We start from the raw sequence: 115,343 nt of genomic DNA on the forward strand, positions 1-115,343 counted from the left end.
GTCCACCCCCGCAACCGAGCCTGCCCGCCGTCCGTCAGGCCATCCTCATCGCACTCGCGCAGCCGCCGCCAAGCCGCTGCCCGCATTGCCGCAAATCCCTCAATCCTGAAAATCTGCCAAAGTAGTGCTAGCCTGCTGCATCGAACTGACTATGTTTTGGGCGGTGGCGGATCTGAACATGGCGAAGCCCCGTCCACCGGACGGGGCTTCGTTCTGCTTGGTGCCGATTTCACTCGGCGGCGCGGCGGGACCAGATGAGGGAGAACTCGCCCTGCGTTTCGGTCTCGACCAGGCTCGCATAGATCGGAGCGGGGAAGCTCGGGTCGTCGAGCTTGACGGAGTGGTAGTCGCGGCCCTCTCGCGAGGTCTTCTTCCATGCCGCACCGAACTCGGTGTTATGCGGTGCAGCGCATAACACCGATTGGACTAACCCGCTCCGCGATCGCGGAGCGGCAAGGTGGTTGTGTGCCAACGGTGAGATCTTGATGGCGTCGTCTGTCGCGCGGGTCATGCGTGCACAAGGAGCTCCGACTGCGCCAGCATGGAGTGGCTGCTTGCAGCCCATTCCATCGGACACAAAGGAGCTTGTCATGACCCAACTTCGGCAACGCATGAGCGAGGACATGGAGGTGCGGAATCTCGCGCTCAATACCCAGCGCTCGTACCTGCAGCAGGTCTCCCTGTTTGCGCGTCACTTCGGCAGGTCGCCGGACTTGCTCGGGCGAGAGGACATTCGGACCTATCAGGTCTATCTGACCAACGAGAAGCAGCTGTCGCCCGGCTCGATCCACATCGCCATTGCGGCGCTTCGCTTCCTCTACAAGGTGACGCTCGAGAAGGATTGGGCGTTTGAAGACGTTCTGCCGCTTCCCAAAAAGCCGCAGACGCTGCCCGTCGTCCTCAGTCCCGAGGAAGTCCAGCGCTTCCTCGACTGCGTGGCCGACATCAAGCATCACGCGATCCTGACAACGTGCTACGCCGCTGGCTTGCGCATCTCGGAAGCAGTCCACCTGACGCTCACGGCCATCGACAGCCAGAGAATGGTCATTCGCGTCGCGCAGGGCAAAGGCCAGAAAGACCGCTACGTGATGCTGTCGCCCAAGCTGCTTGCGACCTTGCGCAGCTATTGGAAGGTGCTGCGGCCAAAGGCGTGGCTCTTCCCCGGCGATCGTCCCGGCCAGCCGATCACAAGGCATGCGGTCGCGCATGCCTGCGCGAAGGCGCGAGACCTCTCCGGATTGTCCAAGCCGGTCACGCCCCACAGTCTGCGACACGCCTTCGCTGTCCATCTCTTGGAGACCGGCGCCGACGTGCGCACCATTCAACTGCTGCTTGGTCACCGCAGCCTCGCGACCACCGCCCACTACTTGCGGATTGCCACCAACAAGGTCTGTGCGACGTCCAGCCCGTTCGAGCTCTTGCCGCGTCCAGTGCCCCCGCCGCCGCCGCCTGCCGAGCCGCAGTACTTCTGAGCGGCGCGCCGATGGCCCGCTCGGGGTGGGAAGTGGCGGATATCTTCCGCCGCTACGGCGAGACCTATCGCGCGCAGCATGGCGCGTCGCTCAGCACGGCTCAGCGGCGCGTGATGACGGCGATCGAACTGTGCCGAACGGCGGCGCTCGGCGGGCACGTCGAAGCGTGCGACCAATGCGGCCACCAGCGCATCGCGTTCAACAGCTGCCGCGACCGTCACTGCGTGAAGTGCCAATCGCTCGCTCGTGCGCAATGGCTCGACGACCGGCGCGCCGAGCTTCTCGACACACAGTACTTCCACGTCGTCTTCACGCTGCCGGAGGCCATCGCGGCCATTGCCTATCAGAACAAGGCAGCCGCCTACGCCATTCTCTTCCGTGCGGCCGCCGAGACGCTGCGCACCATCGCCGCCGATCCCAGACACCTGGGCGCCGAGATCGGCTTCTTCGCCGTGCTGCACACCTGGGGCCAGACCCTCGTCTTTCATCCCCACCTGCATTGCGTCGTCGCCGGCGGCGGCCTGTCTGCCAACGGCGAGCGATGGATCGCCTGCCGGCCGGGCTTCTTCCTGCCGGTCCGCGTTCTCTCACGCCTCTTCCGTCGCTTGTATCTGCAACATCTGGAGAAAGCCTTCGAGGCAGGCGAGCTGCAATTCTTCTCTGACTTGAAAGCCCTCAACGAGCGCAGCGCTTTCCTGCGCTATTTGGCTCCCCTGCGAAAGGCCGCATGGGTGGTCTACGCCAAGCCGCCCTTCGCCGGACCGGAAACGGTCCTCGATTACGTCGGCCGCTACACGCACCGTGTGGCCATCGCCAACAATCGCCTCGTCGACATCGAGGACGGCACGGTTCGTTTCCGCTGGAAGGACTACCGGCACCACGGTCGGCAAAAGATCATGACCGTCTCGGCCGACGAGTTCATCCGTCGCTTCCTCTTGCACGTTCTGCCCGACGGCTTCCATCGCATCCGCTATTACGGCTTCCTCGGCAATCGCCATCGGGCACAAAAGCTCGCCCGCTGCCGCGCCCTCATCGGCATGCCGGTTGCCGAGCCATCCATTGACCCATCCGCAAAGGACTACCGCGACCGCTACGAGGACCTCACCGGGCACTCCCTCAGGACATGCCCGGTCTGTCATCAAGGCCAGATGATCGTCATCGAAACATTCGACGGCCTCACGACAGGCCCGCCAGACCAGGATACGTCATGAAAGAAGAGGCCAACCTGCTTCCTCGCCGAATCCAACCGACCCGCTTGGGTACAAACCGACCGGGCTTGGCGGGAACATGCGCCATCGGGCCCTGCAACCTCTTCCGGTCCGGCACCGTGCCAATCGCAACCCTGTCAATCCTGCAATCTGCGCGACTTTCGTCACACCCGACGCCCGCAATTGCCGCGCCCACACCGACGTTCGATCGCCTTTCATCGGTGGCGCCTCATTGAATGCCCATAGCCCGGCCACCGTGCCGGCGGCTTAGTCCAACACGTTTTTAGCTCACCGTCGCGATCCACGGCAGCGCGCTCTTGCCACCCGCGTCATCGTCGCGACGCCAAGCTAAAAACGCTCTGCATTATGCGTAGCGCGGGATTATGCGGAGTTGTGTGCCGGCGGCCCCAGTATTCCGGGGCTTTTGTGGTTTTTCGCCCCACATAATACCGGGGTGATGTGCGCGGCGCCCCGTTGTGACCGGGGCGCCGCGGTGTCGATCAGCGCGACCAGATCAGGGCATATTTGCCATCGTCGCCTTCGAAGAGGTTGGCGTAGATGGGTGCGCTGAAGGAGGGATCGTCGAGCTTGACCGAGTGGTAGATCCGATCCTCCTTGGAGGTCCGGCGCCAGGCGGCACCGATCTCGACGCCGGAGACGATCACCCGCAGGTCGGGCGCCTTGTCGCTGGTGGCGGCGGGATCGCTGGGGACGAGGCGTGCCTTGGCGTCGATGGCGAGGGTCTTGATGGTGCCGGTGTAGGTGCCGTCGTTGCTGAGGGTGAACGAACCGATCTGGGACATGGTGGAACTCCTGTGCTGTGTTCAAGCCCGCGACCATCGCGGCCTTGTGGCGATCTGGAGCCCCGGGACGGCCAACCCGCACCGTCAGGCCGCAGCGCATGCGAAGGACGGCGCGTGGCGATCTTGTTGTTGCGCGAGGAGCGGCGACAGCCGCGGGGAAGAAGATCGCCACGCGCTGTTGCGGGGAAGAGGCCGGGTCGCAGACCGCATCGCGGGGCAGATCCGCCCAGAACAAGGCCCGTCGGTCGCAGGGCATCACGGCACCCGGCAGAACCTCTCAGATCCGGTCAGGCTTGCATTGCCATGATGCTCATGCGGCCCATCCCGCCTCACGTCGGCACGGTATGCGCATCGGCCATCAGCGACGCGATCAATGCGTCGGGCGCTTTGAACCGACCGCGACGAAGCTCCGGCGGCAACACCGCCTCGACGGCCTCGAGCTTTTCGGACGGATCCATCCGCAGGTACACCTCGGTCGTGCGGATATCGGCGTGGCCGAGCCATAGCGCGACCTTGCGGATGTCGCGCGTGGCCTGCAGCATGAGAACCGCACAACTGTGCCGCAGAAGATGGGGCGACAGCGACCGGCCGATCAGCTTCGGGCATCGAGCCGCGGCCGCCTTTGCATGCTTTTCGAGGATATACTCGAAGCCGGCGCGGGTCATTGCCATCCCTTGAGCGTTGACGAACAGCTCCGTCGCCGGTGGCTTTCCGCGTACCGCAAGCCAGGCTCGTACGTCGCGGGCCGTTTCTTTCCAGAGCGGAAGGCTGCGTTCGCGCCGGCCCTTACCGAACACCAGGATGCTCGGACTGGGTTGCAGCGTCACGTTGTCCAGGGTGAGGCCGACCAGTTCGGAGACGCGCAGGCCACCGGCGAAGCAAAGGTGCAGCATCGCCCGGTCCCGTAGCCCCAGGCGCGTCGTTGTATCGGGCGCATCGAGCACGGCGCGGACCTCGTCCGTGGTCAGGTGACGGATGAGCTTGTGGTCATGGCGCTTGCCGGGGATAGCGTTGATTTGGGCGATCTGCTCCAGGGCGCTTGGGTGCCGCAGCTCGACGTAGCGCATGAACGCCTTGATCGCGGCGAGCCGCAGGTTGCGGGTCGCCGCGCCGTTGCCGCGATCATGTTCGATGTGATGCAGGAACGCGAGCACCATCTCCGCGTCTATCTGCTCGAGCTGGAGCAAAGACGGGCGCGTGTGCAAGCGCCCGGCAGCGAAGGCGAACAGCAGCCGGAAGCTGTGTGCATAGGCCTCGCAGGAGTGCGGACTGTAGCCGCGCTGCTGCGGCATGTGCTCGCGCATGAAGCGGGTGATGAGCGGAGCGATCGGCGTCATGGACGCCTCCCGTCGATCAACGCCTCGGCGGCGGCGGCGATATCGCCCATGAGGTTAGGCGTGGCTTCCAGATACCAGTAGGTATGCCGGATGCTCGCGTGGCCGAGATAGGTGGAGAGCGCGACGAAGTCCCGCGCAACATCATCCCGGCGCATCGCGCATTGCTCCAGCACGCGAGTCGCGAAGGTGTGGCGCAGATCATGGATACGTGGGCGCCGTGACCGATCTTGACCGACGCCAGCCTGGTGCAGGATCACATGGAAAGTACTCTCGACAGTCCGAAGCGGCATCTGTTTGGCATCCACCGAGAGGAACACATGGTCGTCCGTCCCGGCGAACCGCCGGCGGACCTCAAGATAGGCCCGCATCGCCTCGACCACGCTGGCATGCATCGGCACGATCCGGCTCTTGTTGAACTTGGTCTGGCGGAGGTGCAGCATGCCGTCGGGCAGCAGATCGTCCAACCTCAGGTTCAGAGCCTCCGATATCCGCAGGCCCGTCGACGCCAGCAGCCCGATCAGCATCACATAGATGTGGCGCCTGAGCGGGCTGGGCTTCTGGCGCCGCAGATTACCCGCGGCGTCGAGCATGCGCACCAGTTCCTCGGATGTGTAGATATAAGGCGCGGGACGTGTTGCAGCACTGTGGTTTGGATGATGGTGCGGCACCTCGTGCGCGCGATCCTCGGCGTGTAGGAAGCGGGCGAAGAGCGCGATCTCACCAAGCCGCCGCTGGTGACTGCGCGGGGTCGACGAGACGGCCGCCGTCCAGGTGATCGCGGTCTCGCGGCGAACATGGGTATCGCCCCAGTCGACCGCATAGCGCGTGAACGCGGTGAGGTGTCGGGCCGTCTTTGCGAGCTTAAAGCCGAGCGAGCGGCGCAGGTCGATGTAGCGATCGGCATCATCGGTCAGCATGGCGACCTCCCCGGCCAGGGCTGCGCGATAGCCGCCAGAAGCGCGATATCGACCTTGGCATAATGCGCGGTCATCTCCGGCGACCGATGGCGCAGCACCGTGCCCACATTGGTCAGGCTGACGCCGTGGCGGAGCATCGCCGTGGCCGCCGAGTGCCGCAGGATATGCGCGCCTTTATAGTGGCTCTCGACACCCCCGCGTTTCAGCGCGCGCTTGACCAGGCATTTGACCGTGATGCGGTCGATCGGTCGCAGCGGCGCATATTCGGTAATGAACAGGGATGGCACGGCCATCGTCGGTCGGCTGCGGTCGATATAGGCAAGCAGCGCGTCGCCGATCTCTTGGGTGAGCGGCAGCAGTTCTTCGCGCCGGCCTTTGCCGAACAGGCGGATGCTGCCCTGCCGCCAGTCGATATCGCCGAAGCTGAGCCGTGCGACCTCGCTCGCCCGAAGTCCGAGCCGGACCAGCATCAGGATGATAGCCCGGTCGCGTAGGCGACGCTCTCCCTCGCACGCTCCGATGATCCGCGTGATATCGGCATCGGGCAGAAAGCGCGGGATCGAGGCCAGCCGCCAGCCAGCAACATTGGGCATGGCGTGGTCGAGCCCAGGCCGGCATCGTCCTGTCGCGATCAGGAAGCGCAGGAACGCGCGGATGCCAACCGATATCCCCTTCATCCGAGCGATCGATACCGCTTTCGCGCGTTCGGTCATGTGCGCCCGGATCGTCACCGCGTCGTAGGCGCTCGGCGTCTCCCCCAGCGCATCGACGAAGGGCAGGATTGTCCCAAGATACGTGGCCAGCGTCGTTTCGGCCAGACCGCGCTGCTCGCGGGCCCAAGCCGCAAACTCGGCCACCAGGGGCGCAACCGGTTTGGCCGGCAGGCGCGCCAACACGCCGCGATCCTCGAGATAGGCGATGAACAGCTTGGCGGTCTCGACCGCGTCCTGGTTGACGTCGCCTCGGAAGCGCGGGCACTGTCCCGCTGCGATCAAGGCGAACGATGCCCCATACGCCTCACGGACCGCGGCAAACGTGTAATTCTCCGCGCGCGCCCAGCGCGTCCAGCTCGCAAGCAGCCGCATCTTCTCAATGACGGTGCGTGGCGTATACCGTCGCTCACGAAGCCATTGCGCAAAGTCCGCCGCGTGTTCCGCAGCCATCCCCGCCTTCAAGCGGTCCTCGACCGCGTTCTTACGAACATAAACACCTGTCGGCATGTCGCCTCCTTTTGCATGTGGAGGCGGGACTATGATCCGAGGTCGCTGTCATTCGGAACGTGAGCGATTGTACCTGGTGCTGTCATGCGGCGTGAGAACGCCCACCGGATCTGGGAGGTTCTGCCGGGTGCCGTGATGCCCTGCGACCGACGGGCCTTGTTCTGGGCGGATCTGCCCCGCGATGCGGTCTGCGACCCGGCCTCTTCCCCGCAACAGCGCGTGGCGATCTTCTTCCCCGCGGCTGTCGCCGCTCCTCGCGCAACAACAAGATCGCCACGCGCCGTCCTTCGCATGCGCTGCGGCCTGACGGTGCGGGTTGGCCGTCCCGGGGCTCCAGATCGCCACAAGGCCGCGATGGTCGCGGGCTTGAACACAGCACAGGAGTTCCACCATGTCCCAGATCGGTTCGTTCACCCTCAGCAACGACGGCACCTACACCGGCACCATCAAGACCCTCGCCATCGACGCCAAGGCACGCCTCGTCCCCAGCGATCCCGCCGCCACCAGCGACAAGGCGCCCGACCTGCGGGTGATCGTCTCCGGCGTCGAGATCGGTGCCGCCTGGCGCCGGACCTCCAAGGAGGATCGGATCTACCACTCGGTCAAGCTCGACGATCCCTCCTTCAGCGCACCCATCTACGCCAACCTCTTCGAAGGCGACGATGGCAAATATGCCCTGATCTGGTCGCGCTGATCGACACCGCGGCGCCCCGGTCACAACGGGGCGCCGCTACTCGATCACGTAGCCCAGCGCGCGATAACCCGCTCGTCGCTTCCCAGCCATCCGGGCGAGAACCGGAACCGTCTGATCGACATAGTCCACGACCAGAACATCCCTCTTTCCGTCATGCTCCCGATGCAGCCGGCCGACATACTGCGCCAGGGTTCCCTTCCAGGCGATCGGCATCGTCAGGAACAGCGTGTCGAGACGAGCATCATCGAAGCCTTCGCCGATATAGCGGCCTGTCGCGAGTATCAGGCGCTCCTGATCATCGGAGACATTCAATGCTGTGTTGGCTGTCTTGCGGTCCTTCGCCGACATGCCGCCGCGCAGGACCACGAGATTTCTCACAAATGGCGAGAACCTCTTCTGAAGATAATCGAGGTGGTCTTTCCGCTCCGTCAGAACGATGGGCGAACGCCTGGCTTCAAGCGATTTCAGTACATCATCGAAGATCAGATCATTCCGACCATCGTCATGCGCCAGCGCTGCATAGATTGCAGGCATCGACGGCCGTTCGGCGGAGGCCAGCGATGTCGGGAGTTCAAACTGCGTCGAGCGATCGCGCGCGCGGTGGCGGATACCACGTTCGGCGGCTTGAACCCGTGCATCGACCCTATGGCGAACTGGGCCGCATTGCATGAAGATGATCGGATGGTGTCCGTCTTTCCGGGCAACGGTCGCCGACAAGCCGACGACGTATCGTGCCTTTGACCGCCGGGCGACAAGCTCGAAGCTTGTTGCCGATAGATGATGACATTCATCGACGATCAGATGGCCGTAATCGGCGACCATGTCCGCGACTTCACCCTTGCGCACCAGGCTCTGGATGAGCGCAACATCGATGACACCCGTCGGCGTTCTTTTCCCGCCGCCAATAGCGCCGATCTGCTTTGGATCTATCTGCAAAAAGGTTCGTAGACGTTCCACCCATTGATTGAGCAGCTCTCGTCGGTGGACCAGAATGAGCGTGTTTCGAGCACGGTGCGCAACGAGCGCCGCCGCGACGACCGTCTTGCCAAAGGCGGTCGTCGCGGCAAGCACGCCGTTCTCATGCGCGGCGAGAGCATCGAACGCCGCCAACTGCGGCCGTCGTAATTCGCCCTGGAAGGATACATCTGCGGGAAGTGCCGTGCCGATTTCGCGCAGATCTTCCAGATCGGCAACTGCGCCATAGCTTTTGATGAGGTCGATTGCTTCCTCAAGGCAACCCTGAGGTAGAGCGACATGCTGCGCATATAGCTCGGCGCACGAGACGATCCGAGGCTTGCCGAATGTCGGCAGCCGCATTGCCTGGGCGCGATAGAACTCCGGATTCTGGAAAGCCGCCAGACGAATAAGCTGCGCAATCAGGGCCGTCGGAAGTTCTGTCCTGTCGATGTAAATCTGATCGGCGATCACGACCCTGATGCTGTGCGGTATCGCGGCCTCAATACGCCGTGGCGCACTGCGGCGCGACGGCGACATCTTCCACGGCTCGTCGGCATGTTCGTCGTCCACCGGCATGCGGACACCCAAAACCCGACCTGACTGCTCTGCCTCGTCAGCGATCCTGAAGGCCATGTCAGCCGACAATCTGGGCAGGGACGACAGATACGCCCATTGGTCGTCGTAAGGTCGCAAATCCTTGTCGACAAAAATGCTGTTGCCGCTCTCCCGTGCCTTTCTCTGCAACGGCAGTGCAATCAGATTGCCAAAGCCCCCAAGAGGCATCGTGTCCTGATTGGGAAAGAAGCGATCATAGGATTTGAAGCCGATCTCGGGGCGCTTTTCCATCGTCTCCGTGATCAGGGCAGAGCCCATCTGCCTGGCGGTCCTTGCCGGAACAGGCTCCGAGAAGAATATCCAGACATGGCCGCCATTCCCCGACCTCGACCGCTCCAGGGCGGCGGCGATTCCTTTCGCATGACAGGTGCCGAGCAAGGCCCTGGCGTCATCCGCCCAGCTGTCCTTGTCGAAGTCGGCGGCAAGGAACCAGCATGTCTCGTCCTGCAGCAATGGATATACCCCGGCGACAAAGTCAGCCGAGCGGGCATCGCCGCCGCGCAGATGCTTTTCGATGATGTCCTCCGATGGCGGGACGAATGCCTGATGCGGGCATTCCCCGCATTTCACCTTCGGCTTGCCGCAAATCCCCTTCGCCCACTCGTTCGAGCATGCCGGCGAATATCCGGAACTTCCCGTCTTCCTGTTTTCCCATCGAACCGGAAAGACATCGGGACGCCCAGCAAACAGACGGCGGAACAACTCAATTTTCTCTGCCGATGACGAGTTATTGGTGACAAGCGCATCGGCAAAGGCTGTGCGCTCGGCAGCATGGCTGTCGGATATCAGCTTCTGCTCAAGTGTTTCCAGTTCGCGCGCAAGCGCCAGCCGCTCCGCATCCAGAGCAACCAACCGTCGCCGGATGTGCGCGATTTCATCAGAAACTTCGTCAGCCAAGCTTCCGCCTGCGTCTCTACGTTCATCTTATTGCCCAAACATAGCCCAAAACCACCTCGGGCTTAAGACGCGCGGCACATAACCGGCAGCTGTTCAATCTGGGATTATGCGGAGCAGAACCCGCCGAAACTGGCGAAAAAACAAGCCTTCATAGGCCGGCACTCCGCATAATCCCGCGCTGCGCATAATCGGTGGCGCCGGCGAAGATGCGGTAGTCCGGCCCCTTTTCGTTGTCGCCTTCGGCGGGGACGAAATCGACCGCCTTGACGTTGAGGTTGAGGGTCTTGACCGAGCCCTTGAAGCCCTTGGCGGTGCTGGTGAACATGCCGATCGTAGCCATTGTGGTGGTTCCTTCCGTTTGACCGGGCCGCGCCCATCGCGACCTCGATGGAGGTCTTGAGACCGGAGACGATCGGCCTGCACCCACCGGGGTCCCCGTTGCGCTTGTGCAATGGGGTGGTTTTGGGCTGGAACGAAGTGGAAGGCGGCCAGCGATCGCTTTTTTGTTTCGCGATGCAAAGCCGGCCTTTTGGCCTGCGGCGGAAAAAAGCCAGCGCTGGACGTTGCAGGAAGACGATCGAGGCGAAGCCGGTCTTCGGTCAGACCCAATCCATTCGAGGACGCAGTGGGCGTGGCCTGCCGCCATATGAGGAGGAACCGCCGCGATGGCCATGGGGTCGCGCTTCTCATCTGGACCGCGCACGCTCCTGGGCCGATCTGAAATCTAGCTCAGGATTGCTGGCAAGACGGCGATTGCCGCCGCCGTTGGAGAATGGAAACCAAGGCAGGACATTCGCTCTGGCGGTTCCTTCGTCAGTCGTCGCTTGGATGGCAGACACATCCCTGAGGGTCAGACGGTCACACATCAAGCCACTCAACGACCCAAAGAGCTCATACGGATGACGCACGCGCGCACGCTCGAAATCAGCAACAGGGCGAATACGCGTCAAGCTGAACCCGATGCACTGTCGTGCCATTCGCCTCAAGCGGAAAACAGGCATGTGGTGGACGAGGCATCACCATGAGAGGAGGCCGCCACCTTGCTCTGTTCGACATGTCGTGCGGGTCGAGGTCCCCGGCCACGCGGAACAGCGTGGCCGGAAAATTCTAACGGTGACCGGAGCCGCCTTCGCGGCTCCGGTTTCTGCCTTCATTCGGCGGCGACGTCGAAGCCCTGACCCGCCTCGCTCGCACCGTCGCCCTCGGAAGAGGCCGCACGGGCATCGTCCAAGGATACTCGATCCGCTGCGGAAGGCTCATCCGCTATGGTCTCGCCGGCTTCGACAAGAGGCGGATCGGCAATTGTCGCAGGCTGCATGGTCCGTAGCAGCGCGGGCAACCAGCCGGTCCCGGCCAGCAACTGCTCGGCGGCTTCGGCCATTGGCTGCTTCTTCAAGCCCACAAGCCTTTCCGCTGCTTCACTGCTGGCAGCCTCGCCGACAGCGGCGAGGATATGCGCCTTGGTGATCCGACCGAGATAGGTGCGCACAGTCGGTGTCCAGTGTGCCGTCATGTCGAGCCCAAGCGCTGTCGCCAGTTTGTCCGCTGTCTCGTGGGCGCGGGGCTTGCGCTCCCACGGCTGCTCGACGGCGTTGACGGTGAGCGAAGCGCAATGCGCGAACAGCGCCATGATGCTGGCAGGATCAAGCGCGGCGATGAAGCCCCACAGGTCCGTCGCATTGGCCGGCATGTCCGCTGCCCATCCGGCATGCCGATCCGCCAGCGCCTTGGCCGCTGCCGTGTCTTCGATGCCATCGGCGTGGCCGCCGAGATACGTGCTCGTCGGCCGGATTTCCAAACAATGGGCTTCCATGCCCTGATAGAACGCCTGCGCGGCGAGCGTATGCGTGACAGCGACAAGGGCAATTTCTGGCTGTTCGCCGAGCGCAAGGCGCAAGCCGAGTGTCCGGTGGGCGGTCAGGTCGCGGACGAGTAGGTCGGAAAGTGGCTTGCCGTCATCCTCGGCATCCTCGTCGCTTCCGCCATCGGGGTCCGACCCGACATCCGTCTCGATGATCTCGCCATCACTGTTGATGGTGTGACCTTCATCATCTGCCTCCGGTTCCGGCACTTCGTCTTCGGCGCGGATGAAGCCACGTTCGATGCGAGCCGTCCCGTCATGGGAAAGCATGACGAAAACGCCGCCGTGAGCGATGACATCCGGGGCGAAGGCGTGACGCATGGCGTCGATGCGCTCGATCTCGGCTTCAAGCTCACCAAAGCGCTGGTCGACATCGTCAGGCAGTTCCTCGGCGCTCTTCCACTCCTCCGTCAGTTGGTTGAACGTGTCGAACGCCGCTTGATAGGCGGCTTCGTCTTGCTCCGACAGAGCCACCGGCTGCGGATAGGCACGGCGCAGGCCGTGCGTATGCGGATAGTCGATGTGGACATCGGCCCATTTCCAGCCCTCGGCTTGCCCGACGGTTTCGGCGATACCTTGTAGCTTCTCGATGACCATGCGGTCGAGCAAAGACGCATCGTCATAGAAGCCGCCACGATCATCGGTGAACAGATCGCGGATGATCATGCCGCCTGCCTCGATATAGGCTTCCGCGCCGATGAAGACGGCACGACGATCGCCAGCCGCGACGTGGGTTCGCGTCAACTCGCGACGGATAATGTAGGGCTCGCGGTTGTAGGTGAGGCTGTCGAAAACCTGTTCCTGCCGGGTGTGATCGTCGGTGATGGCAAAAGCCATCAGTTGGTCCAGCGTCAGATCACCGTCTCGATAGACCTGAATGAGCTTGGGGCACACTGCTCCAAGCCGTAGGCGCTGCCGCACGACATGGGCGGTGATACCAAAGCGGGCGGCGATTTCCTCCGCGCCCCAACCACGTTCCTCGCTGAGACGCCGGAACGCCTCGAACTGATCAGCAGGCGACATGTTTTCGCGCGTGACATTCTCGTCCAGGCTGATCTCATGCGGATCGTTCTTGATGTCGATGACGCAGCGGATCGGTTCGGTCTTCTTGATCTCCTTGCGCTTCACGCGCAGAAGCTGCGCCAGCCTGCGGCCTTCGCCGATGGTGACGAGATAGAAGCCAGTTTCCGCGCCCTCGCCGTCGAGCTCCGGCTCGACCACAAGGTTTTGCAGGATGCTCTTGGCGGCGATGCTGGCCGCATAGGCTTCGATGATCGCCTCGCTATGCGGCGTCTTGCGTGCGTTGCGAGGCGACTTCTTCAATTTGTTCAGCGGAATGAAAACCTCCGTGCCGCACTCGCCCGCCATCGTGCTTTCCGCGCTCTTTATACTGATCGTCATGGTTCTGGTCCTTTCCATTACATGCCGAAGGCATGCCCCTCGGCATGCCTTCCGGGGGCGCGTGAGCGCGCGGCAGAGAGGGGGGCGAATGCCGGCGAGCGGAGCTGGGCTGCGCGTCGAGCGGGGCGGATCGGATCAGTTCGGCGGATGACTAGTCAGCGCCGCCCTGCGAGCGGGCGGCCCCGCTCTGTCGCAGGCGGCATTCGCGGGGGAGAGATGGCCAAGACCATCTCTCCCCTCGTGCGAACGTTGCCTTTGTCGCGAGCAAGCCTCAGCCGTATCGGGATAGCTTCTGCGAAGAAGGGCAGTGCCCCGGCTTCCCTCTGAAGAAAGAAGCAGCCGTAGGAGCGTCAGCCCATTCGGCGCCGCAGGCGCGACGCGGGACCGACTGCAACGACGAGACCGGTTAAGAGGGTAGCCGAAGGAGCGTTCTCTAATTGCGGGCCTCGGGTCAACCGTTTTCTAACCTATCCGATGTCCGGTATTGGGTAGAAGTGTCTCAGTTTGAAATTGTCGGCTTGGCTGGTTTCGGCGCCACGAGGATCGCGGCCAGCAATTCAGCCGGCGCGTCCAGACCTGCCACAGCCTTGTGCAGCGCAGTGGTCGCGGCTGCTAGGTCATCTTCTGGGTTGCCGTTGTCGTTTGCGAGATCGGCCTTCACTGGCAGCTTCATGGCGCGACTATGCGCCTTGCGGGACCGGTCTACAACCGCACGACCTTATCGAGATGCAGGCGGATACGCTGACCTTCCGCGAAGGCTAGGCCGTAGGATTCCAGTTCGAAATGATCGGTCGCTCTCTTTGCCGTCCTCAACCGCGCGGCCTTGGACGAATGACCTGCCTCCTGCCGGTTTCAGCGTTCTCTTCGTGGTCGAAACAGTGCTCGCCACAGCATGGCATCGGACGCTGCGGCTCCCAATGTCAGCAACGCAGTCCATTCCGAAGGAAGGGCTGCATAGCTCCTGACGGGTTTGCCGCTGCTCGTCCCGGCAAGGGACAAGATTACCGTCGAGCGACGGATTTCTTCGGGTTCACCTCCATGTTCATGCGGCTGCCTCCGCTCCAGCGGCCGACCATCGGAAGGATACGCCATCCACCCACATGCGATGCATGACTACTGCTAGCTTTCGTGCGACGGCGATCTTTGCCTTCTTCAAGCCGCTCCGCTTGGCGATCCGGAGGCCCCAGGCTTTGAGCGCCGACCACTTCTCGACCCTCGTCAGGAGCGTGCCGGCGGCCTCAAATAAATAGGTACGGACAAGACCGTCTCCGCATTTGGAGATGCCCCTGTTGCGATCGATTTCACCCGACTGGTAACATCGCGGTGTCAGGCCGAAGTACGCGCCAACGCTTCTGGATTTCGCAAACTTGGACGGATCATCGACCGCTGTCACGAACGCAAGGGCTGTGAGTACGCCCACGCCAGGAATGGCCATAAGCTGCCGGCACACAGCACTCCCTCGAGCACGGCTCATTAGTTGGCGGTCAAGCAGCCGAATCTGCTCCTTCAGGCAGGAATGGACGCACAGTATCGACCGCACGGTTTGGTTGAGCATGGGGTCGCTGTTGGCGCACGCCTCATCCACGAGCCGTTCGAACGGCTCGCCCGTTCGTCTTGACAGAACGACGCCGAACGTTTTGAGGATGCCCCTGATCTGGTTGGTGACCTCTACCCGCATTCCGACGAGTTGAGCTCGCGCTCCGAGCATCGAGCGGACAGCGTGGCTGTCGAGACTCTTTACCCCAACCTCCCGATACCAGCCCGCCTTGACGATCTGGGCCAATCCATGTGCATCATTCTTGTCGGTCTTGTTGACCTGGCCACTCATGGTCGCCTGCGCATGGCGGGAATCAAGGCACAGCACCGGCAGCCCCATAGCCTTCAACGCGTGCCAGTGCCAGGTGGACAAGGGACCGCTTTCGAGCCCGATGCGTACAACATCTGGTGCTTTGGATCTGATGTTTCCGGCTATGTCTTCTGGCGTCGATAGGCACTTTCCTTGCCAGGCAATCTTACCGTCGCTGCCGACAACGCACAGGTGGGTCATCTCCTGCGAGACGTCTAACCCAACAAATTGGTCCATGTTGGCCTCCGTGAGAATCACTGACGGCGAAGAATCTAGCATCGCCCGCAATTACCCCATGTCAGCATAGCGCCGCCAACGGCGGGACGCGGGACCGACGGCCCCCGGCGAGGAGCGCCGTATGGACTTGCCAGGGATCGTGATCTGCATCAGCAGCAGTTGGCGTCGATTGGCATGGTTTGTGGCGACTATCGCTGCAAAGCGCTCGTCCGAAGACGAAGCCGGAACTGGTAGCTCGGTGGGTGTGGGGAACGGCGATAGCGATGGTGTTCCAGAACTATGCGCTCATATCTCCATATGACGGTCGCTGAAAACATGGGGTTTTCGCTGCGTCTCAACCGTGTTGCCAAGGATGAAATCGCAGCCAAGGTATGCCGGGCGGCGGAGATCCTGGGCTGCGCCTGTTGCTCTTAAGGCCGCCACCCAAATTGGCTCGAAGATTGTCCTGCAGACCGGTTCGACCTCGGCCACCGTCGCAGGGAAACGACGCCAGGCGCACCGGACGCGATCTCCCCGCTCCGCAGGAACGAAGTTCGCTGGCGTCTCTCACGCTCCCCCGTGACCGATTGGACCCGACAGCTGCTCGATCGTCTTCTCGAGTGCAGCCGAAAATTCCGAGGACAAGAGTTTTCGAAGCGGCCGGCGTCTACAAGGCCACGTGCCGCAGCGTCACCCCCACACCCACGTGCGCAAAGCCCAGCCAGCGTATCAGGGTGCTTGCCGCCGGGTGCCCGCTGCCATTGCCAACTGCCATCCTATTTGCACGCCAGCATCGCCAATTTTACGACAGTATGGCTTAGCGACTTCCATGATCGTGAAGACTATCGCTTTCTATCCGCCTCAGTGTTTTCAGCAGAGGTGCCCCCTATGAACCATTCGGGAACAGTCTCGATCGGACGAACCATTCGTAGGCGGCAGCTTCGTGAAATGGTCCCCTTGGCCGACAGTACGATCTACGAAATGGAGCAGCGGGGCGAATTCCCGCGACGCTTCGCTTTGACCCCGAGATGCGTGGTCTGGGATCTGAGCGAGGTTCAAGCCTGGCTTGCAGCCCGCCGCTCGAAGCCAATTCTACGCGCTCCAAAACCGAACCTGAAGCAACGCCGAGTCCGGCCGGTCAGAGAGCAGGATCAGGCTCCAGGAGCGGCATCAAAGGCGGGATGAGTGTCGGGATAAACTTCTTACCGCCGACCCAAGCATCAACGATGTCCGACCACTCCTGCATCATATGGCGGCGCTGTACCTCGTACTCGGCCTTATTATAGACACCGCGCGACGAACGACCGTCCTCGTGCGCCAAGCATTTCTCGATCCAGTCGCTGTTGAAGCCGAGTTCATTCAACAGCGTCGAGCCCGTTCGTCGCAGGTCATGAACCGTAAACGGCTCAAGGGGTAGCCCCTCGGATTTCGCGCGCTCGACGACAGCGTAAGTGACTCGGTTGAAAGTGGCGCGCGACATTGGAGCATCCGCATCGTAACGCGATGGAAGAATGTATCTGGAATTCCCGGCGCAGGTCTTCAGGGCGATCATAATGTCGAGCGCCTGGCGCGATAGATAGACGTTGAGCGCCTTGGAGCGTTTCATTCGTTCCTTCGGAATCGTCCAGACCGCATGCTCGAAGTCGACCTCGTCCCACACCGCGTCCTGCAACTCGCTCTTTCGCACCATTGTGAGCAAGTAGAGCCTCATTCCCAGACGGATCGTCGGAAGCGTGGCGATGTGCTCGAGTTGCTTCAGCATCACTCGAATTTCAGAAGGCGAAAGCGAGCGGTCCTTTGGCACGAACGTCGCAATCGATGCGGGTCCAACTTCGTCAGCCGGATTGGCCACCTTCTCCCCGTGCAGAATCGCGAAGCCGTAAATCTGCTTCAGTATGTCTCGTACGTGGATAGCGGTGGCCGGCGCACCACGCTCAACGATGGTGCCACAGTGGGCTCTTAGATCGTCCGGCGTGATCTCCGTCAGGAGACGATTGCGCCAGGCCGGAAGAAGCTCGCGCTCGAAGATGGAGCGCCGCATGGCGCGCGTGCTGTCGGCCATCGGCGCGGCGGTGAGCCACTTCTCCCCGAACTCGCCAAAACTCTTCGCCTCTTTGAGGCGGCGCTTGTCGCGCTGCTTCTCGATCGCCGGAGATCGTCCCTCACCAATAGCGCGCTTCGCGTCGAGGCACTTCTCTCGGGCCAAGGCAAGCGAGATTCCCTCCCGCCCATACCTGCCTAGATAGACCGTCTCGCGGCGTCCGTTGAGCCTGTAATCAAGCCGAAACGAGATCGCGCCACTTGGCATGACCCGGACATACATGCCGTCACGGTCAGCAATCTTGTAGATTTTCTCTTTTGGTTTCAGTCCTTTAAGGGCGACATCCGTCAGCATCCTCGCTACCTCCTGAAAAGTACCGTCAGTACAATTTCGAGGCTCTTCGGCAGAAAATTTGTTTTATCTTCAATGCCTTAAGGCATTGAAAAGTACCGTCAGAGCCTTATTGGACCTAACGGTACTTCGAAAAATCCGAGCTAGCAATATGCAGAAGGTCCGTCAGCCGGTCCGTCAAGTCCAATCTCTGCGCACCGATTGTCGCTGATTGTCTCTGAATGGATTTACATTTGTTATCAGATGGTTACGGCGCACAATGACGTGTTTTCGGCGGCGTTTGGGTGGGCCTGAATCATTCCCACTCGATGGTGCCGGGCGGCTTCGACGTTACATCGTAAACAACGCGGTTGATGCCGCGGACTTCGTTGATGATGCGCGTGGCGGCGGCGCCCAGGAAGGCCATGTCGTAGTGGTAGAAATCCGCCGTCATGCCGTCGACAGAGGTGACGGCGCGCAGGGCGCAGACGAATTCGTAGGTGCGGCCGTCGCCCATCACGCCGACGGTCTGCACCGGCAGCAGCACGGCGAAAGCCTGCCAGATGGCGTCATAGAGGCCGGCCTTGCGGATCTCGTCGAGATAGATGGCGTCGGCCTCGCGCAGGATCTCCAGCTTCTCGCGAGAAATGCCGCCCGGGCAGCGGATGGCGAGACCGGGACCGGGGAAGGGATGGCGGCCAATGAAGCTCTCGGGCAGGCCGAGCTCCTTGCCGAGCGCCCTGACCTCGTCCTTGAACAGTTCGCGCAGGGGCTCGACCAGTTGCATGTTCATGCGCTCGGGCAGGCCGCCGACATTGTGGTGCGACTTGATGGTCACCGACGGGCCGCCGGTGAAGGAGACGCTTTCGATGACGTCGGGATAGAGCGTGCCCTGGGCCAGGAAATCGGCGCCGCCGAGTTTTTGCGCCTCCTCCTCGAACACCTCGATGAACAGCCGGCCGATGGTCTTGCGCTTCTTCTCCGGGTCGGATTCGCCCTCGAGCGCCGAGATGAAACGATCAGAAGCGTCGACCAGGATCAACGGCAGATTGTAGTGCTGGCGGAACATCGCCACCACGCCGGCCGCCTCGTCCTTGCGCATCAGCCCGTGGTCGACGAGGATGCAGGTCAGCTGGTCGCCGACCGCCTCGTGGATCAGCAGGGCCGCGACCGAGGAATCGACGCCGCCCGACAGCGCGCAGATGACCTTGCCCTTGCCGACCTGCTTGCGGATCGTCTCGACCGCGTGCTCGCGATAGGCCCGCATCGTCCAGTCGCCTTCGATGCCGGCGATGTTGTGGACGAAATTCCGCAGCAATTTTGCACCATCCGGCGTGTGCACCACTTCGGGGTGGAACATGATGCCGTACATCTTGCGCTCGACATTGCCGAAGATGGCGAAGGGCGAGCCTTCCGACCGCCCGAACACCTCGAACCCCTTGGGCAAGGAGATGACACGATCGCCATGGCTCATCCACACCTGGTGGCGTTGGCCGGGCGCCCACAGGCCCTCGAACAGCGGGTTGTCCTTCTCGATCTCGACATAGGCGCGGCCGAATTCGCGATGGTCGGAGCTTTCGGCGACACCGCCCATCTGCACGCATAGCGTCATCTGGCCGTAGCAGATGCCCAGCACCGGCACGCCGGCGTCAAAGACGATCTGCGGCGCGCGCGGGCTGCCGATGTCGGAGGTCGAGGCCGGACCGCCTGAGAGGATCACCGCTTTGGGATTGATACGCTTGAAGGCTGCTTCGGCCGACTGGAACGGCACGATCTCGGAAAACACGCCGGCCTCGCGGATGCGGCGGGCGATGAGCTGCGTAAACTGGCTGCCGAAATCGACAATCAGGACGGTGTCGGGGTGATTGGCTGTCTTCATGGCGAGCGTTTAGAGAAAGAAATGAGTCGACGCAATGGGTTGCGCGGCGTCTCCCTCAATCCGATTGGCAGTCCCGATACTATGAACCAAACTGCAATGCGCCGTCGCTGATTGCCTGTTCGAGCCGCCCGACCGCCCCGGCCAGCTTCTCGTCGATGACATGCAGATATTCCTTCCAGTCATCGACGTGCTTCAGGTCGGCGGCGCCGTCGGAAATGCCGCGCAGGCCGATCAACGGCAGGCCGAACAACTGGCAGGCGCGCAGGCAGGCGAAGGTCTCCATGTCGACCATGTCGGCGGCGATGGCGTCGTAGGCGGCGCCGGAAATGACCGCGCCACCGGTCGACAGTGTCGCCTGCCTGATGCCGGGAATCCTGAACGGCAAGGGCACCGCCACCGGCAGGTCGAGAAACGGTGTCGCGCCCTTCTCGAAGCCCAGAGGCGAGGCGTCGATGTCGCGGTAGGCGACCGAGACGGCCTGGTAGATTTCGGTCTGCTCCAGCGTCCGGCTGCCGGCCGAGCCGAGCGAGACGACGAGATCCGGCAGCGCCTTTTCGGCCTTCAGCCGCGCGAACTCGGCGCCCAGCCTGACCCCGGCCTCGACCGGCCCGACGCCGGTCATCAGCGGGGTGAACAACTGCCTGAGATGCTGACCGTACTCGGCTTCGACCGCCATGACGAAGAGAACGGCCTTGCCTGCGATGTGAACGGCCCTGCTCATCGCTACCCTGCGATCCCATCGCGCCCGACCACCGTCATCATGGTCCCGGTCATGGTGGCGATCAGCTTGGCCTCGCCGTCGACGGCGAAGGCATAGGCTTGGCCGTCGGCGACGATGATGGTGCGGCCGGGTTTGGTCACCGAGCCGCGGAACAGGAAGCGTTCGCCCCTGCCCGGCGCCAGCAGATTGACCTTGAACTCGATGGTCAGCACGGTCGAATTCTCCGGCATCAGCGAAAACGCCGCGTAGCCGCAGGCCGAGTCCAGCGCCGTCGAAATAACGCCGGCATGCAGGAAGCCGTGCTGCTGGGTGAGCGCCGCCGAGTAAGGCATCTCGATCTCGATGATGCCGGGGGTGACGAGCGTCAGTTCGGCGCCGATTGTCGTCATTGCCTTCTGACGCGCAAAGGACGTCCTGACGCGGTCCTCATAGTCGGGAGCGGGTACGATCTTTGCTGCCATGGCCTTCGCCTTCATTGCGCTTAGTCAAGCTTATCGCAGAGGCATGGGCGGCAGGCAATCGCTAATGCTGCACTGCAGCAATCGGCCTTCCGCCCGGGTGAAGCCGATCTCGTCTCTATTGACCGGCAAACGATCAACCGGCTCGGCGCAGCGCGCAGACGTAGAACCCGTCGGTGGCGCTGAGTGCCGGCGACAGCGAAATGCCGCCGGCGGCGCCGATGCGCGCGGCGGCCGCATGGCCCGGAAAATGGCCGTCCCAAAGCGCCCGATGATCGACCGGACTAAAGCCGTCGTGGCGTTCGCGGAAAGCGGCGACCTGGTCGCCATTTTCCGCGTCGAACACCGAACAGGTGATGTAGACCAGCAGGCCGCCGGGTTTGACGAAGGCCTTCGCCGCGTCGAGTATCGCCGACTGCTCGCCCTTGCGCTGGTCGAGCTGTCTCTGCGTCAGCCGCCATTTGGCATCGGGGCGCCGCCGCCAAGTGCCGCTGCCGGTGCAGGGCGCGTCGACGAGCACGATGTCCATATGGCCTGACAGCGGCGCGAGTTCCGCCGGCTTGCTGACGATCTGGATGTTGCGGTTTTCCGAACGGCGCATGCGATCGAAGATCGGCGCCAGCCGCGCCTTTTCGGCGTCGTGCGCGAAGATCTGGCCGCGATTGCCCATCTCGGCCGACAGCGCCAGCGTCTTGCCGCCGGCGCCGGCGCAATAGTCGAGCACCTGCATTCCGGCCTGCGCGCCGGCCAGCGCAGCGACGATCTGCGAGCCCTCGTCCTGGACCTCGAACCAGCCTTTCTGGAAGGCCGGCTCGGCCTGCACGTTGGGGTGCCGACCGTCGCCGTCGATCGGCGGGATGCGGATGCCCTGCGGCGCGATGCGTGCCGGCTTAGCGCCGGTCTCGGCGAGTTCGGCCAGCACCTTGCCGCGATCGGCCTGCAGCGTGTTGACCCGCAGATCGAGCGGCGGGCGGGTGGCAAGGGCGGCGCCCTCCTCGACCCAGGTCTCGCCAAAAGCCTGCTCGAAGAGCGGTTCGCACCAGTCGGGAATGTCCGCGCGCACCGCTTCCGGTGCGTCTTCGGACCGGCGGGCGGCTAGCGCCTTCAATGCGTCGGCGTCGAGCAGCGGTGGGGCGAACTTGTCGCCGTCGAGCGCATCGTTCAGCGACTGCGCCGTCTGCCCCCATTCGAGCAGCAACGCGCCGAAGCCGATGGCGCGCGGCGTGTCCTGACCCAGCAGCCAGCCGGCGGAGCGCCGGCGGCGCAGCGCATCATAGACGATGTTGCCGATCGCCGCGCGGTCGCCACCGCCGGCGAAGCGGTGCGACAGGCCCCAATCCTTTAGCGCATCGGCCACCGGCCGGTGGCGCCGGCCAATGTCTTCCAGCACTTCGATGGCCGCCGCCAGCCTTCCGCCCAGTCGCATTCTCGCCTTCCGATGCTCAGCAATTCATGTCCGGCCTGCTCTTAAAGCCTTTCTTGCCCAGATTGAAATAGTTCCGTTTGTCCGATGGCGAGACGGGCCACGCCGAATGCGGCTAGTGCCCGATGCGATGCATCCTGCAAGCCGCACGAAAAGACAGGCATTCGCCGGCGGCAACGGAACAATTCGATCAATACATTAAAGGTTTCTAATGCGCTGGACTGGCGTGCACAAGCATGCCGGCTGGAACAAGCGCTGTTCTTTCCAAGTTTTTCGGTTGCGAATACTCTTACCGTCATGATTCGCATCGCAGAAAAAGCGCAGCCGCGGATCGATACGAGGAGAGGGCAATGAAGACTTATCTGGCGGAAGTTCTAGGCACGTTTCTGTTGGTGTTCATCGGCACGGCTTCTGTGGTCACGGGCGGCTTCGGCGGTGCGCTGCCGCTCGGCCAGGAAGGCATCGGTCTTGCGTTCGGCATCGGCCTCATTGCGGCGGCCTATGCGATCGGCCCGATCTCGGGCGCGCATCTCAATCCAGCGGTGACGCTCGGTGTCTTCCTCGCCGGCCGGCTGCCGGCCAAGGACGTCGCCCCCTACTGGATCGCGCAGATCATCGGCGCCATCCTGGCCTCGCTGGCGCTGTGGATCATCGTCTCCGGCCAGGTCGGCGGGCACACCGGCGGCTTCGGCGCCAATGGCTGGGATGAGGCGAAATGGGGCATGAGCTCGGCTTTCCTGTGGGAGCTGATCGGCACCTTCACCTTCGTCACCGTGATCCTTGGCGTCACCGCGGAAAAGCACTCAACGGCGTTCGCCGGACTGGTCATCGGCCTGACGCTGGCGGGCATCCACTTCGCCATGATCCCGGTCACCGGCACCTCGGTCAATCCGGCCCGTTCGATCGGTCCGGCGCTGTTTTCGGGCGGTGCCGCGCTCAGCCAGCTCTGGCTATTCATCGTCGCCCCGCTGATCGGCGGCGCCATCGCCGGCGTGGTCGCAAAGGCGCGCATCTTCGAGAAGGACTGATTTTTGAAGCCTGAATAAGAAGGAGGCGCGGAGCTTGGCCCCGCGCCTTTCTTGTTGGGTCGAGAAGTCTTCAGGCGGCCATGTCGAAGCGGTCGAGGTTCATCACCTTGGTCCACGCCTTGACGAAATCCTTGACGAACTTCTCCCTGGCGTCCGCGGAGCCGTAGACCTCGGCCAGCGCGCGCAGCTGCGCGTGCGAGCCGAAGATCAGGTCGGCACGGGTGCCGGTCCACTTGACCGCCTTGGTCTTGCGGTCGCGCGCCTCATAGACCTCATCGGAACCAGCGGCCGGATCCCAGACCGTGTTCATGCTGAGCAGGTTGGCGAAGAAGTCGTTGGTCAGCGTGCCCGGCCTGTCGGTGAAGACGCCATGCTTCGACCTGCCGGTGTTGGCGCCGAGCACCCTCAACCCACCGACCAGCACCGCCATCTCCGGCGCCGTAAGCGTCAGCAGTTGCGCCCGGTCGACCAGCATTGCTTCGACCGCCATCGGCTGCTTGCCACGAACATAGTTGCGGAATCCGTCGGCGGTCGGCTCGAGCGCGGCGAAGGACTGGACATCCGTCTGCTCCTGCGAGGCGTCCATGCGACCCGGCGTGAAGGGTACCTTCGCCTCCTGGCCACCGTCCTTGGCGGCCTTCTCGACCGCGGCGACGCCGCCGAGCACGATCAGATCGGCCAGCGAGACCTTCTTGTCGCCGGTCTGCGCGGCGTTGAACTCCTTCTGGATGGCTTCGAGCCTGGCAAGCACCTTCGACAATTCAGCCGGCTGGTTGACCTCCCAGTCCTTCTGCGGCGCAAGGCGGATGCGTCCGCCATTGGCGCCACCGCGCTTATCGGAGGCGCGGAAGGTCGAGGCCGAGGCCCAGGCGGTCGAAACCAGCTCCGAGACGGACAGGCCGGACGCCAGGATCTTCGCCTTCAGCGACGCGATATCCTGCTCGCCGACCAGTTCGTGATCGATCGCCGGGACAGGATCCTGCCAGATCAGCTCTTCCTTAGGCACGAGCGGGCCGAGATAGCGCACGACCGGACCCATGTCGCGGTGGGTGAGCTTGAACCAGGCGCGGGCGAAGGCATCAGCGAACTGATCCGGATTCTGGTGGAAACGCCGCGAGATCTTCTCGTAGACCGGGTCGAAGCGCAGCGAGAGGTCGGTGGTCAACATCGCCGGCGCGTGACGCTTCGACGGATCATGCGCGTTCGGCACCGTGCCGGCACCGGCGCCGCCCTTCGGCGTCCACTGATGCGCGCCCGCCGGGCTCTTCGTCAGCTCCCATTCGTAGTTGAACAGATTGTCGAAGAAGTTGTTGCTCCACTTGGTCGGGGTCGTCGTCCAGGTCACCTCGAGGCCCGAGGTGATGGCGTCGCCCGCAATGCCGGTGGCGTGCTTGCTCGACCAGCCGAGGCCCTGGGCCTCGATGCCTGCGCCTTCCGGCTCCGCGCCCACCAGCGAGGCATCGCCGGCGCCGTGGGTCTTGCCGAAGGTGTGGCCGCCGGCAATCAGCGCCACGGTCTCCTCATCGTTCATCGCCATGCGGGCGAAGGTCTCGCGGATGTCGCGCGCCGCAGCCAGCGGATCCGGCTTGCCGTTCGGTCCTTCCGGATTGACGTAGATCAGGCCCATCTGGACGGCGCCGAGATGGCCCTGGAGCTCGCGGTCGCCGGAATAGCGCTCGTCGTCGAGCCACTTGGTTTCGGAACCCCAGTTCACATCCTGCTCGGGCTCCCACACGTCGGCGCGGCCGCCGGCAAAGCCGAACGTCTTGAAGCCCATCGATTCCAGCGCGACGTTGCCGGTGAGGATCATCAGGTCGGCCCAGGAGATCTTGCGGCCGTACTTCTGCTTGACCGGCCACAGCAGTCGACGCGCCTTGTCGAGATTGGCGTTGTCCGGCCAGCTGTTCAGCGGCGCGAAACGCTGCTGGCCGGCGCCGGCGCCACCGCGGCCATCGCCGATGCGATAGGTGCCGGCGCTATGCCATGCCATGCGGATGAACAGTGGCCCGTAATGGCCGAAGTCGGCCGGCCACCAATCCTGCGAATCCGTCATCACGTCATGCAAGTCCTTGATCACCGCATCGAGATCGAGGCTCTTGAATTCCTTGGCGTAATCGAAGCCCTCGCCCATCGGGTCCGAGAGGTTCGACTGCTGGTGGAGAACGGCAAGGTCAAGCTGGTTCGGCCACCAGTCACGGTTGCTCCTGCCAGCGGATCCATGCGCGACCGGGCATTTACCCGCGCTGTTATCGTCGGTTTTCGCGTCCATCTTCACTCTCCGATTTGCTGAATCTTTTCCCGGGCAAGCATTGAGCCGCCACTCTGGAATGGTTCCAGACTAGGGCGCTTTGACGATAAAAACAAATTGCCTTTCCTGTTTTTTGCGATAGGTTTTTCTTATGATAGGCCTCACCGTCCGGCAGATGCAGTATTTCGAGGCGCTGGCGCAGACGCTGCATTTCGGCCGCGCCGCCAAGCTCGCCGGCGTCAGCCAGCCGGCGCTGTCCGCGCAGATCGCCGAGATGGAGCAGCGGCTCAACTGCCGGCTGTTCGAGCGCGGCGGCAAGGTGGTGCGCATGACCGACGAGGCGCTGGCCCTGCAGCCCCGCATTGAGCGTATTCTCACCGATATACGTGACGTCGAGACGACCGCCAGACGCGGTCGCCCGGCCATGGAGGGGCGCTTCCGGCTGGGCATCATCCCGACGGTCGCGCCCTATCTCTTGCCGCATGTGCTGCCGGAGCTGAAACGGCACTTCCCGGCCCTGCAGCTCGAACTGCGCGAAGCGGTGACCGCCTCGCTGGTCGAAGACAGCGCGTCGGGCAGGCTCGACGCCTTCATCGCCGCTTTGCCGCTCGATCATCCCGGCCTGGTCAGCGAGGAACTGTTTTGCGACCGGTTTTTCCTCGCCGTGCCATCGGGCGATCCGGCCTTCGCCTCGCCGCCTGTGCCGCCGGAAAGCCCGGCGCTGGAACGGCTGATGCTTCTGGAGGAAGGCCACTGCCTGCGCGAACAGGCGCTCGCCGTGTGCGGCAGCGTTCGCCCGGTGGCAATGGCAAGCTACGGCGCCACCAGCCTGACGACGCTCTTGCAGATGGTGGCGCACGGGCTCGGCGTCACGCTGATCCCGGAAATGGCGACAGGCCCGGCTAGCGTCATGCGCGATCTCAAGATCGTGCCGTTCCAGGAGCCGATGCCGCAGCGCACGATCTGCATGGCCTGGCGGCGCAACAAGGTGCGGCACGACGAATGCGTCGAGCTGGCGAAGATCATTCGTGGGCTCGATGCGGCAGTGCTGGCGGCTTGAGGTGCTGCCGCAATAGACCCCAGATCGCAGCTTGCGCAGAAAGCGAATCCTGGGGCTTTGCGTCGCTTTGACACCCTCGGAAAAGAAACTTAGGTCAGGCGCGCTCGAGAATATCCGCCTTGATGGGCTGGTCGAAGATCAGTGACCCTTCGCTGTCGCGCGCTGCTGCCGCGAGTACGGCAGTTCTGACGGCAGATTTGTTTTGCTCCACAATTTCGCGTCGCGATGGATCGACAGCTACAATGCGATCCAAAAAGCCGTCGGCGGTTGGAAAGACATCTCGACGAACGTAGTTCAACGTCGCCATCCGAGAGAGCACTCCAGACTGTATTGCCGTTTCGATCGCGCGTTGCGCCGCTAGGCGGACCACGGTCTCGTCTTCGACCAATCGAAGGGCGGAGAAGAAGGTGCCGGTCGGCAACGGCTCGACAATGATCACGATGCCATTTGGCCTGATGATGCGCGCTGCTTCGCGAAGCGCCGTTTGCATTGCCATTTCAGGAACATGGTGAAACGCATTGATCATCGTGCAGAGGTCGAATGTCGCGGTGTCGAAAGGAAGAGCCTCCGCCACGCCTTCAACGAAATTGGCCTGCGGAACAGCGGCCATGGCAGCCCGTATGGCATCCACGCCAGGATCAATGCCGACCACCTCCGCGCCTTCGGCGGCAAGCTGCCCTGCAAAATTGCCGGCCCCGCAACCGATGTCCAGTATCCTAAGCCCGGCGATCGATGGGCGCACCGATCTGACAACGGCCAGCGGATTGTCTACAGGTTGCACTGCCGTCCACCTTTACCCTTGATCATAGCCAGTTCGCGGGCGCCTCGTCTGCTTCGATATCCAATCCGGCTCATCTCTTTGCGAGATGGTCAACCAGACGGGCTACCTCCTCGGCAATGCCGGGTACCGTGCCCGACTTCCGCGTTGATGCGAAATCGAGGCCCGCGAAATAGATGCCGGGATCGACGCCAATGCCATCCTCGTGCAAGGGCTGACCAGCCGCATCGAGCGCGCCCGGCAGCCCAACCCATCCGAAATCGCCAGTAAAGCCTGTAGACCAGATTACCGAAGAGATCCCGCTGGCCGCCAGGTCGATCGAGCGGATGGGTGGGCTCGGCAGTCGCGGCTCGACGGTTTCGGCCGGGTCATCCTCGGCCGGCGGCGCGTGAAGGCCAGTGCGTTCGATGTACTGGTCGACCAGGCGCTTGGCGTTTGCGGAGACCTCGTCGGCAAAGCGAATATGATCATCGAGCTCATCGCCGAAGACGAAGCTGCCGTTGTCCATCCCCAGGAATCGACCGAGCAGCACAACGCCCTGCGCGCTGAGAGACTGCAGGCTGATGGTGTGCGTCGCGCCGAGTAGCGGGCGCGCTGGCAATTTGCCGGATGGCAGGATTAGTTCCCGGCGCGGGAGATCGAGATGACCGCTCAAGGTCAGCCAGTTGAGCATGCTGCCGCCGCGATAGTGCCGCACCCAGCGGCCATTGCGGCATGTCGCCAGAAAGACGGAGCGCCCAGCCAGCACCAGGTCTTCGGCAATCTGGCCGCCCGATTGGCCGCTGCCGACCACCAGCACCGCACCGTCGTCAAGTGCGGCCGCACTGCGATATGCGGAGGAATCGATCTGGCGAAGTGCCGACGGCAGGTCGGCGGACCAGGGCGGGCGGACCGGACAATTCAGATTGCCAGTCGCGATCACCACGTTGCGCGCCCGAACCGTGCCACCCGGCGTCGCTACCCGATAGTGCCCATCGCTTCTTGTCAGTTCCTGCACCGGAATCCCGGTTCTTACGGGCAATCGGTGCCGTTCGACGTAGCTCTCCAGATAGGCGACGAATTCGTGGTGTGTTATTGCACCCCAAGGATCCAGCCCGTCGTAGGAATCGCCTGGCAGGATCGAGCGTATATTGGGCGAATTCAGCCGGAACGAGTCCCATCGCTGCATCCGCCATGTCTCGCCGATGCGGCTTCGTTCAAGCACGCAATGACTGAGCCCTTGCTGTTTCAAAAAATAGCTCACGCCGAGCCCGGCCGAGCCGGCGCCGATGACAACGGAATCAAGTATTCCCCCCACCGTGCTCCCCGACAAAGATACGCTTTCGAGAATAATCGTGTGCCGGGAGCGGACGCGCGGGCGCTCACCCTTGCAATGCGGCGAGGCATTTCATGCCGCCAATTCGACCGCCCCTAAATAAGGACAGCATAATGCAAAGCGCCAGTTTCCGACAGTCCCAAGGATGGAGGCCGTCCCGGCGTCGCGGACCATCTTCGGCGTGACTCTTCCATCGAAGGCTCAGCTTTGCCCATGAGTGACCCGCCGGGCTTTTGTGATGCCCCGGAACCGTCCGCCCTCTCCACGCATTTCGATGGATGGTGAGCAAGCCTATTTTCAACAATGCTGCGAGCGGGTCACCGGCAGGCTGGACAATCAAGCTTGGCGATTCCCCCGTCATTGGCACGGCGATCCACAGCGGCTCCGACGTCGCGCGCGCCTGCCAATCGCTCATGTGCATCCCCGACCCTGACCGACAGCGGGAGGAGGATCCCTTCACCGAACACTTTATCGCCGATTTCCCGACCCAGATCATCGTCCATCGATCGCGCTTTCAAGTCGACCTGAACCGGGCGCGCGAGGCTGCGATCTACCGGTCGCCGGACCAGTCCTGGGGCCTGAACGTATGGCGAGAGCCACCGGCCGAGGAGATTGTGGACGAGTCCCTCGCCTTTCACGACGCGTTCTACGGCGAGCTCAAGCGTGTGCTTGCCGAGGTCGAGAAGCGCTACGGCAGGTTCGTCCTTGTCGACGTCCACAGCTACAACCACCGGCGCGCAGGGTCGAAAGCAGCGCCCGCGTCGCAAGATGGCGCGCCTGACATCAATATCGGCACATTTTCGATGGACCGCGCGCACTGGGCGCCGGTCGTCGACGCCTTCACGGAGGCGCTGTGCGGGCAGCGTTTCGACGGCGAACCGATCGACGTGCGCGAGAATGTGTCTTTCCAGGGCAAGGGCGAACAGACCCGTTTCGTCCATGCCAATTTCCCCGAGACCGGGTGTGCCATCGCGGTCGAGTTCAAGAAGATTTTCATGGACGAATGGAGCGGCGAGCCCGACTGGGCGGCAATTGAACGGCTGCGCGCCATGCTGGCGTCCACGGTACCCGTTCTCGAGGCTGCGCTGCGGGGCATGACATGAAGCCGAAGCTCGTCGAGGCTGCGTCTCCGTTGGCGGAAATCGAAGCGGACCTGGACGCGCTTTTCCGAGACGGCAAGCCGATCCGCCGCGAGTTCGGCGACGGCAACCGTCTGCACATCGATCGGCCGCTGCCGTTTCTCTGCGTCCATGTCGGGTCGCAGCAGGATGCGGCGTTCCAAATTGTTTCCGCCAACGCGTCCTATCTGATCGCGGCCGATAGTGGCTTCGCCGCCGCGGTCGCGCGGCTGGTGGCGCGAAAAACGCGCGATCATTGCGGCGCATTCCTCGTGCTCGACATCGGCGAGTTGGCCGAAGACCGGTTTCTGACGGAGGACGTACCGTTCCTGCCGCCTTTCGAAATTGCACTGGCTAGCGGCGACACCGCGGCGGAGAAGGCGGCGCTCAAGCGCTTTACCGCCGCCGCGTCCGGACGCGAAGCAAAATACCGCACGCCGCGCGTCGACGAACTCAATCCCACGACACGCGCCGAAGCACGGCTCTCCGATGATCTCGGCGATGTGGCAGGCCTGACGGTGCGCTTCGCGCCGATCTACAGGGTGCCTGGCAGCGAGCGCGTCTATCCCGAATTGCGCGACCTTGTCGTCGCCAACATGGTGGATTCCGCGCTCCAGGCGGTCAGCGCCTTTCTGAAGGCATCAAAGCTGGAACCACCGGCAACCCATCGTTCGCTGGGCCGGCGCGCCTACATCGACGCTGTCGTGCGCGCCGACCGGGCACTCGACAGCGTTGCGTCGACATTCGATTTCCTGCTTGCCGTCACACCGATCAACGCCGAACCGGCCTGGCGGGAATTCCAGGCGGGCGGCTTCGAGCATGTCCCTGCACTGCTATACAGGCCGCTCGAATTCGAGGTCGCCGCCCAGAAGCGCAAGCTCTATTCGGTCTCGCTCGATCACCTGGAAGATCCGCTCCTGACCACGCTGCTCTCGCAAAAGCAGCAGGAACTCGATCTCCAGCTGTCGATGCTCGCCGCTCGCGAGACGCCCCGCTTCGTCGAACTCGGACGAGCCCTCTATGGCAGCGTCGAGCCGAGCCTGGCGACGCGAGCCCGCGCCATTCTCGAGAATGCGCCGCGCGCTGCGTCGGCGGCGAGGCAGAAGGGGCTGGGCGCAGACGCCGTCGCCGCAGCCGCGCGAGACATGATCGCCGGATACCGTGCCGCCTACCCCGATTTCGATGCTTCCGTGGAGATCCGTGGCGACCTGCCCGCCGGCCTTCTCGTCTCTCGAAACCTGTTGCTGGTTTCGCGCGATACCAACCTTCCACCGGAGCGTCTGACCGCGCTCCTCAGTCACGAGATCGGTGTCCATCTGCTGACTTATTTCAACGGCGATGCGCAGGGCCTCGCCATCTTCCGCAACGGGCTCGCCGGCTACGAGGGCATGCAGGAGGGACTGGCCGTGCTGGCGGAATATCTGGTCGGCGGCATGACCGCGGCGCGGCTGCGGCTGATCGCGGCCAGAGTTATCGGGTGTCAGGCGATGCTCGCTGGGGCGACGTTCGAGGAAACCTTCCACATCCTCCACAAGGATTTCGGTCTTGATGATCGCAGCGCCTTCAACGTCGTGCTGCGTGTCTTTCGCGGCGGCGGCCTGGCAAAGGACGCCATCTATCTGCGCGGCGTAGTGCAGGTCCTCGATCATCTGAGGAATGGCGGCAGCCTCACGCCGTTCTGGATCGGCAAGATTTCCGCCGCGCATTTCGGCGCAATCCAGGAACTCAACGCGCGCGGCCTGCTGCGCGCGCCGCGCCTCGAACCTGCATTCCTCTCTTCCGACGCGGCGCGTCCGCGGCTCAAGAAAGCGATGGCGGGGATCGATCCGATCGATATGGTTGAGACTTGAGGGAGCATCCCCGATGCGCATTGCGTTCTTCGTCAATTCGATCGAGAGCGAGACGCCAGGCTACACCACGACAACCCTGGCGCTGGCTGCAATCCAGCGCGGCCATTCTGTCGTCTATGTCGAACCCGGCGACTTCATACTGCGTCCTGACAACAGTCTGGCTGTTAATGTCGCGGTCCTGCCGGATGCTGCCTACAAGACGCCCGACAAACTCTATGCCGCCCTGAAGGATGCCGCGAAGCAGAAAAAGACCTTCGCGATGAGCGATATCGACATCTTGTTTCTGCGCAACGACCCGTCGCTCGACGCCACCGATCGACCATGGGCCGCCAACGCCGGCATCATGTTCGGGCGGCTCGCAGCAGAACAGGGTGTCATCGTCGTCAACGATCCGGACGGTCTGGCACAGGCACAGAGCAAGCTCTACCTGCAGACCTTTCCCGAAGCGGTTCGGCCAGCGACCCTGATATCGCGCAGCATTGCCGAGATCCGCGCATTCATCGACAAACACTCTAAGGGCTGCATCGTCAAACCACTGCAGGGGTCGGGTGGCAAGAATGTCTTCCATATTGCGACGCCTGCCGATTCCAACCTCAACCAGATTTTCGAGGCCGCCAGTGGTGACGGCTATCTCATCGCGCAGGCCTACATTCCAGAGGCCAAGGCTGGCGACGTGCGCCTTTTCCTGATGAACGGCCTGCCGCTGATGCGCGACGGCAGCTACGCCGCCTTTCGCCGCGTCCCAGCCAAGGGCGACGTCCGCTCCAACATCCACGCCGCCGGAACCGCCCGCAAGGTCAAGGTGACGGACACGATGTTGCGCATTGCCGAGATGGTACGCCCCAAACTGGTCAGCGACGGCATGTTTCTGGTTGGGCTCGACATCGTCGGCGACAAACTTCTGGAGATCAATGTCTTTACGCCAGGCGGGCTGGCACGGCTCGCTGACATGTACAAAACCGATTTTGCCACACGCGTCATTGTCGCGCTCGAGGAGAAGGCAACGCTGCGCCGAGCCTATGGAAAGACAATGCCGAATTCGCGGCTGGCGACGCTTTGAGGATGCAGGCAAATCGGATAGCAATTTTCCAGCCGGTCGCCGTCCCATCCATGCGTCCGATTGCCAGATCGCACCAAAGCTTTAAGGTATAAATATCAGAAATACGAAAGTAAAAAATACAACAATATGGACCATGCCGGTCAAGAACGTGGTTCTTTCGTTGCTGAAGCTCACGTTGCATATAAAAAGCGCCAAGATCAAAAGCACTGCGTCAGCCTCTGGGAGCCCCAGGGTTAAGCCTCTTCCCGTCACCAGGCTGGCGGCTGCGACCGCTGGGATTGTCAAACCAATTGTCGCGCAGGCCGAACCCATCGCGACATTCAAGCCGCGCTGCAACTCATTGTTGAGCGAAGCACGGATCGCCGAAATGGCCTCCGGCAGCAAAACCAATCCCGCGATCATTGCCCCCACAATGCTGTCGGCCTGGGTCACCTGATAGGCAACGAGCGCATCCTCGACGCTTGCTGCGACCTGCTCGGCGAGCATGACAATTCCGATCAGCCCGATAACCAGGAGCAGAGCGCTGGCGGAGATGCCTGCGTGGGGCGCGGTTCGGACTGAAGCTTCGTGTGCCAGTCCTTCGATGAAATCGTCCCGGTGCCGGACGGTCTGTGCGAACACAAAACTTGCATAGAGCAGCACGGAAAGTACGCTCACAAAACCAAGCTGAGCTGCTGAAAATGTGCCGGGATCCGTGGTTCGCGTGTAGGTCGGCAGAATAAGCGTCATGACGGTCAGCGCGACCAGGACCGCCAGATATGCGCTGGTCCCTTGTCGAACGATTGCCTGCTTGCGATGACGCCAACCGCCAAGCGTGAGACACATGCCGACAACGCCGGTAGACGTAATCATCACCGTCGAGAAAACGGACTCGCGCGCTAGCGTAGGGTTGTTGTCTCCATGCAGCATCATGGAAACGATGATCGACACTTCGATTGCCGTCACGGCAAAAGTCAGCACCAACGTGCCGTAGGGCTCCCCCACACGATGGGCCACTGCCTCGGCGTGGTCGAGCACCACGAAAATGGTGGTGAACATGATCGCACTCGAAAGCGCTCCGACAAATATCCTGACGCTCAGCGACCCTTCGTCTACCGACAGCCCGCTGGCTCTGACCGCGACAGCCATCGCCAGGGCGGCCAAGGGCATCGCATAAGAAGTCACCGATCGTGCGAAACCACGCATTCAAGCCCCTATACGTTTGTGCGAACCTTGCGGAAAAGCCTGTGTGGAGCATCCTGGCCAATATCGTCGTGAAGCCGACATTGCCCCATCGGCCGGCGTTCCAATCCTCACAAACAACGTCACCAGCGGCTCCAGAAGATGCCGCGGGATCGCGGTGATCCTAGCCGGGCGAGTTCGCCTTGACGACTTTCTGACATGCAGGCGTCAGCTCGCTGAGATGGTCGGACAGGCATTTGACGACGCGGCCGCCGCCCGGTTCTACGCCTTTGCAGAACTTCTCGAAATCCGCCTGGCAGGCCTCACGCTCGGCCGCTGTCTGCGCCAGCGCCGTGTTGGCTGCAAGTTGAGTTGCCAAGAAAAGCACGCTGAAAGCAATCCGCATGACAAATCCCTCCAAATTAGGTAAGTTCAACTCACTTTCATAACGATGCGATATATACTGAGAAGTTTGCGGAGGGGCAAAATGCTTTTCGTATCGCTTAGAATCGCGCCAACGGCAGGTTTGTTTGCCGTTGTTGCGCTGATGTCCGCGTGCAGTCAGGAAAACGCCTACGTACCGCCGCCTCCGCCCAAGATAGACGTGGCGCTTCCGGTCAAGCAGACCGTGACCCCCTATCTCGAGGCCACAGGCAGCGCCGCGGCGGTGAACACGACGCCACTGGTTGCGCGCGTCTCGGGCTTCATCCAGGAAATCGACTACAAGGACGGCGACGCGGTCAAGGCCGGCACAAGGCTGTTCCTGATCGAGCCCGATACCTACCAGCTGGCGCTCGAGCAAGCTCAGGCCGGGCAGGGTTCAGCCGATGCCGCCGCCAAGCAGTCCGGCGCCGACCTCAAGCGCCAGCAGGAGCTGCTGTCCCAGAAGTTCATTTCGCAATCGACCGCCGACCAGGCCGCCGCGGCGGCGGACGTCGACATTGCCAAGCAGAAGCAGAGCGCGGTCGACGTCAAGCAGGCTCAACTGAATCTCAGCTACACCGAGGTCAAGGCACCGTTCGCGGGCATCGTCACCTCCCGCCAAGTGTCGACGGGGCAGCTCGTCGGCGCCAGCAGCGCCACCACGCTCGCGACCATCGTTCAGCTCGCCCCCATCTATGTCAACTTCAACATCTCGGAGCAGGACGTGCTGCGCATTCGCGCCGCCATGGCAAAGCGGGGGATAACCTCCCAGGACCTCAAGAAAATACCGGTCGAGGTCGGCTTGCAGAACGAGACGGGTTATCCCCATCAGGGAACGCTGGACTACGCCGCGCCGGAGGTTACCGCCGCCACCGGCACACTCGCGGTCCGCGCTGTGCTGCCCAATGACGACCGGGTGCTGCTGCCGGGCTATTTCGTGCGTGTGCGCGTGCCGCTGGGCGAGGAGCCGGACATGCTGCTCGTTCCCGATCGGGCGATCGGCAGCGACCAGAGAGGTCGCTACGTGCTCGTCGCTGGAAAGGACAACGTCGTCGAAGAGCGCCCGGTTGAGATCGGCCAGATCGTCGGAGCGTTGCGTGTGATCTCCAAAGGGATCGCGGCGGAAGACCGTGTTCTCGTCTCCGGCCTGCTGACGGCCGTGCCCGGCCAGAAGATCGAACCGCAGGTGAAGACACTGGAAGCGGTCGCCACTGACGGCGCCGCGCAATGATCTCCAAATTTTTCATAGAGCGGCCGGTCCTGGCGAACGCAATCGCCATTCTGATGGTCGTCATTGGCCTGATCTCGCTCTTTGCCTTGCCGGTGGCGCAGTATCCCGACGTGGTGCCGCCCACGGTTTCGGTGACGACGCGCTATCCGGGCGCCAGCGCGCGTGCCGTGATCGACACGGTGGCGCTGCCGATCGAGCAGCAGGTCAACGGCGTCGAGGGTATGATCTACATGCAGTCGTTCGCTGCATCGGATGGCAGCTACAATTTGACGGTCACCTTCGCCATCGGCACGGATCTCGACCAGGCGCAGGTGCGTGTGCAGAACCGTGTGTCCACCGCCTTGGCATCGCTGCCGCAGGCGGTGCAGGTGCAAGGTGTCAACGTTCAGAAGAAATCGACCGCGATCCTCGAGATCGTCACCTTGACGTCGCCAGACAGGCAGTTTGACAGCCTCTATCTTGCCAACTACGCGACCATCCAGCTGAAGGATGAGCTCTCCCGGATACCGGGTGTCGGCAATGTGAACGTGTTCGGCGCCGGCCAATATTCGATGCGTGTCTGGCTCGACCCGGACAAGATGCAGGCTCGCAGCCTTGCCACGCAGGACGTCGTCCAGGCGCTGCAGCAGCAAAGCGAGCAGGTCACCGCGGGCCAGGTCGGCGCGCCGCCTTCGCCCGATGGCCAGTCCTTCCAGTACACGATCGAAGTGACCAGCCGCCTTGACGATCCCGACCAATTCGGCGCCGTGATCGTCAAGACCGGCGCCAATGGCGACATGACGCGCGTGCGCGACATCGGCCGGGTCGAACTCGGCGCCCAGACCTATGGGCAGTTCTTCAATCTCGACGGCCAGCCGGCGGCGGGTCTGGCCGTTTTCCTGTCGCCGGGCGCCAACGCCCTCGATGTGGCCGGCAGGGTCGAGGCCAGGATGAAGGAACTGTCGGGCGCGTTCCCGCAGGGCCTGGCGTACTCGATCCCCTTCGACACCACGATCTTTGTCAGTCAGGCGATCCACGAGGTCTACAAGACGCTGATCGAGGCAGCACTGCTCGTGCTCATCGTCATCCTCCTCTTCCTGCAGGACTGGCGGGCGATGCTGGTGCCGGCAACGACCGTGCCGGTGACCATCATCGGCGCGTTCGCGGCGATGCTGGCACTCGGCTTTACGGTCAACCTGTCGACCCTGTTCGCCATCGTTCTCGCCATCGGCATCGTCGTCGACGATGCCATCGTCGTGGTCGAGGGAGCCGCGCACAACATGGAGCGTGGCATGTCGGGCCACGATGCGGCGGTTGCCGCCATGAATGCGCTGTTCGGGCCGATCATCGGCATCACGCTGGTCCTGATGGCGGTGTTCCTGCCCGCTGCATTCCTGCCCGGCCTGACAGGGCAGATGTATGCGCAATTCGCGCTGGTGATCGCAGCAACGGCCTTGATCAGCGCCATCAACGCCGCAACGCTGAAGCCCACGCAGTGCGCGACCTGGCTGAGGCCTCCGGTGCCGCCAGACCAGCGCAATGCCTTCTTCCGCGGCTTCAACGCGATCTACCAGCGCATGGAAAACGGCTATGCCCGCCTGATCGGATCGATGGTGCGTCACAGCGCAGTGATGGGCGTCATTGCGCTGCTGATCATCGGTGCGGCGGGCTACGGCATGTCGCGCGTCGCCACCGGCTTTATTCCGATCGAGGATCAGGGCTACCTGCTCGCTTCGGTTCAGCTGCCCGACGGCGCGGCGCTCGGCCGTACGCAGGAAACGCTGCAGCAGGTTTCGAATATCGCCAAGGCCACCCCGGGCATCGACAAGGTGGTGACGATCGCCGGCCTCTCGGCCCTCGACAACAACTCGACGCTCGCCAACGCCGGTGTTGCCTACATCATCCTCAAGGACTGGAGTGTGCGCGGCAAAGGCGAGGATCTCGCGTCGCTCTATGCGACGCTCAACAAAAGCCTGTCGGACATGGCGGACGGACGTGTTCTGGTGCTGCCGCCGCCGCCGATCCAGGGCATCGGCAACGCTGCCGGCTTCACCATGCAGATCGAGCTGCGTGACGGTAGTTTCGACCTCGCAAAGCTGCAGAGCGCGGCCGACGCGCTGACCAGGACCGCCTCGACGCAGTCGGGCATCCAGCGTGCATCGGCGACGTTCCGCTCCAACGTCCCGCAATACAAGGTCGAGTTCGACCGCGAGAAGGTGCAGACCCTCGGGCTGACCACGGACCAGGTCTTCCAGACGCTCGCCGGTTATCTCGGCTCGACCTATGTCAGTCAGTTCAACAAGTTCGGGCGCGTATTCCAGATCTATGTGCAGAGCGATTCACAATTTCGCCTGGCGCCAGAGGATATCGGCCGCCTGACTGTGCGCAACCAGAACGGCGACATGATCCCGCTCGGTACGGTTCTGACCATCACCCCAAGCGTCGGCCCCTCGCTGATCAGCCTCTACAATCTTTATCCCTCGGCATCGATCCTTGGCGTGCAGGCACAGGGCTTCTCGTCGGGCGACGCGATCAAGCTGATGGAGGCGGCCGCCGCCGACACGCTGCCGCCCGGCACCGGCTTCGACTGGACGGCGCTCTCCTTCCAGGAAAAGCTCGTCGGCAGCCAGATCTACCTGGTGTTCGGCATGGCGCTGCTTTTGGTCTATCTGGTGCTGGCAGGCCAGTATGAGAGCTGGCTGGCGCCGATCTCGATATTGCTGGCCGCACCGCTGTCGCTGGTCGGCCCGGTGCTGGTGCTTACCGGTCTCGGCATTGACAACAATCTCTATGTGCAGATCGGCCTGATCCTTTTGATTGCGCTGTCGGCCAAGAACGCCATCCTGATCGTCGAGGTGGCGCGCGAGTTGCGCGCCGCCGGCAGGCCGATCGTCGATGCGGCGATCGACGCGGCGCGAGCGCGCTTCCGCCCTATCCTGATGACGTCGTTCGCCTTCATCCTCGGCGTGACGCCGCTGGTGTTTGCGACGGGCGCCGGGGCCAGCGCACGCAAGTCGATCGGCATCACGGTGTTTTCCGGCATGATCGCCTCCACCTGCCTCGCTGTTCTCTTCGTGCCTGCCTTCTTCGTCATCCTGCAGCGAGTCGAGGAATGGCGCGCCGCGCGCAAGACGAAACGTATCACGCTTCCCAGCTAAGGCAGTATGGTCTCGGTCCTCTCGGTGAGGGACGCACCGGCATTCAGCGCGAAAATCGAAGCGTCTTCGCCTGCTCAAGCCGTCTTCTGCGTCACCAATCCCAGCTCTTGGACCATCGCCTCGCGCATCAAAAACTTCTGCGGCTTGCCGGTCACCGTCATCGGCAATTCGGTGCGGAAGCGGATGTAGCGCGGAATCTTGTAGTGGGCGATCTGGCCGGTGCAGAAGGTCTTGATCTCCTGCTCGGTGGCGACCTGGCCGGGCCTGAGCACGATCCAGGCGCACAGTTCTTCGCCATATTTGTCATCGGGAATTCCGAACACCTGGACTTCCTTCACCTTGGGATGGCGATAGAGGAACTCCTCGACCTCGCGCGGATAGACGTTCTCGCCGCCGCGGATGACCATGTCCTTGACCCGGCCGACGATGTTGCAATAGCCCTCGGCGTCGATGGTGGCGAGGTCGCCTGTGTGCATCCAGCCATCGGCGTCGATCGCCTCGCGGGTCTTCTCCTCGTCGTCCCAATAGCCCTTCATCACCGAATAGCCGCGCGTGCAAAGCTCGCCCGGCGCGCCGACCGCGACGGTGGCGCCCTCGGCGTCGATGGCCTTGACCTCGACATGGGGATGGATGCGGCCGACCGTCGATACCCGTTTTTCCAGCGGATCGTCGACGCCGCTCTGGAAAGAGACCGGGCTGGTCTCGGTCATGCCGTAGGCGATGGTCACCTCCGACATATGCATCAGCGACACCACCTTCTTCATCACCTCGATCGGGCATGGCGAGCCGGCCATGATGCCGGTGCGCAGGCTGGTGAGGTCGAACGAGCCGAAATCCGGATGATCGAGCAGGCCGACGAACATGGTCGGCACGCCATAGAGGCCGGTGCAGCGCTCCTGCGCCACGGCCTTGAGCGTGGCGAAGGCATCGAAGCCCTCGCCCGGAAACACCATGGTGGCGCCCTTGGTGACGCAGCCTATCGTGCCCATCGACATGCCGAAGCAATGATAGAGCGGCACCGGGATGCAGAGCCGGTCGTCGACGGTGAGCTTGATCGCCGATGTGACGAAATTGCCGTTGTTGACGATGTTGTTGTGGGTCAGCGTCGCGCCCTTCGGCGCTCCCGTCGTGCCTGAGGTGAACTGGATGTTGATGGCCTCGCCCGGCTTCAGCCCCTCGGAGATGCGGTCGAGGCTGTCATGCTCGTCGCGTCCGGCCATCGCCAGCACGTCGCCGAAATTGTACATGCCGGGCGAGTTGTCCTCGCCCATGCGGATGACGATCTTCAGCGCCGGCAGTTTTTTCGCCTTGAGCTTGCCAAGGACAGCGGTTGCGATCTCCGGCGCCAGCGTCTCGATCATGCCGAGATAGTCGGAGGTCTTGAATTTGACGGCGGTGACCAGAGCTCGGCAGCCAACCTTGTTGAGGGCATATTCCAGCTCGGTCAGCCGGTAGGCCGGGTTGATGTTGACAAGGATCAGGCCGATGCGCGCGGTGGCAAACTGCGTCGCCAGCCATTCCCAGCGGTTGGGCGACCAGATGCCGACGCGCTCGCCCTTTTCGAGGCCGAGCGCCAGGAAGCCGGCGGCGAGAGCATCCACCGTGTCCGACAGCTCGCTCCAGGTGAAGCGCTTGTCCTGATCGACGAAGACCGCGGCATCGAGCGTGCCGTATTTGCTGACAGTATCGGAAAACAACGACGGGATCGTCTTGTTGAGCAGCGGCATGGAGCGCTCGCCCGACACATGCGCTCTGCCGTCGATCGGCGCAACGAAGGTGCCACCCTTGCCTGGGCCGCGCAGATTGGTGGCGTTGTTCAGCTCGTCGAGTTTGATCGCCATCGCCGTCTCCTCCGCAGACCGGCCGAGCCTATCAGCCCGGCGGGGTAGTGGAAATCCCGTCGATGGTATGGAAGCGGGGATCGCGCCGCCGCTAACCGACTACCGCTTTCATCTTCGCAGCGATATCGCGCAACATGGCTTCGTCGGCCGCAGCACGCTGCTTCCGCGATGCGACAAGGCAAGCCTGAGACCGCAGAACAACGCCATCGGTCAGCACCTTGAGATGGTTGGCGCGCAACGTCGAGCCGGTGGTGGTGATGTCGACGATGACATCGGCCGAGCCGGCCGCCGGCGCGCCTTCGGTGGCGCCGAGGCTTTCGACGATGCGATAGACCTGGATGCCGTGCTTTTGCGAAAAGAATTGCTGCGTCAGCCGCCAGTATTTGGTGGCGATGCGCAGCCGCCTGCCATGGCGCTGGCGGAAGTCGGCGGCGACGTCGTCGAGATCCGCCATGGTGTCGACGTCGAGCCAGATGTCGGGCACCGCCACCACGACGTCGGCATTGCCGAAGCCGAGGCGGGCGACGATTTCGGCGCACGCCTCCCAGTCGGCAAGATTTTCGCGCAGCAAATCCTCGCCGGTGATGCCGAGGTCGACCGACCCCTGGCCGATCTCGCCGGCAATTTCCGAGGCCGACAGGAACGCGACCTCGACGCTGTCCATGCCCTCGATGCGGGCGCGGTATTTGCGCTCGTCGCTGGGCAGGCTGACGGCAAGTCCGGCCTTTGTCAGGACTTCCAGCGCCTGCTCCTTGAGCCGGCCTTTCGACGGCAGCGCCAGCGTGATCATTTGGCCGTCTCCCGCAGTGCCTCGATGCGATCGAGCCAGACGGAGAAGCCGACACCGGGGATCGGCATCTTAGCGCCGAGCAGCGTCAGCAGGCGATCGTAGCGGCCACCGCCGGCCAGTGGCCGCTCGCCATTTTCCACCGCGATCTCGAAGACCAGGCCGGTGTAATAATCGAGCGGACGGCCGAAGGCGGCGTCATAGTGAATTGTCGCGGTTGGCAGGCCATGCGCTTCGATCGCCTTGGCGCGGGCGGCGAAATTGTCCAGTGCCGCGCCCAGCGACAGGCCGGCGCTCGCCGCGAACGCCTCGAGCGCCTGGGCCGCACTGTCGAGCGGCACGTCTATCGCCAGAAATGTCTTGAGCGCCGAGAACGCCTCGTTGGAGAGCCGCACGCTGCGCAATTCGGCCTTTTCGATCAGCCGCCGCGCAATGTCGGAAGGCGAGCGCCCGGCCGACGCCGACAGGCCGGTTTCCTCCATGCCGCCGGCAATGTGGGCCGACAAGCCCTGCAGATCGCCGTCGAGGACAAGAGCAGCGACCGGGCCGGACAGCTGACCGTTGCGCGGCGGATTGGCGAGATCGGCAAGCGCCGCCTCCAGCATCGGTGCCGAACCGAAGGCGCGGGCAAGGCGCATGCGCCAGCCGCGCGGCAGGCCGAGGGCGGCGAGCACCGCCTCGAAAATGGTCTGGTCGCCGAGCGTGACGTTCAGCGTCTTGCCGGGCAGGGCCAGCGACAGCAGTGCATGCGCATCGGCCAATGAGCGGGCGTCGGCTTGCGGTGTGTCGCGGTCGCCGAGATCCTCGATGCCGGCCTGGAAGAACTCGTTGCCGCCCTCGCGGCGCTGGCGAAACACCTCGCCGAGATAGGAATAGCGACGCGGCGTGCCGGCCTGGCTGGCGATGTGGTCGAGGCAGACGGGAATGGTGAATTCTGGGCGTAGGCAGAGTGTCTTGCCGGTCTCGCTTTCGGTGAGAAAGATGCGGCGGCGCAGATCCTCGCCAGCCATGTCGAGGAACGGATCGGCCGGCTGCAGCACGGCCACTTCGACCGCATGGGTGTTGCGCGCGGCGAAGAGGCTGGCGATGTCGGCGGCGATGGCGGGATAGCGGGAGGTCACAAGGCACCACCTTCCCTTCTCCCCTTGTGGGAGAAGGTGGATTGGCGCGCAGCGCCGAGACGGATGAGGGGTGCGTGACGGAGTGAGACGCTGGCATTCCCTGGAACACCCCTCATCCGACCGAGCTTCGCTCGGCCACCTTCTCCCACAAGGGGAGAAGGACAGGCCGGCGCCCTACTTGCCACGAGCCCGCTCCTCGGCCTGCGCCGCCAGGATCTTCCGGACCTCACCGACCAGTTCGCCTTCCGCAACCGTCACCTGCGCCGGCCGCGCCGCGCGCCATTCGGCGTTGTCGGAAATTTCCGCCGACATCCTGGCACCTTCGATCAGGTCCTTGATCTGCAACTCGCCCTTGGCGCGCTCGTCGCCGCCCTGGATGATGGCGACCGGGCTGCCGCGCCGATCGGCATATTTGAGCTGCGCCTTCATGCCGGCGCCGCCGAGATACATTTCCGAGCGGATGCCGGCGGCGCGCAGTTCAGAGACCATCTTCTGATAACGGCCGAGGCTTTCGATGTCCCTGTCCATCACCAGCACGACGACCGGCGCGATCACATCCGACATGTCGAGCTTGCCGAGGTTCTTCAGCGCCGTCATCAGCCGGGAGACGCCGATGGAAAAACCGGTCGCCGGCACCGGCTCGCCACGGAAGCGCGAAACCAGTCCGTCATAACGGCCGCCGCCACCGACCGAACCGAAGCGCACGATCTGGCCGTCCTCATTGGGGATCTCGGCCAGCAGCTCGGCCTCGAAGACCGGGCCGGTGTAATATTCGAGGCCGCGGACGACGGAGCGGTCCATGGCAATGCGATCTTCGCCGTATCCCGCTGCCCTGACCAAGGCTTCAATCGTCGAGAGCTCGCTGACGCCTTCTTGGTAGATCGCGTTCGCACCGACGTTGGAATCCTGGCGAGCCTGTTCATTCTTCGCTGTTGCAAGAAGAACGGCCTCGGCTTGCACGTCATTCAGCCCGGCGCCCTTGGCGAAGTCGCCTTCGCCTTCCTTGCCCCCATCCCAGCGCCCCGGCCCAAGCAAAAGTTTCACGCCTTCAGGCCCGAGCTTGTCCAGCTTGTCGATCGCGCGCAGCACGGTCAGCCGGCGCCCGGAATTCTCGTCGCCGCCAAGGCCAATGGCCTCCAGCACGCCGTCCAGAACCTTGCGGTTGTTCACCCGGATGACGTAGTCGCCACGCTTGATGCCGAGCGCCTCCATCACGTCGGCCATCATCATCGCCATCTCGGCGTCGGCCGCGACGCCCGGCGTGCCGATGGTGTCAGCGTCGAACTGCATGAACTGGCGGAAGCGGCCGGGGCCGGGCTTCTCGTTGCGGAACACCCAGCCGGAGCGGTAGCTGCGATAGGGTTTCGGTAGCTTCTCAAAATTCTCGGCGACGAAGCGGGCCGTCGGCGCGGTCAGATCGTAGCGCAGCGACAGCCACTGGTCGTCGTCGTCCTGGAAGGAGAAGACGCCTTCGTTGGGGCGATCCTGGTCGGGCAGGAATTTGCCGAGCGCATCGGTGTATTCGATCAGCGGCTGGTCGACAGGCTCAAAACCGTAAAGCTCATAGACCGAGCGGATCGTCGCCATCATCTTCTCGACGGCGCGGATATCGTCGGCGCTGCGGTCGGCAAAGCCGCGCGGCAGCCGCGCTTTCGTCTTTTCCGATTTGTCGGCCATGAGATGGGTACTCGGTGTTTCGTGACGCTCTGTCGATCGGTCAAAGAACCGATTTCCGCGGCGCGCGTGTCCTAACCGATGCAGCCGGGAGCGGCAAGGGTTTGCGCCTTTGCTGAAACAAACTGCGCCAAAAGGAAACAATTCCGCCATGGGGGCGGCATTGTGCCGACACAATCAGAGCCGATAAGCACGCCGAAACAAGGGGTTCGGACCATGACCACGGCAGAAAAATTCGATATTGAGGGCGGCGACGTTCTCCGGTTGCCGGCGCGGCTGCGGCCGGCCGAGGGCCATGCGTCTGTGAAAGCGAGCCAGGCGGGCCCGTTCGAGGTTGCGACGGATGAGCGCCAAGGCTCCACTGTGCGCGATGCGCTGATGACCGGCCTGCTGGTGATCTATCCGGCCTTCGCCGCGCTGGCCGCGATCGTCGCCGGCCTGTTCCTGACCGGCGCCAGCGGAACCTGATTGCTGCTCACTTCGGCCGCTTGAACTTCTTGCGCTCCGCCTCTACCGCCTTGCGGCAGACGCAGCCTTCGAGATGGTCGTTGACCAGACCCATCGCCTGCATGAAGGCGTAGACGGTGGTTGGGCCGACGAAGCTCCAGCCGCGCTTTTTCAACTCCTTTGAAATCCTGACCGAAACCGCCGTCGTCGGGTTGGCGCGCAGATGGGCGAGGTCGACGATTTCGGGCCGTTCGTCCGGGCCCGGCTCGAATTTCCAGAACCATGCCGCCAGCGAGCCGAATTCGTCGGCCATTTCGCGGGCACGCTTGGCGTTGTTGATGGTCGAGACGATTTTGCCGCGATGGCGGATGATGCCGGCATTGCCGACCAGGCGCTCGACATCCTTGTCGGTGAAGGCGGCGACCTTGTCGAACTCGAAATTGGCGAAGGCCTCGCGGAAATTGTCGCGCTTGCGCAGGATCGTCAACCAGGACAGGCCCGACTGAAACCCTTCGAGACAGATTTTTTCGAACAGCCTGCGGTCGTCGGCCACCGGGCGGCCCCATTCGTGATCATGATAGTGCAGATAGTCTGGCAAATTGCCGTGCCAGAAGCAGCGTGAGATGCCATCGGGGCCGGCGAGCAGGCCTGTGCTTTCGTTTTCCATGGCGAAATTCCATTCGTTAATGCGTCTTTGCGCTGCTTTTACCGCGGCTTTACCAGATTCCTGAACTGGCCGGTAACCACACCAAAAGGTTTACTGACAAACCGGCATTTTACGCATTCCGATTCATGTTTCGGTTGCCGCTTGGCGCCAAGGATCGCGCAACCGGGGGCACTTTCCCCCGTGTGTCAGACGATCAAGGTGCGTTCCGATGAAGATCTTTTTGCGTTCCGTGCTCGGCGCCGCGGCCCTTCTTGGCGCCGGCGCCACGTCCTCTAATGCGGATGACCGCTATGCCGACCGGCCGCCGGTGATGGTGAGCCCCGACCTTTCGGCGCCCTGGGTGCTGCAGCTTGGCCGCGCGCCAGGCATCGTGCGGCAGAACCGGCAAGTCGCGCAGCAGCCGCGCATGCGCTACGCACAGCCGGCACAACCTGACCAGGTGCGGACAGCAGCCGTGCAGGCGCCGGCCAGGCGCTTGGTGAAGCGGCCGCAGATCAATCCGATCTATCTGCCGCAGGAAATCGCCTATGACGGGCCGCAAAAGCCGGGCACGATCGTCATCGATACGACGCAGAATTTCCTCTATCTGGTCGAGAAGAACGGCAAGGCGCGGCGCTATGGCGTCGGCACTGGCAAGCCCGGCTTCGAATGGTCGGGCACGCACAAGATCACCAACAAGCGGGTCTGGCCGGACTGGCGTCCGCCGGCGGTGATGATCAAGCGCGAAGCCGCCAAGGGCCGCTATCTGCCGACCTATCTCGCCGGTGGAGAAGAGAACCCGCTCGGCGCGCGGGCGCTCTATCTCGGCACGACGGAATACCGCATCCACGGCACCAACCAGCCATGGACGATCGGCGGCGCGGTGTCGTCGGGCTGCATCCGCATGCGCAACGAGGACGTTGTCGATCTCTATGAACGGGTCAATGTCGGAACGACCGTGGTGGTGATATAGTTGCGGTTGCGAATCATCTGATCTAGAAGGCGAGCAGCTTGCTAGACCGAGGAATACGGGGGACGGGCCGTGTGGGGATACGGTCAGTCACGAGAGGGCAGCACGGGAAACCGCGCTGCCCTTTTCGTTTTGCGGAACGAACAGGCGCTTCAGAAAGGCTTCGACGATAGGTCGCATGCCCTTTGCCACGTTCTTTTGCTATCTGGGCGCCAACACTCCTGATCGAAGGTTCAATCCATGGCCTTGCCCGACGACAGCCGCTACCTCAAGGGCGGCCCAGTTGCCCAGCGCATCATCGCTGCGGTGCGTGAGGATGCGGCGATCGCGAGAGCCGAAGGTTTCCCTCCCAAGCTGGTGTCGATCACCGTCGGCGACACGGCGGCGGTGGACGTCTATGTGCGCAACCAGCGCGCCAAGGCGGAGCTGGCCGGCATCGGCTTCGAGGAACGGCGCTTTGCCGCCGACATCACCGCCGGTGAACTGGAAGCGGCAATCCATGGCTTGAATGCCGATCCGCGAGTGACCGGCATCATCATCCAGCGGCCGGTGCCGGCGCATATCCCGATCAAGACGCTGCAGGGCGCGGTGCATCCGCTGAAGGACGTCGAGGGCATGCATCCGGCCTCGATCGGCAACATCGTCTACAACCAGCTCGATCTGGCGCCCTGCACGGCGGCCGCTTCGGTCGAGCTGCTCAAGGAAACCGGCCTCGAGCTGAAGGGGCTCGAAGTGGTCATCGTCGGTCACTCCGAGATCGTCGGCAAGCCGATCGCCTTCCTGTTGATGAGCGAAGGCGCGACGGTGACGGTGTGCCATCACATGACGCGTTCGGTGGCGGCGCATGCGCGGCGCGCCGATGCGCTGTTCGTCGCCGTCGGCAAGGCAAGGCTGATCAAGGCCGACATGGTCAAGCCCGGTGCTGCCGTCATCGACATCGGCATCAATTCGGAAATCGGACCCGACGGGCAGAGCCGCATCGTCGGCGACGTCGATGCCGACAGCGTCAAGGAGGTCGCATCCTGGATCACGCCGGTGCCGGGCGGCGTCGGCCCGATCACCGTGGCGATCCTGCTGCGCAACACCATGGTGGCGCTCAACCGCCAGCGGGCGCTCTACAACGCGACCTATGGGGTGGCGGACAAGCTCGCGGCGGAATAGACCCGCGACCGAAACAGCCCGGATCCGCCGTCACTCGGCGACGATCAGCCTTTCTTCAGCAACGCCTTCCGGCTTCGGCCCGCCATAGGCCCAGTCGAGCAGTTTGATCGTGTGCACGACCGGCAGCTTCGCGGCGGACGCGATCTGGGTGATGCAGCCGATGTTGCCGGTGGCGACGATTTGCGCACCCGTCGCCTCGATGTTCTTCACCTTGCGGTCGCGCAATTTTGCCGAAATCTCGGATTGCAGGATGTTGTAGGTGCCGGCCGAGCCGCAGCACAGATGCCCCTCGCGAGGCTCGCGCACGACAAAGCCGGCCTTGGCGAGAAGCTCTTTCGGCTGGCGGGTGATCTTCTGGCCGTGCTGCATCGAGCAGGCGGAGTGATAGGCGACGACCGTGCCGGGCTTGCGCACCGGTTCGGGCAGGTCGAGACCGGCAAGGTACTCGGTGATGTCCTTGGCCAGCGCCGAGACGCGTGCCGCCTTCTCCGCATAGGCCGGGTCGAGGCGCAGCATGAAGCCGTAGTCCTTGATGGTGGTGCCGCAGCCCGACGCGGTGATGATGATGGCGTCGAGCCCGCCCTGGTCGATGGCGCGCGTCCAGGCGTCGACATTTTGTCTCGCCGAGGCAAGGGCTGCCTGCTCGCGGCCCATGTGATGCACCAGCGCGCCGCAGCAGCCCTCGCCCTCCGGCACCACCACCTCGACGCCGAGCCGCGTCAAAAGCGAAATCGTCGTCTCGTTGATGGCGGGATCGAGCACCGATTGCGCGCAACCGGTGAGGATAGCGATGCGGCCCTTTTTCTTCCCCTGCCCGGCATGGACGCCCGGGCAAGCCATCGGCGACGCCGTGGGGATCGAGGCCGGAGCGAGCTTGAGCATGGCGCCCAGCGGTTTCAGTGCCGGGATCCTTTCGAAGAGGCCGACAAAGGGCTTGCCGAGTCTTGCCAGCTTCAATGCCGTGCGAAAGCGTGCGGGATGGGGCAGCACGAAGGCCAGCATTGCGCGCGTCAGGCGGTCGAGCAGCGGGCGCCTGTAGGTCTCCTGGATATGGGCGCGGGCATGGTCGACCAGATGCATGTAATTGACGCCCGACGGGCAGGTGGTCATGCAGGCCAGGCAGGATAGACAGCGGTCGATATGGGTGACGATCTGCTTGTCGGCCGGGCGGCCGTTTTCCAGCATGTCCTTGATCAGGTAGATCCGCCCGCGCGGCGAATCCAGTTCGTTGCCCAGCGTCACATAGGTCGGGCAGGTGGCCGTGCAGAAGCCGCAATGCACACATTTGCGCAGGATCTTCTCCGATTCCGCGACATCGGGATCGGCAAGCTGGGCAAGCGAAAAATTGGTCTGCACGCCAAAGTCCTATTGTCCGAGGAGCCAGCTTTCCGGGTTCTTGATCGGTTCGCCGCGCTGCAGTGCCTGGATGCCCAGGATGCAGCGGGCGATAAACCAGACGGCGACCACGAACATCAGCAGGAAGCCGATCATCACGAAGATCAGCACCACCGAGATCAGCGCGTAAAGCAGGCCGATCCAGAAGGTGCGGATCAGGAATGTATAGTGGCTCTCGACAAAGCCGCCGGCCTTGCCGCGATTGATGTAGGCCAGCACGATGCCGACAAGGCCGGTGATGCCGATGACGAGGCCGGCGAGATAGAGGATGTAGATGACCAGGGCGTTGGTTGCGCCCGGCTCCAGCCAGCGGTCGGTCTGGCGCGGTGTGTTTTGGCCTGGATTGCTCATGATGCTGCTCCCTCCGTTGTCGGGTTGAGAGTAGCAGAGCCTGAGCCTGGCGCCATCCGACCAGGGTTGAGAATGTGCTTCGGGTCGAACTCGGCCTTGAGCCGCGCCGACAATGCTGCGAGGTGCGGTGGCTGAGGCTCGAACACCGGCACGGCGGCGCGGTGTGCGGGCGCGGCGCGCACCAGCGTCGCGTGGCCGCCACCATGTTTGCGGATCAGGCCGCGCAGCAGGTTCGCCTCGGGATCCCCCGCCTCCATGCGCAGCCAGATTAGCCCGCCCTGCCAGTCGTAAAAGGCGCTGACGCCGGCCTGCATGCGCAGCGTCAGCACCATCTGGTGCGCCTGCGACGGCGCCATCGAGACGCGCCAGACCGGCTTTTCCGTGCCGTCGGCGAAAGGCACGCAATCGCGGACATCGCGCCAGATGGCTTTGGAGGACTCGCCCGCGATCTCCTGCAGCGGACCGGCCTTGCCGAGCAACTGCTTCAGCGCAGCGACGCGGTAGGCGACCGACGGACCAAATCCCTCGACGCGCAGCAGCGTCGCGGCATCGCTGCCGAGCTGGCCGGTGGCGACCCGCGCGGCGACGCGTTCGGGCAGATGGGCAGCACTCGACACTTCGGCACTGGAGCCGAGCGCCAACGCCATGGCGGCGGTCGCGGCATCGTCCAGCAGGCCGCGGATGGCGAGCGTGATTTCGGTCTCGGCCGCGGGCAGCACCTTGAAGGTGACGTCGGTCAGCACCGCCAGCGTGCCCCAGCTGTTGGCCATCAGCTTGGAGAGGTCGTAGCCGGTGACATTCTTGACCACGCGGCCGCCGGACTTGAAGGCCTCACCACGGCCGGCAACCGCGCTGATGCCGAGGATATGGTCGCGCGCGGCTCCCGCCTTCAGCCGGCGCGGGCCGGAAAGGTTGGCGGCAAGCACGCCGCCGATGGTGCCTTTTCCCGGCGTGCCGCCGAGCAGCGGGCCGTAGTCCATCGGCTCGAAGGCCAGTTGCTGGCCGCTTTCGGCGAGCAGGGCTTCGATCTCGGCCAGAGGCGTGCCAGCTCTGGCCGACAGCACCAATTCGGCCGGTTCGTAGAGCGTGACGCCGGTCAGCTTCGACAGGTCGAGCGTGTGTTCGCTCTGCTGCGGCCGGCCGATGCCGCGCTTGGAGCCGTGACCGAGAATTTCCAGCGGCGCTTCTTCCGCAACTGCCCATTGGACGGTGGAGAGCGTTTGGGATGGTGTGGAGGGGGTGAAGGTGGTCATGGCCGCGTAGCCACCCCAAAGAAAGATGCGTCGCCTTGACCCGTCATCAGCCTCAAAACCTCGGAATGTCGGGAAACGCCACCTGCCCGCGATGCACATGCATGCGCCCCAACTCGGCGCAGCGGCGCAGCTGCGGAAACACCTTTCCCGGGTTGAGCAGATGGTTGGGGTCGAAGGCGCATTTGACGCGCATCTGCTGGTCGAGGTCGACCTGGTTGAACATTTCCGGCATCAGGTCGCGCTTCTCGACGCCGACGCCGTGCTCGCCGGTGAGCACGCCGCCAACCTTGACGCAGAGGCGCAAGATGTCGGCGCCGAAGCTCTCGGCCTTGTCGAGTTCGCCCGGCACATTGGCGTCGTAGAGGATCAGCGGGTGCAGATTGCCGTCGCCCGCATGGAAGACATTGGCGACGCCGAGGCCGTATTTTTCGGAGAGTTCGCGCATGCCGGCGAGCACGCGCGGCAGTTCCTTGCGCGGGATGGTGCCATCCATGCAATAATAGTCCGGCGAGATGCGGCCGACCGCGGGAAACGCCGCCTTGCGGCCGGCCCAGAAACTCAGCCGCTCCTGCTCCGACTGCGAGATGCGGCAGGTGGTCGAGCCGTTCTTGTAGGCGATCGCTTCGACCAGACCGATCAGATGGTCGACCTCGACGCCAGGCCCGTCGAGCTCGACGATCAGCAGCGCCTCGACATCGAGCGGATAGCCGGCATGGACGAAATCCTCCGCCGCGTGGATCGCCGGACGGTCCATCATCTCCATGCCGCCCGGAATGATGCCGGCGCCGATGATGTCGGCGACGCATTGGCCGCCCTGCTCGCTGGTTGGAAAACCGATGAGCAGCGCGCGCGCCGTCTCCGGCGTCTTCAGGATGCGCACGGTGACCTCGGTGACGACACCGAGCAATCCCTCAGAGCCGGTCATGACGCCGAGCAGGTCGTAGCCTTCGCTATCCAGATGCCTGCCGCCGAGCCGCACCACTTCGCCATTCATCAGCACCATCTCGATGCCGAGCACATTGTTGGCGGTGAGGCCGTATTTCAGGCAATGCACGCCGCCGGAGTTCTCCGCGACGTTGCCGCCGATCGAGCAGGCGATCTGGGAGGATGGATCGGGGGCGTAGTAAAAGCCCTCCTGCTCGACGGCGGTGGTGATGCCGAGATTGGTGACGCCCGGCTGGGCAACGACGGCGCGGTTCGGAAAATCGATCTCGAGGATGCGGTTGAAGCGGCTCATGACCAGCAGCACGGCGTCTTCGAGCGGCAGCGCGCCGCCGGACAGCGAGGTGCCGGAGCCGCGCGGCACGACGCGGATGTTGCGGTCGTTGCAGTATTTCAGCACGCGCGACACCTGCGCCACCGTCTCCGGCAGCACGACGACCAATGGCAGTTGCCGGTAGGCGGTGAGGCCGTCGCTCTCGAAGGCGCGCATGGAGTTCTCGGCGTCGACGACGCCCTCGCCCGGCACGATGATGCGCATGTCGGCGACGATCTCGTCGCGCCGGCGCATCGTGGCATCGTCTGGCTTCGGCATGGCCAGGCCGGACATCAGCAGCCTCCATCGCTTGACTGGTAAAAATCTTTTACCAGCTGGAGGCAGCTGTTGCAAACCCTGCTTCGGTCAAAATCGAAAGCGGGCCACGGAACGGCCTTCCGCAGCGGCAATCTGCCGCTGCGCACCGGTCACGTCTGGAGGAGGGTCGACCGGCCTATTCGCCCGGATGTTTCGCCGGCTCGGAGTGCATGCGCTGCACGCGGCGCACGCCCCACCAGACAAGCAGCACGGCAACCGGCACCGAGGCGGCGGTGACGACCTCGGGCGCGAAGGCATGGCCGAAGATCGAGGCGCCCTTGGCAAGATAGGAGATAAGGCCGACGACATAATACGAGACGGCGGCGACCGAGAGACCTTCCACCGTCTGCTGCAGGCGCAGCTGCAGGCGAGCGCGGTTGTTCATCGAGGCCAGCAGGTCGCGGTTCTGCTTCTCGACCTCGACATCGACCCAGGTGCGCAGCAAGGTGGTGGCACGGGTGAGCTTGCGCGACAGATTGGCCTGGCGTTCCTCGACCGAACGGCAGGTGCGCATGGCGGGCGCGACGCGCCGCTGCAGGAAGCCGCCCCAGGTGTCGTAGCCGGGCACGGCCTCTTCCTCCAGCGCCTCCAGCCGCTCGACGACGATGCCGTCATAGGCGCGGCTTGCGCCGAAGCGGTAGAGGCTGGAGGCGGCATCGGCCTCGAGCTCCGCGGCAAGCTCGGTCAGATCGGCGAGCAGCGTCTGGCTGTCACGGGTCTCGGCGACCTTCATCTCCAGCGTGGTCTGCGCCAGTCGATCCTCGATGCGGCGGGCGCGGCCGGACAGCGTCAAGGCCAGCGGCAGGCCGAGCATGGCCAGCGTGCGGTAGGTCTCGACGTCGATCAGCCGCTGCGACAGCGCGCCGGTTCGCGCCGGCGTCAGGCCGCGATCGAGCACCAATATGCGGGTCAGGCCGTCGCCGTCCTGGCGGAAATCAGTGATGACGGCGGCGTTGCCGCGCTCGACCAGCGAATAGCACAGGCTTGTCGGGTCGAAGCTGGCGATCAGCCTCTCGCTCGCCTGCGTCCATTTGCGGATTTCCAGGCGGATGCCGGAAATGACCGTTCCCGGCGGCGAAAACCCGTTGCCAAAGGGAGAGTCCTCCTGCGCCCTGCCGCTTTCGGCAAGCGGCCCTTCCCAGAGATAGGTCGAGAATTCCGTATGCCGTTCCCAGCGCAGCGTGCCCTTGCCCCATTTCATGGCATGGTGGCGGGCGTGACGATCGGGCGCGGCGATGCCGAGGCGCCGTGACAATTCGGAGAGCACGGCCATGTCGACGCCCGAACCGCCCTCGGTCATGAAGGCAAGCTGTACCAGCACGCGCGGCTTCTCCATCAGCGGATGCGGCCGGGCATGGACCTCGCCGAGCGCGCCCGGCCGTCCCTCATGCGCCGGAAAGCCCATGACGCTGCCTTGGGCGCGCGGCTGGAATTCGAGATTGGACGTCTCGTCCGACACGGCTGGTCCCCCTGTTTTCGACCCTTCGTGCAATGGCGTCCTCTTGCGGCAATCGGCCAAGCACGTAAACAGCAAAGTTTAGCAACAGCCGATATGCGGGCGCGGCGGCGGAACCGACCAGATCGGGCGAATTGGATAAATAATTTGACCAGTTGGCGACACTGGCTTTAATCTGCGCGGCACCGGCAAGATTTCCCAGGCGGCCCTTTGAGCGACATTTTCTCCAGGATCGAGCATTCGCGCACCGCCGACGAGGTGGTGCAGCAGATCGAGAGCCTGATCCTCGAAGGCGTGCTGCGCACCGGGGATAGGCTGCCCGGCGAGCGCGAGCTGGCGCGCCAGTTCGAGGTGTCGCGGCCGATCCTGCGCGACGCGCTGAAATCCCTGGAGGGGCGCGGACTCTTGACCACCCGGCCAGGCGGCGGCACCCATGTCGCCGACGTCATCGGCCAGCTGTTCACCAAACCGGTGACCGACCTGATCTCGATGCATCGCAAGGCGGTGACCGACTATCTGGAATATCGCCGCGAGATCGAGGCCATCGCTGCCGAATACGCGGCACGGCGCGCCACGTCAGACGACCTTGCGCTGCTCGATCGCATCATGGCGCGCATGGACGAGGCACACCGCACCGGCGACTTCGACGACGAGGCGGAAATCGACATCGAGTTCCATCATGCGGTCTGCGAATGCGCTCATAACATGATCCTGCTGCACACGCTGCGCTCCTGCTACCGGCTTTTGTCGGAAGGCGTGTTTCAGAACCGGCTCTTGGTGTTCACCGTGCCCGGGGCGCGCGAGGCGCTGCTTGCGCAGCATCGGGCGATCTACGCCGCGATCAAGGCCGGCGATCCGGCTGCTGCAAGGCAAGCGGCGATGGATCACATCTCCTATGTCGAGCGATCGATGCTCGAGGCCGAGCGCAGCGGCGATTGGCAGCGCGTATCGCGGCTGAGACTGAGACAACGCTCGGAAGCCGGCGACGGCGCCAAGACAACGACCTAGCGAAGCAGCAGGGAGACCATGAGCAGCATTCTCACCATCGCCGATCTCAAGGATCTCGCGCGCCGCCGCGTGCCGAAGATGTTTTTCGACTATGCCGATTCCGGCGCCTGGACGGAGAGCACCTACCGGGCCAATGAAGAGGATTTCCAGAAGATCAAGTTCCGCCAGCGCGTGCTGGTCGACATGAGCAATCGCTCGCTGGAATCGACCATGATCGGCGAGAAGGTGGCGATGCCGGTGGCACTGGCACCAACCGGCCTGACCGGCATGCAACATGCCGATGGCGAGATGCTGGCGGCGCAGGCGGCGGAGGAGTTCGGCGTGCCGTTCACGCTGTCGACGATGAGCATCTGCTCGATCGAGGATGTTGCCTCGGTGACGAAGAAGCCGTTCTGGTTCCAGCTCTATGTGCTGCGCGACAAGGATTTCGTGCTGAGCCTGATCGACCGGGCGAAGGCGGCGAAATGCTCGGCGCTGGTGCTGACGCTCGACCTGCAGATCCTCGGCCAGCGCCACAAGGATGTCCGCAACGGGCTTTCGGCACCGCCCAAGATGACGTTGGCCAACATTGCCGACATCGCGATGCGCCCGCGCTGGTGGATGGGCATGGCCGGCACGAAGCGCCGGACCTTTCGCAACATCGTCGGCCATGCCAAGGGCGTCGGCGACGTCGCCTCGCTAGGATCCTGGACGACGGAGCAGTTCGACCCGCAACTGTCGTGGAAGGACGTTGCCTGGATCAAGGAACGCTGGGGCGGCAAGCTGATCCTGAAAGGCATACTCGACAAGGAGGATGCGCTGATGGCGGCCAAGACCGGCGCCGACGCGATCGTTGTTTCCAACCACGGCGGACGCCAGCTCGACGGCGCGTCGTCGTCGATCGGTGTGCTGGAGGAGATCGCCGACGCGGTCGGCGACCAAATCGAGGTGCATATGGATGGCGGCATCCGCTCGGGCCAGGACGTGCTGAAGGCGCTGTGCCTCGGCGCCAAGGGCACCTATATCGGCCGCCCCTTCCTCTACGGCCTCGGCGCGATGGGTAAGGAAGGGGTCACCATGGCGCTGGAAATCATCCGCAAGGAGATGGATATAACGCTGGCGCTGTGCGGCAAGCGTCTGGTCACCGACATGGGCAAGGATCAGCTCCGGCGCTAGGGGCTTGTTCACCGATTGGGCCTAGCGTCTCCCGTGGTGACGGTTCCGTCGCGGAGACGAACAAGCATTGACCCAGCCCGGCATCCACTTTCTCGACGCGCGCGGACCGCAGGACATGCGGCTTTACGCGATCGGCGACGTGCATGGCCGGCTCGACCTGCTCAGCGCCATGCATCGCAGGATCGAAAGCGAGATCGAACATAAGCCGACCGCCGACTGGCGTGTCATCCATCTCGGCGACTATGCCGACCGCGGACCGGATTCCAGGGGCGTCATCGATTTCCTGATCGAGGCCCGCAAACGCGATCCGCGCCACCTGATGCTGGCTGGCAATCACGACATCGGCTTCCTCGATTTTCTCGACACCCCGGATGTGGATGGGCTGTTCATGCGCTTTGGCGGCGTCCAGACGGCGCTGTCCTATGGTGTGTCGCTGAACGCCGACGCCAGTTGGTTCGGCAAGGCGGAGACGGTGCGACGGGGACATTCGGCACTGGTCGAGGCCGTGCCGCAGAGCCATGTCGACTTCCTGCGCTCGCTGGCGTTTTCAGTGACGTTCGGCGATTTCTTCTTCTGTCATGCCGGCATCAGGCCGGGCATTCCGCTCGAGCAGCAGAGCCGGCAGGACCTGATCTGGATCCGCGACGCCTTCCACGACCATCCCGGCCTTTACGAGAAGATCGTGGTGCATGGCCACACGCCGGTGCCGGAAGCCGAAGTGATGGCCAACCGCGTCAACGTCGACACACTCGCCTGGCATTCAGGCAAGCTCACCGCGCTCGCCATTGACGGCGCGGACAAGCGTATCCTGACGGTGACTGGCGCAGGGTTTTAGCCATGGTCCCGAACAAAGGGATCTACTTTCCGTTTGTCGGGAAGGATCAGGCCTAGCGGAGGGCGGCGGTGACGCCGTAGCCGTCGACGGCCTGATGGTTGCTGGCCGCATCGGCCGAATAGATGCCGAGACCGCACAGCACGATGGCAGACAGCATGACAAAGGACAGAAGTGCTGCTTTCACGGACGTCATCTCTTGTTGAGCTCGCTGCATCTGTGCACGAGGCGGTTACCAATGCGTTGAAACGAAAAATTCGTCTCAAAGTTTCGACGATTTCGCGCTTCTAGGCCGATTCTGTATCGGCCATGTGTCGCGCGGGTCACACAAAAGGTTCATCGCGGTTGCATGGAAGATGCAGAGCGCGCCTTCTAGGCTGGCGACCGGCCACAGACCAAGGATGAAAGGGGTTTTCCCCAGGTGGATCCGGCGCTGCGTGCCAAATATGTCACGCCGCGCGGCGGCTGGGCCGGGCGTTGGGTGCTCAGATCGTCGCTACCCAGGCGCGGGCGATGGCAAGGCCGGCGGCGTCGGCATCCGGCCCGTTGCGGGCCATTTCGCCGTCGAGCCGGTCGTGCCAGTCGGGATGCCGCTCGGCAATGAGCGACGCGAAGGACGTGCTCCAGTCACGTACCATCGGGCGGTCCGCCTCGAAATGGAACTGGAAGCCGTAGACGGCACGGCCGATGCGGAACGCCTGGTTCTCGGCAATGGCGCTGCCGGCCAGCCGCACGGCATTGTCCGGCAAGACGAAGGTGTCGTCGTGCCATTCGAAGATCGGGAATTTTTCCGGAAGTGCCGCAAGCACCGGATCTGTCTTTGCCTCAGGCGTCAGCGACACCCTGTGCCAGCCGAATTCGGTGGCGCCGCCGATCTGGTTCTCGCCGCCAAAGGCGCGCGCCAGCAATTGGCTGCCGAGGCAGATACCGAGCACCGAGCGGTCGTTGTCGGCAAAGTCGCGCGTCAGGTCGAGCAGGCCGGGGAAATACGGGCAATTCTCGTCATCCAGCGCGTTCTGGGCGCCGCCAAGCACCACCATCGCGTCGTGCTCGGCCGCATCGTCCGGTAAGGCGTCGCCCTGATATGGCCGGCGCAGGTCGATATCGGCGCCCGCCTCGACAAGGGCCGCACCAATCTGGCCAAGTCCCTCATTGTCGAAATTCTGGACGACCAGGACCCGCATCGAAAACCTGCTGACATGAAAACGATGCAGCGAGCGATATCATGGCGCCAGCATTGCAGCCAAGATGCGCATTCGGGGAGAAAGCTATGCCACTGCAGAACCGGGTCGATCCGTTCGGCGCCATCCATGCCGTGCCCGAACGCGGGCTGTTCACCGGCAATCGCGGCATCATCCATGACCCGGAGACGAAGACGCTGCTCAAGAAACGCTGGGCCTTGCAAGCCTGGATCATCTGCGTTTGCCAATTCCGCAATGCGCGGCGCGAGCCGATGGGCCGCAACCGGGCGGGCGGCAAGCCAGGATGGACCGAATTGTTCTTTCTCGACGAGGTGACGGCGCTCGCCGCCGGGCATCGGCCCTGCTTCTTTTGCCAGCGCGAACGGGCAAGCGATTTCGTCCGGCGCTTCGGCGAGGCGTTCGGCATTGACGAGCCGCGCGTGCCGATGGTCGACAGGCGGCTGCACAAGGAGCGACTGGCCGCCGGTGGGCGGCTGCCGCGCATCGAAGCGGACGACCTTACCAGCCTTCCGGACGCGACGATGGTCGCGGATGGCGCCTCTGCCTATGCCCTGCGCGGCGGCAAGGCGCTTCGCTGGTCGTTCGCGGGCTATGGCGATGCGAAGGACTTCGACAGCATTGCCAGCCGAGCGCTTGGCGTCGTCACGCCGGCGACCACCATTTCGGTGCTGCGGCAAGGCTATCCGCCTGTCTGGCATCCTTCCGCCGATACTTGACGGCAACCCTCGCCTCGCCCATTCCTCGGTGATGCGCGCCAATTACAAGATGCAGCGGTTGTTCGTGCCTGACGATCTCGGAGCAGACATTGAATTCGATGCCGGCCAGCAGCAAAGCCACTATCTGATGCATGTGCTGCGGCTCGGCGAAGGCGCCGAGCTGCTGCTGTTCAATGGCCGCGACGGCGAGTGGTCGGCGGCGATTGCCGCAAAGTCCAAGAAAGCGGTGCGACTGAAGGTGCTCGCCCTGCAGCGGCCGCAGCCGCCGCTGCCCGATCTCGTCTACTGCTTCGCGCCGCTGAAGCAGGGGCGGCTCGACTATCTGGTGCAGAAGGCGGTCGAGATGGGCGCCGGCATTCTGCAGCCGGTCATCACCCAGCACACGCAGGTAGCAAAGCCCTCCATCGATCGGCTGCGTGCCAATGTCGTCGAGGCGGCCGAGCAATGCGGCATCCTGGCGGTGCCGGAGGTGCGGGAGGCCGAGAAATTCGAACGCCTGCTCGGCGGCTGGGACAAGGAACGCCGGCTGATCTTCTGCGACGAGGATGCCTCGACCAACAATCCGCTGCCGGCACTGCAGGCGGTGCGGGACAAGAAGCTCGGGCTGCTTGTCGGGCCGGAAGGCGGCTTTTCCGACGACGAGCGCAAGATGCTGCGGACACTGCCCTTCGTCACCGCCATTCCGCTCGGACCGCGCATCCTGCGCGCCGATACGGCGGCTGTGGCGGCGCTGGCGGTGATGCAGGCGACAATCGGGGATTGGTGATCAAATCCTGTTGAGGCGTGGCTCAGGATTTTTCGCTTGATCGGCTACTGACATTTCGTCCATCTAGCGCCCGGCGGTTGTCCCACCGCTCTACAGCGCCGCGCGTCCTTCGGACGCGCAAAGGACGCTGTAGCACTTTGATTGGCACATGACCTTTCCGAAAATCGAACCGATTTTCAGGGGTCATGTGCGGGAGGGCTTCTCATGGCACGCGACACAACCGATTTCCGGCCGATCGAAGGCGTCGACGAACTCGTCGAGCACCTGGCCGAAGGCAACAAGCCGCGCGACAAATGGCGCATCGGCACCGAGCACGAGAAATTCCCCTTCTATGTCGACGGCAACGCGCCGGTGCCCTATGGCGGCGAGCACGGCATCCGCGCCATCCTCGAGGGCATGCAGGAAAAGCTCGGCTGGGATCCGATCATCGATGATGGCCGCATCATCGGCCTGGTCGAGCCGACCGGTCAGGGCGCGATCTCGCTGGAGCCCGGCGGCCAGTTCGAACTGTCCGGCGCGCCGCTGGAGTCGATCCACCAGACCTGCCGCGAGGGCAATGCGCATCTGGCGCAGGTGCGCGAGATCGCCGAGCCGATGGGCATTCGCTTCCTCGGCCTTGGCGGCAGCCCGAAATGGTCGCTGGCCGACACGCCGAAAATGCCGAAGTCGCGCTATGAGATCATGACGCGCTACATGCCGAAGGTCGGCACCAGAGGCCTCGACATGATGTACCGCACCTGCACCATCCAGGTGAATCTCGACTTCGAGAGCGAGGCGGACATGCGCCGCAAGATGCAGGTCTCGCTCAAGCTGCAACCGCTGTCGACGGCGCTGTTCGCCAACTCGCCCTTCACCGAGAGCCGGCCGAACGGATTGCAAAGCTGGCGCGGCGACATCTGGCGCGACACCGACAACCAGCGCTCGGGCCTGCTCGAATTCTGCTTCTCGCCCGATTTCGGCTTCGCCGACTATGTCGAATGGGCGCTCGACGTGCCGATGTATTTCGTCATCCGCGACGGCCACTATCACGACATGACGCACGTCACCTTCCGCCAGTTCATGGCAGGTGCCGCCCGCAACGAGGTGCCCGACGGGCTGCCGACGATGGGCGACTGGGCGAACCATCTGTCGACGCTGTTCCCGGACGTCAGGCTGAAGCGCTTCCTCGAAATGCGCGGCGCCGACGGCGGACCATGGCGGCGTATTTGCGCGCTGCCTGCCTTCTGGGTCGGTCTGCTCTATGACGAGGCGGCGCTCGACGCGGCCGAGGCGCTGACTTCGAGCTGGACCTACAAAGAGGTCATGGCGATGCGCAACGCCGTGCCCGAACACGGCATTGCTGCGCCCTTCCGCAACACGACGCTGCGCGAGATCGCCCGCGACGTGCTGGTCATTTCGCGCATGGGGCTGAAGAACCGCGGCAAGAAGAACCGCGATGGCTATGACGAGACCTCGTTCCTCAACACGCTCGACGAAGTCGTGGCGCGCGGCACCACCAGCGCCGAGGAAATGCTTTCGGCCTACCACACGCGCTGGGGCGGCTCGATCGAGCCGGTGTTCATGGAATACGCATATTGAGCCAGCGGGGCATGGCCCGGCCGTAAAAGCCGCTTCAATCGGCGGTGGAAACAAACTAGAGCGCCGCGCGTCCTCTTGGACGCGCAAAGGAATCTACGCATCGTGCTTTCCGAAAATCGATACCGATTTTCGGGCCGATGCGTTAGGTTTCTCCCGAGAGGATTTCCGGAGGAGAGACCTATGCCTTCCTTGTTCGACATTTTGGCGCAAGCCCAGAACGGCAACGGCATGCAGGCGCTTGCCCAGCAGTTCGGGCTTTCAATGCAGCAGACGCAGTCGGCGGTCGAGGCGCTGCTGCCGGCCTTTTCGCAAGGGCTGCGGCGCAACACCGCCGACCCCTATGGGCTCGGCGCCTTCATGACGGCGATGGCCAGCGGCCAGCACGCCAAATACTTCGAGGACGCAAGCAGGGCCTTCTCGCCACAGGGGCTTGATGAAGGCAACGGCATTTTGGGGCATCTGTTCGGCTCTAAGGACCTGTCGCGAGCCGTGGCCAGCCAGGCGGCGCAGGCGACCGGCCTCAGCCAGCAGGTGCTGCAGCAGATGCTGCCAGCGATAGCCTCGATGATGATGGGTGGACTGTTCAAGCAGACCACCAGCCAGATGCAGGCGGCAGGCGGTTTCGGCGGCGGCGGCAATCCGCTCGGCGAGATCATCGAGCAGATGATGCGGCAGGCCGGCGGCGGCGCGCAGGCGCCGCAGCAACGCCAGGCGCCGCAGCCGCAGAGCCCGATGGACAACCCGCTCGGCAAAGTGCTGCAGGACATGTTCGGCGGTGGTGCGCAGCAGCCGCAAAGCCAGCCGCAGCAGGCACCCAACCCCTATGGCGACAACCCGCTCGGCAAGGTCCTGCAGGACATGTTCGGTGGCGCCGCGCAACAGCCGCAGGGCCGGCAATCGCAACCGCAGCAGACTGAGAGCCCGTATGGCGACAATCCGCTGGGCAAGATGTTCGAGGAGATGATGCGGCAAGGCGGCGGCGGGTTCGGCATGCCGGGCGGCCAGCCAGCGCCGCAGGCGCCGCAGCCGCGCCAGGCACCGCAGCCGCAGGCCAATCCGAGCGGCAGGCCGAGGAACCCGTTCGACGATCTGTTCGGCAAGATGTTCGAGACCGGCGCCCAGCAGCGTGACGACTATCAGAAGGGCATGGAATCGATCTTCGACCAGTTCAAGCGCGGCATGAACCGGCGGTAGACAGCCGCGTCGGGCGCTTCCTCACCAAAAGAAAAGCCCGGTCCTTGGGAGGACCGGGCAGGATGCAGGCGAGCCGGCGGGGAACCGGCAGGGAGTGGGACGCCTGCCATAAACCTTGGTCGCGCCGAACCTCAAGAAGGTTCATGAGCACCCAAGCAGCAAGCAACCGCGATCAGGCCACCTTGCGGGCGAGATCCTCGATCGTATCGGCCCGGTCGCTCACGATCGAACGCAGCTTCGCGGTCGGATCGCGGCCAAACGGCAGGTCGATGGCGACGTGCAGGTCACCGCGCGTCAGGCCGATATCGGCAAGCTCGGCGTCCGACATCTCGCCGAGGCGATAGAAGGCGCGGCGGTTTTTCCAGGCTTGGTAGGCGTTGGCGACCGCATTGATCACACGCGTCGCAACGGCCGGACGCGTGGTGATGCGCGAGGTCTCGGTGGCGAAATCATACGTGGTCATGTCGATCTCCTTCAGATTCGAACAGACGAAGCCGGCCGACTGGCGCTGGAGCACAGCGCCGTTCCGGTCTCGATTCACATGCCTTCATGTGGACAATGCAAATTTGCCACGGCCCGATTGATTAATCCAACGAATGTTTCTAATCTTTAGCATCAACATCAATGATGGATTGACCCGATGAAAGCGCCGCTCGATCTCGATCAGTTGCAGACCTTCATCTCGATCGCCGACACCGGCAGTTTCACCCGCGCGGCCGAGGAGGTGCACCGGACACAATCGGCGGTGTCCATGCAGATGCGCCGGCTGGAGGAGCGGCTCGGCAAGCCGCTGTTCGAAAAGGACGGGCGCACCAACAAGCTGACGGAAGAAGGCGACAAGCTGCTCTCCTACGCGCGACGGCTGCTCTATCTCAATCGTGAAACGCTTGCTGCCTTCGACGACCGGCGGCTCGAAGGCACCATCCGCATCGGGACGCCGGACGACTATGCCGATCGCTTCCTGCCGGAGATCATGGCCAGGTTCACGCGCTCAAACCCGCGGGTCGAACTGACCGTCATCTGCGAACCGACGCCGGGCCTGGTCGAGCATATCAAGCGCGGCAATCTCGATCTGGCGCTGGTGACGCATAACGACACGCGCGGCCAGTCGGAAGTGGTGCGGCGAGAGCCGTTGCTGTGGGTCACTTCGGCCAACCACGCGACGCACGAGCAGGAGATCCTGCCGATGGCATTCGGCCGGCCGAACTGCATCTGGCGCCGCGCCGCCGTCGATGTGCTCGACCGGCAGGCCCGCGAATACCGCATCCTGTTCACCAGCTTCTCGGCCACCGTCATCACCGCCGCGGTGCTGTCAGGCCTGGCGATCTCGGTGCTGCCGGAATGCGCGCTGCGGCCCGGCATGCGCGTGCTTGGCGAAGCCGACGGCTTCGGTACCCTGCCCGACTGCCGGATCGGCATCATGCGCGGCCAGACCTCGCAGCCGGAGATCGTCGACGCGCTTGCCCGCCACATCTCGGAAAGCCTAGACAACATTTCCGTGCCGCTCGGCGAAGAGACGGGAAGCTTCGATTTCGCCGCACTGGCCTTCACCAAGATCAAGCGGACCAAGCCCAACCAGATCCTGCCCGGCTGGTAGGTGGCCTCAAGCGCGTACGACCGCCGGCCTGTCGTTTTCCTCCGAGGCTGGGCCGGAAAGACTGAGCAACTGCGCCGGCTCGAGCGGCGGCGAGAGAAGAAAGCCCTGCAGCTGCCGGCAGCCCATCGCGACCAGCAGCGTCTTTTGCGCCTCGGTCTCGACGCCCTCGGCGGTGACCTCGACCTCAAGCGCGATGGCGAGATCGATCAGCGCCTTGACGATCGCCGCCGAATTCCCGTCACCGTCGAGGAGCCGCACGAAGGTGCGGTCGATCTTGAGCTTGTCGATGGCATGGCGGCGCAGATAGCCGAGCGACGAATAGCCGGTGCCGAAATCGTCGAGCACGATATCGACGCCCGACTGGCGCAAGGCGGCCAAAGCCGCCCTCGGCGTGTCGCTGTTCTCCAAAAGCACGCTTTCGGTAATCTCGAGCTGCAGGCGCTGTGGCGCCAGCCCGGTCTCGGCGAGGATTGACGCAACTTGTTCGGGAAAGCCGGCGTCGCGCAATTGCAGCGGCGACACGTTGACGGCGAGCCATGGCAGTTCGGTGCGCACTGCAAAGCGGCAGGCTTCGAGCAGCACCCAGGCGCCAAGCTGAACGATCATGCCGCGTTCTTCGGCGATGGCGATGAATTGTGCGGCCGGCAATGCGCCGTGGACCTCATGCCCCCAGCGGATCAGCGCTTCCGCGCCGAGGATGGTCTTGCCGTTGGTGGCGAAGACCGGCTGGTAGGCCAGCTTGATGCCGGTTCCGCCATTGAGCGCCTTGCGAAGCTCGCTCTCGACCTTGCGCTTGCGCAGCAGAAGGTCGTCCATGTCGCCGGCAAACACCTGATGCCGGCCGCGGCCGTTCTTCTTGGCTTCGTAAAGCGCGATGTCGGCCTTGCGCAGCAGATCGTCGGCATCGGCATCGGCGCCGGCCGAGAGCGAAATGCCGATGCTGGCGCTGACGAAGACCTGGTCGTCCATCAGCTTGAACGGCTCCTGCAGTTTCTGCTGCAGCCGCTCGGCGATATCCTCGGCAGCCCTGATATCGCGGATGTCGATGAGGATCAGGGCGAATTCGTCGCCGCCCAGCCGTGCCACGGTATCGACTTCACGGATCGTGTGCTGAAGCCTGGCCGCGGTCTGGCGTACGAGTTCGTCGCCCGCCGGATGGCCGAGCGTATCGTTGATGTGCTTGAACCGGTCGAGATCGATATAGAGCAGCGCCACCCTTCCCATGTCATGGCCGGTCGTGAGCAAAGCGCGCCGCAGCCGGTCCTCGAACAGGGCCCGGTTGGGCAAGCCGGTAAGCGTGTCGTGGAAAGCGAGATATTGTGCCTGGTCCTGGCTGGTCTGCAGCGCGGACGACGCGCGGCGCAGGCGGCGCAGCAGGAATGCTAGCACACTTGCCGCAAGCAGCAGGCCGATGATCAAAGCTGGAGCTGTCTTGCGCACCAGCGTCAAGCCGGGGCGCTCCTGGTCCCAGCCGATATAGCCAAGGATGACACCCCGCGAATCCACCAGCGGAATGGTGGCCGAGGCGGCTGGCTGCGAAAGCGGCAACAGATGGGCGCTATCCAGAAGGTACTTTTCGGCAATCTTGCCGATCACCGCGTCGTTGATGAATTCCACCGACACATGCAGATATTCGCTGCCCGGCTCCTGGGTGAGCCGGTCCGTGCTCGGCACCAGCGGCATGACGCTAAGGATGGCGGGCTTGCCGCCAAGCGACACAAGGTCCTCGGCGGCCAGCTTGGCCGGGGCGTCGGACGTGTCACCCTTCGGCGGCTCGGCGATCATCGCGCGCAGCTTTGCGATGGTGGGCTGCAGGGCAGGCTCGTCCTCGCCATAGACGGATGGGTCGAGCACCTTGCCCTCCCGCATGGCGTGGACCGGGCGGTTCGCGGCGTCGAGTAGGTAGACCCGGTTGTGGCCATAGTAGGAATACATCCAGGTGCTGAGATTCTCCTCTATCCAGCTCAGGTTGCCAGCCCTGGTGTTGATCACGGAATCATCCCAGACGGTAACGCTTTCCTGCTCGCGCACGACCGCCGCGATCTGATCCTTCAGGCCATTGGCGAAGAAGATCTTCTGCCGTTCGAGCGAGACATGGTCGGCCTGGGCGGTAGCGTAGATGCCAAAGCCGACGACCATCGCTAGGGCAAAGGCGGCGAGCATCAGCACGGTCAGCGTGACCTGATGCGTCAACGGGCTGCTGTTGGGGCGTGCGCTCATGCGTCCTTGGCCGTTTTGAATTGCCTTCAGTCAAAGCAAATCGACCTTAAGATCGCGTTATAATATTAGCGACGATTGATGCCCCGCCTTGACGCAGGCCGACAACCGCTCCCCAATCGAGCCATGAGCGACGCATCCGAATCACGCACCAACGCCACCGAATACACGGTGAGCGAAATCTCAGGCGCGCTGAAGCGCACGGTCGAGGACGTCTTCGGCAATGTTCGCGTGCGTGGCGAGATATCGGGCTATCGCGGTCCGCATTCTTCCGGCCATGCCTATTTCGCGCTGAAGGACGATCGCGCCCGGCTCGACGCGGTTGTGTGGAAAGGCACGATGAGCCGGCTGAAATTCCGTCCCGAGGAAGGGATGGAGGTGATCGCCACCGGCAAGCTGACCACCTATCCCGGCAAATCCAACTACCAGATCGTCATCGACAATCTCGAGCCCGCCGGCGCCGGCGCACTGATGGCGCTGCTGGAGGAACGCAAGCGCCGGCTTCAGGCCGAAGGCCTGTTCGATGCCGGCCGCAAGCGGCGGCTACCGTTCATGCCGCGCACGATCGGCGTCGTCACCTCGCCGACCGGATCGGTGATCCGCGACATCATCCATCGCATCAAGGATCGCTTTCCGCTGCATGTGCTGGTCTGGCCGGTCAGGGTGCAGGGCGAGACGGCAGGCGCTGAAGTGACCGCCGCCGTCAACGGTTTTAACGCGCTGGCCTGGGATGGGGCAATTCCACAGCCTGACCTTCTGATCGTGGCGCGCGGCGGCGGCAGCCTGGAGGACCTCTGGGGCTTCAACGACGAAGGCCTGGCGCGGGCTGTCGCCGCCTCGCGCATTCCGGTGATTTCCGCCGTCGGCCACGAGACGGACTGGACGCTAATCGATCTCGCCGCCGATGTGCGGGCGCCGACGCCGACGGGTGCGGCCGAGATCGCCGTGCCGGTCAGAGCCGATCTCGAGGCGACGCTCGCCAGCCTCAGCGCGCGGCTCAAGGCGGCGGCCTCACGCAATTTCGAACGCAAGCGCCAGGCGGTGCGTGCGGCGGCGCGGGCGCTGCCCTCGCCCGACCAGCTTCTGGCGCTGCCGCGCCGACGCTTCGACGAGGCGACCAACCGGCTCGGCCGGGCGCTATCGGTCAGCATCGATCGCAAGCGGGCAAGGCTTGCCGGGCAGCGGCTGACGCCGGCCACTTTGTCCCGACGCATGAACGAGGCCCGCACGCTGACCGCCCGCGACCTGGCGCGGGCGCAGGCGGCGTTCTTCGCTATCGTGCGCGAACGCAGAGCCCGATTTGCGCGGACAGAGACCAGACTTTCGCCGGCGCCGATCGCCAGGCGGCAGAAACTGCAGGCGGATGCGCTGGCCGCGCTGACGCGGCGGCAGGACCAGGCGGTTGCCAGACAGTTGGACCGGTTGCGTGGAAAATTGACGCAAGCCGACCGATTGCTGGCGACGCTGTCGCACAAGGCGGTGCTGGCGCGCGGCTTTGCGCTGGTCAAGGACGCCGACGGCGCGGTGATCAAGCTGGCGGCGGAGGTGGCACCGGGGGCAGCGCTTCTGCTGGAGTTTGCCGACGGCAATGCGGATGCGGTGGCGACCGGCGGCACGGCGCGGCCGAAGACAATCGACAAGCCGGCCGCCAAATCCCCCGCCAAACCGAAGGAACCGGGCAATCAGGGGTCGCTTTTTTAGAGGACGGCATGACCGGATACGATCCGCATCTTCGGACGCCATCGGGCAAGCCGCGCGCCCGCGCCTTCGGCATCCCGTTCGATGGGGCGCCGGGCCGCTTCAACGCCATCACCGACGTATCAGGCGTTTCGGTTGGCTACGCAACGCTGATCTCAGGCGACGGGCCGCTTAGGGTCGGCACGGGGCCAGTGCGCACGGGGATGACCGCCATCCTGCCGCGGCCGCTCGGTGAACTCGCCACCCCGGTGTTCGCCGGCGACTTCAGCCAGAACGGCAATGGCGAATTGACGGGATCGCACATCATCGAGGAAACCGGCGCCTTCAACCTGCCTGTCACCATCACCAACACGCATTCCTGCGGCGTTTCGCGCGACGGGACGCTGCGCTGGATGCAGGGCGTGCTGCCGGCCGCACTCGACAGCGCCTGGGGCCTGCCGGTGGCGGCAGAGACCTATGACGGCTTCCTCAACGACATCAACGGTCATCATCTGAGCTTCGAACATGTTGAAGTCGCGCTCGATGCCGCTGCCGGCGGCGCGATCGAGGAAGGCAGCGTCGGCGGTGGCACCGGCATGATCTCATTTGGCTTCAAGGCCGGCTCCGGCACGGCGTCGCGTGTCGTTGCATGGCAAGACAGCCGCTACACGGTCGGCGTGTTCGTGCAGGCGAATTTCGGCAAGCGGCGCAATTTCACCCTTCGCGGCCTGCGGGCCGGGCTCGATCTCGCGGAGCCGGCGATCCGAAAAGGCACACCGCGCACTGAGAAGGGTTCGGTCATCGCCATCGTCGCCACCGACGCGCCGTTCCTGCCGCATCAGATGAAGCGGCTGGCGCGGCGGGTGCCGCTCGGCATCGCCATGACCGGCGGCTTCAGCTACCACAGCTCGGGCGACATTTTTCTCGCCTTTTCGACCGCCAATCCGGAGGCCGCGCTGGCGCCGTCAGGCCGAATGGCCATCGCCGACTTCATCCCGGATGTCGATATCGACCCGTTCTTCGACGCGGTGGTGCAGGGGGTGGAGGAAGCGATCCTCAATGCGCTGGTCGCCAATGAGGATATGACCGGGCGAGACGGCAATTTCGTGCCGGCGCTGCCGAAGGCCTGGCTTCAGGCCAAATTCCCAAAGGGATAGGCGCCCGCAAGGGCCGTCTTGACCGACCCTGCGGCCGGGCGGCTCGTCAGGATTTACCCGAATTCGCTTCGCGCTCTTCGGCTTCGGCCGCCTCTTCGAGCCGCGATGCAATCAGTTCCTGGATGTCGCCGACTTCTTCCTGGATGTCTTCCAGCGGTATGCCGGCCTCAGCCGCCTTGGCCGCACATTCCCTGGCGAGGGTCTCGGCCTGCTTGTCGATCTCCGCCGGCACGGGCTGGCAATGGACTTTCTCGCCAATCCACCCCTGCAAAAACTCGATCGCATGTTCACTCATACTGCTGCTTCCCTAGCGGCTGTGCCGGTTGGTAATCATAAACGTCCGCATCGCGCAAAGGCTGCATGTTCCCATTCCAACCGAGTCGGCGCCGCCCGGCAAGCCGGTCGTGCCCAAGGTCCACAAAGGAGAAGGAGAAGGTTCAAGGAGCACGTTCTGACTGTTGAGGATAATGGAACTGTTGCCCGGGATCGTTAGCGATCCGACGCGCTGTTTCTATTTGCTTTTTCCCGGCCTTCAAGACCGATTTGCATCACAATAGGTGTCACAACATGTAGCACGTTTACAGCGCCTTCACGGACACAACCCAAGGTGAGCCGTCGAAGCCGCCGCTATATAGTAACATCTTCGTGGGATGTCGACTCTGCTCGCCACCCTGCTTCTTTCCGCCGCGCTGAGCCTTTCTGGATGGCATATCGTCGTCATCGGGGCGAGCATTCCAAACTGTTGAGATCAGTTCAAACGAGCGCTCGCCGCGGCTTGAGTGCCTGCAGATGGCAAGCCGCGGCTTTCGAGGGTCGGATGTCAGGCTCGGCGAGGCCGCCAGCCCAGTCGTGACTCGATGCGCCTTGCACTTGCCTTGACCAGCGCGATCAGGTCGGGGTCCTTTTGCTGCAGTTTGACGTCGGGCACGACGATCGAAATCGTTGCCCGGCATGCGCCCTGGTTGTCGCAAATCGGCGCCGCGATGCAGGCCACCGAAAAATCCGACTCGCCGGCCTGGATCGACAGGCCCGCCTCCAGCGCTGCGGCGGCGGTCCGGGCCAGAACGTCCTTGTCGGTCTCGGCGCGGCCGGTCGGCGAGGTGGTGGCCGAGCGGGCAAAGATTTCGCGGCGTTCGTCTTCCGACAAATGTCCGACCAGCATGCGGCCGGATGCCGTCCAATTCAGCGGACTACGGGTGCCGACGCGCGAGGTGACCTGGAAATGATCCTTTCCTTCCTCCATGGCCAGAACGACCATGTGGTCGTCGTCGCGGCCGCAGATCTGGACAGTCTCGCGCGAGTTCAGCGCCAGTTCGTGCATCTCCTGCACGGCGACGTTGAGCAGGTCGAGCGTGCGCGCATAGGTCAGCCCATAGTGGTAGAGGCGCGGCCCGAGCCACAGCAGACCGCCATCCTGACGGTCGAGTATTTCCTTTTCGACCAGATCGTCGACGATGACATAGATGGTCGACAAGGGCGCTGCGATATAGCGGGCGATCTCGTAGGCTGTCGCAGGGCGCTCATGTTTCTGCAGATAGTCGAGAATCTGCAGCGCCCGATCGATGCCACTGGTGCGCGAACGGCGAGGCACGGCCTCGCTATCGGCAGGCGTTTCAAGGCTGGCGGCTATCGTCGGCATCGGCACTCAACGTTCTCTGATCGTGCGGCATTGTAGGGCGGCAAAGCGCGGCGCAACAGGTCACATGCGAAAACTCCGGTTAGGCAGCTATTCGTGGTGGCGGATACAGGCCACATGGTGGCCACCGCCGATAGCTTCGACCGGCGGCACGACCCCCGCACAGGCGGCAATCGCCTCGGGGCAGCGAGTGCGGAAGACGCAGCCGGAGGGCGGGTCGATCGGACTGGGAATGTCGCCATGCAGCGGAACATGGGTCCGCCGGCGCGTCGGATCGGGCACCGGCGACGTCGCCAGCAGGGCTTTCGTGTAGGGATGGCGTGGGAAACCGTAGACGAGGCGGCTCGGACCGCGCTCCATGACGCGGCCGAGATACATGACCACCACCTCATCGCAGAGGTATTCGACCACGGAAAGGTCGTGGGCGATGAACAGCATCGTCAGCCCGAGCCGCTTCTGCAATTCGCCGAGCAGGTTGAGCACTTGTGCCTGCACCGAGACGTCGAGGGCCGAGACCGGTTCGTCGGCGACAACGAATTCAGGCTCGACGGCAAGCGCACGGGCTATGCCGATGCGCTGGCGCTGGCCGCCGGAGAATTCATGTGGATAGCGGCTGGCGTGGTCGGGTGACAGGCCGACCAGCGTCAGCAGTTCGGCGACGCGCTCGGCGCGGCGCTGGCCGCGCGGAAAGCCGCGCGCGTCGAGCGCCTCGCCGATGATGGCGGCGATGCGCATGCGCGGATTGAGGCTGGAGAACGGATCCTGAAAAACGATCTGCAGCCTTTGCCGATAGGCGCGCATGTCGCGCGCCGACAGCGAGAACAGATCGATGCCGTCGAACAGAGCCCTGCCGCCTGAAGGTTCTACCAGCCGCAAAATCGCGCGCCCGGCCGTCGTCTTGCCGGAGCCGGATTCGCCCACCAGCCCGACGGTCGAGCCGCGCCTGACATCGAAGCTGACATCTTCGACTGCGTGGACGATGCGGCCGTCGCGGGCAGGAAAATACTTGGTCAGGCCCTGCACGCTGAGCAGCGGCGTTTCCTGCCGGCCTTCCCGGGTGACGGAAACGCTCACAGCTCGGCGCTCCTTATGCAGCGCGACGAGCCGTGCGGTCCAGCCGGCACCAGCGGCGGCGGTACAGCGCGGCAGGGGGCAATGGCGAAGTCGCAGCGTGGTTCGAAGGCGCAGCCCGGCGGCAAGTCGGTGATTGGCGGCACGCTGCCTGGAATGGAATAGAGCGCCCGGCGTTCACCGTCATCGCCGAGATCGCGCGCGGCATTCGGCGTGCAGGCAAGCAGTCCCCTTGTATAGGGGTGACGCTGATGGGCGAACAGGTCGTTGACGGGCGCCTGCTCGACGACGCGGCCGGCATACATGACGACGACATTGTGGGCGATCTCCGCCACCACGCCGAGATTGTGGGTGATGAACAGGATCGACATGCCCATCTCGGCCTGCAGGCGGCGCAACAGGTCGAGGATCTGCGCCTGGATGGTCACATCCAGAGCCGTGGTCGGCTCGTCGGCAATCAGCAGCGAGGGCTTGCAGGCCAGCGCCATGGCGATCATGACGCGCTGGCGCATTCCCCCCGACATCTGATGCGGGTAGTCGTCCAGCCGCGAGGCCGCATCGGGAATCTCGACATGCTTCAGCATCGCGAGCGCACGCTGTCGCGCCGCCTGGCGGCCGATCGGCTCGTGCAACGCGATCATCTCGCCGATCTGGTCGCCAACCGTGTAGAGCGGATTGAGCGAGGTCATCGGCTCCTGGAAGATCATCGCTATCTCCTTGCCGCGAACTTTGCGAAAATCCTTCGGCGCGAAGCTTGCGAGGTCGTGCAGTCTTTCGGCGCGGTCGCGAAACAGGATCTTGCCGCCGGCGATCTGGCCGGGCCGCGACAAAAGCCCCATGATCGACAGGCTGGTGACCGATTTGCCGGAGCCGGATTCGCCAACCACCGCCAGTGTCTCGCCGCGCCTGAGGTCGAAGGTGACGCCGTCTACCGCCTTGGCGGTGACACGGCGGGTTACGAACCAGGTCTTCAGATCCCGGACCGAGAGGATCGTGCCGGCTGCGAGCGCGTCGGTCATGATTTCCACCCGCAGTGCGGGCAGACATGGCCGCCGCCTTCGCCGCCTTCCGGCGGCACATGGCGATGAGCGGCGATCGCCTCGGCGCCAAGGATGGCGTGGCGGGGCTCGAACAGCCGGGAAAGCCGGCTGGTCGCGCCTTGCGAATCCCTTACCGTCAGATCGGCGTCGACGAGATCGAAGAGGGTGAATTCCGCCGGCTTGCCTTTCGCGAGCAGGCCCTCAGCGGGCAACCGGATGGCGCGGCGCGGCGCGGTTGTCGACGCCGCCACCACATCCTCGAAGGCCATGCCGAGCGACAGCAGCTTCGACATCGTCGTTGCCATGTCCCAGACCGCGCCGTCGAGCGAGCGGTTGTGCAGGTCGGTCGAGATGGTTTTCGGCGGCAGGCCGCGTTCGAGCGTCGCCTTGGCGACATCGAAGGAAAACGAGGCGCCGCCATGGCCGACATCGAGCACGATGCCACGCGCCGCCGCCTGCTCGGCAAGCTGGTAGAGGTCGTCGTCCTCGATGATCGAGCCGCCGGCCTTGCCGTTGAAGCAATGGGTGACGATGTCGCCCTCCGCCAGCAGGCCGAGCACGTCGTCGTAGAGCGGCGGCGGTTCGCCGACATGGACCATGATCGGCAGCTTCAGGATGCGGCCGAGCTTCTTTGCCAGCCGGACCGGGGTGAGGTCCCAGCCGCCGGTGATGACGTGGCTGGCGCGCACCTTCAGGCCAATGATGACATCGCGGTTGGCCTCGACGGTGGCGATGGTGCGGTCGATGTCTATCGAGCGCATGTCGATCAGTTCGCTGACGCGGTTGCAGGCGACGAGGCCGATCGAGCCGAGATTGAGAAACGCGTAGATGTTCTCCCTGCCCGGCTCGATGATGAATTCGCGCAAACCGTGGAAATTGGCCTCGCCGGCCGAACCGGCGTCGACCATGGTCGTCACCCCGCGCGCCGCACCGCATTGCTCGGGCCTGATCGAAATATCGGTGCCGCCATACCAGACGTGGACGTGCAGGTCCGTCCAGCCCGGCGACAGGAACGCGCCCTTGGCGTCGACCACTTTGGCATCCTCGCCGGCAGCGATCATCGAACCGATCTCGGCGACACGGCCGTCCTTGCCGATCATCACGTCGACAGGCTGGTCGAAACCGGCGCCAAAGCCGGTCGGCCTTGCACTCCTGATCAGCAGCGGCCGTTCGGCTGTCGGAAAGCGGTTGCCAAACATCAGATATCCTTTGCCAGACGGGGGTCGAGAAGGTCGCGCAGGCCGTCGCCGACGAGCTGCAATGCCAGCACGGTGATGACGATCGCGGCGCCCGGAAACATCATGATCCAGCCGGCCTGGTCCATATATTGGCGGCCGACACTGATCATCGTTCCCCAGGTCGGGATGTCGGGCGAGATGCCGACGCCGAGGAAGGAGAGACCGGCTTCGGCGAGGATGGCGTTGGCGAAAATGAAGGTCCCCTGCACCAAGAGCGGCGAAGTGACGTTGCGCAGCACGTGCCGCACCAGGATGGTCGGCGTCGGCACGCCCAGAGCCCGCGCAGCCTCGACATAGGGCAGTTCGCGGATGACCAGTGTCGAGGCCCGCACGACGCGCGCCAGCCGCGGCGCGTAGACGATGCCGAGTGCCACGACGACGTTGAACGCCGTCGCGCCGAGTGCTGCGACCAGCGCGATGGCAAGCAGAATGTCCGGGAAGGCCATCATGGCGTCGATCAGCCGCGACACCGGCGCATCAAGCTTCCTGAAGAAGCCGGAGGCCAGACCGAGCACGATGCCGATGATCGAGGCGAAGATCACCACGGCGAAGCCGACCGACAGCGAGGTACGGGCGGCGTACAGCATGCGGGTGAAGACATCGCGTCCGAGATCGTCGGTGCCGAACAGATGCGCGAAGCTCGGCGGATGCAGCCGGCTGGCGATCGAAAGCTTCGTCGGCGCATAGGGAGCGATCACCGGCGCCAGAATGGCGGCGAGTGCAATGATGATGAGGATCAGGACACCTACAGCGGCGGTCGGGCGGCCCATCAGCCGCGAGAGCATGGCGGGCTCCGCCAGCTGCGGATTTGAGATCGCGGCCATCAGTAGCGCACCCTCGGGTCGACGGCTAGGTAGAGCATGTCGATGACGAAATTGACCAACACATAGAGGCCGGCGATGACCAGCAACGCGCCCTGGATGACCGGATAGTCGCGCCGGAGCACCGCCGAAACGACGAGGCTGCCGACGCCGGGAAGGCCAAAGACGGTTTCGGTGACCACCGCGCCGGAAACCAACAGCGCCGCGGTCAGGCCGATGACGGTCAGGATCGGGATCAGTGCATTCTTGAACGCGTGTTTCAGCACCACCCGCCACTCGCTCATGCCCTTGGAACGAGCGGTGCGCACATAGTCGTCGTTGAGCACGTCGAGCATGGCGGCGCGGGTGAAGCGGGTGATCAGCGCCGACGAGACCAGGCCAAGCGCCAGCGCCGGCAGCACGAGATGGGCGAGGCGGTCGGCGAACGAGGCGCCGGGACCGCCATATCCGGACGTGTCGAACCAGCCCAGCCTGACCGCGAAGAACTGGATGAGCAGCAGGCCGAGCCAGAAGCTCGGCACGCTGGCGGCAAACATGGCGACCGTCGTGGCGGCCTGGTCGAAGATCGAGCCGCGCGTGTAGGCGGAGAGAATGCCCACGGGCAGCGCTATCAGCGTCGCGATGATGAGCGAAAACACGGTGAGGAAGAAGGTCGGTTCGGCACGCTGCGCCAAGGCGCTGGTGACCGGTTCGCCGAGGAAGATCGACTGGCCCAAGTCACCCTTGATGAGGTCGAGAACATAGCGCCCGAACTGCTCGACGATCGAGCCGTCGAGGCCGAGCTTCGTGCGCAATGCGGCGATGTCGGCGGCGCTGGCGTCGGGCCCGAGCATCACCGCCGCCGGATCACCGGGGGTGACGCGCACGATGACGAAGACGATGGTCACGACCAGCGCCATGACGACGATCATGCCGAGGAGCCGGTTGAGGATCGAGCGCAGCATCGGCCTTCATTCCATAGCCGTATTCCATTCGGGACGATGATGTCGCCGGGCGCCGGAGGGAGTTGGCCGGCGCCCGGCCTGCCTGTCCCGCGGGTGCGGCGGGACAGGCGGAGGCGCGTCTATTTGCCTTCCAGATAGGCGTTCCAGAAATACGGCCACGGCGCCGGGGTGACGCCTTGCAGGTTCGGTGCCTGTGCGGCAAGCGCGTTGAAATCGCCGACCTTGAAGGCCGGAACCTCGTCATAGATCGCCTGCTGGACCGGCGCCCACAGTTCGACGCGCTTGGCCGGATCGGGTTCCGCGTTGAAGGCATCGAGCACCTTGTGCTTGCGATCCGAAACCCACCAGCCGGGCGAAGTATCCGACATGATGCCGGTCAGCGACGGCTCGGGCAGGAAGGGGCTGTGCGTGATGTAGATGTCCCAGAGCGCCGGATCGGTGCGGTTCTTGGTCAACGTTGCCCATTCGACCACGTCGAGCTCGACCTTGAAGCCGGCGGCCTTGAGGTATTCGGCCGCCACCTGCGCCATCTTGTAGTGGAACTCATACTGGCGGCTGGTGAGGATGCGCAGCGGTTTCGAACCGTCATAGCCGGCTTCTTTCAGCAGCGCAGCGGCGGCCTCTGTGTCGCCTTCGGGCTTATAGGGCTCGGTGCCGGTTTCGGTGTGCCATTTGTAGCCTTGCGGATACATTGCGCCGTCGACCGCGAAGAAGTCCGGGGAGCCGAAGGCGGCGAGCAGCATGTCATTGGGCGCCAGTGCTGCCTGGATCGCCTTGCGGATGCGAATGTCGGCGTTGAGGCCCTGCTTGGTGTTCATGACGAACACCGGCCAGCCGAATGGCTTCAGGATGACCGGCTTGGTCTTGCCGCTGGAAATCTTGGCGAAGGATTCCACCGGCAGGGAATCGACATAGGCGAACTGCCCGGCGACCGCGCCTTCGACGCGGGTGTTGGGGTCTGGAACCGGCACGAAGCGTATCTCGTCGAGATATTGCTTGCGCGCGCCGCCATAGCCGTTCGGCTCGCCGTCGCGCGACTTGTATGCGTCGAAACGGACGAGCTGGATAAACTGGTCCGGCTTGCGATCCTTCAGCATGTAGGGGCCGGTGCCGACAAAGCTGGTCAGCGGGTCCTGTCCGGCGTTTTCGGACGGGATGATGATGGCCGCGGCATTGTTCAGCGACAGGAGCGAAAGAAGCGGCGCGAAGGGTTTGCCCAGCGTGATCTTGACGGTGTTGGCGTCGGGGGCATCGACCGCTTTGATGACTTCCGCCGCCTGCTTGCCGCGCGTCGCCACCTTCATCCAGCGCTGCAGCGAGGCCACCACATCGGCGGAATCCATGTCCGACCCGTCGTGGAACTTGACGCCTGTGCGCAACGGAATGGTGTAGGTCAGGCCATCACCGGAAACCTTCGGCATGTCGGCCGCGAGAAGCGGGGTAACACCCCAATCCTTGTCGAACGTGTACAGGGTCTCATAGATGTTCTGCGTGACGATGCCGACCAGGTCGGCGGTCGATGCCATCGGATCGAGCGTCGGCGGCTCACCGATGGTGGCTACGTCGATCACGCCCCCCTTCTGCGGCTCCGCCCATGCGACCACCGGCAGCAGCATCGCGAACGAAGCGAAGATTTGCATTAAGCGCTTCATCTTTGTTCCCTTCTTATTATTCCGTATCTATGGAATGTATATCCTAGTTACGGACTAAGTTAGGCATCTGGATGCCGCAGGGTCAAGATTTTTCTGCCGGGAAATTACCTGCGACGATGATTGGGAATTTTTGCCGGATCGGCGCCGGCTTGAGCTGTGCGGCCCTTATCCAACCTGCGGCATCGCGAGATCGGCACACGAGTTCACGCCGCTCGTCGACAGCCAAACAGTCGAATTTGCGTTCATGGCGCGATCACTGGAACAGGTCAGAAATGATCGTTCTCCCAGCCCGGGCTGACAATGTCGGCGCGCGAAAGGCCAATGTCCTTCAATCGCGAGTCCGTGAGGTCCATCAGCATGCGGCGGCTCCGGCGTCTCTCCAGCCATGCTTCGAGTCGTCTATCGGCGACGATGACCGCGAGCGCGACAATAGCGACGACGAGGACAACGGCGACGAGGAGCCTATGATGGGCGCCTGCGAACGCCATCCTACGTCACGGGAAAGCCCGTGGGGCCGTATGAGTTGGGCTGGACAGAGCATTGACCAGCGTCTCGCCGGCAAGGTCGAGCCCAACACGTGGAATCACCCAGAAGGGGAGCCGCTGCTAAGCTGGTGCGAGAACCACAGCAAGGGCGTCATGCTTGGTGAACCGGCAGACGATCGCGAAGGCGACGACGAGAGGGAGCAGCCAGACCACTACTGATCAAAATTCCCGAAGGAACAAAGGCCCGCTGCCGATGGTGGCGGGCCTTCTTTATTTGTGGCAGAAAAGTCACGCAGCTTGAATATGCAGAGCTTCAACCGGCGCGAGCTTATTATCCAGCTAAGCGAGGTGTACCGTTGTCCAAGGGCAAAGGGGCTCTCCTCCCGAACTAGCGCCCGCTGCCTCTGGTGGCGGGCTTTTTCATTTTGTCGCGCTGTGCCGCGATCCGTATCAATGATGGTCATTAGGTGTGCGCGGGCGGCTTTCATGAGCGCGAACGAGATGAGGGTTTTTCTCCGGCACGACGGGAGCATTCGGAATGATCGAGGTCCGCCGCTGAACAAGCCGTACGAGAGTCACGATCAAAACATCATCAGAGGAATATGTGTTCCACGGACGAAGCGACACGGCCCGCGGGGTGCTTGACTACTTTCGGTTGGCTCACGCCAAACACGGAACAGCGACTTCCAAGGATAAGGCCTGCCATGCTGCGATCAAAGCGGACAAAGGCGCCGTAGCCCACATTGTCTTCAAGAACGGCTAGCGAACGGGCTGCCGCCTCACGGTGGCGGGCTTTCCAATTTTCTCAAAAGGTACTGCTCGACGAAACTTGGCTCGGCATTCCCATAGACGAATTTCTTCGCGGTTGAGATGGTGGAGATGTTCGTGGCGTCAACAACCCGCCTGTCGGTCAACCGTTCGATTTTCTCAGTGACCGATCGATCGTTTGCAGCAAAGAATGCATGGCTTGGTGAAAGCGGCAGATTGATAAGGCATTTGGGCCGATATAGGTCGCCAATGCGTTCCAGGGGATCGTCGCCGAGCAGCAGCGGCCGGCTGCAGTTTCGAACGCCCACCAGAATGAGAGCAAGCGCTCAATCGGCCGCCTCTCGCCGACCATCTGAGATAATATCTCCATGCCTGAATTGGCCAGCGCGCTAGGTGCATGATTCTGAGCCCACTCGAGGAGATTTCGCTCGGGCGCTTCTCCCTTAGGCGTCGAAATCTGCGTCTGGTTCCGAAAGCACCTTTCGCAGCAATTCCTCGACGCCTTTTGAAATCGATGCGACGACGTGAGGGACACGCAACAGTGTCCATTGAGATAGATCGCCCACCAGTAGCGGTCCTCGATTGATAGTGCTTTTGCCCCCCCTGCGGATCATCTTTTCAAGGATGGGCGCGGCTTTGTGATCCACAAAACCGAACCGGCGGATAGTCGCAGGAAACCCTCGGAAATCAACGGTAGCCAGTTGCAACATGGCGCGACACGAAAGGGCGAAAGTGGACAATTTGTCCACCTGTTAAACCACTGATTTCATTTAGGAAACCGATGGTACCGTTGGCTGGGATCGAACCAGCGACCTCCGGATCCACAATCCGGCGCTCTAACCAGCTGAGCTACAACGGCACGTCTGCCTAAGCAGGATCGAGGTGAAGCTTGTTCTCCGGGATCCGCACTGTCGTTCGGCGATGCGTCCAATACGGGCTATCGGATCTTAATTCAAGGCCTTTGCGAAGCAAAGGTTCGGTTCTACAAACCGCGCCGGTTTCCACCAGGCAAAAGAAAAGGCCGGCGGGAGGAGGTGCCGGCCTTTTCCTGTTACGAGCCGGCGGGAGGAGGTGCCGGCTGGTCACCCCGGGGAGCAGAGGGAGGAGGTTCCACTCGCCGGGTATTCACTTGGTCACTTTATCGCACATCTATTTGTCTGACGAAATGCGACGTTTTGATGCATCGCCAGGTTGTGCGTAGGTATTAGGCGGCCTTGATGTCCTTCAGGGCCTTCTCGAAAGCGGTCTTGATCGGCTTGGAGACGTCCTCGGCCGCCTTGGAAGCGACGGTCTGGAAGTCCTTGGCCTGCTCGACGGTCATCTCGACGCGCTTGCGCAGGAACGCGGTCTGCAGCTCGACAACTTCCGACAGCGACTTGGCGCCGATCAGGGCTTCGAGATGCGAGAAGCCGGCATCGGCATTGGCGCGCAGGGCGGCGATGGTCTTGAGCGACAGGTCGCCGGAAACGGTCTTGGCGGTCTCAAAGGTCGACTCCAGAACTTTCTGGGTCTCCTCGGCGCCGGTCTTCAGCTTGGTGTAGGCTTCCTTCGACTGCTCGACGCCCTTTTCGGCGAAAGCGCGAATCTGATCGGTGGTCTTGGAAGCATCGAAGGTCGGGAATTCAACGTTCTCGATCGTCTCGCCGGTCTTGGTCTTGGACATTTTCCATCCTTTTCAGTGGTAGCGGCTTTGACAGAAAGCCGTCTCGTTCATGTATAATGGCAATATAGAGGTTTTTTTGTGCGATGCAACATCTTTGTTGCGGTGCACCATAAAATTCTTCCCTACCGTTAACCAAGAGCCCAGAGATTCCAGCCGCTGCACGTCATAGCTTGTGGACCTTCGCCCCGCCGGCTTTTATTAACAAAGCGTTAACTCAAATTGCCCGCCGAGGGATTCGCCAAGCGCATGCCGCCCGAAAACTACTCCTTCCTCGACGTCGCCGTGCTCGACGCGGTCCGCCAGCGCTTCGCCGCCGGCGATGCGATCGCCATATTGTCGGCGAACCTCGAACAGGTGATCTGGGCCAATGGTCCCGGGGCCGCGGTTTTCGGCTACCCGGATATCGAGGCCATCATCGGCGCCTCGGCACGGCTGCCGCTGATCGCCCGGCGCCAAATCATGGCGACCAGCGGTTTTCCGGAGATCGGCAGCGACCGTGCCATCACGGTCAGGCTGGCGACCGGGCTCAGCAGCCGTGCCGTCGGCTTCCTGGCCAGCGCGGTGAGGATGCCGGATGGTGAGCATGCGATCATGCTGGTGTTGCCGGCGGCGCAAACCGGCTCGCGCAGCCCGGCCGAGATCGCCAGCCGCGCCATTGGCGGGTTCACCGAAGATGGCCATTTCATCGCCTTCATTAACGCTGCGGGCGGCGTCGAGGCCGCCTCGGACGGCTTTGCGGCGCTGGGCATCCTGCCCGAGACGCTGGCGGCGCTTGTCGCCGATGTGGCAAACGGCGACGAGCGTATCGTCAAGCGCCTGGTTCCGGGCGGCGCCAATTCCTATCCGGCAGGCCTCGCCCGGCTGACCGATGCGCGCCACCTGCTGGTGGTCATCGACGAAGACCAGCTCGACGATGAAGGGGCCGTTGGCGCGCCCTACGCCGCATCGGCGGAAGATAACAAGGCTGTCCGGCCGGAAGCCGGTCAGGACAATGAGCCCACGACAACAGCTCCGACCGGTGCGGCAGCGGACGTGACGTCGGACACCGGCAGTGTTGCACGTCGGAGCGACGAGCAGCCTGCCTCTTCGGCGACGCAAAGCCCGGACAGTGGTGACCGGCAGGCAATTGGCACAGCACCGGCGCAACACGACCACTGGTATTTCAATGCCGGCGGGGATGAGGCGAACCGACCAGGCGCACCAACGCAGGTCGAGACACCGAAGCCCGACACCCCGGTCGAGAACAGGCAGCAGGAGCTTGCCAAGGCCGCTTCTCCTGCCGAGCGCCCCGCCGCTGCGACAATCGACCGTTCGGCAACGCCGCTGCGCTTCGTCTGGCGCACCGATGCCGAAGGCAGGTTCAGCGCGCTGTCGGCGGAATTCGCCGGGATCGTCGGCAAGCCAGCCGCCGATGTGATCGGCCGCCGCTTCAAAGATGTGGCTGCCACTTTCGGTCTCGATGCCTCGGGCGAGATCGCCGGCCTGCTGGAGCGGCGCGACACCTGGTCCGGCCGTTCGGTGCTGTGGCCGGTGGCCGGCACCGATCTCAAGATACCGGTCGACCTGGCGGCATTGCCGGTCTATGCCCGCAGCCGCGCCTTCGAAGGTTTTCGCGGTTTCGGCGTCGCCCGCAGCGGCGACGCGGTGGTCGATCCGGAAGCGATCGGCATGGCGCTTGTCCCCAATGGCGAGAAGCACGCAACCAGCGAGCCGGCAGTCGAGGCGCCGGAGATGGGGACTGCCGAGCCGGCCGACCCGTTCAAGGGCGAAGTGCCGGCGCTGACCATCGTGCCGAAGCCGGAACGCCGCTTCGCCGACAAGGTGATCCGGCTGGCCGAGCATCGGCAACCGGCCAACGACAAGCATTCGGCAAGTGAAAGGGGCCTGTCGACCCTGGAGCGCAGCGCCTTCCGCGAAATCGGCGAGCGGCTGAAGAAAGACAGCGCGACCCCGGTCGAACAGCCGCCGGCGGCGGAGACCCGGGCCGAGGACGCGAAGCCGACCGTCGGCAAGAATGCCCCGGTCGAGGCAGCCGGCGAGCCCTCGCCTGACCGGTCCGGCGTCGTACAGCAGCCGGAGCCGTCCGCCGAGGCCGAGGAGCAAGTCGCAGCTACAGCGACCGTCAGCGAGTCTGCGGAAAGCGAAACGGAAGCTGCTGAACCGCCCGAGGGCGACGCCGAAGACGAGAAGGATCTGGCGCGGCTCGATGGCGCGCAGCCGGACGAAAGCAGCGAAGAGAGCCACGCGAGCCAACCCGCGGCGCCCGCCGTCTCGGGCTCGCTGCTCGACTATGCCGACCACACGGACGACCCCGGCCAGGTTGCGGACAGTAGCGACGACGCGCCGGCTTCGGAGCCGGACCAAGCGGCAGCGGTGTCTGAAGTCGCCAAGGCTGACGATGCCGAGCCGGCTGTTGCCGAGACGCCGGCTACAGGCGCCGATAAAGACGACAGCATGACGGCCGACGATTTCCACGACGCCGAGGACAGCGAGGACTGGGAGCCGTCCGGCGAGGACACCGCCGCTTCCACCGGGGACAAGCCCCCTGAGACGAGTGCTGCTCCGCCGGAGCGGCCGCTCATCAAGGTTCCGCCGCTCAAGCTCGACGGGTTCCTGCCCTCGGCTTTCTCAACCGGGGATGAGACCAAAGCCCCTGATACATCTATCCTCGGCAAGCTGCCGGTGCCGCTGCTCATCCATTCCGGCGACGAGCTTCATTACGCCAATGACGAATTCCTCCATTTGACCGGCTATGACACGCTCGACGACTTGGCCGATGCCGGTGGCCTCGGCGCGCTGTTTGCCGATCATTACTCCGACGACGGCGCTGCCGACGAAAGCGATCGTGCACTGCGGCTGAAGGCGCGCGACGGGCAGGAATTCCCGATCGACGCCATACTGCGCTCGGTGCCGTGGCGCGGCGGCAAGGCGCTGATGCTGGTGGTGCGCCGTTCCGGCGAAGACGAGGCGCCGCCTGCTGCCCTGCATGGCCTGTCGGCCGAACCGACCCAGCCTGATGTTTCGGAACTCAAAAGCCGTATTGCCGAAATGCGCACCATCATCGACACCGCCACCGACGGCGTGGTGCTGATCGGCCGTGACGGCGCGATCCGCTCGATCAGCCGTCCGGCCGAAGCTCTGTTCGGCTTCGACAGCGACGAGGTCGCCGGCAAGCCGTTCGCCTCGCTGTTCGCCATCGAGAGCCAGCGCGCGGCGCGCGACTATCTCAACGGGCTTTCCGAACCCGGCGTGGCGAGCGTGATGAATGACGGCCGCGAGGTGATCGGGCGCGAGGCGCAAGGGCGCTTCATTCCGCTGTTCATGACCATCGGCAGGCTGCCTAGCGACAGCGGCTTCTGCGCCGTGGTGCGCGACATCACGCAATGGAAGCGAGCCGAGGAGGATCTCACCCAGGCGCGCGCCGTGGCCGAGCGCGCCTCCTCGCAGAAAACGGATTTCCTGGCCCGTATCAGTCATGAGATCCGCACGCCGCTCAATGCCATCATCGGCTTTTCCGAACTGATGGTGGACGAAAAATTCGGGCCGGTGGCCAACGACCGCTACCGCGACTATCTGCGCGACATCAACCGCTCGGGCAACCACGTGCTCGACCTCGTCAACGACCTGCTCGACATCTCGAAGATCGAGGCCGGCCAGCAGGAGATGGACTACGAGGCGGTGTCGCTCAACGACACGCTGGCCGAGACGGTGGCGATGATGCAGCCGCAGGCCAACCGCGAACGCGTCATCATCCGCTCCAGCTTCGCCTCGCGGCTGCCGGAAGTGGTGGCCGATTTGCGCAGCGTGCGCCAGATCGCCCTCAACATCCTGTCCAACGCGGTCCGCTACACGCAGGCCGGTGGCCAGGTCATCGTCTCGACCGCGTATGAGACCTCAGGCGATGTCGTCATGCGCGTGCGTGACACCGGCATCGGCATGAGCCAGGCCGAGATCGAGCAGGCGCTGAAGCCGTTCAAGCAGATCAACGCGCTGAAGCGCGGACGCGGTGACGGCACCGGTCTCGGACTGCCGCTGACCAAGGCGATGGTCGAGGCCAACCGGGCCCGGTTCAGCATCAATTCGACGCCCGGCGAAGGCACGCTCGTCGAAGTCGCCTTCCCCTCGACCCGCGTGCTGGCGGAGTAAGCCCGATCCATTGCTTTTGCAGCAAAAGAAAAGGCGTCCAATGGGACGCCTTAGGTAATAGGATTGCTGTCACAACGGGGCTTGAGCGAAACTGATCCTCAGGGGACGAGGACGGGATTTCTCCCTCAAGTTACGTGCGACTATCGGCGCCGGCCCTTAACAAATCCTTACCGGCCGGCCGGAAAATTTACGAATGTGTACCACTCATGAAATCTAGGTAAATTCGATCGAGATAATTCGTTAACCAGCGCGAATGGCCATTTTAGCCATGCATGCCGTTCTCCCAAAACCGCTACACACTTTTGGGCGGCATGCATCAGTCGGCAAGCTGCGGCAGATTTTTGAACAATTCCAGCGCCTCGGGATTGGCGAGCGCCTCCTTGTTCTTGATGGCGCGGCCGTGCACGACGTCGCGCACCGCAAGCTCGGTGATCTTGCCCGATTTGGTGCGCGGAATGTCGGTGACGGCGACGATTTTTGCCGGCACGTGGCGAGGGCTCGCCCCGGTGCGGATTTTCGCGCGGATGCGCTTTTCCAAATCGGCGTCGAGTTGAACGCCGGCGGCTAGCCGCACGAACAGCACGACGCGCACGTCATTGTCGAAATCCTGGCCGATGCACAGCGCCTCCAGGATCTCCGGCATCTGCTCGACCTGGTTGTAGATCTCCGCGGTGCCGATCCTGACGCCGCCCGGATTGAGCGTCGCGTCGGAGCGGCCATGGATGATCAGGCCGCCATGGGCGGTCCATTCGGCGAAGTCGCCGTGGCACCAGACATTGTCGAAGCGCTCGAAATAGGCAGCCTTGTATTTCTTGCCTTCGGGGTCGTTCCAGAAGCCGATCGGCATTGCCGGAAAGGCTTTTGCACAGACGAGTTCGCCCTTCTCCTGCCGGACCGGTCTGCCGTCGTCGTCCCAGACGTCGACGGCAAGGCCGAGGCCGGGTCCCTGGATTTCGCCGGTCCATACCGGCTCCGTCGGCACGCCGAGCACGAAGCAGGAAACGATATCGGTGCCGCCGGAAATCGAAGCCAGATGCACGTCCTTCTTGATGCCGTCATAGACGAAGCGGAAATCCTCCGGAGACAGTGGCGAACCGGTCGAGGAGATGGTGCGCACCGTGGACAGATCGTGGCTGCGGATCGGCTCGAGGCCGGCCTTGCGCACGGAATCGATGAATTTCGCCGAGGTGCCGAAATAGGTCATCTTCTCGGCATCGGCAAAATCGAACAGCGCATTGCCGTCGGGGTAAAAGGGCGAGCCGTCGTAGAGCAGCAGCGTAGCACCCGAAGCGAGGCCCGAGACCAGCCAGTTCCACATCATCCAGCCGCAGGTGGTGAAGTAGAAGAAGCGGTCGCCGTCGAGCAGGCCGGCATGCAGGCGCTGTTCCTTGACATGCTGGATCAGCGTGCCGCCGGCCGAGTGGACGATGCATTTGGGGATGCCGGTCGTGCCTGAGGAAAACAGGATGTAAAGCGGGTGCGCGAACGGCAGCCTCTCGAAGCTGAGCGGTCTGGCGGCAAAGGGAGACAAGGTCTCCTCCAGGGCATCCGCCCTGTCGATGGTCGCTGCCACATCCGCCGAGGTGCCGAGATAGTCGACGATCAGGATCTTGCGGACGGACGGCAGCTTTGCCGCCACCGCCGCGACCTTGTCGGCGACCTCGATCGCCTTGCCATTGTACCAGTAGCCGTCCGGCGCAATGAAGACGACCGGCTCGATCTGGCCAAAACGGTCGAGGACGCCCTGCTCGCCGAAATCGGGAGAGCAGGACGACCACACCGCGCCGATCGAGGCGGCCGCCAGCATAGCGGCGACGGTCTCCGGCATGTTGGGCATCATGGCGGCGATACGATCGCCCTTCTTGACCTTCAGCGACAGGAAAAGCTGCTGCAGGCGCGAGGTGAGCGCATTGAGTTCATTCCAGGACAGCCGCCGCTCGACCTTGTCCTCGCCGCGAAAAACGATCGCCTGGCCTGACCCGGTTTTCTTCAAGAGGTTCTCGGTGAAGTTCAGCGTCGCGTCGGGATAGAAGGTTGCCCCCGGCATCTTTTCGCCATCGACTAAAGCGCGCTCACCCTTGTCGCCGACGATAGCGCAAAAATCCCAGACCAGGTCCCAGAACGCCTCGCGATCGTCGATCGACCAGCGGTGAAGCTCTGCATAGGAGGCGAAAGAGAGACCGGTTTTCGCCGCTGCGGCCTTCATGAAGGCGGTCATCGGCGCGGCGTCGACCTGGTCTTGCGTCGGGATCCAGAGTGGTGCGTCGGCAGCCATGATCGTTCCTCCACGGGCTGCATCGCTTATGCATATTGCGCTGCAGCAGGGCAAGATTTTGTTCCGACAAGCGATGACGCATCGGGAAAACCGCCGGCAAAGCAGACATCTATGGCTGTTGGTGTGCGCAAATGCCATCGCCGGGCCATAAAGACTTGAAATGCGTCAGCGCTGGGTTACACCCGTCGGGCGATTTGTCGGCAATGGAAGCAACCGGGGCGATATGCGATCATCTTTGATCCGGCGCGGAATATGGGCGATCGGCGTTGCCGCGCTCGTCGCCGCGCTGGTCGTCGCCGCCCTGCCGCTGTTTGCCTCGACCCGCATCGTGCGCGACCGCATCGCCTGGGAGATGAGCGCCTGGAGCGGCTTCAGGGTCACCATCCAGGGCTCGCCGCGCATCGAGGTCTGGCCGAAATTCCGGGCCATTTTGAGCGACGTGACGCTTTCGCAGTGGACCGAGACCGACGCACCCCCGGTGATCGAAGCCGAGCGCGTCGAGGTTGACCTCTCCGCCATGGAGGCATTGCGCGGCGACGTGGTGTTTTCCACCGCGCGGCTGGTGCGGCCGACGATCAGGGTCCAGCGTGCGGCAAACGGTTTCTACCTGCCGGCCATTCCGGCCGGCGGCCGCATCACGCGCTCGATCGACACGGCGCGCGGTGTAGTCAATGCCGATCCGGCCAAGCCCGATCTCAGCAAGCTGCCGGCCGATCCGTTCGGCACGGTGGAGTTCAGGGACGGCCGCATGGTGGCTTCGGTCGGCGGCAAGGAGACCGAAATCCTGAGCAGCCTCACCGGCCAGGCGAACTGGGCGGCGATGAACAGCAATGCGACGATGACGGCGACCGGCATCTGGCGCGGCGAAAGCGTCGCCGTCGATTTCGCATCGCCAAATCCGCTGGTGCTTTTTGCCGGCGGGGCTGCGCCGATCACGCTGTCCTTCAAGGCCTCACCGGCGACCTTTTCCTTCGATGGCATGGCCTCGATGTCGGAGAACGGCTATTTCGATGGCCAGGCGAAGTTTGCAGCACCCTCGCTGCGGCGCGTGCTCGAGTGGTCGCAGGCCGGCATCGCGAAAAGTGCAGCGATCGGCTCGGTCTCGGTGGCGAGCAAAGTGACGGCGTCGGCCGGCCGGGTGAAATTCGAAAACACCACGGTGGCGCTGGACAACAATCCGGGCATGGGGGCACTGGACTTCTCCTTTGGCGAGACCCTGCCAGTCATCTCCGGCACGCTCGCCTTCGACACGCTCGACCTCAGGTCGTTTCTGTCCGCTTTCACGCCGCTGGCGCCAACCGGCGAAGCCGGTCCTGGCGAGATCGACACCAGCTTCGCCGACAAGGTCAATCTCGACCTGCGGCTGTCGGCGGCGCATGCCACGGCCGGACCCGTCCAGCTTGCCGACGTCGCCGCCACGGCGCAGGTCAAGAACGGGCTAGCGGTGTTCGACATTTCGGATGCCTCGGCGTTCGGCGGCAACATCCAGAGCAGCCTGCGTTTCGACCGCAAGCCCGAAGGCACGCAGGTCGAGATCCGGCTTCTCGCCTCCGACGTCGACGGCGGCGCCTTCGCCACCGCGGCCGGCATGACGCGGCTGGTGCCGGTCGGAACCGCAACCGTCTCGGTCATCCTCAAGGGGCCGGGCAAATCCTGGGATTCGATCTTCGAAAACGCCGATGGTTCGGTCACGGCGACGTTCGGGCCTGGCGCGCTCACCGGGCTCAACCTGCCGGCCTTCCTCAAGCGCACCGAACAGGGCGGGTTCTTCGCGCTCGACGATGTCTCCAACGGGACGCTGCCGATCGATGGAGCGGAGATCAAGGCCAGCATCTCGAGGGGCGTGGCGAGGCTGGACAAGGCCGAGGCCAATTCGGCCAAGTCCAGGATCTGGCTTTCCGGCATTGCCTCCTATGCTGGACGGGGGCTGGCGCTGTCGGGCGGCGTCATCCAGCCGGAGCAGGCCGCCAAGCAGCCGACTGGGCAGCAAGGGCCTAACCAGTCGTCCTTCTTCGTCGGCGGAACCTGGAGCACGCCGTTCATCTCGCCGATCAGCCGCGGCATTTCAGGCGAGTAGGCCCTCCTCTTCAGCCGAACACCCCGTTCCCGATTGATCAGCGCGGCTTGATCAGCCGCGCTGCGCCGCCTGCTCGTCGAGCTGGCGCTGCACTTCACGCCGCTTGTTGGCGAGCGAAGCGATGATGACGCCGACCGCAACGACGGCGATCAGAATGGTGCAGGCGGCGTTGATTTCCGGCGTCACACCGAGACGAACCTGGCTGTAGATCTTCATCGGCAAGGTTGTTGCGCCCGGGCCCGAGGTGAAGCTGGCGATGACCAGGTCGTCGAGCGACAGCGTGAAGGCCAGCATCCAGCCGGAGACGATCGCCGGCATGATGACCGGCAGCGTGATCTGGAAAAAAGTCTTCACCGGGGTCGCGCCTAGATCCATCGCGGCTTCTTCCAGCGAACGGTCGAAGCTGACGAGGCGCGACTGCACGACGACGGCGACAAAGCACATGGTCAGGGTGATATGGGCAAGTGTTACGGTCAGGAAGCCGCGGTCGAGGCCGACAGCGACGAAGAGCAGCAGCAGCGACAGGCCGGTGATGACCTCCGGCATGACCAGCGGGGCAAAGACCATGCCGGAAAACAGCACCCTGCCCCTGAAGCGCGTGTAGCGGGTCAAGGTGAGCGCCGCCAACGTGCCGAGCACGGTGGCCACCGTGGCCGAGATGACGCCGACGCGGGCCGTTACCCATGCGGCATCCATCAGGCCCTGGTTGTGGAACAGCGAGACGTACCATTTGGTCGAAAAGCCGCCCCAGACGGTGACCAGTTTCGACTCGTTGAACGAGAAGACGATGAGCAGGACAATCGGCAGGTAAAGAAAGGCAAAGCCCAGCACGATCGAGGTGATGTTGAAGCGGCTCCAGGTGGCGTTCATTTGCCTTGCTCCTGGGCGCGCGCCTGGGCCTGCTGGAAGAGCATGATCGGCACGATCAGCAGCAAGAGCAGGATGACCGCGACGGCCGACGACACCGGCCAGTCGCGGTTGGCGAAGAACTCGTTCCACAGCGTCTTGCCGATCATCAGCGTCTGCGAGCCACCAAGCAGGTCGGGGATGACGAACTCGCCGACGGCCGGGATGAACACCAGAAGGCAGCCGGCGATGACGCCGGGCAGCGACAGCGGAAAGGTGATCTTCCAGAAGGCGCTGGTCGGTGGGCAACCGAGATCCTTGGCCGCCTCGATCAGCGAGTAATCCATCTTCTCCAGCGACGAATAAAGCGGTAGCACCATGAACGGCAGATAGGAATAAACGATGCCGATGAAGATCGCCGTGTAGGTGTTGAGGATGATCAGCGGCTGGCTGATGACGCCGGTGGCAAGCAGCAGCTGATTGAGCAGCCCCTCGGGCTTGAGGATGCCGATCCAGGCGTAGACGCGGATCAGGAACGAGGTCCAGAACGGCAGGATCACCAGCATCAGCAGCGTCGGGCGGATCGTTGCCGGGGCGCGCGACATGCCATAGGCGATCGGATAGCCGACGAGCAGGGTAAGCACCGTCGAGATCGCGGCGATGATGACGCTGGTCACATAGGCGTTGAAGTAGAGCGCGTCCTCGGTCAGCCAGGTGTAGTTGTCGATGCTGAGCTGCTTCAGCTGGTCAAAAAAGCCGGAAATACCGCCGCTGAAGTCGAGCACCGGCGTGTAGGGCGGCATGGCGATCGCGGTCTGCGACAGCGATATCTTGAAGACGATGATGAAGGGGATGAGAAAGAAGAACAGCAGCCAGAGATAGGGGATGATGATGACCAGACGGCCGACGAAGGCCGCTCCCAGTCTGGCCAGCGGGGACTTGGCGGCATCTGCCGATGGGGATGTTGCTGCAGCGGCGGCGGCGTTCGACATGATCGCCCCCTACCGTGTCAGCACGACGCCGGCATCGGACCGGAAAGAAACCCAGGCGCGGTCGTTCCAGCTCAGCGGATCTTCGGTGACGCGTGCCGCATTCATCGTACTCGCCCGCACCATCTGCCCGTCGTCCAGCCTGACGTGATAGACCGTCATGTCGCCGAGATAGGCGATGTCGTAGACTTCGCCTTCGAGCGCATTGATCGCGTCGGCCGGTTTCTTCGACGAGATCTTGATCTTCTCCGGCCTGATGGCGAAGACGATGTCGGCGCCGGCCGCGGCATCGCCGGCGTTCTCGACGACGATCTGGGCTCCGGTGGCACCCGAGATGCGGGTTGTCTTTGCCGTCCGCTCGGCAACCTTGCCCTCGAACATGTTCACGTTGCCGACGAAGTGGGCGACAAAGCGCGAGGCAGGCGCCTCATAGACTTCGGGCGGCGTCGCCACTTGCATCACCTCGCCCTTGTCGAGGATGGCGATGCGGTCGGCCATGGTCATCGCTTCCTCCTGGTCGTGGGTGACGACGACGAAGGTCAGACCAAGCTTCTGCTGCAGGTCCATCAGCTCGAACTGCGTTTCCTCGCGCAGCTTCTTGTCCAGCGCGCCGAGCGGCTCGTCGAGCAGCAAGACTTTCGGCCGCTTGGCGACCGAGCGGGCGAGCGCCACGCGCTGGCGCTGGCCGCCCGACAATTGGTGCGGCTTGCGCTTGGCGAACTGCTCGAGCTTGACCAGCTTCAGCATCTCGGCGACGCGCGCGGCGATCTCGGGCTTCGGCATACCGTCCTGCTTGAGGCCGAAGGCGATGTTGTTCTCGACCGTCATGTGCGGGAACAGCGCATAGGACTGGAACATCATGTTGACCGGCCGGCGGTAGGGCGGGATGCCGCGCAAATCCTGGCCGTCGAGCAGAATGCGGCCGGCGGTCGGTTCCTCGAAGCCGGCAAGCATCCTGAGCAGCGTCGACTTTCCGCAGCCCGAGGCGCCGAGCAGGGCGAAGAACTCGCGCTCGAAAATGGTCAGCGACAGATTGTTGACGGCGGTGAAGTCGCCGAACTTCTTGGTGACATTGTCGAACTGGATATACGGCTTGGCGTTCGGATCATTCCATGGCGCGAAATCCCTGCGGATGCTGCCAAGCGATTTCATATCCCCACTCCGTCTGCTGCGTTCCCCGAAAAAGATTTGACCCCGGCAGCTGGCTGCCGGGGTCGTGTCTAATCGCCTACTGGCCGGTGACGATCTTGGTCCAGGTGCGCGTGATCAGGCGCTGGGTCTTCGGATCGTAAGGCTGGACGGTATACAGTTTCTGCAAGGTCGCCGCGTCCGGATAGATCGCCGGATCTTCGAGCACCGCCTTGTCGATGAACTGCTGCGAGGCCTTGTTGCCGTTGGCGTACAGCACATAGTTCGACGATTTGGCGATCACTTCGGGCTTCATCATGTAGTTGAGGAATTCGAGCGCCTCGGCGACATGCGGCGCATCGGCCGGTATCGCCATCTGGTCGAACCACATCTGGGCGCCCTCCTTAGGCACCGAATAGCCGATTTCGACGCCCTGCTTGGCTTCGACGGCGCGGTTGCGGGCCTGGAAGACGTCGCCCGACCAGCCGACCGCTAGGCAGATATCGCCATTGGCGAGCGCGTTGATGTATTCGGACGAGTGGAACTTTCTGATGTAGGGCCGGATCTTCAGCAGTGTCTCCTCGGCCTTGGAGATGTCGTCGGGCGAGGTGCTGTTCGGATCGAGACCGAGATATTTCAGCGCCGCCGGAATGATGTCGGCCGGCGAATCCAGCACGTAGACACCACAATCCTTCAGTTTGGCCAGGCTTTCCGGGTTGAAGAACGTGTCCCAGCTGTCGATCTTGTCGGTGCCGAGCGCTGCCTGCACCTTCTTGATGTTATAGCCGATGCCGACGGTGCCCCACATGTAGTTTATCGAATACTCGTTGCCGGGATCATATTTGGCGGTCCGCTCCAGAACGGTATCCCACATGTTGGAGATGTTCGGCAGCTTCGACTTGTCGAGCTTTTGGAACACACCGGCCTGGATCTGGCGGGCGAGGAAGTTGCCGCTGGGCACGACGACGTCATAGCCGCTGCCACCGGCCAGGAGCTTGGTTTCAAGGATCTCGTTGGAATCGAAGGTGTCGTAGACGACCTTGATACCGGTTTCCTTGGTGAAGTCGTCGATGATCGAACTGTCGATATAGTCGGACCAGTTGAAGACGTTGACGACGCGGTCCTCGGCATGACCGCCAATGGTGAAAAGTGTCACAAATGCCGAAGTCGCCGAAAGCCAGAGCGCTTTGCGGATCATGCTATTCTCCTTTGGTGAGTGTTCCATCGCCAGTCCGTCGCGGCATCCGCACGGCTGGGCTTTTGCTTCAGATTGTTGGGCTTGCCGGAGAGCGGCAAGCCAGAGTTGGCGCAGCAGGCCTGGCTCGATGTCCGATCGAAGGGTGAGCTTGCGTACCCGTGCCATGATCTTGAGGGCGTTTGGCCGCCGTCAGAAGCTTTCGCCACGGCGCGGGCAGGGATACGACGATGTTGTCCGGTCTCGATCGGACCGGCGGAGACACTTGGCAAGATGCGCCTGTCTTGTTGTTGCCGTGGCCGCAACCTGCCCGCGCCGCAACACCATTGTCAATGGCAAACGCGTGCGCTGGATCGATGCCTCATCAATTAGGCGATGGCAGGCCAGTGACGCCCGGCCGCTCGGGTCGCGCCTGACGCTTGAACTCGAGCCCGATATGGACGAGCAGCGCCGTGACGACGACCGTACCGCCGACGATGGTGCGCGCCGACGGCACCTCGGAATGCACCAGCCAGACCCAAATCGGGCCGAGGATCGGCTCGAACGTGCCGAGCAGGGCGGCGATCGCCGCCGGAACAAGTCGGGCGCCGGTGGCGAAGAAGGCAAGGCCGACGCCGAGATTGATCACGCCAAAGACAAACAGAAAACCCATGTCGTGGCTGGAAACGGCGAATGCCGATGCCTGAGACGCGGCGAAGGCGCCGGCCAGCAGCGTGCCAAGGCAAGTCGCCGGCGTCATGCGCACATAGGCAAAGCGCCGGGTGATGACAGTGGCGATGGAGAACACGCAGGCGATGAGCAGCGCCAAACTGTCGCCGATGGGAGACACGGTGCCGCCAAGCGATTCCGACACCATGATGGCGACGCCGGCAATGACGGCGGCGATTGCCAGCCAGGTCGCCCTGGCCACTCGCTCGCGAAACAGCAGCCAGGCAAGCAGCGCAGCCAGCAGCGGCACGCCGGCCTGCATCAACAGGATGTTGGCGACTGTGGTGTGGGCCAACGCGACGATGAACGAGGTCGATGCGATGGCGAAGCAGAAGGCGACGGCCAGGCCAGGCAGGCCCATGTCGCGAAACAATTTCAGCATGCCGCGCCAGCCGTCGCGCCAGGCCATGAACGCGATGAGAAAGGCGGCGGCCCAGGCCGAGCGCCAGAACACAATCGTCCAGTTGTCGGTGATGTCGATGAACCGCGCGATGGTGCCGCCAAAACTCCACATCAGCGCCGACAGGAACACCAGAAGCATGCCGATGCGTTCCTCGCGTGGCGAGACGACCGGCGAAGAAGCAATTGGCAATGCGGTATCGGTCATGGTTGCCACTGTCGGCGATTTTCAGGGCGGCACGATGCGCGATGGACGACAGAAACGTGCTTCAATTGCGTAGGGCAAAGACGAAGGTTGGGCGAGGTCCACCGATTGGCGGCGGTTGTGACAACGGAATGCCGTCGCGAACCGCCTCACTGAAAATCGAAAGCGCTCAGGCCCGTCACCATCTCGTCGAGACCGAGCGGGCGTGTCACCGGCGGCTCGGCGCGAGCCAGGCAGCCGATGCGTTCGCAGAGCCGACAGGCGGGGCCGACCGGCGTGGCTGGGGCAGCGCTCTGCCCGGCCTTGCCGCTTAAGGCTGGCCCCGGAAGGGCCGCGCCATAGACGATCTCGTCGCGAAAACCGATATCGCAGGCCAGGAGTAGCGCGGTGCGCCGCGGGCGTTCCGAGAACGAGCCTTGCGGGCCTTCCAGCGTGCGGGCGATGCAGAGAAATTCGGCGCCGTCGGGCATCTCCACCGCCTCGACAAGGATCTGGCCCGGCAGCGTGAAGGCGGCGTGGACGGGAAGCTTTGGGCAGCCGCCGCCGAAACGGCTTTGCGGAAAGCCCTGGCTGCCCGCCTTGCGGAAGCGGTTGCCGGCATTGTCGACCTCGAGCATGAAGAACGGCACCCCTGAGGCGCCCGGCCGCTGCAGCATGGTCAGCCGGTTCGCCGCCTGTTCGAAGGACACGCCGAAACGCGAACGCAGCACGTCGACGTCGTAGCGGGCGCGCACCGCCGCCGAATGGAAGGCCTGATAGGGCATCATCAAGGCATGCGCCGCATAGCGGCCAAGCTCGAAGCGGGCGAGCCGGCGGGCCTCGTCGGTGGTCAGCTTCAAGCCTTGAATCTCGCCGGCGACCGCCACCGTCATGCGGATCAGGCAAGCCTCCATCGCCACTTCGCGCAACTGGTCGAACGGCGACAGCCGCTCGGACAGGAACAGGCGCTGCGAATGGCGATCGTAGCGGCGGCGCCAGTTCGGCATGGTGGCGACCGGCAGCACCTTGACCACGATGCCATATTCGCGCTTCAGCCAGGCCTTCAGCGCGCCGAACAGGTCGTCGCCCGGATCGAGCAGCGCGGTGAAGGCCTCGGCCTCCTCCTCGAGCGCGGAAAAGTGGTTCGGCCGGCGTTCGAAAATCTCGTGCACCTCGTCGACCGGCAGACGGGCGCCGGAGAGCGCGGTGGCCCGGCCTTCGCGTGCCAGAAGTTCGCTGAGATCAGAAAGCCGCTCGGCCTGCTCGCGATAGGCGCGGAAAAGCTTGATCATCGCCGCCGAGGCGTTGGGGGCGGCCTCGGCCAGCTCGATCAATTCCTGATCACCGGGCAGTTCGCCTGAAAGCAGCGGATCGCCGAACACTTCCTTCAAGGCCGATATCGACCCCCTCGCCTCGCCCTGCAATTCATGCGGATCGACCTTGTAGACGGACGCCAGCCTCAGGATCAGCTGGACCGTCAGCGGCCGCTGGTTGCGCTCGATGAGGTTGAGGTAGGAGGGCGAGATACCCAGACCTTCGGCCATCGCCGTCTGGGTCAGGCCCTTGGCGTTGCGGATGCGGCGGATGCGCGGCCCGGCGAAGATTTTCTGGTCGGCCATGGATTTGTTGCCCCAAATCCTGACTCAGGCTCGACCAAGCCAGTAGACGACAAGGAACACTGCTGCCGCCAATCCATAGATTGCACCTGCTTTTGCCAGTCTGGATCGCGACTTACGGTATTCAAACAAAGAAGCAACGAGCAGCCCCGTTGAAGTCAACGTGACAAGGGCTTCCACCGCATGGCGCATCTCAGGCCTTTGGATAGCGAACACAGCCAGGAATGCGGTGGTCGCTGACTGGATGAGGCAAAATGAAACCACCAGATCAAGCCCAGGCGGCCTCGAAGCCCTCAGGAAGTCAGCATCGACAGATGCAAACATAGTTTGCGGCCTCCGAAATGCGCTGATTGCCCACCCGAAAGGAGCGCCTGCCGCTAGAACGAGCCAAAACATCAGAGCGTCCCTTTAGTCGATAAATTTACCAAATGGCTGACCACTCCCACGACCCCCAAATTTGACATTCTTTACAATTTTACTGCACTGACTTGTCAAACACAACACAGGTTTTCCTCAATTTTTCGGCCATTGCGGCGGTTTTTCTCGCGCATTTCGCGCCGCAATGTAAAAGATGTCATACACAGGCGGCGCAGAAACTACCACGGCGCGGCGTCTCGAAACCAGCATCTGACGATTTGGAGTGACCAATGACCGATTTTTACAATCTCGTCCCATCCGCGCCCGAAGGCCGCTTCGACGGCATCGAACGGCCCTATTCACCGGAGGATGTGAAGCGGTTGCGCGGTTCGGTCCAGATCCGCCAGAGCCTCGCCGAAATGGGCGCCAACCGGTTGTGGAAACTCATCCACGAGGAGGATTTCGTCAATGCGCTCGGCGCCATGTCGGGCAACCAGGCCATGCAGCAGGTTCGCGCCGGGCTGAAGGCGATCTATCTGTCGGGATGGCAGGTCGCGGCCGACGCCAACACCGCGTCGGCGATGTATCCGGACCAGTCGCTCTATCCCGCTAATGCAGCACCCGAACTCGTCAAGCGCATCAACCGCACTCTTCAGCGCGCCGACCAGATCGAGACCTCCGAAGGCAAGGGGCTTTCGGTCGACACCTGGTTCGCGCCGATCGTCGCCGACGCGGAAGCCGGCTTCGGCGGACCTCTCAATGCCTTCGAGATCATGAAGGCCTTCATCGAGGCGGGTGCTGCCGGCGTCCACTATGAGGACCAGTTGGCATCGGAAAAGAAGTGCGGCCATCTCGGCGGCAAGGTGCTGATCCCGACCGCGGCGCATATCCGCAATCTCAATGCGGCTCGCCTGGCGGCCGATGTCATGGGCACGCCGACGCTGGTCGTCGCGCGCACCGACGCCGAAGCTGCAAAGCTTTTGACCTCGGACATCGACGAGCGCGACCAGCCGTTTGTCGACTACGATGCCGGCCGCACGGTGGAAGGTTTCTATCACGTCAGGAACGGCATCGAGCCCTGCATCGCGCGGGCCATCGCCTACGCGCCTTACGCGGACCTGATCTGGTGCGAGACCTCGAAGCCCGACCTGGCCCAGGCCAAGAAGTTCGCCGACGGCGTGCGCAAGCATCACCCGGGCAAGCTGCTCGCCTATAATTGCTCGCCGTCGTTCAACTGGAAGAAGAACCTCGACGACGCGACCATCGCCAAATTCCAGCGGGAACTCGGCGCCATGGGCTACAAGTTCCAGTTCATCACGCTGGCCGGTTTCCACCAGCTCAATTTCGGCATGTTCGAACTGGCTCGCGGCTACAAGGCGCGGCAGATGGCGGCCTATTCGGAATTGCAGGAGGCCGAGTTTGCGGCGGAGGTCCACGGCTACACCGCGACCAAGCACCAGCGCGAGGTCGGCACCGGCTATTTCGACGCCGTGTCGATGGCGATCACCGGTGGCCAATCTTCAACGACGGCCATGCATGAATCGACCGAGCACGCCCAGTTCAAGCCAGCAGCGGAATAACAAGGCAAGACAACCAGAGGAAACGCCCGAGAGGGCAAAGGATAAGAAGGAGAAGACCAATGGCATCGATAAGCCGCGTCAAGGAACGAGCCGAAGAACAGTCGACCACGATGAGCGTCGACCAGCAGGCGACCATCCGCATGCTGGCCAATGATTTGCACAGGCTCAACCAGTCGGTCATGAAGGCGGTCGAAGCCGGCGTCTCGGTCGAGCTCGTGCGTTCGGCTCGGCACCATGGCGGCGACGGCAACTGGGGTGACCTTCTGATCCCGGTGATCGTCACCCAGCAGAGCCACGGCTGACCAAATCCTCAGCGCGCTCGCTTCGCGGGCGTGCTTCGGCGAATGCAGTCTCGCCCGCGCGGTTACGCGCGGGCGACTTTCGTTCTGGCACTACTGCCAGGAATAGAACTTGCACTAAATTTTAGCTTTTCTTGCAATATTGTAGATGCCTGCCGTTTCAGCTTGACACCGGCATTGATCTCACGCCATTTGTGTCGCAAGTTTCAACCCTGCATTGAAACAGAGATGAGTGCCCGCCCGCCCATGTCCCCTTTGAATCGCGAGACCAGGACTGTAAAACACCTCAATCTGTCGGAACGCGGCGCGAGCATCGAGATGGTAACGGACTTCTCACAGGTGCTCGTCGTTGGGAAATCACCGATCAACCGGGTCGTGGTTTCGAAAATCGTCGAGAAATCCGGGCTCAAGCCGATCTCGGAATCGCCCGAGACGGCGGCGAAGGCGCTGCGTTCGCTCATCCCCGGCGCGATCGTGCTGGATGGCGGAGCCGACAACAAGGACTGCGACATGCTGCTGTCCGGCATCGATGCGCTGCGGCGCACGTCGGGCAGGGCACTACCCTCGGTGGTCCTGCTTTCAACCAAAAATGGCACGCCGGAGAGCCTGGGCCTGTCGAGCGTCATCGACGTCGTGGTCGCCAAGCCGATTACACCCGAGAGACTGCAACCGGTGATCGACCGGTTGATCGGATTGTGCCGCAGCTGACGGCTTGAATTTGCGGCGGCCGGTTCAATGGCGGCGACGCCATCAGCCTGACGTCGTGATGCTCTCGACCAGGGCGGGCAGTTCGCCGAGATCGGCGATCTGGCGAAAGCGCGGCGCGGCCGCCGGCGGCTCGACATGTTCGAGCACCCAGGTTAATTCATGCGGCACGTGGATGCCCCAGCTGCCGGCCTCGATGGCCGGCACCACATCGGACTTCAGCGAGTTGCCGACCATCATGCTCTTCTCAGGACCGTCGCCATGGCGGCCGAAGATCCTGGTGTAGGTGGCAGCGCTCTTGTCGCTAACGATCTCGACGGCATCGAACAGATCGCCCAGACCCGATTGTGCCAGCTTGCGCTCCTGGTCGAAGAGATCGCCCTTGGTGATCAGCACCAGGCGATAGGCGCCGGCAAGTCTCTCTACCGTCTCGCGCGCATGGGGAAGCGGCTCGATCGGGTGACTGAGCATGTCGCGGCCGGCGGCGAGGATTTCAGCAATGACGGGCCCCGGCACGCGGCCCTCGGTGATTTCGATCGCCGTCTCGATCATCGACAAGGTGAACCCCTTGATGCCGAAACCGTAGACGCCAAGGTTGCGCCTCTCGGCCTCCAGCAGTCTCGCCGAAATGTGCGCGGCCTCGCCGTGATCGGCGAGCAGCCCCGCGAAGCGCTTCTCGGTCATGCGGAAGAACTGCTCGTTCTGCCACAGCGTGTCGTCGGCATCGAAGCCGATCGTGGTCAATTTTGGACTGTCTTGCATTCGACGCCTTCCACCTGGGACCGCCCGAGTCTGCGGGTCGCCGAAACCTAAGCCGCCTGCAGCGATTTTCAACTGGCGGAGCGAACGGCAACCGGCTCCCCTTCCCTTCCATCACCGGCCCCGGCTATACTCCAAAATCCGCAACCCAATCTGGTGAATGATGCCGCCTGCGAAAAAGGAAGTCCGTCCGTCGAGCCGCGGAGGACGCGTCCGTACGCCTGCCTTTGTGAAAAACCAACGTGGCGTCAAGAACTGGAAGGAAGTCAGCGCCTGGCTGGAATGGCGCGGCATCGAAGACATCGAATGCATCACGCCGGACCAGGCCGGCGTCGCCCGCGGCAAGATGATGCCGTCGAAGAAATTCACCTCCAACACCTCGCTGGCGTTGCCTTCGGCGGTGTTCATGACGACCATTTCCGGCGGTTACCCGGAGGACGGCAACGGCTTCCACTATCCGGAGGACGACGGCGACCTCAAACTGATGCCCGACCTTTCGACACTGACCGTGGTGCCGTGGGAAGAGGATCCGACGGCCGCGGTGATCTGCGACCTCGTCCACCAGGACGGCCGCTCGGTCGAATTCACGCCGCGTAACGTGCTCAAGCGCGTGCTGGCCGCCTATGACAAGCGCGGGCTGAAGCCGGTGGTGGCGCCTGAGATCGAATTCTACCTGGTGCGCAAGAACCCCGATCCGGATTATCCGCTGACGCCGCCGGTCGGGCGCTCAGGGCGGCCTATCGGCGGTGGCGCCGGCTATTCGATCGCCGGCGTCAACGAATTCGACGAGCTGATCGACGACATCTACCATTTCTCTGAGAGCCAGGGCCTGGAGATCGACACGCTGATCCATGAGGAGGGCGCCGGTCAGCTCGAGATCAATTTGCGCCATGGCGATCCGATCGAGCTCGCCGACCAGGTCTTCATGTTCAAGCGCACCATCCGCGAGGCGGCGCTGAAGCATGAGATCTACGCCACCTTCATGGCCAAGCCGATCCAGGGCCAGCCCGGCTCGGCCATGCACATCCACCAGTCGATCATCGACAAGAAGACCGGCCGCAACGTCTTCTCGGCCGAGGACGGTTCGGAAACGGACGCCTTCTTCCACTTCATCGGCGGCATGCAGAAGCATGTGCCGAACGCGCTGGTGATGTTCGCGCCCTATGTGAATTCCTATCGCCGGCTGACGCAGGCGGCGTCGGCGCCGGTCAACAACAAATGGGGCTATGACAACCGCACCACGGCCTTCCGTGTACCGCGCTCCGATCCGGCGGCGCGGCGCGTCGAAAACCGTATCCCCTCCTCGGACGCCAATCCCTATCTGGCGCTGGCCGCGTCGCTGGCCTGCGGGCTGATCGGCATGACCAACAAGGTCAAGGCCGAGCCGCCGGTGCTGACCACCGCCAATGAAGACGAGATCGACCTGCCGCGCGGCCTGCTCGAAGCCGTCGACCTGTTCGAGGCGGACGAAGAGCTCGGCGCCCTTCTCGGCAAGTCGTTCACCGCAACCTATGCGGCGATCAAGCGGGCAGAATTCGAGACCTTCATGGAAGTGATCAGCCCGTGGGAGCGGGAGTATTTGCTGCTCAACGTCTGACCGATCATGAATTATCAATCTCCGATTTCGCCAGGGCGATCCTGGTACGAGGATACGGCTGGACCGCGGCCGGAATATCCGGCGCTGGACGGCGACCGGACATGCGACGTCGTCATTATCGGTGGCGGCTTCACCGGGCTGTCGGCGGCGGCGCATCTGGCCAAGGCAGGCAGCAATGTCGTGCTCATCGACGCGCACCGCTTTGGCGACGGCGCATCCGGCCGCAATGGCGGCCAGCTCGGCACCGGTCAGCGCGCCTGGGCCGAGGAACTGGAGGCCGAATACGGGTTTTCCCGCGCCAAAGCGCTGTTCGACCTTGCCGAAGAGGCCAAGGCGCATCTGCTCGAATTCGCTGCAGTCAACAACATCGAGATCGACTACATGCCGGGCCAGCTGTCGGTGGCGCACAAGCAGCGCTACGTCGACGACTACAAGGCGCATGCCGAGATCATGGCGACCCGCTTCAGCTATCCGCATATCGCCTTCATGAACGCCAAGGAGACGGCGGAGCGGCTGGGTTCGACCGCCTATTTCGGTGGCACGCGCGACACCGGCACAGGGCATATCCAGCCGCTGAAGCTGGTGATCGGCACGGCAAGGGTGGCGGCGGAAGCGGGCGCTCAGCTGTTCGAGCAAACGCCGTCGACCGGCATCAGCTCCAGTGGCGGCAAGGTGAGGGTCACGACACCGAAGGGCACGATCACTGCCCAGAAATGCCTGATCGGCGTCAACGCCTATGGCGGCACGCTTGAGCCGGTGAGCGCCGCGCACATCATGCCGATCGGCTCCTTCATCGGCGCTACGGTGCCGCTGGGGGTGGATTCGAAAGTCCTTCCGGGCGGCGAGGCAGTCGACGATTCCCGCTTCGTCGTGCGTTATTTCCGCCGGACCAGGGACGGCCGTCTGCTGTTCGGCGGGCGCGAGATCTATGCCGTCAACGATCCGCAGGACATCCATATCCACATCCGCCGGCAGATCTCGGAGCTCTATCCCGATTTGAAGGACGTCGAGATCACCCATGGCTGGGGCGGTTATGTCGGCATCACGGTGCCGCGCAAACCGTTTGTGCGCGAGGTGATGCCGAACGTCATCTCGGCCGGTGGCTATTCCGGCCACGGCGTCATGCTGTCCCACTTCTTCGGCAAGCTCTATGCCGAAACCGTCGCCGGCAATCGCGACCGGCTGAAGCTGATCGAGGACCTGAAGATACCGCCCTTCCCCGGCGGTCGGCGTTTTCGCACGCCGCTGCTGTTCCTGGCGCTCAACTGGTTTGCGCTGCGGGACAGGATCTAGAAAAGGCATCTCCGCGCGGAATCAGACTGTTAAGTCTGCTGTTGGCTTGCCCCAGCGACACGTTGCAGAATCCTTAACAAGTGTGCAAAATTCCCGGTTAGGGCGCACTGATGCCACAATCGCCGGCAAAAGGTATCGGTTCTGGGCTATCAAACGGGGACTTCCGCGGGCTTGCCCGCTTAGGTTTTTGGGACCGATGCCGATCGAAAGCCGTATTTCGGCGCCGATCGAAAGAACGTCGGCCCGTATGTTGGAGGTAGTGGAGTGAACGAGCCCTTCGGTTTCGGTGCGCCGGAACGGCGGCGCTTCGCCATGCAGTTCGGTTATGAGATGCGGCCCTCCTTCTGGCAGGGCGTCCGCTCGAACTCACATCTGGTGATTGCGGCCGTCGGCACCGCCGCACTGCTTGGCGTGGCGGGCGTGGCGCTGTGGTTGGCATTGCCGGCCAACGACCGGCAAGCGATCGCGAGCCCCGAGCAGACCGTTCCAGCCGTTCCGGTGAAAACAACAAAGATTGCGCCCCTGACCGCGAACACGACTGTGGCTGCGGCGGCACCGCAGGCAGCGCGCAAGGCCGATGCGGTTTCACCGGCGGTGGCGGCCAAGGAGGCCAATATCCCGGCGCTGGCGGCCAATGACCCGCGCTGGTCCGATGCGAACACGGAAGCAGCGCCTGCCCCCTCCAGCACGGCAGCCGCCGCCTCCCGGCAGGCGGCGAGCCAGCCAACGGACGATAGCGTTAAGCCGTCGGTGGCGGCCTTCGCCGAGCCGGCAGCGAAAAACAACGACGCGACGACTGCGCTGTCCGCAGTCGCCGCACCAGAGGATGCAGCGACCGACGACAGCATGGACGGCGCGCAGACCGCCGCCATTCCCACGCCAAAGCCGCAGGTCGCGGCAGCGGCCGCGGGCCAAGCTGACGACAGCCAGGCCCAGGCCAAGCCACAAAAAGCGAGCGCGGCCGCCACCGGACGTATCCTCAGGGCGGTCACGATGCGGGCCGGTCCGAAACAGAAAGCGGCCGCCATGCTCACCGTGCCAGCCAAGACTTCGGTGCAAGTCATAAGCTGCAAGAAATGGTGCCAGATCGTCTATAACGGCAAGCGCGGCTGGGTCTACAAGACCTATGTCAAGACCGGCGCCTGACTCCTTCCCGCAAGCCTCTTGTGCGGTCACCTGCCGATGAGCCGCAGGAACCGTCGCCGTCGTTTGGCTCGCTTGCGCTTCCTGACATAGTCGCGATGTTCCTCGAACGGCACCTCGAACAGGCCGCATCCTTCGCACCCTTCGCGCTTGCCACAGTTAGGAACCCAGCATTTGACATCGTGGGTCCAGGCAAGAGCAATCCTCTCCAGATGAAGTTTGGGGGAGCTTTTGAGCAGGATCAGTTCACCCTCGACGGCTGTGGCCTTGATGTGGTCCGATACCTGCTTCGGCGTGCGCAGCTCCAGGAACCGGCCGCTGTCGCGATCGGCTTGATCAGCCTTCGAGCGATGCGCGTTGTCGCCGGTATAGATCACCTGATCGGCGATCTCGCGCGCGCTCTTGTAGGCGTAGTGGTATTTTCTGGTCGAGCCCGCATAGTCTGATATCTGGCCGAGAACGATGCGCTTCCTGGCAACGGTGGCCTTGGCCATCATGTCGAGGGCGAGATTGATCGAATGCCAGGGCGCCTTGGCGGCGTCGACGAGGAAATGCGGCCCGCCCTCGGTGACGAGTACCTGGGAGCGATTTGCCAGCGGCTGTAATGTCGCCGCTCTCGCCGCCACGATCTGCGGCGGCACGCCCAGCTCCAGCGCGGTCGCAACTGCAGCGGCCGTCGGCAGCCAGAAATGCTCGCCCGGGAACAGTGTCTTGAGGGCAAGAACCTGCGTATAGGTCGGGCGATAGCCAGCCAGTATGTGCCCGAGCAGGCTGGCGGTCGTCGACTTGGCCGAACTGCCGGTTATACCGATGAAGGTTGCCTTGCTTTTCGCGCGGGCGCGCTTCGCCCTGTAGACCTTGAGCCACTGGCCCAGCGTCTCGCGAATTTTGCGCAGTTTCGCGTTCATCGCGCCGACCCCTACCCCGGACGTTTATGCCTTTCACCGGACGAACAAGTCAAACTGGAGCCGGGCAACATCCCGTCAAGCCAGCTCAGATGCAGCGCCCGCCATCGACCTCCAGCGCCACGCCGGTGATGAAGGCGGCCTCGTCCGAGGCCAGCCAGAGCGCCGCGTTGGCGATATCGAGCGGCGTCGAGAGACGGCCGAGCGGGATCGACGCGCGGAACTTCTCGCGGATCTCGGGCGTATCGGCACCCATGAATTTCTCCAGCATGCCGGTCTCGCCGGCGACTGGACAGAGGCAGTTGACGCGGATGTTCTTCGGCGCGAGTTCGACCGCCATCGACTTGGTCGCGGTGATCGCCCAGCCTTTCGATGCGTTGTACCAGGTGAGGCCGGGCCGGGGCCTGAGACCGGCCGTGGAGGCGGTGGTCAGGATGACGCCGCCGCCTTGCCGCTCCATGATCGGCACCACCGCGAGTGCCGCGTGGTAGATCGCCTTCATGTTGACGGCAGTGATCAGGTCGAAGGTCTCCTCGCTGACATCGAGCATGTCGCCGTTGCGGTGCGTGTAGCCGGCATTGTTGACCATGATGTCGATGCGGCCGAAGGCGCTCTTTGCGGCATAGACCATCTCATCGAATTCGGGCCGCAGCGAAACGTCGGTCTGGGTCCAGATCGCGGCCTTGCCGATCTCGGCGGCGACGCGTTCGGCGCCCCTGGCATTGAGGTCGGCGACAACGATTTTGGCGCCTTCTTCGGCAAAGCGCCTGGCCATGCCTTCGCCGAAGCCCGACGCCGCACCCGTGATGATGGCGACCTTGTTTTCCAGGCGCATGCTTTTCTCACCCATGTTGAAGACAACCCATTGCGCCGGCCCTCGAAAGATGTGCGGCAAACGCCAATTTCTCCTTTGGCTTTCGTCACAATCCCGCTCTATGTTGCAGGTGCGAAGGCCGCCCGGAACCATCGTCCGTCGACAGACCTCCGGCTTGTGCCAGTGTCAAGGGGCACGCTCCAGCACTTAGATGTGACACCATGGCACTGGAATATTTAAATCGATTAGATTATATCAGCCCCGTCAATGCGACCGGTGTCAAAGCGGACAGACCATGACCAGCCAGATCATTCCCGTCGATCCCTTCGACTTCATCATTTTCGGCGGCACCGGCGACCTGTCGGAACGCAAGCTCCTGCCCTCGCTCTACCATCGCCAGCGCGACCACCAGTTTTCCGAGCCGACCCGGATCATCGGCACCTCGCGCTCGAAGATGACCGACGAGGAATTCCAGGCCTTCGCCAAGCAGGCGATTTCTGATCATGTGAAACCAGCCGATATCGACGCCAAGGAGCTGAAGACCTTTCTGGCGCGGCTGTCCTATGTCTCTGCCGACGCGACCACAGGGGCCGGCTTTGACAAGCTGAAGAAGGCGATCGGCGACAGTGACCGCATCCGCGCCTTCTACCTGGCGGTGGCGCCGGCGCTGTTCGGCGACATCTCGCACAAGCTGAAAGAGCACAATTTGATCACGCCGAATTCGCGCATCGTGCTGGAGAAGCCGATCGGGCGCGACCTCGCTTCGGCACGCGCACTCAACGATTTGGTCGGCGACGATTTCCACGAAAGCCAGATCTTCCGCATCGACCACTATCTCGGCAAGGAGACGGTGCAGAACCTGATGGCGCTGCGTTTCGCCAACGCGCTCTACGAGCCGCTGTGGAACTCGGCCAATGTCGACCATGTGCAGATCACGGTCGCAGAAACGGTCGGCCTGGAAGACCGCGTCACCTATTACGACAAGGCCGGCGCGCTGCGCGACATGGTGCAGAACCACATGCTGCAGTTGCTCTGCCTTGTCGCCATGGAGGCGCCGTCCTCGATGGACGCCGACGCGGTGCGCGACGAAAAGCTGAAGGTGCTGAGGGCACTGAAGCGCGTCAACGGCAACGAGGCGCCGAAGCAAACGGTGCGCGGCCAGTATCGCGCCGGCGCCTCGGCCGGCGGGCCGGTGAAAGGCTATGTCGAGGAACTCGGCCAGGACAGCAACACCGAGACTTTCGTCGCCATCAAGGCCGAGATCGGCAACTGGCGCTGGTCGGGCGTTCCCTTCTATCTGCGGACCGGCAAAAGGCTAGCGACCCGGGTTTCGGAAATCGTCATCGAGTTCAAGCCGATCCCGCACTCGATCTTCGGCGACAGCGCCGGGCCGATCTTCGCCAACCAGCTGGTCATCCGGCTGCAGCCCGACGAAGGCGTCAAGCAGTTCATCATGATCAAGGATCCCGGTCCGGGCGGCATGCGGCTGCGCCAGATCCCGCTCGACATGAGCTTCGCGCAGTCCTTCGACGGCCGCGCGCCGGACGCCTATGAGCGGCTGATCATGGATGTCGTGCGCGGCAATCAGACGCTGTTCATGCGCCGCGACGAGGTCGAGGCGGCATGGAAGTGGATCGACCCGATCCAGAACGCCTGGGAGAGCGCCAGGCAGGAAGCGCAAGGCTATACGGCCGGCACATGGGGGCCATCGGCCTCGATTGCGCTGATCGAACGCGACGGGCGGACATGGCACGAGAGCAATTGAGCGACACCACCTTTAGCTGGAACGGCTTCACCGATCGCCCGGAACTGGCGGCGGCACTCGCCGGCCTTGTCGCGGGCCGCCTGACCAGGGCGATCGCCGAGCGCGGCACCGGCTTGCTCGCCGTCTCCGGCGGCACGACGCCGGCGAAGTTCTTCGCCGCGCTCTCTCAAATTCCGATCGCTTGGGACAAGATCACGGTGACGCTGGTCGACGAGCGTTTCGTGCCGGCCTCCTCGCCGCGCTCGAACGCCGGGCTGGTGGCCGCGAACCTACTGCAGAACGCGGCCGCGGCCGCACGTTTCGTGCCGCTCTACCATGAGGCGACAAGCATCGAGACCGCCGCGGCGTCGGACGACGCGGCATTGCAGTTGCTGCCCTGGCCGCTCGACGTCGTCGTGCTCGGCATGGGTGGCGACGGCCACACCGCCTCGTTCTTTCCCGACGCGGACGATCTGGCGACATTGCTCGACCCGTCCTCGCCAAGGATCGTTCTGCCGGTCCACGCGGCCAGTGCCGGCGAGCCTCGGCTGACGCTGTCGCTGGCGCGTATCGTCGCCGCCGGCTTCATCGCGCTCCATATAGAAGGCCAGGAAAAACGCAGCGCCTTTGAGAACGCCATGAGACCGGGCCCGCCGAGACCGATCCGCGCCGTGCTCGAGGCGGCGCCCAGGGCCGTAGAGGTTTTCTGGGCACCCTGATTTTCAACTCGCCAATGGTCCCGGCAGACGGTGGGAGGATGTTTTCCGGGACTTGAAAGGACCGACCGCCATGACAGCCAGACGCGACATCGAAGCCATCACCGAACGTATCCGCCAGCGCTCCAAGCCAGGTCGCGAACGCTATCTCGGCCGCATCGCCGAGGCCTCGAACCGCACTGCCAACCGGGCCGTGCTGTCCTGCGGCAACCTCGCGCATGGCTTTGCCGTCTGCAGCCCATCGGAAAAGCTGGCGCTCGGCGGCGACCGGGTGCCGAACCTCGGCATCATCACCTCCTACAACGACATGCTGTCGGCGCATCAGCCGTTCGAGACGTTTCCGGCGCTTATCAAGGAAGCGGCGCGCGAGGCCGGCGGCATCGCCCAGGTGGCCGGCGGCGTGCCGGCAATGTGCGACGGCGTCACGCAGGGACAGCCCGGCATGGAGCTGTCGCTGTTTTCACGCGACGTGATCGCCATGGCGGCCGCCATCGGCCTGTCGCACAACATGTTCGATGCCGCCGTCTATCTCGGCGTCTGCGACAAGATCGTGCCGGGACTGGTGATCGCGGCACTGACCTTCGGCCACCTGCCGGCGGTGTTCGTGCCGGCCGGGCCGATGACGACGGGCCTGCCCAACGACGAGAAGGCCAAGGTTCGCCAGCTCTATGCCGAGGGCAAGGCCGGGCGGGCCGAACTGCTCGAGGCCGAGTCCAAATCCTATCACGGGCCGGGCACCTGCACCTTTTACGGCACCGCCAACTCCAACCAGATGCTGATGGAGATCATGGGCCTGCATACGCCGGGCGCGTCGTTCGTCAATCCCGGCACGCCGCTGCGCGACGCGCTGACCCGCGAGGCGACGAAGCGGGCACTGGCGATCACCGCGCTCGGCAATGCCTATACGCCGGTCGGCCGCATGATCGACGAGCGCTCGATCGTCAACGGTGTCGTCGGCCTGCATACCACCGGCGGGTCGACCAACCACACCATCCATTTGATCGCCATGGCGGCGGCGGCCGGTATCGCCATTACCTGGCAGGATATTTCCGACTTGTCGGAAGCCGTGCCGCTTTTGGCGCGGGTCTATCCGAACGGCCTTGCCGACGTGAACCACTTCCACGCGGCGGGCGGGTTGGGCTTCCTGATCCGCGAGCTGCTCGACGAAGGCATCCTGCACGAGGACGTGCAGACGGTGTGGGGCGAAGGTCTCAGGCCCTATGCGGTCGAGGCCAGGCTCGGCGAAGACGGCAGCGTGGTGCGCCAGGCCTCGCCGCTGGAGAGCGGCGACGAAAAAGTGCTGGCGCCTTTCGCCAAGGCGTTCCAGCCGACCGGCGGGCTGAAGGTGCTTGCGGGCAATCTCGGCCATGCCGTCATCAAGACTTCCGCGGTGAAGCCGGAGCGGCGCCTCATCGAGGCGCCGGCCAAGGTTTTCGACAGCCAGCAGGGGCTGAACGAGGCGTTCAAGGCCGGCACTTTGACCGGCGATTTCATCGCGGTCATCCGCTTCCAGGGGCCGAAGGCCAACGGCATGCCGGAGCTGCACAAGCTGACCACCGTGCTCGGCATCCTGCAGGACCGCGGCCAGCGCGTGGCGCTGGTGACCGACGGGCGCATGTCGGGCGCGTCCGGCAAGGTGCCGGCGGCGATCCATGTGACGCCGGAGGCGGTCGAGGACGGGCCGATCGCCAGGATCCACGAGGGCGACATCATCCGCCTCGATGCCGATGCCGGCACGCTGGAAGTGCTGGTGTCGGGGACGGAGTTCGCGCTGCGCCGCACGGCGGATGCCAACCTCATCGGCAATGAATTCGGTTTCGGCCGCGAGCTGTTCGCCGGCTTCCGGCAATTGGTGGGCCGCGCCGACCATGGCGCCAGTGCCTTCGGAACCGCTTGAAGGACATCTTGTCCTCGTCGTGAAAAAAAGGGCGGCATGGTGCCGCCCTTTTTCGTTCGCCCATACGATCCTATTGCACCGTCAGTTCGGATCGCTCGCCGGCCTTGACCGTTACGGTGCCTTCCTTCGAGCTGTTGTCCGATTTCTCCGACACAACAGTATAGTCGCCCGCCGGTATCGCCGCCTGATACTTCTGGTCGTAGGCATAGCCAAGCGACTTGCGGTTGCCGTTGATGTCCTTCTCCATCTCGAAAATCTCGATCTTCGAGGCTCCGGGCGCGGTGATCGCCAGCACGCCGGCATTCAACGCAACTTTCACATCCTGAAGCTCGCCGACCTTGACGGTGAACGGCTGCTCGACCACGGCAAGATCGACCGTCGCAATCAACACATAGTCATCCGGCGGCAGATCGAACTTGCTGTCGGGCCCGTAGGAATAGGTCACCTCGTCCCTGGTTCCATCGATCTTCTTTTTCGCCTTGAGCACTTTGAAGCCGATGCCTGACGCGTCCGCCTTGTCGCCGCCCGCGGTATAATAGGCATTGGCGACGACATGGCCGACACCGGCGATCATGTCCTTTTCCACGGTCTTGCCGGCAGCCAGCGCAATCGTCTCTGAGACCGCGCCCTGTCCGATCGTGACGGTTACTTTCTCGTCGCCGGCCGGCAACACGACTTTCGTGGTCCCATAGTAAGTCGCAGGGTGATCGGCGCCTGGATAGTCGATAACGACCGCCGCGCCATCGACGACATCCGCCCCCGGGCTCGGTCGCGGATGAATGATGAGCGTGCCGGCATTCAAGGTGAAGAGCGGCGTGTAGACCTGGCCCGCCTCGATCTTGATCTTCTGCTCGACCCTGGCCTCGCCGTCCTGTGCGACGACGACGTAGTCGCCCGGCTCCAGATTGCCCTTGTAGGCCCCATATTGGGTGGTGACGGATTCACCGCGTGTGCCGTCGGACCCAGCCTTGTAGATCTCCCAGGCATTGCCGTCGGTGAGCGGATCGCCGCCTTCGGCCATGACGACGGTCGGGATGAAATTGAACTCCGGCTTGGCAGGCTCCGGCGCGGGCGCCGGCTCAGGGGCCGGAGCAGGTTCTGGCGCCGGTGCCGGCGCCGCCACCGTCTCGACCAGCGCTTCCTGCAGCGCCTTCTCGTCCGAAGCCTGGATGTACTTGCCGCCGGTGTTTTCAGCGAGGCAGGCGATCTGCTTGCCTTCGTCGGCGGTCAGCCCGAAGCCGACGACGTCGGCGGTGAAGTCGATGCCGGACGCTTCCAGCTCCTTGCCGAGTGCGCAAGGGTCGCCGCCGCAGGTTTCGAGCCCGTCGGTGATGAGAACGACGGTGGCCTTGTCCTCGGTGTATTTCAGCGCCTCGGCCGCCTGCTTGACGGCGGCGGTGAGCGGCGTCTTGCCGAGGAATTTCATGCTGTCGGCGGCGGCGGAGATCGCGCTGGCGGAGCCGGCCTGCGGCGGCACGATGAGCTCGATGTCGTCGCAGCTGCCTTTCTGGCGATGACCATAGGCCATGAAGCCGATTTCCGCGTCGGCCGGCACCGACTGCAGCACGGTGCGCAGCGATTCACGCGCGATTTCGAGCTTCGGCTTGCCGTCGATCTGGGCCCACATGGAGCCTGACGCATCGAGAACGATGATGACCTTGCCGGCGGCAAAGCCGAGCGAAGTCATCGACAAAAGGAGGACCGCCGCAGCGACGCTCCGCAAAAATCCCGCCATCAAAATCTCCTGAGATCGCCCCTCTGGTCCGCGCCGGAAAGGTATTTGACCCGGCGTCAGGACACAAGTCCGAGACTGCGAGAACCGCGGGTCAATAGGTCGTACGGCGCTCCTCGGAAGGCGGGCGGCCGAATTGCAGCCGGTAGCTCTGGGCAAAATAGGAGTGCGAGGTGAAGCCGGTGGCGATCGCCACGTCGAGGATCGGCATGTTGGTCTGGCGCAGCAATTCGCGCGCCCGCTCCAGCCTTAGCCGCATATAGTAGCGGCCGGGCGTGACGCTGAGGTGGCGCAGGAAAAGGCGCTCGACCTGGCGTACCGAGAGGCCCGCCGATTTGGCGAGTTGCACCGCCGATAGCGGTTCGTCGAGATGGTCGGCCATCAGTTCGACGATGCGCCTGAGCTTCTCAGACTTGCCGGTCAGGTCGCGCTCCGGCCCGACCCGCTGGCGGTCGCCGGCGGAGCGGATGCGCTCATGCTGGAACTGGTTGGCCACGCCATTGGCAAGATTTGAGCCGAAATCGCCGCGCACGATCTCCAGCATCAGGTCGATCGAAGTGGTGCCGCCGGCGCAGGTATAACGCTTGCGGTCGATCTCGAAGACGTTGCCGGTGCAGTTGATGTCCGGGAAGCGCTCCATGAAGCCGGCGCGGTTCTCCCAATGGATGGTGCAGCGATAGCCTTCGAGCTGGCCTGCCTCGGCGAGCAGGTAGGAGCCGACCGAGAGCGCGCCGAGCGCGTTGCCGCGCCGACCCCAGTTGCGCAGCGCCGCCAGAACCTTGCTCTTGCCGGGGAATTCGGTGGTGAGCCCGACCGAGACGAACAGGATGTCTACGGGAGGCAAGTCGGCGACAGAATAGTCGATCTTGAGCGGCAAGCCGTTGGAGGCCATGACGGCGTCGCCGTCGGCCGAGACCGTCGTCCAGCCATAGAAATCGCGCCCAAGCAGGCGGTTGGCCGAGCGGAAGGTGTCGATCGCCGCAGCCAGCGAAAACATCGAAAACTTGTCGACCAATAGGAATCCGAACTGACGGCCGCCTCCCTGAACGGGATCGTTCATGACCGGCCGTTCGAGAGGAACAGTGAGGTTCGGCAAGGATGCTGCTTTCCGGGTCAGAAGGACGGCCGTTTCATCCCGGCCGCGAGATAGGCGGAAGCTACCGTGTTGGCCATCAGCATGGCAATGGTCATCGGTCCGACACCGCCGGGAACCGGAGTTATGGCGCCGGCCGCCTTCGCCGCCTCGGCATAGGCGACGTCGCCGACGAGCCGAGTCTTGCCTTCGCCCTTTTCGGGCGCCGCAATGCGGTTGATGCCGACATCGACTACGGTGGCGCCCGGCTTGACCCAGTCGCCCTTGACCATTTCGGGCCGGCCGACGGCGGCCACCAGAATGTCGGCGGTGCGGGCGAGCGCCGGCAGGTCCCTGGTGCGGCTGTGCGCGATGGTGACGGTGCAGTTGGCGGCGAGCAGAAGGTTGGCCATCGGCTTGCCGACGATGTTGGAACGGCCGACGACGACCGCGTTGAGCCCGGACAGGTCTTTGCCGCGCATCCGTTCGATCAAAAGCATCGAGCCGGCCGGCGTGCACGGCACGAAAGCCGTTTCCAGTTCACCGGTGCCGAGCTTGCCGACATTGATGAAGTGGAAACCGTCGACATCCTTCTCGGGCGCGATGGCCTGGATGATCTTGCCGGAATCGATATGGCCGGGGAGCGGCAGCTGCACCAATATGCCGTTGACGGCCGGGTCGGCATTGAGATCGCCGATGATCTTGAGCAGCGCCTGTTCGGAGGTGTCGGCCGGCAGCGTGTGCTGGAGCGAATGAAAGCCGCATTCCTTGGCGGTGCGCGACTTGGAGGCGACATAGACCTGGCTTGCCGGATCCTCGCCGACGATCACCACTGCCAGACCGGGCTTCTCCGCACCCTTGCCCACCAGTTCCGCGGTCAGGGCCTTGACCTTCTGAACCACGTCTTCGGCGACGCTTTTTCCGTCAATCACTTCGGCCATGGACCACCTTCAACACTGTTCTGCCTGGAGCGCGTCTATCCGGTTCGCGCTCGATCTTTGGTTTGCACATCGGCGCACCCGAAACGCCTTGCGGTTTCGGGCACCATGCGCGCGGCATTTTCACGAAAATTCCAGCGGGCAATCCCGTCAAAACGCCGTCGCATGCCGTAAACTCGAAACCGGCTGCTTTTATCGGTTGTCGGGAGTTTTAGAAATAGCGGCGGTTTGAACGGCTTTCGGTCAATTCGCGCACTGCGTCGCGGAACTCGCGCAGGCTGTCGCGGATTTCATCGATCCGGGTCTGCTGATCGGCGTCCGGTTCCTGAGGAGGATAGGGTTCCTGCCCAACCGGAGGCATTGTTGGCTGTTGATAGCGATCCGGCGGTGTCTGCGCATGCCGGGCCTGAGGGTATTCGGGCTGGCTGGCAGAGGGATAGGCCTGCGCCTGAGGAGCCGGGTATGTCGACGGAGGTGGAGCGTCCTGCTGGAACTTCGGTTGCGGATTAGCGTCGGCATCCCGCACCGGCTTTATGGCCTGGGCGACGGGGGGCGAGACGGGCTTGTCGGCGCGCATCGCGGCAGGCTTCTGCTGTTTGCCTGGGAGAAGCCCGCCTATGGCTGAAAGCAGTGCGCCAATCGGTCCGGATCGTTCGGTCCCAACGTCGACGGCCTGGGGCCGCGAAACTTGCGGTGCAGCCGGTGGCCGCGCGGCCGGTGCGGCCGGCGGCGGTGCAGCCCGATAGGCCTTGTCCTCGAAAGCCGGCCTGGTTTTGTCGGTCTTGCTCCGGGACCGGAACGCCGCGGTTTCGCGCAGACTCTCATAGGCGCCGCGCATGCCGCCGAGGCCGATGCCGGCGGCCAGCCCGAGCAGCAGGCCGCCAAGCGCAATCACGGCGCGCGACGGCCCCATGGCCTCGAGCGGGGCAAAGGCCTTGGAGATGACGTTGATGTTGGCGGTGTTGATGTCCTTCTGCTCGCCGGTTTCCTTGGCGCGCAGAAGGTACTGTTCATAGACGGAGCGCTTGGCGGCGGCCTCGCGCTCCAGTTCGCGCATGGTGACGAGATTGTTGTTGACGTCACCGCTCTGGACCTTCGCCTGCGCCAGGCGCGAAGCGAGGTCCTGTTCGAGCTGGACCGCGCGCTTCAGGTCGACCTGCAGCGACGAGGCGATGCGCTGCAATTCCCCGGCGATGCGTTCGCGCGCGCCTTCAAGCTGGGCACCAAGCGCCAGGCGTTCGGGATGACGCGGACCGAGCCGGACCGCGGCGCGGTCGGCCTCCTGCTTCAGCGCCGCATATTGCGAGCGCAGTTCGCTCATCGTGTTGGAGTTGATCTCTTCCGGCAAGGTGCCGTTGAGAACCGAATTCACGTTTATCGAACGCGCCGAGGCCGCCCGGGCGTTGAGTTCCAGCGTGCGGGCGCGGGCGACGGAGAGCTGCTCGTTGAGCTTCAGCATCTGGTCGTCGCTGATCAGATGGCCCTGCGCGTCGACGAGGTCGTGCGTGGCCCTGAAATCCTCGACCTTGCGCTCGGCCACCTCGACGCCCTTGCGCAATTCGTCGAGCCTGGCCGTCAGTTCGTCGGTGGCGCGGCCGGCGGTGTCGGACTGGATCTGGCCGAAGGTCTGCAGGAAAACGTCGGTCATCGTGTTGGCGATGAGGGCGGATTTCTCACCATTCTGGGTGATGGCACTGACCGAGATGACGAAGGTCTTGCCGCCGCGCTCGACCGAAAGGCTTTCGGCGAGATTGCCAACGGCGAGCGCGCGGCGCCGCGCGTCGTCGGCTGCCCCGCCGGCATCGCTGCGCGACAGGATCGAGCGGATCAGCGACATGACGCCGAGGCCGCCACTGCCCGTTCCATTGAACTCGGGATCGTTGGTGAGATTGAGCATGTCGACGACCTTGTTGAGGACAGTGCCGGAGGTAAGCACGCGAACCTGGTTCTCGACGATGGCCAGCGTCGCATCCGACGCGACCACATTCTGGGTGAGATCGCGGTCGGTGAGCTTGAGGTCGCGCGGGTCGACGATCAGCTCGGTGGTGGCTTCGTATTTCTTCGGCGTCGACAGGGCGATGCCGATACCGAGCGCCGCGCCCAGTATCGTCGTCGACAGGATCAGCAGCTTCGAGCGGGCAATGCCGCGAACGACCTGAACCGGATCGACCAGCGGCTTCCATTCCTGGCTGTCGTCATCGTCCCCTGCGGGCCGCCGCTCTTGGCCGGCATATCGAGGCTCGAAGGCGGCCTGAGGGCGGTAGCCCCGCGAGGAGCCGACAGGTTCTTCGCGCGGCCCGGCCTGCGCGTAGCTGCTTCGACCCGCCCAATCGTCCTCGGGCAAGGTCTCGTCCAAAACGGATTCGCCGCCGGCCTGATACCGGCCAGGCTCCGTGGTGGTCGAAAGGGGGTGCGATCGCGCCTCGCGTTGC

The 115,343-nt window shown here is 63.6% G+C and carries 96 protein-coding genes, 1 tRNA gene and 2 pseudogenes (1 of these 99 running past the window's edge); 37 read left to right on the forward strand and 62 right to left on the reverse strand.

Going from position 1 to position 115,343, the window contains the following annotated elements; translation table 11 throughout:
• Positions 1-229: 229 nt before the first annotated feature.
• Complete coding sequence (locus D3227_RS22065; protein WP_120016412.1) at positions 230-511, reverse strand: DUF736 domain-containing protein; 282 nt, start codon at positions 509-511, stop codon at positions 230-232.
• Positions 512-590: 79 nt separating this feature from the next.
• Between D3227_RS22065 and D3227_RS22070 the strand changes: the two genes are divergently transcribed.
• Both D3227_RS22070 and D3227_RS22075 read left to right on the forward strand, forming a co-directional pair.
• Entirely contained in the window at positions 591-1,472 is an 882-nt protein-coding gene (locus D3227_RS22070; RefSeq protein WP_120016413.1) for a tyrosine-type recombinase/integrase, read from the forward strand.
• Between the two features lie 11 nt (positions 1,473-1,483).
• A complete protein-coding gene (locus tag D3227_RS22075) occupies positions 1,484-2,683 on the forward strand; it encodes an IS91 family transposase (RefSeq protein WP_120016414.1) in 1,200 nt (399 codons plus the stop codon).
• Positions 2,684-3,180: 497 nt separating this feature from the next.
• Here D3227_RS22075 and D3227_RS22080 read toward each other — a convergent pair whose 3' ends face one another.
• The 4 genes from D3227_RS22080 to D3227_RS22095 form a co-directional block, all read right to left on the reverse strand.
• Entirely contained in the window at positions 3,181-3,483 is a 303-nt protein-coding gene (locus D3227_RS22080) for a DUF736 domain-containing protein (RefSeq protein WP_120016415.1), read from the reverse strand.
• Positions 3,484-3,812: 329 nt separating this feature from the next.
• Positions 3,813-4,820 (reverse strand): tyrosine-type recombinase/integrase, encoded by a 1,008-nt coding sequence (locus D3227_RS22085; protein WP_120016416.1) that lies wholly within the window; start codon positions 4,818-4,820, stop codon positions 3,813-3,815.
• The gene (locus tag D3227_RS22090; RefSeq protein WP_167480797.1) at positions 4,817-5,737 is read right to left on the reverse strand and encodes a tyrosine-type recombinase/integrase; all 921 of its coding nucleotides are present in this window, start codon (positions 5,735-5,737) and stop codon (positions 4,817-4,819) included. The genes D3227_RS22085 and D3227_RS22090 overlap by 4 nt, the downstream gene beginning before the upstream one ends.
• A complete protein-coding gene (locus D3227_RS22095; RefSeq protein WP_120016418.1) occupies positions 5,731-6,957 on the reverse strand; it encodes a tyrosine-type recombinase/integrase in 1,227 nt (408 codons plus the stop codon). Before D3227_RS22095 ends, D3227_RS22090 begins: the two co-directional genes overlap by 7 nt.
• Positions 6,958-7,348: 391 nt before the next feature.
• On the opposite strand from D3227_RS22095, the gene D3227_RS22100 reads away from it, so the two are divergent.
• Positions 7,349-7,651 carry a DUF736 domain-containing protein gene (locus D3227_RS22100; protein WP_120016415.1) on the forward strand — a complete coding sequence of 101 codons (303 nt, stop codon included), beginning with the start codon at positions 7,349-7,351 and terminating at the stop codon, positions 7,649-7,651.
• A gap of 36 nt (positions 7,652-7,687) precedes the next feature.
• Here D3227_RS22100 and D3227_RS22105 read toward each other — a convergent pair whose 3' ends face one another.
• From D3227_RS22105 to D3227_RS22125, 5 genes and pseudogenes are all read right to left on the reverse strand, one after another.
• Positions 7,688-10,120: a TOTE conflict system archaeo-eukaryotic primase domain-containing protein gene (locus D3227_RS22105; protein ID WP_120016419.1), complete on the reverse strand. Its 2,433-nt coding sequence runs from the start codon at positions 10,118-10,120 to the stop codon at positions 7,688-7,690.
• 184 nt (positions 10,121-10,304) lie between these two features.
• Positions 10,305-10,460, reverse strand: a pseudogene (locus D3227_RS22110) (DUF736 family protein); the annotation flags it as partial.
• 810 nt (positions 10,461-11,270) lie between these two features.
• Positions 11,271-13,382: a ParB/RepB/Spo0J family partition protein gene (locus D3227_RS22115; protein ID WP_120016421.1), complete on the reverse strand. Its 2,112-nt coding sequence runs from the start codon at positions 13,380-13,382 to the stop codon at positions 11,271-11,273.
• Between the two features lie 499 nt (positions 13,383-13,881).
• Positions 13,882-14,055 carry a hypothetical protein gene (locus D3227_RS41715; RefSeq protein WP_167480798.1) on the reverse strand — a complete coding sequence of 58 codons (174 nt, stop codon included), beginning with the start codon at positions 14,053-14,055 and terminating at the stop codon, positions 13,882-13,884.
• Between the two features lie 369 nt (positions 14,056-14,424).
• Complete coding sequence (locus D3227_RS22125) at positions 14,425-15,465, reverse strand: IS110 family RNA-guided transposase (RefSeq protein ID WP_120016512.1); 1,041 nt, start codon at positions 15,463-15,465, stop codon at positions 14,425-14,427.
• A 257-nt stretch (positions 15,466-15,722) separates the two neighbouring features.
• On the opposite strand from D3227_RS22125, the pseudogene D3227_RS42830 reads away from it, so the two are divergent.
• A pseudogene (locus D3227_RS42830) lies at positions 15,723-15,861 on the forward strand (sugar ABC transporter ATP-binding protein); the annotation flags it as partial.
• A gap of 471 nt (positions 15,862-16,332) precedes the next feature.
• Entirely contained in the window at positions 16,333-16,629 is a 297-nt protein-coding gene (locus D3227_RS22135) for a helix-turn-helix transcriptional regulator (protein ID WP_120016422.1), read from the forward strand.
• On the opposite strand, the gene D3227_RS22140 is transcribed toward D3227_RS22135, so the two are convergent.
• The 5 genes from D3227_RS22140 to D3227_RS22160 form a co-directional block, all read right to left on the reverse strand.
• Positions 16,583-17,839 carry a tyrosine-type recombinase/integrase gene (locus D3227_RS22140; RefSeq protein ID WP_120016423.1) on the reverse strand — a complete coding sequence of 419 codons (1,257 nt, stop codon included), beginning with the start codon at positions 17,837-17,839 and terminating at the stop codon, positions 16,583-16,585. The two genes, D3227_RS22135 and D3227_RS22140, sit on opposite strands and share 47 nt — an antisense overlap.
• Positions 17,840-18,131: 292 nt before the next feature.
• Entirely contained in the window at positions 18,132-19,694 is a 1,563-nt protein-coding gene (guaA, locus tag D3227_RS22145; protein ID WP_006205021.1) for a glutamine-hydrolyzing GMP synthase, read from the reverse strand.
• Positions 19,695-19,773: 79 nt separating this feature from the next.
• On the reverse strand, positions 19,774-20,415 hold the full coding sequence (locus D3227_RS22150) for a 5'-methylthioadenosine/S-adenosylhomocysteine nucleosidase (RefSeq protein WP_120016424.1): 642 nt from the start codon (positions 20,413-20,415) through the stop codon (positions 19,774-19,776).
• Between the two features lie 2 nt (positions 20,416-20,417).
• Positions 20,418-20,876, reverse strand: coding sequence for a PaaI family thioesterase (locus D3227_RS22155; RefSeq protein WP_120016513.1), 459 nt, complete (start codon positions 20,874-20,876; stop codon positions 20,418-20,420).
• 133 nt (positions 20,877-21,009) lie between these two features.
• Complete coding sequence (locus D3227_RS22160) at positions 21,010-22,299, reverse strand: RsmB/NOP family class I SAM-dependent RNA methyltransferase (RefSeq protein WP_120016425.1); 1,290 nt, start codon at positions 22,297-22,299, stop codon at positions 21,010-21,012.
• A gap of 347 nt (positions 22,300-22,646) precedes the next feature.
• Here D3227_RS22160 and D3227_RS22165 point away from each other — a divergent pair, with 347 nt between their 5' ends.
• Positions 22,647-23,324, forward strand: coding sequence for an MIP family channel protein (locus D3227_RS22165; protein ID WP_120016426.1), 678 nt, complete (start codon positions 22,647-22,649; stop codon positions 23,322-23,324).
• Between the two features lie 70 nt (positions 23,325-23,394).
• Here D3227_RS22165 and katG read toward each other — a convergent pair whose 3' ends face one another.
• Complete coding sequence (gene katG / locus D3227_RS22170; RefSeq protein ID WP_120016427.1) at positions 23,395-25,593, reverse strand: catalase/peroxidase HPI; 2,199 nt, start codon at positions 25,591-25,593, stop codon at positions 23,395-23,397.
• A 130-nt stretch (positions 25,594-25,723) separates the two neighbouring features.
• On the opposite strand from katG, the gene D3227_RS22175 reads away from it, so the two are divergent.
• Positions 25,724-26,632: a hydrogen peroxide-inducible genes activator gene (locus D3227_RS22175; protein WP_120016428.1), complete on the forward strand. Its 909-nt coding sequence runs from the start codon at positions 25,724-25,726 to the stop codon at positions 26,630-26,632.
• 94 nt (positions 26,633-26,726) lie between these two features.
• Here the strand turns inward: D3227_RS22175 and D3227_RS22180 are convergent, their stop codons facing one another.
• Together D3227_RS22180 and D3227_RS22185 are read right to left on the reverse strand one after the other, a co-directional pair.
• A complete protein-coding gene (locus tag D3227_RS22180) occupies positions 26,727-27,413 on the reverse strand; it encodes a class I SAM-dependent methyltransferase (RefSeq protein ID WP_120016429.1) in 687 nt (228 codons plus the stop codon).
• 70 nt (positions 27,414-27,483) lie between these two features.
• Entirely contained in the window at positions 27,484-28,707 is a 1,224-nt protein-coding gene (locus tag D3227_RS22185) for a flavin-containing monooxygenase (protein ID WP_120016430.1), read from the reverse strand.
• 296 nt (positions 28,708-29,003) lie between these two features.
• Here D3227_RS22185 and D3227_RS22190 point away from each other — a divergent pair, with 296 nt between their 5' ends.
• The 3 genes from D3227_RS22190 to D3227_RS22200 are packed head-to-tail and all read left to right on the forward strand — an operon-like array spanning position 29,004 to position 32,753.
• Positions 29,004-29,828, forward strand: a complete 825-nt coding sequence (locus D3227_RS22190) for an N-formylglutamate amidohydrolase (protein WP_120016431.1) — start codon at positions 29,004-29,006, stop codon at positions 29,826-29,828.
• Positions 29,825-31,693, forward strand: a complete 1,869-nt coding sequence (locus tag D3227_RS22195) for a flavohemoglobin expression-modulating QEGLA motif protein (RefSeq protein ID WP_120016432.1) — start codon at positions 29,825-29,827, stop codon at positions 31,691-31,693. Before D3227_RS22190 ends, D3227_RS22195 begins: the two co-directional genes overlap by 4 nt.
• A gap of 13 nt (positions 31,694-31,706) precedes the next feature.
• The gene (locus tag D3227_RS22200) at positions 31,707-32,753 is read left to right on the forward strand and encodes a glutathione synthase (RefSeq protein ID WP_120016433.1); all 1,047 of its coding nucleotides are present in this window, start codon (positions 31,707-31,709) and stop codon (positions 32,751-32,753) included.
• A gap of 81 nt (positions 32,754-32,834) precedes the next feature.
• Here D3227_RS22200 and D3227_RS22205 read toward each other — a convergent pair whose 3' ends face one another.
• Positions 32,835-33,938 (reverse strand): calcium:cation antiporter, encoded by a 1,104-nt coding sequence (locus D3227_RS22205; protein ID WP_120016434.1) that lies wholly within the window; start codon positions 33,936-33,938, stop codon positions 32,835-32,837.
• A gap of 160 nt (positions 33,939-34,098) precedes the next feature.
• A complete protein-coding gene (locus D3227_RS22210; protein ID WP_120016435.1) occupies positions 34,099-34,320 on the reverse strand; it encodes a cysteine rich repeat-containing protein in 222 nt (73 codons plus the stop codon).
• 81 nt (positions 34,321-34,401) lie between these two features.
• On the opposite strand from D3227_RS22210, the gene D3227_RS22215 reads away from it, so the two are divergent.
• Both D3227_RS22215 and D3227_RS22220 read left to right on the forward strand, forming a co-directional pair.
• Positions 34,402-35,568 (forward strand): efflux RND transporter periplasmic adaptor subunit, encoded by a 1,167-nt coding sequence (locus D3227_RS22215; RefSeq protein WP_120016436.1) that lies wholly within the window; start codon positions 34,402-34,404, stop codon positions 35,566-35,568.
• Positions 35,565-38,705 carry an efflux RND transporter permease subunit gene (locus tag D3227_RS22220; RefSeq protein WP_120016437.1) on the forward strand — a complete coding sequence of 1,047 codons (3,141 nt, stop codon included), beginning with the start codon at positions 35,565-35,567 and terminating at the stop codon, positions 38,703-38,705. The genes D3227_RS22215 and D3227_RS22220 overlap by 4 nt, the downstream gene beginning before the upstream one ends.
• 74 nt (positions 38,706-38,779) lie before the next feature.
• Here D3227_RS22220 and D3227_RS22225 read toward each other — a convergent pair whose 3' ends face one another.
• From D3227_RS22225 to hisS, 4 genes are all read right to left on the reverse strand, one after another.
• Positions 38,780-40,546: an AMP-binding protein gene (locus tag D3227_RS22225; protein WP_120016438.1), complete on the reverse strand. Its 1,767-nt coding sequence runs from the start codon at positions 40,544-40,546 to the stop codon at positions 38,780-38,782.
• A gap of 91 nt (positions 40,547-40,637) precedes the next feature.
• A complete protein-coding gene (gene hisG / locus D3227_RS22230; protein WP_120016439.1) occupies positions 40,638-41,336 on the reverse strand; it encodes an ATP phosphoribosyltransferase in 699 nt (232 codons plus the stop codon).
• The gene (locus D3227_RS22235) at positions 41,333-42,454 is read right to left on the reverse strand and encodes an ATP phosphoribosyltransferase regulatory subunit (protein ID WP_120016440.1); all 1,122 of its coding nucleotides are present in this window, start codon (positions 42,452-42,454) and stop codon (positions 41,333-41,335) included. Before D3227_RS22235 ends, hisG begins: the two co-directional genes overlap by 4 nt.
• Positions 42,455-42,628: 174 nt before the next feature.
• Positions 42,629-44,131 carry a histidine--tRNA ligase gene (gene hisS, locus D3227_RS22240; protein WP_120016441.1) on the reverse strand — a complete coding sequence of 501 codons (1,503 nt, stop codon included), beginning with the start codon at positions 44,129-44,131 and terminating at the stop codon, positions 42,629-42,631.
• A 213-nt stretch (positions 44,132-44,344) separates the two neighbouring features.
• Between hisS and D3227_RS22245 the strand changes: the two genes are divergently transcribed.
• Entirely contained in the window at positions 44,345-44,596 is a 252-nt protein-coding gene (locus D3227_RS22245) for a hypothetical protein (protein ID WP_120016442.1), read from the forward strand.
• A 7-nt stretch (positions 44,597-44,603) separates the two neighbouring features.
• On the opposite strand, the gene D3227_RS22250 is transcribed toward D3227_RS22245, so the two are convergent.
• Positions 44,604-45,242, reverse strand: a complete 639-nt coding sequence (locus tag D3227_RS22250) for a DNA-3-methyladenine glycosylase I (protein WP_120016443.1) — start codon at positions 45,240-45,242, stop codon at positions 44,604-44,606.
• Positions 45,243-45,450: 208 nt separating this feature from the next.
• Here D3227_RS22250 and D3227_RS22255 point away from each other — a divergent pair, with 208 nt between their 5' ends.
• Both D3227_RS22255 and D3227_RS22260 read left to right on the forward strand, forming a co-directional pair.
• On the forward strand, positions 45,451-46,194 hold the full coding sequence (locus tag D3227_RS22255) for a L,D-transpeptidase (protein WP_120016444.1): 744 nt from the start codon (positions 45,451-45,453) through the stop codon (positions 46,192-46,194).
• A gap of 237 nt (positions 46,195-46,431) precedes the next feature.
• Positions 46,432-47,352, forward strand: coding sequence for a bifunctional 5,10-methylenetetrahydrofolate dehydrogenase/5,10-methenyltetrahydrofolate cyclohydrolase (locus D3227_RS22260; RefSeq protein WP_120016445.1), 921 nt, complete (start codon positions 46,432-46,434; stop codon positions 47,350-47,352).
• Positions 47,353-47,382: 30 nt separating this feature from the next.
• Here D3227_RS22260 and glcF read toward each other — a convergent pair whose 3' ends face one another.
• The 5 genes from glcF to D3227_RS22285 all read right to left on the reverse strand — a co-directional run bounded on the left by glcF (position 47,383) and on the right by D3227_RS22285 (position 53,383).
• On the reverse strand, positions 47,383-48,708 hold the full coding sequence (glcF, locus tag D3227_RS22265) for a glycolate oxidase subunit GlcF (RefSeq protein WP_120016446.1): 1,326 nt from the start codon (positions 48,706-48,708) through the stop codon (positions 47,383-47,385).
• A 9-nt stretch (positions 48,709-48,717) separates the two neighbouring features.
• Positions 48,718-49,098 (reverse strand): DUF4870 family protein, encoded by a 381-nt coding sequence (locus tag D3227_RS22270; protein WP_120016447.1) that lies wholly within the window; start codon positions 49,096-49,098, stop codon positions 48,718-48,720.
• Positions 49,095-50,351 (reverse strand): glycolate oxidase subunit GlcE, encoded by a 1,257-nt coding sequence (gene glcE, locus D3227_RS22275; RefSeq protein ID WP_120016448.1) that lies wholly within the window; start codon positions 50,349-50,351, stop codon positions 49,095-49,097. Before glcE ends, D3227_RS22270 begins: the two co-directional genes overlap by 4 nt.
• Positions 50,352-50,403: 52 nt before the next feature.
• On the reverse strand, positions 50,404-51,900 hold the full coding sequence (locus tag D3227_RS22280) for an FAD-linked oxidase C-terminal domain-containing protein (protein WP_120016449.1): 1,497 nt from the start codon (positions 51,898-51,900) through the stop codon (positions 50,404-50,406).
• A gap of 160 nt (positions 51,901-52,060) precedes the next feature.
• On the reverse strand, positions 52,061-53,383 hold the full coding sequence (locus tag D3227_RS22285; protein WP_120016450.1) for a DUF3422 family protein: 1,323 nt from the start codon (positions 53,381-53,383) through the stop codon (positions 52,061-52,063).
• A 207-nt stretch (positions 53,384-53,590) separates the two neighbouring features.
• Here D3227_RS22285 and D3227_RS22290 point away from each other — a divergent pair, with 207 nt between their 5' ends.
• From D3227_RS22290 to D3227_RS22300, 3 genes are all read left to right on the forward strand, one after another.
• Positions 53,591-54,388 (forward strand): FadR/GntR family transcriptional regulator, encoded by a 798-nt coding sequence (locus D3227_RS22290; protein WP_120016451.1) that lies wholly within the window; start codon positions 53,591-53,593, stop codon positions 54,386-54,388.
• An 18-nt stretch (positions 54,389-54,406) separates the two neighbouring features.
• Positions 54,407-55,543: an alpha-hydroxy acid oxidase gene (locus D3227_RS22295; RefSeq protein ID WP_120016452.1), complete on the forward strand. Its 1,137-nt coding sequence runs from the start codon at positions 54,407-54,409 to the stop codon at positions 55,541-55,543.
• Between the two features lie 67 nt (positions 55,544-55,610).
• A complete protein-coding gene (locus D3227_RS22300; RefSeq protein ID WP_120016453.1) occupies positions 55,611-56,378 on the forward strand; it encodes a metallophosphoesterase in 768 nt (255 codons plus the stop codon).
• Between the two features lie 52 nt (positions 56,379-56,430).
• Here the strand turns inward: D3227_RS22300 and D3227_RS43810 are convergent, their stop codons facing one another.
• Complete coding sequence (locus D3227_RS43810) at positions 56,431-56,562, reverse strand: hypothetical protein (protein ID WP_281034938.1); 132 nt, start codon at positions 56,560-56,562, stop codon at positions 56,431-56,433.
• Between the two features lie 298 nt (positions 56,563-56,860).
• On the reverse strand, positions 56,861-57,559 hold the full coding sequence (locus tag D3227_RS22310; protein WP_120016455.1) for a type 1 glutamine amidotransferase: 699 nt from the start codon (positions 57,557-57,559) through the stop codon (positions 56,861-56,863).
• Between the two features lie 86 nt (positions 57,560-57,645).
• Here D3227_RS22310 and D3227_RS22315 point away from each other — a divergent pair, with 86 nt between their 5' ends.
• The 4 genes from D3227_RS22315 (at position 57,646) to D3227_RS22330 (ending at position 61,831) form a co-directional block, all read left to right on the forward strand.
• On the forward strand, positions 57,646-58,293 hold the full coding sequence (locus D3227_RS22315) for a hypothetical protein (RefSeq protein WP_120016456.1): 648 nt from the start codon (positions 57,646-57,648) through the stop codon (positions 58,291-58,293).
• Positions 58,294-58,324: 31 nt separating this feature from the next.
• Positions 58,325-59,059: a 16S rRNA (uracil(1498)-N(3))-methyltransferase gene (locus D3227_RS22320; protein ID WP_120016457.1), complete on the forward strand. Its 735-nt coding sequence runs from the start codon at positions 58,325-58,327 to the stop codon at positions 59,057-59,059.
• A gap of 204 nt (positions 59,060-59,263) precedes the next feature.
• Positions 59,264-60,637, forward strand: a complete 1,374-nt coding sequence (locus tag D3227_RS22325; protein WP_120016458.1) for a glutamate--cysteine ligase — start codon at positions 59,264-59,266, stop codon at positions 60,635-60,637.
• Between the two features lie 180 nt (positions 60,638-60,817).
• A complete protein-coding gene (locus D3227_RS22330) occupies positions 60,818-61,831 on the forward strand; it encodes a DUF937 domain-containing protein (RefSeq protein ID WP_120016459.1) in 1,014 nt (337 codons plus the stop codon).
• 172 nt (positions 61,832-62,003) lie between these two features.
• On the opposite strand, the gene D3227_RS22335 is transcribed toward D3227_RS22330, so the two are convergent.
• The gene (locus D3227_RS22335) at positions 62,004-62,294 is read right to left on the reverse strand and encodes a DUF1127 domain-containing protein (RefSeq protein ID WP_120016514.1); all 291 of its coding nucleotides are present in this window, start codon (positions 62,292-62,294) and stop codon (positions 62,004-62,006) included.
• A 177-nt stretch (positions 62,295-62,471) separates the two neighbouring features.
• Between D3227_RS22335 and D3227_RS22340 the strand changes: the two genes are divergently transcribed.
• Entirely contained in the window at positions 62,472-63,428 is a 957-nt protein-coding gene (locus D3227_RS22340; RefSeq protein ID WP_120016460.1) for a LysR substrate-binding domain-containing protein, read from the forward strand.
• Positions 63,429-63,434: 6 nt separating this feature from the next.
• Here D3227_RS22340 and D3227_RS22345 read toward each other — a convergent pair whose 3' ends face one another.
• The gene (locus tag D3227_RS22345; RefSeq protein WP_120016461.1) at positions 63,435-65,648 is read right to left on the reverse strand and encodes a bifunctional diguanylate cyclase/phosphodiesterase; all 2,214 of its coding nucleotides are present in this window, start codon (positions 65,646-65,648) and stop codon (positions 63,435-63,437) included.
• Positions 65,649-65,771: 123 nt separating this feature from the next.
• On the opposite strand from D3227_RS22345, the gene xseA reads away from it, so the two are divergent.
• Together xseA and D3227_RS22355 are read left to right on the forward strand one after the other, a co-directional pair.
• Complete coding sequence (gene xseA, locus D3227_RS22350; RefSeq protein ID WP_120016462.1) at positions 65,772-67,346, forward strand: exodeoxyribonuclease VII large subunit; 1,575 nt, start codon at positions 65,772-65,774, stop codon at positions 67,344-67,346.
• Between the two features lie 8 nt (positions 67,347-67,354).
• A complete protein-coding gene (locus D3227_RS22355) occupies positions 67,355-68,479 on the forward strand; it encodes a DmpA family aminopeptidase (protein ID WP_120016463.1) in 1,125 nt (374 codons plus the stop codon).
• A 46-nt stretch (positions 68,480-68,525) separates the two neighbouring features.
• Here D3227_RS22355 and D3227_RS22360 read toward each other — a convergent pair whose 3' ends face one another.
• From D3227_RS22360 to D3227_RS44060, 9 genes are all read right to left on the reverse strand, one after another.
• Positions 68,526-68,774, reverse strand: coding sequence for a DUF768 domain-containing protein (locus D3227_RS22360; protein ID WP_120016464.1), 249 nt, complete (start codon positions 68,772-68,774; stop codon positions 68,526-68,528).
• A 525-nt stretch (positions 68,775-69,299) separates the two neighbouring features.
• Positions 69,300-70,118 (reverse strand): IclR family transcriptional regulator, encoded by an 819-nt coding sequence (locus D3227_RS22365; RefSeq protein WP_120016515.1) that lies wholly within the window; start codon positions 70,116-70,118, stop codon positions 69,300-69,302.
• An 87-nt stretch (positions 70,119-70,205) separates the two neighbouring features.
• Positions 70,206-71,189: an ABC transporter ATP-binding protein gene (locus D3227_RS22370; protein WP_120016465.1), complete on the reverse strand. Its 984-nt coding sequence runs from the start codon at positions 71,187-71,189 to the stop codon at positions 70,206-70,208.
• The gene (locus D3227_RS22375) at positions 71,186-72,205 is read right to left on the reverse strand and encodes an ABC transporter ATP-binding protein (RefSeq protein WP_120016466.1); all 1,020 of its coding nucleotides are present in this window, start codon (positions 72,203-72,205) and stop codon (positions 71,186-71,188) included. Before D3227_RS22375 ends, D3227_RS22370 begins: the two co-directional genes overlap by 4 nt.
• Positions 72,202-73,425 carry an amidohydrolase/deacetylase family metallohydrolase gene (locus D3227_RS22380; RefSeq protein ID WP_120016467.1) on the reverse strand — a complete coding sequence of 408 codons (1,224 nt, stop codon included), beginning with the start codon at positions 73,423-73,425 and terminating at the stop codon, positions 72,202-72,204. Before D3227_RS22380 ends, D3227_RS22375 begins: the two co-directional genes overlap by 4 nt.
• Positions 73,425-74,288 carry an ABC transporter permease gene (locus tag D3227_RS22385; RefSeq protein WP_120016468.1) on the reverse strand — a complete coding sequence of 288 codons (864 nt, stop codon included), beginning with the start codon at positions 74,286-74,288 and terminating at the stop codon, positions 73,425-73,427. The genes D3227_RS22380 and D3227_RS22385 overlap by 1 nt, the downstream gene beginning before the upstream one ends.
• Positions 74,288-75,229 (reverse strand): ABC transporter permease, encoded by a 942-nt coding sequence (locus D3227_RS22390; RefSeq protein WP_167480799.1) that lies wholly within the window; start codon positions 75,227-75,229, stop codon positions 74,288-74,290. The genes D3227_RS22385 and D3227_RS22390 overlap by 1 nt, the downstream gene beginning before the upstream one ends.
• A gap of 119 nt (positions 75,230-75,348) precedes the next feature.
• Entirely contained in the window at positions 75,349-76,881 is a 1,533-nt protein-coding gene (locus D3227_RS22395) for an ABC transporter substrate-binding protein (protein ID WP_120016469.1), read from the reverse strand.
• Between the two features lie 266 nt (positions 76,882-77,147).
• The gene (locus tag D3227_RS44060; protein WP_120016470.1) at positions 77,148-77,369 is read right to left on the reverse strand and encodes a DUF1127 domain-containing protein; all 222 of its coding nucleotides are present in this window, start codon (positions 77,367-77,369) and stop codon (positions 77,148-77,150) included.
• 30 nt (positions 77,370-77,399) lie between these two features.
• On the opposite strand from D3227_RS44060, the gene D3227_RS42245 reads away from it, so the two are divergent.
• Complete coding sequence (locus tag D3227_RS42245) at positions 77,400-77,585, forward strand: hypothetical protein (RefSeq protein ID WP_120016471.1); 186 nt, start codon at positions 77,400-77,402, stop codon at positions 77,583-77,585.
• Between the two features lie 560 nt (positions 77,586-78,145).
• Here D3227_RS42245 and D3227_RS22410 read toward each other — a convergent pair.
• The 4 genes from D3227_RS22410 to D3227_RS22425 form a co-directional block, all read right to left on the reverse strand.
• Positions 78,146-78,442 carry a hypothetical protein gene (locus D3227_RS22410; RefSeq protein ID WP_120016472.1) on the reverse strand — a complete coding sequence of 99 codons (297 nt, stop codon included), beginning with the start codon at positions 78,440-78,442 and terminating at the stop codon, positions 78,146-78,148.
• Between the two features lie 135 nt (positions 78,443-78,577).
• Positions 78,578-78,874: a hypothetical protein gene (locus D3227_RS22415; protein WP_147377654.1), complete on the reverse strand. Its 297-nt coding sequence runs from the start codon at positions 78,872-78,874 to the stop codon at positions 78,578-78,580.
• A gap of 42 nt (positions 78,875-78,916) precedes the next feature.
• Positions 78,917-78,993 (reverse strand) — tRNA-His (locus D3227_RS22420).
• Between the two features lie 345 nt (positions 78,994-79,338).
• The gene (locus D3227_RS22425; RefSeq protein WP_120016474.1) at positions 79,339-79,797 is read right to left on the reverse strand and encodes a phasin; all 459 of its coding nucleotides are present in this window, start codon (positions 79,795-79,797) and stop codon (positions 79,339-79,341) included.
• A gap of 246 nt (positions 79,798-80,043) precedes the next feature.
• On the opposite strand from D3227_RS22425, the gene D3227_RS22430 reads away from it, so the two are divergent.
• Positions 80,044-83,943 (forward strand): sensor histidine kinase, encoded by a 3,900-nt coding sequence (locus D3227_RS22430; RefSeq protein ID WP_120016517.1) that lies wholly within the window; start codon positions 80,044-80,046, stop codon positions 83,941-83,943.
• A 316-nt stretch (positions 83,944-84,259) separates the two neighbouring features.
• Here the strand turns inward: D3227_RS22430 and D3227_RS22435 are convergent, their stop codons facing one another.
• Positions 84,260-86,218, reverse strand: a complete 1,959-nt coding sequence (locus D3227_RS22435; RefSeq protein ID WP_120016475.1) for an acetoacetate--CoA ligase — start codon at positions 86,216-86,218, stop codon at positions 84,260-84,262.
• Between the two features lie 223 nt (positions 86,219-86,441).
• Here D3227_RS22435 and D3227_RS22440 point away from each other — a divergent pair, with 223 nt between their 5' ends.
• Positions 86,442-88,295: an AsmA family protein gene (locus D3227_RS22440; protein ID WP_120016476.1), complete on the forward strand. Its 1,854-nt coding sequence runs from the start codon at positions 86,442-86,444 to the stop codon at positions 88,293-88,295.
• A gap of 51 nt (positions 88,296-88,346) precedes the next feature.
• On the opposite strand, the gene D3227_RS22445 is transcribed toward D3227_RS22440, so the two are convergent.
• The 7 genes from D3227_RS22445 to D3227_RS22475 form a co-directional block, all read right to left on the reverse strand.
• Positions 88,347-89,165: an ABC transporter permease gene (locus D3227_RS22445; protein ID WP_120016477.1), complete on the reverse strand. Its 819-nt coding sequence runs from the start codon at positions 89,163-89,165 to the stop codon at positions 88,347-88,349.
• Positions 89,162-90,133, reverse strand: a complete 972-nt coding sequence (locus tag D3227_RS22450; RefSeq protein ID WP_120016478.1) for an ABC transporter permease subunit — start codon at positions 90,131-90,133, stop codon at positions 89,162-89,164. The genes D3227_RS22445 and D3227_RS22450 overlap by 4 nt, the downstream gene beginning before the upstream one ends.
• A gap of 9 nt (positions 90,134-90,142) precedes the next feature.
• Positions 90,143-91,282 carry an ABC transporter ATP-binding protein gene (locus tag D3227_RS22455; protein WP_120016479.1) on the reverse strand — a complete coding sequence of 380 codons (1,140 nt, stop codon included), beginning with the start codon at positions 91,280-91,282 and terminating at the stop codon, positions 90,143-90,145.
• A 76-nt stretch (positions 91,283-91,358) separates the two neighbouring features.
• Complete coding sequence (locus tag D3227_RS22460; protein ID WP_120016480.1) at positions 91,359-92,456, reverse strand: polyamine ABC transporter substrate-binding protein; 1,098 nt, start codon at positions 92,454-92,456, stop codon at positions 91,359-91,361.
• Between the two features lie 361 nt (positions 92,457-92,817).
• Positions 92,818-93,768 (reverse strand): DMT family transporter, encoded by a 951-nt coding sequence (locus D3227_RS22465; protein ID WP_120016481.1) that lies wholly within the window; start codon positions 93,766-93,768, stop codon positions 92,818-92,820.
• A gap of 146 nt (positions 93,769-93,914) precedes the next feature.
• Positions 93,915-95,363: a helix-turn-helix domain-containing protein gene (locus D3227_RS22470; protein ID WP_120016482.1), complete on the reverse strand. Its 1,449-nt coding sequence runs from the start codon at positions 95,361-95,363 to the stop codon at positions 93,915-93,917.
• Between the two features lie 24 nt (positions 95,364-95,387).
• On the reverse strand, positions 95,388-95,684 hold the full coding sequence (locus D3227_RS22475) for a hypothetical protein (RefSeq protein WP_147377655.1): 297 nt from the start codon (positions 95,682-95,684) through the stop codon (positions 95,388-95,390).
• A 323-nt stretch (positions 95,685-96,007) separates the two neighbouring features.
• Between D3227_RS22475 and aceA the strand changes: the two genes are divergently transcribed.
• From aceA to D3227_RS22490, 3 genes are all read left to right on the forward strand, one after another.
• The gene (gene aceA / locus D3227_RS22480) at positions 96,008-97,297 is read left to right on the forward strand and encodes an isocitrate lyase (RefSeq protein ID WP_120016484.1); all 1,290 of its coding nucleotides are present in this window, start codon (positions 96,008-96,010) and stop codon (positions 97,295-97,297) included.
• A gap of 59 nt (positions 97,298-97,356) precedes the next feature.
• Positions 97,357-97,599, forward strand: a complete 243-nt coding sequence (locus D3227_RS22485; RefSeq protein WP_006202762.1) for an SMc00767 family acetate metabolism repressor — start codon at positions 97,357-97,359, stop codon at positions 97,597-97,599.
• Between the two features lie 243 nt (positions 97,600-97,842).
• Positions 97,843-98,304 carry a DNA-binding transcriptional response regulator gene (locus D3227_RS22490; protein WP_120016485.1) on the forward strand — a complete coding sequence of 154 codons (462 nt, stop codon included), beginning with the start codon at positions 97,843-97,845 and terminating at the stop codon, positions 98,302-98,304.
• Between the two features lie 42 nt (positions 98,305-98,346).
• Here D3227_RS22490 and D3227_RS22495 read toward each other — a convergent pair whose 3' ends face one another.
• Positions 98,347-99,063 (reverse strand): HAD family hydrolase, encoded by a 717-nt coding sequence (locus D3227_RS22495; RefSeq protein ID WP_120016486.1) that lies wholly within the window; start codon positions 99,061-99,063, stop codon positions 98,347-98,349.
• Positions 99,064-99,220: 157 nt separating this feature from the next.
• Here D3227_RS22495 and D3227_RS22500 point away from each other — a divergent pair, with 157 nt between their 5' ends.
• From D3227_RS22500 to D3227_RS22510, 3 genes are all read left to right on the forward strand, one after another.
• Positions 99,221-100,657, forward strand: a complete 1,437-nt coding sequence (locus D3227_RS22500) for a glutamine synthetase family protein (protein WP_167480800.1) — start codon at positions 99,221-99,223, stop codon at positions 100,655-100,657.
• A gap of 6 nt (positions 100,658-100,663) precedes the next feature.
• Complete coding sequence (locus D3227_RS22505) at positions 100,664-101,950, forward strand: NAD(P)/FAD-dependent oxidoreductase (protein WP_120016487.1); 1,287 nt, start codon at positions 100,664-100,666, stop codon at positions 101,948-101,950.
• 264 nt (positions 101,951-102,214) lie between these two features.
• Positions 102,215-103,096 (forward strand): SH3 domain-containing protein, encoded by an 882-nt coding sequence (locus D3227_RS22510; protein WP_120016488.1) that lies wholly within the window; start codon positions 102,215-102,217, stop codon positions 103,094-103,096.
• Positions 103,097-103,122: 26 nt separating this feature from the next.
• On the opposite strand, the gene D3227_RS22515 is transcribed toward D3227_RS22510, so the two are convergent.
• Positions 103,123-104,001 (reverse strand): UDP-N-acetylmuramoyl-tripeptide--D-alanyl-D-alanine ligase, encoded by an 879-nt coding sequence (locus D3227_RS22515; RefSeq protein ID WP_120016489.1) that lies wholly within the window; start codon positions 103,999-104,001, stop codon positions 103,123-103,125.
• An 85-nt stretch (positions 104,002-104,086) separates the two neighbouring features.
• Positions 104,087-104,833 carry an SDR family oxidoreductase gene (locus tag D3227_RS22520; RefSeq protein WP_120016519.1) on the reverse strand — a complete coding sequence of 249 codons (747 nt, stop codon included), beginning with the start codon at positions 104,831-104,833 and terminating at the stop codon, positions 104,087-104,089.
• 274 nt (positions 104,834-105,107) lie between these two features.
• Between D3227_RS22520 and zwf the strand changes: the two genes are divergently transcribed.
• The 3 genes from zwf to edd all read left to right on the forward strand — a co-directional run bounded on the left by zwf (position 105,108) and on the right by edd (position 109,169).
• Positions 105,108-106,577, forward strand: a complete 1,470-nt coding sequence (zwf, locus tag D3227_RS22525) for a glucose-6-phosphate dehydrogenase (protein ID WP_120016490.1) — start codon at positions 105,108-105,110, stop codon at positions 106,575-106,577.
• Positions 106,559-107,275 (forward strand): 6-phosphogluconolactonase, encoded by a 717-nt coding sequence (gene pgl, locus D3227_RS22530; RefSeq protein WP_120016491.1) that lies wholly within the window; start codon positions 106,559-106,561, stop codon positions 107,273-107,275. The genes zwf and pgl overlap by 19 nt, the downstream gene beginning before the upstream one ends.
• 70 nt (positions 107,276-107,345) lie before the next feature.
• A complete protein-coding gene (gene edd / locus D3227_RS22535) occupies positions 107,346-109,169 on the forward strand; it encodes a phosphogluconate dehydratase (protein ID WP_120016492.1) in 1,824 nt (607 codons plus the stop codon).
• Between the two features lie 70 nt (positions 109,170-109,239).
• Here the strand turns inward: edd and D3227_RS22540 are convergent, their stop codons facing one another.
• From D3227_RS22540 to D3227_RS22555, 4 genes are all read right to left on the reverse strand, one after another.
• Complete coding sequence (locus tag D3227_RS22540; RefSeq protein WP_120016493.1) at positions 109,240-110,904, reverse strand: vWA domain-containing protein; 1,665 nt, start codon at positions 110,902-110,904, stop codon at positions 109,240-109,242.
• A gap of 91 nt (positions 110,905-110,995) precedes the next feature.
• Positions 110,996-111,961 carry a GlxA family transcriptional regulator gene (locus tag D3227_RS22545; RefSeq protein ID WP_120016494.1) on the reverse strand — a complete coding sequence of 322 codons (966 nt, stop codon included), beginning with the start codon at positions 111,959-111,961 and terminating at the stop codon, positions 110,996-110,998.
• A gap of 53 nt (positions 111,962-112,014) precedes the next feature.
• Complete coding sequence (gene folD / locus D3227_RS22550; RefSeq protein ID WP_120016495.1) at positions 112,015-112,914, reverse strand: bifunctional methylenetetrahydrofolate dehydrogenase/methenyltetrahydrofolate cyclohydrolase FolD; 900 nt, start codon at positions 112,912-112,914, stop codon at positions 112,015-112,017.
• 208 nt (positions 112,915-113,122) lie between these two features.
• Positions 113,123-115,343, reverse strand: the 3' portion of a protein-coding gene (locus D3227_RS22555; RefSeq protein ID WP_120016496.1) for a GumC family protein. The gene runs 170 nt beyond the window's last position; the window shows 2,221 of its 2,391 coding nt (coding positions 171-2,391); its start codon lies off the right edge, out of view; it ends in the stop codon at positions 113,123-113,125.

This window comes from Mesorhizobium waimense (assembly GCF_003601975.1).
Taxonomy (GTDB): Bacteria; Pseudomonadota; Alphaproteobacteria; order Rhizobiales; family Rhizobiaceae; genus Mesorhizobium; species Mesorhizobium waimense.

Coding starts and splice junctions, on each gene's coding strand:
- D3227_RS22065 (WP_120016412.1), bottom strand. CDS start 511: ATGACCCGCGCGACAGACGACGCCATCAAGATCTCACCGTTGGCACAC.
- D3227_RS22070 (WP_120016413.1), top strand. CDS start 591: ATGACCCAACTTCGGCAACGCATGAGCGAGGACATGGAGGTGCGGAAT.
- D3227_RS22075 (WP_120016414.1), top strand. CDS start 1,484: ATGGCCCGCTCGGGGTGGGAAGTGGCGGATATCTTCCGCCGCTACGGC.
- D3227_RS22080 (WP_120016415.1), bottom strand. CDS start 3,483: ATGTCCCAGATCGGTTCGTTCACCCTCAGCAACGACGGCACCTACACC.
- D3227_RS22085 (WP_120016416.1), bottom strand. CDS start 4,820: ATGACGCCGATCGCTCCGCTCATCACCCGCTTCATGCGCGAGCACATG.
- D3227_RS22090 (WP_167480797.1), bottom strand. CDS start 5,737: ATGCTGACCGATGATGCCGATCGCTACATCGACCTGCGCCGCTCGCTC.
- D3227_RS22095 (WP_120016418.1), bottom strand. CDS start 6,957: ATGCCGACAGGTGTTTATGTTCGTAAGAACGCGGTCGAGGACCGCTTG.
- D3227_RS22100 (WP_120016415.1), top strand. CDS start 7,349: ATGTCCCAGATCGGTTCGTTCACCCTCAGCAACGACGGCACCTACACC.
- D3227_RS22115 (WP_120016421.1), bottom strand. CDS start 13,382: ATGACGATCAGTATAAAGAGCGCGGAAAGCACGATGGCGGGCGAGTGC.
- D3227_RS41715 (WP_167480798.1), bottom strand. CDS start 14,055: ATGAAGCTGCCAGTGAAGGCCGATCTCGCAAACGACAACGGCAACCCA.
- D3227_RS22125 (WP_120016512.1), bottom strand. CDS start 15,465: ATGGACCAATTTGTTGGGTTAGACGTCTCGCAGGAGATGACCCACCTG.
- D3227_RS22135 (WP_120016422.1), top strand. CDS start 16,333: ATGAACCATTCGGGAACAGTCTCGATCGGACGAACCATTCGTAGGCGG.
- D3227_RS22140 (WP_120016423.1), bottom strand. CDS start 17,839: ATGCTGACGGATGTCGCCCTTAAAGGACTGAAACCAAAAGAGAAAATC.
- guaA (WP_006205021.1), bottom strand. CDS start 19,694: ATGAAGACAGCCAATCACCCCGACACCGTCCTGATTGTCGATTTCGGC.
- D3227_RS22150 (WP_120016424.1), bottom strand. CDS start 20,415: ATGAGCAGGGCCGTTCACATCGCAGGCAAGGCCGTTCTCTTCGTCATG.
- D3227_RS22155 (WP_120016513.1), bottom strand. CDS start 20,876: ATGGCAGCAAAGATCGTACCCGCTCCCGACTATGAGGACCGCGTCAGG.
- D3227_RS22160 (WP_120016425.1), bottom strand. CDS start 22,299: ATGCGACTGGGCGGAAGGCTGGCGGCGGCCATCGAAGTGCTGGAAGAC.
- D3227_RS22165 (WP_120016426.1), top strand. CDS start 22,647: ATGAAGACTTATCTGGCGGAAGTTCTAGGCACGTTTCTGTTGGTGTTC.
- katG (WP_120016427.1), bottom strand. CDS start 25,593: ATGGACGCGAAAACCGACGATAACAGCGCGGGTAAATGCCCGGTCGCG.
- D3227_RS22175 (WP_120016428.1), top strand. CDS start 25,724: ATGATAGGCCTCACCGTCCGGCAGATGCAGTATTTCGAGGCGCTGGCG.
- D3227_RS22190 (WP_120016431.1), top strand. CDS start 29,004: ATGGTGAGCAAGCCTATTTTCAACAATGCTGCGAGCGGGTCACCGGCA.
- D3227_RS22195 (WP_120016432.1), top strand. CDS start 29,825: ATGAAGCCGAAGCTCGTCGAGGCTGCGTCTCCGTTGGCGGAAATCGAA.
- D3227_RS22200 (WP_120016433.1), top strand. CDS start 31,707: ATGCGCATTGCGTTCTTCGTCAATTCGATCGAGAGCGAGACGCCAGGC.
- D3227_RS22205 (WP_120016434.1), bottom strand. CDS start 33,938: ATGCGTGGTTTCGCACGATCGGTGACTTCTTATGCGATGCCCTTGGCC.
- D3227_RS22210 (WP_120016435.1), bottom strand. CDS start 34,320: ATGCGGATTGCTTTCAGCGTGCTTTTCTTGGCAACTCAACTTGCAGCC.
- D3227_RS22215 (WP_120016436.1), top strand. CDS start 34,402: ATGCTTTTCGTATCGCTTAGAATCGCGCCAACGGCAGGTTTGTTTGCC.
- D3227_RS22220 (WP_120016437.1), top strand. CDS start 35,565: ATGATCTCCAAATTTTTCATAGAGCGGCCGGTCCTGGCGAACGCAATC.
- D3227_RS22225 (WP_120016438.1), bottom strand. CDS start 40,546: ATGGCGATCAAACTCGACGAGCTGAACAACGCCACCAATCTGCGCGGC.
- hisG (WP_120016439.1), bottom strand. CDS start 41,336: ATGATCACGCTGGCGCTGCCGTCGAAAGGCCGGCTCAAGGAGCAGGCG.
- hisS (WP_120016441.1), bottom strand. CDS start 44,131: ATGGCCGACAAATCGGAAAAGACGAAAGCGCGGCTGCCGCGCGGCTTT.
- D3227_RS22245 (WP_120016442.1), top strand. CDS start 44,345: ATGACCACGGCAGAAAAATTCGATATTGAGGGCGGCGACGTTCTCCGG.
- D3227_RS22250 (WP_120016443.1), bottom strand. CDS start 45,242: ATGGAAAACGAAAGCACAGGCCTGCTCGCCGGCCCCGATGGCATCTCA.
- D3227_RS22255 (WP_120016444.1), top strand. CDS start 45,451: ATGAAGATCTTTTTGCGTTCCGTGCTCGGCGCCGCGGCCCTTCTTGGC.
- D3227_RS22260 (WP_120016445.1), top strand. CDS start 46,432: ATGGCCTTGCCCGACGACAGCCGCTACCTCAAGGGCGGCCCAGTTGCC.
- D3227_RS22270 (WP_120016447.1), bottom strand. CDS start 49,098: ATGAGCAATCCAGGCCAAAACACACCGCGCCAGACCGACCGCTGGCTG.
- glcE (WP_120016448.1), bottom strand. CDS start 50,351: ATGACCACCTTCACCCCCTCCACACCATCCCAAACGCTCTCCACCGTC.
- D3227_RS22280 (WP_120016449.1), bottom strand. CDS start 51,900: ATGTCCGGCCTGGCCATGCCGAAGCCAGACGATGCCACGATGCGCCGG.
- D3227_RS22295 (WP_120016452.1), top strand. CDS start 54,407: ATGAGCAGCATTCTCACCATCGCCGATCTCAAGGATCTCGCGCGCCGC.
- D3227_RS22310 (WP_120016455.1), bottom strand. CDS start 57,559: ATGCGGGTCCTGGTCGTCCAGAATTTCGACAATGAGGGACTTGGCCAG.
- D3227_RS22315 (WP_120016456.1), top strand. CDS start 57,646: ATGCCACTGCAGAACCGGGTCGATCCGTTCGGCGCCATCCATGCCGTG.
- D3227_RS22320 (WP_120016457.1), top strand. CDS start 58,325: ATGCGCGCCAATTACAAGATGCAGCGGTTGTTCGTGCCTGACGATCTC.
- D3227_RS22325 (WP_120016458.1), top strand. CDS start 59,264: ATGGCACGCGACACAACCGATTTCCGGCCGATCGAAGGCGTCGACGAA.
- D3227_RS22330 (WP_120016459.1), top strand. CDS start 60,818: ATGCCTTCCTTGTTCGACATTTTGGCGCAAGCCCAGAACGGCAACGGC.
- D3227_RS22335 (WP_120016514.1), bottom strand. CDS start 62,294: ATGACCACGTATGATTTCGCCACCGAGACCTCGCGCATCACCACGCGT.
- D3227_RS22340 (WP_120016460.1), top strand. CDS start 62,472: ATGAAAGCGCCGCTCGATCTCGATCAGTTGCAGACCTTCATCTCGATC.
- D3227_RS22345 (WP_120016461.1), bottom strand. CDS start 65,648: ATGAGCGCACGCCCCAACAGCAGCCCGTTGACGCATCAGGTCACGCTG.
- xseA (WP_120016462.1), top strand. CDS start 65,772: ATGAGCGACGCATCCGAATCACGCACCAACGCCACCGAATACACGGTG.
- D3227_RS22355 (WP_120016463.1), top strand. CDS start 67,355: ATGACCGGATACGATCCGCATCTTCGGACGCCATCGGGCAAGCCGCGC.
- D3227_RS22360 (WP_120016464.1), bottom strand. CDS start 68,774: ATGAGTGAACATGCGATCGAGTTTTTGCAGGGGTGGATTGGCGAGAAA.
- D3227_RS22365 (WP_120016515.1), bottom strand. CDS start 70,118: ATGCCGACGATAGCCGCCAGCCTTGAAACGCCTGCCGATAGCGAGGCC.
- D3227_RS22375 (WP_120016466.1), bottom strand. CDS start 72,205: ATGACCGACGCGCTCGCAGCCGGCACGATCCTCTCGGTCCGGGATCTG.
- D3227_RS22380 (WP_120016467.1), bottom strand. CDS start 73,425: ATGTTTGGCAACCGCTTTCCGACAGCCGAACGGCCGCTGCTGATCAGG.
- D3227_RS22385 (WP_120016468.1), bottom strand. CDS start 74,288: ATGGCCGCGATCTCAAATCCGCAGCTGGCGGAGCCCGCCATGCTCTCG.
- D3227_RS22390 (WP_167480799.1), bottom strand. CDS start 75,229: ATGCTGCGCTCGATCCTCAACCGGCTCCTCGGCATGATCGTCGTCATG.
- D3227_RS22395 (WP_120016469.1), bottom strand. CDS start 76,881: ATGAAGCGCTTAATGCAAATCTTCGCTTCGTTCGCGATGCTGCTGCCG.
- D3227_RS44060 (WP_120016470.1), bottom strand. CDS start 77,369: ATGGCGTTCGCAGGCGCCCATCATAGGCTCCTCGTCGCCGTTGTCCTC.
- D3227_RS42245 (WP_120016471.1), top strand. CDS start 77,400: ATGAGTTGGGCTGGACAGAGCATTGACCAGCGTCTCGCCGGCAAGGTC.
- D3227_RS22425 (WP_120016474.1), bottom strand. CDS start 79,797: ATGTCCAAGACCAAGACCGGCGAGACGATCGAGAACGTTGAATTCCCG.
- D3227_RS22430 (WP_120016517.1), top strand. CDS start 80,044: ATGCCGCCCGAAAACTACTCCTTCCTCGACGTCGCCGTGCTCGACGCG.
- D3227_RS22435 (WP_120016475.1), bottom strand. CDS start 86,218: ATGGCTGCCGACGCACCACTCTGGATCCCGACGCAAGACCAGGTCGAC.
- D3227_RS22440 (WP_120016476.1), top strand. CDS start 86,442: ATGCGATCATCTTTGATCCGGCGCGGAATATGGGCGATCGGCGTTGCC.
- D3227_RS22445 (WP_120016477.1), bottom strand. CDS start 89,165: ATGAACGCCACCTGGAGCCGCTTCAACATCACCTCGATCGTGCTGGGC.
- D3227_RS22450 (WP_120016478.1), bottom strand. CDS start 90,133: ATGTCGAACGCCGCCGCCGCTGCAGCAACATCCCCATCGGCAGATGCC.
- D3227_RS22455 (WP_120016479.1), bottom strand. CDS start 91,282: ATGAAATCGCTTGGCAGCATCCGCAGGGATTTCGCGCCATGGAATGAT.
- D3227_RS22460 (WP_120016480.1), bottom strand. CDS start 92,456: ATGATCCGCAAAGCGCTCTGGCTTTCGGCGACTTCGGCATTTGTGACA.
- D3227_RS22465 (WP_120016481.1), bottom strand. CDS start 93,768: ATGACCGATACCGCATTGCCAATTGCTTCTTCGCCGGTCGTCTCGCCA.
- D3227_RS22470 (WP_120016482.1), bottom strand. CDS start 95,363: ATGGCCGACCAGAAAATCTTCGCCGGGCCGCGCATCCGCCGCATCCGC.
- D3227_RS22475 (WP_147377655.1), bottom strand. CDS start 95,684: ATGTTTGCATCTGTCGATGCTGACTTCCTGAGGGCTTCGAGGCCGCCT.
- aceA (WP_120016484.1), top strand. CDS start 96,008: ATGACCGATTTTTACAATCTCGTCCCATCCGCGCCCGAAGGCCGCTTC.
- D3227_RS22485 (WP_006202762.1), top strand. CDS start 97,357: ATGGCATCGATAAGCCGCGTCAAGGAACGAGCCGAAGAACAGTCGACC.
- D3227_RS22490 (WP_120016485.1), top strand. CDS start 97,843: ATGTCCCCTTTGAATCGCGAGACCAGGACTGTAAAACACCTCAATCTG.
- D3227_RS22495 (WP_120016486.1), bottom strand. CDS start 99,063: ATGCAAGACAGTCCAAAATTGACCACGATCGGCTTCGATGCCGACGAC.
- D3227_RS22500 (WP_167480800.1), top strand. CDS start 99,221: ATGATGCCGCCTGCGAAAAAGGAAGTCCGTCCGTCGAGCCGCGGAGGA.
- D3227_RS22505 (WP_120016487.1), top strand. CDS start 100,664: ATGAATTATCAATCTCCGATTTCGCCAGGGCGATCCTGGTACGAGGAT.
- D3227_RS22515 (WP_120016489.1), bottom strand. CDS start 104,001: ATGAACGCGAAACTGCGCAAAATTCGCGAGACGCTGGGCCAGTGGCTC.
- D3227_RS22520 (WP_120016519.1), bottom strand. CDS start 104,833: ATGCGCCTGGAAAACAAGGTCGCCATCATCACGGGTGCGGCGTCGGGC.
- zwf (WP_120016490.1), top strand. CDS start 105,108: ATGACCAGCCAGATCATTCCCGTCGATCCCTTCGACTTCATCATTTTC.
- pgl (WP_120016491.1), top strand. CDS start 106,559: ATGGCACGAGAGCAATTGAGCGACACCACCTTTAGCTGGAACGGCTTC.
- edd (WP_120016492.1), top strand. CDS start 107,346: ATGACAGCCAGACGCGACATCGAAGCCATCACCGAACGTATCCGCCAG.
- D3227_RS22540 (WP_120016493.1), bottom strand. CDS start 110,904: ATGGCGGGATTTTTGCGGAGCGTCGCTGCGGCGGTCCTCCTTTTGTCG.
- D3227_RS22545 (WP_120016494.1), bottom strand. CDS start 111,961: ATGAACGATCCCGTTCAGGGAGGCGGCCGTCAGTTCGGATTCCTATTG.
- folD (WP_120016495.1), bottom strand. CDS start 112,914: ATGGCCGAAGTGATTGACGGAAAAAGCGTCGCCGAAGACGTGGTTCAG.